The 112816-nt window shown below is 71.9% G+C and carries 101 protein-coding genes and 4 pseudogenes (2 of these 105 cut by a window edge); 55 read left to right on the forward strand and 50 right to left on the reverse strand.

Annotation, left to right across the window (positions count from 1 at the left end):
- Positions 1-156 carry the 5' end (the start) of a glutamate--cysteine ligase gene (locus tag AB0953_RS03555; protein WP_366857724.1) on the reverse strand. It extends 924 nt beyond the left edge of the window, so 156 of the gene's 1080 nt are visible here — the first part of the coding sequence; the start codon lies at positions 154-156; its stop codon lies beyond the left edge, outside the window.
- Positions 153-689, reverse strand: a complete 537-nt coding sequence (locus tag AB0953_RS03560) for a type 1 glutamine amidotransferase domain-containing protein (protein ID WP_366857725.1) — start codon at positions 687-689, stop codon at positions 153-155. The genes AB0953_RS03555 and AB0953_RS03560 overlap by 4 nt, the downstream gene beginning before the upstream one ends.
- Before the next feature lie 229 nt (positions 690-918).
- Here AB0953_RS03560 and AB0953_RS03565 point away from each other — a divergent pair, with 229 nt between their 5' ends.
- Positions 919-2112 carry an AI-2E family transporter gene (locus tag AB0953_RS03565; RefSeq protein ID WP_366857726.1) on the forward strand — a complete coding sequence of 398 codons (1194 nt, stop codon included), beginning with the start codon at positions 919-921 and terminating at the stop codon, positions 2110-2112.
- Positions 2113-2263: 151 nt separating this feature from the next.
- A complete protein-coding gene (locus AB0953_RS03570) occupies positions 2264-3139 on the forward strand; it encodes a SigB/SigF/SigG family RNA polymerase sigma factor (RefSeq protein WP_366857727.1) in 876 nt (291 codons plus the stop codon).
- Here the strand turns inward: AB0953_RS03570 and AB0953_RS03575 are convergent.
- The 3 genes from AB0953_RS03575 to AB0953_RS03585 all read right to left on the reverse strand — a co-directional run bounded on the left by AB0953_RS03575 (position 3136) and on the right by AB0953_RS03585 (position 5583).
- The gene (locus tag AB0953_RS03575; protein ID WP_366857728.1) at positions 3136-3645 is read right to left on the reverse strand and encodes an ATP-binding protein; all 510 of its coding nucleotides are present in this window, start codon (positions 3643-3645) and stop codon (positions 3136-3138) included. The two genes, AB0953_RS03570 and AB0953_RS03575, sit on opposite strands and share 4 nt — an antisense overlap.
- A gap of 138 nt (positions 3646-3783) precedes the next feature.
- The gene (locus tag AB0953_RS03580) at positions 3784-4179 is read right to left on the reverse strand and encodes an FAD-binding protein (protein ID WP_366858157.1); all 396 of its coding nucleotides are present in this window, start codon (positions 4177-4179) and stop codon (positions 3784-3786) included.
- A gap of 33 nt (positions 4180-4212) precedes the next feature.
- Complete coding sequence (locus AB0953_RS03585) at positions 4213-5583, reverse strand: MFS transporter (protein ID WP_366857729.1); 1371 nt, start codon at positions 5581-5583, stop codon at positions 4213-4215.
- A 142-nt stretch (positions 5584-5725) separates the two neighbouring features.
- Here AB0953_RS03585 and AB0953_RS03590 point away from each other — a divergent pair, with 142 nt between their 5' ends.
- Positions 5726-6148 (forward strand): DUF1992 domain-containing protein, encoded by a 423-nt coding sequence (locus AB0953_RS03590; protein ID WP_366857730.1) that lies wholly within the window; start codon positions 5726-5728, stop codon positions 6146-6148.
- A 69-nt stretch (positions 6149-6217) separates the two neighbouring features.
- Positions 6218-8920, forward strand: a complete 2703-nt coding sequence (locus AB0953_RS03595) for a SpoIIE family protein phosphatase (protein ID WP_366857731.1) — start codon at positions 6218-6220, stop codon at positions 8918-8920.
- Positions 8921-9011: 91 nt separating this feature from the next.
- Here the strand turns inward: AB0953_RS03595 and AB0953_RS03600 are convergent, their stop codons facing one another.
- Positions 9012-9695: a TetR/AcrR family transcriptional regulator gene (locus AB0953_RS03600; protein WP_366857732.1), complete on the reverse strand. Its 684-nt coding sequence runs from the start codon at positions 9693-9695 to the stop codon at positions 9012-9014.
- 143 nt (positions 9696-9838) lie between these two features.
- Between AB0953_RS03600 and AB0953_RS03605 the strand changes: the two genes are divergently transcribed.
- Entirely contained in the window at positions 9839-11362 is a 1524-nt protein-coding gene (locus tag AB0953_RS03605; protein ID WP_366857733.1) for an FAD-dependent monooxygenase, read from the forward strand.
- Here the strand turns inward: AB0953_RS03605 and AB0953_RS03610 are convergent.
- Both AB0953_RS03610 and AB0953_RS03615 read right to left on the reverse strand, forming a co-directional pair.
- A complete protein-coding gene (locus tag AB0953_RS03610) occupies positions 11328-11630 on the reverse strand; it encodes a PRC-barrel domain containing protein (RefSeq protein WP_366858158.1) in 303 nt (100 codons plus the stop codon). The two genes, AB0953_RS03605 and AB0953_RS03610, sit on opposite strands and share 35 nt — an antisense overlap.
- A gap of 125 nt (positions 11631-11755) precedes the next feature.
- Positions 11756-12325 (reverse strand): cupin domain-containing protein, encoded by a 570-nt coding sequence (locus AB0953_RS03615; RefSeq protein WP_366857734.1) that lies wholly within the window; start codon positions 12323-12325, stop codon positions 11756-11758.
- Positions 12326-12450: 125 nt separating this feature from the next.
- On the opposite strand from AB0953_RS03615, the gene AB0953_RS03620 reads away from it, so the two are divergent.
- From AB0953_RS03620 to AB0953_RS03640, 5 genes are read left to right on the forward strand one after another with little or no spacing between them, the layout of a single operon-like run.
- Positions 12451-13233: an ABC transporter permease subunit gene (locus AB0953_RS03620; protein WP_366857735.1), complete on the forward strand. Its 783-nt coding sequence runs from the start codon at positions 12451-12453 to the stop codon at positions 13231-13233.
- Entirely contained in the window at positions 13230-13988 is a 759-nt protein-coding gene (locus tag AB0953_RS03625) for an ABC transporter ATP-binding protein (RefSeq protein WP_366857736.1), read from the forward strand. Before AB0953_RS03620 ends, AB0953_RS03625 begins: the two co-directional genes overlap by 4 nt.
- A gap of 16 nt (positions 13989-14004) precedes the next feature.
- A complete protein-coding gene (locus tag AB0953_RS03630) occupies positions 14005-15006 on the forward strand; it encodes an NrtA/SsuA/CpmA family ABC transporter substrate-binding protein (RefSeq protein WP_366857737.1) in 1002 nt (333 codons plus the stop codon).
- Between the two features lie 21 nt (positions 15007-15027).
- Positions 15028-16143, forward strand: a complete 1116-nt coding sequence (locus tag AB0953_RS03635; RefSeq protein WP_366857738.1) for an aryl-sulfate sulfotransferase — start codon at positions 15028-15030, stop codon at positions 16141-16143.
- Entirely contained in the window at positions 16140-16277 is a 138-nt protein-coding gene (locus AB0953_RS03640) for a hypothetical protein (protein ID WP_366857739.1), read from the forward strand. The genes AB0953_RS03635 and AB0953_RS03640 overlap by 4 nt, the downstream gene beginning before the upstream one ends.
- A gap of 157 nt (positions 16278-16434) precedes the next feature.
- On the opposite strand, the gene AB0953_RS03645 is transcribed toward AB0953_RS03640, so the two are convergent.
- The 10 genes from AB0953_RS03645 to AB0953_RS03690 all read right to left on the reverse strand — a co-directional run bounded on the left by AB0953_RS03645 (position 16435) and on the right by AB0953_RS03690 (position 25303).
- Positions 16435-16905: a VOC family protein gene (locus AB0953_RS03645; RefSeq protein WP_366857740.1), complete on the reverse strand. Its 471-nt coding sequence runs from the start codon at positions 16903-16905 to the stop codon at positions 16435-16437.
- Positions 16906-16931: 26 nt separating this feature from the next.
- Positions 16932-17993, reverse strand: coding sequence for a histidinol-phosphate transaminase (locus AB0953_RS03650; RefSeq protein ID WP_366857741.1), 1062 nt, complete (start codon positions 17991-17993; stop codon positions 16932-16934).
- A complete protein-coding gene (locus AB0953_RS03655) occupies positions 17990-18370 on the reverse strand; it encodes a cupin domain-containing protein (protein WP_366857742.1) in 381 nt (126 codons plus the stop codon). Before AB0953_RS03655 ends, AB0953_RS03650 begins: the two co-directional genes overlap by 4 nt.
- Positions 18367-19404 carry a class I SAM-dependent methyltransferase gene (locus AB0953_RS03660; RefSeq protein ID WP_366857743.1) on the reverse strand — a complete coding sequence of 346 codons (1038 nt, stop codon included), beginning with the start codon at positions 19402-19404 and terminating at the stop codon, positions 18367-18369. The genes AB0953_RS03655 and AB0953_RS03660 overlap by 4 nt, the downstream gene beginning before the upstream one ends.
- 80 nt (positions 19405-19484) lie before the next feature.
- The gene (locus AB0953_RS03665) at positions 19485-20612 is read right to left on the reverse strand and encodes an FAD-dependent oxidoreductase (protein ID WP_366857744.1); all 1128 of its coding nucleotides are present in this window, start codon (positions 20610-20612) and stop codon (positions 19485-19487) included.
- Positions 20605-21570, reverse strand: coding sequence for a hypothetical protein (locus AB0953_RS03670; RefSeq protein WP_366857745.1), 966 nt, complete (start codon positions 21568-21570; stop codon positions 20605-20607). The genes AB0953_RS03665 and AB0953_RS03670 overlap by 8 nt, the downstream gene beginning before the upstream one ends.
- 260 nt (positions 21571-21830) lie before the next feature.
- Positions 21831-23441, reverse strand: a complete 1611-nt coding sequence (locus AB0953_RS03675; RefSeq protein WP_366857746.1) for an MFS transporter — start codon at positions 23439-23441, stop codon at positions 21831-21833.
- Positions 23438-24547: an FAD-binding oxidoreductase gene (locus tag AB0953_RS03680; RefSeq protein WP_366857747.1), complete on the reverse strand. Its 1110-nt coding sequence runs from the start codon at positions 24545-24547 to the stop codon at positions 23438-23440. Before AB0953_RS03680 ends, AB0953_RS03675 begins: the two co-directional genes overlap by 4 nt.
- A 244-nt stretch (positions 24548-24791) precedes the next feature.
- Entirely contained in the window at positions 24792-25136 is a 345-nt protein-coding gene (locus tag AB0953_RS03685) for a VOC family protein (RefSeq protein ID WP_361907017.1), read from the reverse strand.
- A complete protein-coding gene (locus tag AB0953_RS03690; RefSeq protein WP_366857749.1) occupies positions 25133-25303 on the reverse strand; it encodes a ribbon-helix-helix protein, CopG family in 171 nt (56 codons plus the stop codon). Before AB0953_RS03690 ends, AB0953_RS03685 begins: the two co-directional genes overlap by 4 nt.
- Before the next feature lie 79 nt (positions 25304-25382).
- Between AB0953_RS03690 and AB0953_RS03695 the strand changes: the two genes are divergently transcribed.
- From AB0953_RS03695 to AB0953_RS03705, 3 genes are all read left to right on the forward strand, one after another.
- Positions 25383-26975 carry an MFS transporter gene (locus tag AB0953_RS03695; protein ID WP_366857750.1) on the forward strand — a complete coding sequence of 531 codons (1593 nt, stop codon included), beginning with the start codon at positions 25383-25385 and terminating at the stop codon, positions 26973-26975.
- 482 nt (positions 26976-27457) lie between these two features.
- The gene (locus tag AB0953_RS03700) at positions 27458-28522 is read left to right on the forward strand and encodes an SDR family oxidoreductase (protein WP_366857751.1); all 1065 of its coding nucleotides are present in this window, start codon (positions 27458-27460) and stop codon (positions 28520-28522) included.
- A gap of 352 nt (positions 28523-28874) precedes the next feature.
- Positions 28875-31298 carry a SpoIIE family protein phosphatase gene (locus AB0953_RS03705; RefSeq protein ID WP_366857752.1) on the forward strand — a complete coding sequence of 808 codons (2424 nt, stop codon included), beginning with the start codon at positions 28875-28877 and terminating at the stop codon, positions 31296-31298.
- Between the two features lie 9 nt (positions 31299-31307).
- Here AB0953_RS03705 and AB0953_RS03710 read toward each other — a convergent pair whose 3' ends face one another.
- Positions 31308-32444 (reverse strand): SRPBCC family protein, encoded by a 1137-nt coding sequence (locus AB0953_RS03710; RefSeq protein WP_366857753.1) that lies wholly within the window; start codon positions 32442-32444, stop codon positions 31308-31310.
- A gap of 4 nt (positions 32445-32448) precedes the next feature.
- Positions 32449-33675: a histone protein gene (locus AB0953_RS03715; RefSeq protein ID WP_366857754.1), complete on the reverse strand. Its 1227-nt coding sequence runs from the start codon at positions 33673-33675 to the stop codon at positions 32449-32451.
- Positions 33676-33857: 182 nt separating this feature from the next.
- Here AB0953_RS03715 and AB0953_RS03720 point away from each other — a divergent pair, with 182 nt between their 5' ends.
- The 8 genes from AB0953_RS03720 (at position 33858) to AB0953_RS03755 (ending at position 37620) form a co-directional block, all read left to right on the forward strand.
- On the forward strand, positions 33858-34232 hold the full coding sequence (locus AB0953_RS03720) for a gas vesicle protein (protein ID WP_366857755.1): 375 nt from the start codon (positions 33858-33860) through the stop codon (positions 34230-34232).
- Positions 34233-34263: 31 nt separating this feature from the next.
- Entirely contained in the window at positions 34264-34728 is a 465-nt protein-coding gene (gene gvpJ / locus AB0953_RS03725) for a gas vesicle protein GvpJ (RefSeq protein ID WP_366857756.1), read from the forward strand.
- A gap of 4 nt (positions 34729-34732) precedes the next feature.
- Positions 34733-35449: a GvpL/GvpF family gas vesicle protein gene (locus AB0953_RS03730; protein ID WP_366857757.1), complete on the forward strand. Its 717-nt coding sequence runs from the start codon at positions 34733-34735 to the stop codon at positions 35447-35449.
- 23 nt (positions 35450-35472) lie between these two features.
- Entirely contained in the window at positions 35473-35721 is a 249-nt protein-coding gene (locus AB0953_RS03735; RefSeq protein ID WP_366857758.1) for a gas vesicle protein GvpG, read from the forward strand.
- Positions 35722-35791: 70 nt separating this feature from the next.
- Positions 35792-36205 carry a gas vesicle protein gene (locus tag AB0953_RS03740; RefSeq protein ID WP_366858159.1) on the forward strand — a complete coding sequence of 138 codons (414 nt, stop codon included), beginning with the start codon at positions 35792-35794 and terminating at the stop codon, positions 36203-36205.
- Positions 36202-36981, forward strand: a complete 780-nt coding sequence (locus AB0953_RS03745) for a GvpL/GvpF family gas vesicle protein (RefSeq protein WP_366857759.1) — start codon at positions 36202-36204, stop codon at positions 36979-36981. Before AB0953_RS03740 ends, AB0953_RS03745 begins: the two co-directional genes overlap by 4 nt.
- Positions 36978-37241, forward strand: coding sequence for a gas vesicle protein (locus AB0953_RS03750; RefSeq protein ID WP_366857760.1), 264 nt, complete (start codon positions 36978-36980; stop codon positions 37239-37241). Before AB0953_RS03745 ends, AB0953_RS03750 begins: the two co-directional genes overlap by 4 nt.
- A complete protein-coding gene (locus tag AB0953_RS03755; RefSeq protein WP_366857761.1) occupies positions 37231-37620 on the forward strand; it encodes a gas vesicle protein K in 390 nt (129 codons plus the stop codon). The genes AB0953_RS03750 and AB0953_RS03755 overlap by 11 nt, the downstream gene beginning before the upstream one ends.
- Before the next feature lie 168 nt (positions 37621-37788).
- On the opposite strand, the gene AB0953_RS03760 is transcribed toward AB0953_RS03755, so the two are convergent.
- Positions 37789-38667, reverse strand: coding sequence for an SDR family NAD(P)-dependent oxidoreductase (locus AB0953_RS03760; RefSeq protein WP_366857762.1), 879 nt, complete (start codon positions 38665-38667; stop codon positions 37789-37791).
- Positions 38668-38752: 85 nt separating this feature from the next.
- Complete coding sequence (gene lpdA, locus AB0953_RS03765) at positions 38753-40156, reverse strand: dihydrolipoyl dehydrogenase (RefSeq protein WP_366857764.1); 1404 nt, start codon at positions 40154-40156, stop codon at positions 38753-38755.
- A gap of 411 nt (positions 40157-40567) precedes the next feature.
- Between lpdA and AB0953_RS03770 the strand changes: the two genes are divergently transcribed.
- On the forward strand, positions 40568-40933 hold the full coding sequence (locus tag AB0953_RS03770) for a hypothetical protein (protein ID WP_366857765.1): 366 nt from the start codon (positions 40568-40570) through the stop codon (positions 40931-40933).
- A 103-nt stretch (positions 40934-41036) separates the two neighbouring features.
- On the opposite strand, the gene AB0953_RS03775 is transcribed toward AB0953_RS03770, so the two are convergent.
- Positions 41037-41963 carry an EamA family transporter gene (locus AB0953_RS03775; RefSeq protein WP_366857766.1) on the reverse strand — a complete coding sequence of 309 codons (927 nt, stop codon included), beginning with the start codon at positions 41961-41963 and terminating at the stop codon, positions 41037-41039.
- A gap of 258 nt (positions 41964-42221) precedes the next feature.
- Between AB0953_RS03775 and AB0953_RS03780 the strand changes: the two genes are divergently transcribed.
- Entirely contained in the window at positions 42222-43136 is a 915-nt protein-coding gene (locus AB0953_RS03780; protein WP_366857767.1) for a LysR family transcriptional regulator, read from the forward strand.
- Between the two features lie 182 nt (positions 43137-43318).
- Here the strand turns inward: AB0953_RS03780 and AB0953_RS03785 are convergent, their stop codons facing one another.
- The 7 genes from AB0953_RS03785 to AB0953_RS03815 form a co-directional block, all read right to left on the reverse strand.
- Positions 43319-44941, reverse strand: coding sequence for an NAD(P)/FAD-dependent oxidoreductase (locus AB0953_RS03785; protein WP_366857769.1), 1623 nt, complete (start codon positions 44939-44941; stop codon positions 43319-43321).
- A gap of 114 nt (positions 44942-45055) precedes the next feature.
- Positions 45056-45595, reverse strand: a complete 540-nt coding sequence (locus AB0953_RS03790; protein ID WP_366857770.1) for an EF-hand domain-containing protein — start codon at positions 45593-45595, stop codon at positions 45056-45058.
- A 154-nt stretch (positions 45596-45749) separates the two neighbouring features.
- Positions 45750-46016, reverse strand: coding sequence for a DUF4235 domain-containing protein (locus AB0953_RS03795; RefSeq protein WP_366857771.1), 267 nt, complete (start codon positions 46014-46016; stop codon positions 45750-45752).
- The gene (locus AB0953_RS03800) at positions 46013-46507 is read right to left on the reverse strand and encodes a DUF3618 domain-containing protein (protein WP_366857772.1); all 495 of its coding nucleotides are present in this window, start codon (positions 46505-46507) and stop codon (positions 46013-46015) included. The genes AB0953_RS03795 and AB0953_RS03800 overlap by 4 nt, the downstream gene beginning before the upstream one ends.
- Positions 46504-46920, reverse strand: coding sequence for a phage holin family protein (locus tag AB0953_RS03805; RefSeq protein WP_366857773.1), 417 nt, complete (start codon positions 46918-46920; stop codon positions 46504-46506). The genes AB0953_RS03800 and AB0953_RS03805 overlap by 4 nt, the downstream gene beginning before the upstream one ends.
- 134 nt (positions 46921-47054) lie before the next feature.
- Positions 47055-48116 carry a YihY/virulence factor BrkB family protein gene (locus AB0953_RS03810; RefSeq protein ID WP_366857774.1) on the reverse strand — a complete coding sequence of 354 codons (1062 nt, stop codon included), beginning with the start codon at positions 48114-48116 and terminating at the stop codon, positions 47055-47057.
- Between the two features lie 146 nt (positions 48117-48262).
- The gene (locus AB0953_RS03815) at positions 48263-48790 is read right to left on the reverse strand and encodes a DUF4142 domain-containing protein (RefSeq protein WP_366857775.1); all 528 of its coding nucleotides are present in this window, start codon (positions 48788-48790) and stop codon (positions 48263-48265) included.
- A 238-nt stretch (positions 48791-49028) separates the two neighbouring features.
- On the opposite strand from AB0953_RS03815, the gene AB0953_RS03820 reads away from it, so the two are divergent.
- The 3 genes and pseudogenes from AB0953_RS03820 to AB0953_RS03830 all read left to right on the forward strand — a co-directional run.
- A complete protein-coding gene (locus tag AB0953_RS03820) occupies positions 49029-51485 on the forward strand; it encodes a nitrate reductase (RefSeq protein ID WP_366857777.1) in 2457 nt (818 codons plus the stop codon).
- The gene (locus AB0953_RS03825) at positions 51482-51976 is read left to right on the forward strand and encodes a hypothetical protein (RefSeq protein ID WP_366857778.1); all 495 of its coding nucleotides are present in this window, start codon (positions 51482-51484) and stop codon (positions 51974-51976) included. Before AB0953_RS03820 ends, AB0953_RS03825 begins: the two co-directional genes overlap by 4 nt.
- A gap of 350 nt (positions 51977-52326) precedes the next feature.
- A pseudogene (locus AB0953_RS03830) lies at positions 52327-53088 on the forward strand (collagenase); the annotation flags it as partial.
- Positions 53089-53193: 105 nt separating this feature from the next.
- Here the strand turns inward: AB0953_RS03830 and AB0953_RS03835 are convergent.
- Positions 53194-54027: an MBL fold metallo-hydrolase gene (locus tag AB0953_RS03835; protein WP_366857779.1), complete on the reverse strand. Its 834-nt coding sequence runs from the start codon at positions 54025-54027 to the stop codon at positions 53194-53196.
- A 257-nt stretch (positions 54028-54284) separates the two neighbouring features.
- Between AB0953_RS03835 and AB0953_RS03840 the strand changes: the two genes are divergently transcribed.
- The 3 genes from AB0953_RS03840 to AB0953_RS03850 all read left to right on the forward strand — a co-directional run bounded on the left by AB0953_RS03840 (position 54285) and on the right by AB0953_RS03850 (position 60463).
- Positions 54285-56009 (forward strand): RecQ family ATP-dependent DNA helicase, encoded by a 1725-nt coding sequence (locus AB0953_RS03840; protein ID WP_366857780.1) that lies wholly within the window; start codon positions 54285-54287, stop codon positions 56007-56009.
- Between the two features lie 226 nt (positions 56010-56235).
- Positions 56236-58017 (forward strand): N-acetylglutaminylglutamine amidotransferase, encoded by a 1782-nt coding sequence (locus AB0953_RS03845; protein WP_366857781.1) that lies wholly within the window; start codon positions 56236-56238, stop codon positions 58015-58017.
- Positions 58018-58285: 268 nt separating this feature from the next.
- Positions 58286-60463, forward strand: a complete 2178-nt coding sequence (locus tag AB0953_RS03850) for a prolyl oligopeptidase family serine peptidase (protein ID WP_366858160.1) — start codon at positions 58286-58288, stop codon at positions 60461-60463.
- 47 nt (positions 60464-60510) lie between these two features.
- Here AB0953_RS03850 and AB0953_RS03855 read toward each other — a convergent pair whose 3' ends face one another.
- Positions 60511-60705, reverse strand: a complete 195-nt coding sequence (locus AB0953_RS03855; RefSeq protein ID WP_366857782.1) for a DUF2795 domain-containing protein — start codon at positions 60703-60705, stop codon at positions 60511-60513.
- Between the two features lie 157 nt (positions 60706-60862).
- Complete coding sequence (locus tag AB0953_RS03860) at positions 60863-61684, reverse strand: DUF2182 domain-containing protein (RefSeq protein ID WP_366857783.1); 822 nt, start codon at positions 61682-61684, stop codon at positions 60863-60865.
- Between the two features lie 393 nt (positions 61685-62077).
- On the opposite strand from AB0953_RS03860, the gene AB0953_RS03865 reads away from it, so the two are divergent.
- Positions 62078-62725: a CBS domain-containing protein gene (locus AB0953_RS03865; protein WP_366857784.1), complete on the forward strand. Its 648-nt coding sequence runs from the start codon at positions 62078-62080 to the stop codon at positions 62723-62725.
- 109 nt (positions 62726-62834) lie between these two features.
- Positions 62835-63437: a CBS domain-containing protein gene (locus tag AB0953_RS03870; RefSeq protein WP_366857785.1), complete on the forward strand. Its 603-nt coding sequence runs from the start codon at positions 62835-62837 to the stop codon at positions 63435-63437.
- Positions 63438-63794: 357 nt separating this feature from the next.
- Here the strand turns inward: AB0953_RS03870 and AB0953_RS03875 are convergent, their stop codons facing one another.
- Positions 63795-64403: a hypothetical protein gene (locus AB0953_RS03875; protein WP_366857786.1), complete on the reverse strand. Its 609-nt coding sequence runs from the start codon at positions 64401-64403 to the stop codon at positions 63795-63797.
- Between the two features lie 358 nt (positions 64404-64761).
- Between AB0953_RS03875 and AB0953_RS03880 the strand changes: the two genes are divergently transcribed.
- The gene (locus tag AB0953_RS03880) at positions 64762-65169 is read left to right on the forward strand and encodes a four-helix bundle copper-binding protein (protein ID WP_366857787.1); all 408 of its coding nucleotides are present in this window, start codon (positions 64762-64764) and stop codon (positions 65167-65169) included.
- Between the two features lie 102 nt (positions 65170-65271).
- Here the strand turns inward: AB0953_RS03880 and AB0953_RS03885 are convergent, their stop codons facing one another.
- From AB0953_RS03885 to AB0953_RS03905, 5 genes are all read right to left on the reverse strand, one after another.
- Entirely contained in the window at positions 65272-66726 is a 1455-nt protein-coding gene (locus AB0953_RS03885; protein ID WP_366857788.1) for an RNB domain-containing ribonuclease, read from the reverse strand.
- Between the two features lie 177 nt (positions 66727-66903).
- Positions 66904-67440, reverse strand: coding sequence for a DUF1648 domain-containing protein (locus AB0953_RS03890; RefSeq protein ID WP_366857789.1), 537 nt, complete (start codon positions 67438-67440; stop codon positions 66904-66906).
- Between the two features lie 237 nt (positions 67441-67677).
- A complete protein-coding gene (locus tag AB0953_RS03895) occupies positions 67678-70302 on the reverse strand; it encodes an RICIN domain-containing protein (protein WP_366857790.1) in 2625 nt (874 codons plus the stop codon).
- A gap of 41 nt (positions 70303-70343) precedes the next feature.
- Positions 70344-72725: a non-reducing end alpha-L-arabinofuranosidase family hydrolase gene (locus AB0953_RS03900; RefSeq protein WP_366857791.1), complete on the reverse strand. Its 2382-nt coding sequence runs from the start codon at positions 72723-72725 to the stop codon at positions 70344-70346.
- Positions 72726-73335: 610 nt separating this feature from the next.
- Positions 73336-74883: a sigma-70 family RNA polymerase sigma factor gene (locus AB0953_RS03905; protein WP_366857792.1), complete on the reverse strand. Its 1548-nt coding sequence runs from the start codon at positions 74881-74883 to the stop codon at positions 73336-73338.
- Positions 74884-75264: 381 nt separating this feature from the next.
- On the opposite strand from AB0953_RS03905, the gene AB0953_RS03910 reads away from it, so the two are divergent.
- The 8 genes from AB0953_RS03910 to araD all read left to right on the forward strand — a co-directional run bounded on the left by AB0953_RS03910 (position 75265) and on the right by araD (position 85648).
- Positions 75265-76275: an ABC transporter substrate-binding protein gene (locus AB0953_RS03910; protein WP_366857793.1), complete on the forward strand. Its 1011-nt coding sequence runs from the start codon at positions 75265-75267 to the stop codon at positions 76273-76275.
- Positions 76276-76339: 64 nt separating this feature from the next.
- Positions 76340-77899 (forward strand): sugar ABC transporter ATP-binding protein, encoded by a 1560-nt coding sequence (locus AB0953_RS03915; protein ID WP_366857794.1) that lies wholly within the window; start codon positions 76340-76342, stop codon positions 77897-77899.
- Positions 77896-79005, forward strand: coding sequence for an ABC transporter permease (locus AB0953_RS03920; protein ID WP_366857795.1), 1110 nt, complete (start codon positions 77896-77898; stop codon positions 79003-79005). The genes AB0953_RS03915 and AB0953_RS03920 overlap by 4 nt, the downstream gene beginning before the upstream one ends.
- 44 nt (positions 79006-79049) lie before the next feature.
- Positions 79050-80009: a galactofuranose ABC transporter, permease protein YjfF gene (yjfF, locus tag AB0953_RS03925; RefSeq protein ID WP_366858161.1), complete on the forward strand. Its 960-nt coding sequence runs from the start codon at positions 79050-79052 to the stop codon at positions 80007-80009.
- A 199-nt stretch (positions 80010-80208) separates the two neighbouring features.
- Entirely contained in the window at positions 80209-81219 is a 1011-nt protein-coding gene (locus AB0953_RS03930) for a LacI family DNA-binding transcriptional regulator (protein ID WP_366858162.1), read from the forward strand.
- 354 nt (positions 81220-81573) lie between these two features.
- The gene (araB, locus tag AB0953_RS03935) at positions 81574-83280 is read left to right on the forward strand and encodes a ribulokinase (RefSeq protein ID WP_366857796.1); all 1707 of its coding nucleotides are present in this window, start codon (positions 81574-81576) and stop codon (positions 83278-83280) included.
- 74 nt (positions 83281-83354) lie between these two features.
- Complete coding sequence (gene araA / locus AB0953_RS03940) at positions 83355-84863, forward strand: L-arabinose isomerase (RefSeq protein WP_366857797.1); 1509 nt, start codon at positions 83355-83357, stop codon at positions 84861-84863.
- Between the two features lie 71 nt (positions 84864-84934).
- Complete coding sequence (gene araD / locus AB0953_RS03945) at positions 84935-85648, forward strand: L-ribulose-5-phosphate 4-epimerase AraD (protein ID WP_366857798.1); 714 nt, start codon at positions 84935-84937, stop codon at positions 85646-85648.
- A gap of 15 nt (positions 85649-85663) precedes the next feature.
- Here araD and AB0953_RS03950 read toward each other — a convergent pair.
- Positions 85664-85979: pseudogene (locus tag AB0953_RS03950) on the reverse strand (amino acid permease); the annotation flags it as partial.
- A gap of 266 nt (positions 85980-86245) precedes the next feature.
- Here AB0953_RS03950 and kdpF (AB0953_RS03955) point away from each other — a divergent pair.
- The 7 genes and pseudogenes from kdpF (AB0953_RS03955) to AB0953_RS03985 form a co-directional block, all read left to right on the forward strand.
- Positions 86246-86335: a K(+)-transporting ATPase subunit F gene (gene kdpF / locus AB0953_RS03955; protein ID WP_366857799.1), complete on the forward strand. Its 90-nt coding sequence runs from the start codon at positions 86246-86248 to the stop codon at positions 86333-86335.
- Positions 86336-86341: 6 nt separating this feature from the next.
- Complete coding sequence (gene kdpA / locus AB0953_RS03960; protein WP_366857800.1) at positions 86342-88006, forward strand: potassium-transporting ATPase subunit KdpA; 1665 nt, start codon at positions 86342-86344, stop codon at positions 88004-88006.
- Positions 88003-90108 carry a potassium-transporting ATPase subunit KdpB gene (gene kdpB, locus AB0953_RS03965; RefSeq protein WP_366857801.1) on the forward strand — a complete coding sequence of 702 codons (2106 nt, stop codon included), beginning with the start codon at positions 88003-88005 and terminating at the stop codon, positions 90106-90108. The genes kdpA and kdpB overlap by 4 nt, the downstream gene beginning before the upstream one ends.
- A 6-nt stretch (positions 90109-90114) precedes the next feature.
- Positions 90115-90792: a potassium-transporting ATPase subunit C gene (locus tag AB0953_RS03970; RefSeq protein ID WP_366857802.1), complete on the forward strand. Its 678-nt coding sequence runs from the start codon at positions 90115-90117 to the stop codon at positions 90790-90792.
- 98 nt (positions 90793-90890) lie between these two features.
- Positions 90891-91061 (forward strand): annotated as a pseudogene (locus AB0953_RS03975) (response regulator); the annotation flags it as partial.
- 360 nt (positions 91062-91421) lie between these two features.
- Positions 91422-91511: a K(+)-transporting ATPase subunit F gene (gene kdpF / locus AB0953_RS03980; RefSeq protein WP_366857803.1), complete on the forward strand. Its 90-nt coding sequence runs from the start codon at positions 91422-91424 to the stop codon at positions 91509-91511.
- A pseudogene (locus AB0953_RS03985) lies at positions 91474-91614 on the forward strand (hypothetical protein); the annotation flags it as partial. The gene kdpF (AB0953_RS03980) and the pseudogene AB0953_RS03985, both read left to right, overlap by 38 nt.
- Positions 91615-91889: 275 nt before the next feature.
- On the opposite strand, the gene AB0953_RS03990 reads toward AB0953_RS03985, so the two are convergent.
- The 4 genes from AB0953_RS03990 to AB0953_RS04005 are packed head-to-tail and all read right to left on the reverse strand — an operon-like array spanning position 91890 to position 96270.
- Positions 91890-93464 carry a YrhB domain-containing protein gene (locus AB0953_RS03990; protein WP_366857804.1) on the reverse strand — a complete coding sequence of 525 codons (1575 nt, stop codon included), beginning with the start codon at positions 93462-93464 and terminating at the stop codon, positions 91890-91892.
- Positions 93465-93482: 18 nt separating this feature from the next.
- On the reverse strand, positions 93483-95117 hold the full coding sequence (locus AB0953_RS03995; RefSeq protein ID WP_366857805.1) for a putative T7SS-secreted protein: 1635 nt from the start codon (positions 95115-95117) through the stop codon (positions 93483-93485).
- Positions 95117-95740 (reverse strand): hypothetical protein, encoded by a 624-nt coding sequence (locus AB0953_RS04000; protein ID WP_366857806.1) that lies wholly within the window; start codon positions 95738-95740, stop codon positions 95117-95119. Before AB0953_RS04000 ends, AB0953_RS03995 begins: the two co-directional genes overlap by 1 nt.
- A complete protein-coding gene (locus AB0953_RS04005) occupies positions 95737-96270 on the reverse strand; it encodes a hypothetical protein (protein WP_366857807.1) in 534 nt (177 codons plus the stop codon). The genes AB0953_RS04000 and AB0953_RS04005 overlap by 4 nt, the downstream gene beginning before the upstream one ends.
- A 246-nt stretch (positions 96271-96516) precedes the next feature.
- On the opposite strand from AB0953_RS04005, the gene AB0953_RS04010 reads away from it, so the two are divergent.
- Positions 96517-97044, forward strand: coding sequence for a hypothetical protein (locus AB0953_RS04010; protein WP_366857808.1), 528 nt, complete (start codon positions 96517-96519; stop codon positions 97042-97044).
- A gap of 9 nt (positions 97045-97053) precedes the next feature.
- A complete protein-coding gene (locus AB0953_RS04015) occupies positions 97054-97299 on the forward strand; it encodes a tyrosine-type recombinase/integrase (protein ID WP_366858163.1) in 246 nt (81 codons plus the stop codon).
- Positions 97300-97608: 309 nt separating this feature from the next.
- Here AB0953_RS04015 and AB0953_RS04020 read toward each other — a convergent pair whose 3' ends face one another.
- Both AB0953_RS04020 and AB0953_RS04025 read right to left on the reverse strand, forming a co-directional pair.
- Positions 97609-98688, reverse strand: a complete 1080-nt coding sequence (locus AB0953_RS04020; RefSeq protein ID WP_366857809.1) for a methyltransferase — start codon at positions 98686-98688, stop codon at positions 97609-97611.
- Between the two features lie 111 nt (positions 98689-98799).
- Positions 98800-99597 (reverse strand): phenylalanine 4-monooxygenase, encoded by a 798-nt coding sequence (locus tag AB0953_RS04025; protein WP_366857810.1) that lies wholly within the window; start codon positions 99595-99597, stop codon positions 98800-98802.
- A gap of 310 nt (positions 99598-99907) precedes the next feature.
- Here AB0953_RS04025 and AB0953_RS04030 point away from each other — a divergent pair, with 310 nt between their 5' ends.
- On the forward strand, positions 99908-101341 hold the full coding sequence (locus AB0953_RS04030; protein ID WP_366857811.1) for an aminotransferase class V-fold PLP-dependent enzyme: 1434 nt from the start codon (positions 99908-99910) through the stop codon (positions 101339-101341).
- Between the two features lie 68 nt (positions 101342-101409).
- On the forward strand, positions 101410-102732 hold the full coding sequence (locus tag AB0953_RS04035; protein ID WP_366857812.1) for an NAD(P)/FAD-dependent oxidoreductase: 1323 nt from the start codon (positions 101410-101412) through the stop codon (positions 102730-102732).
- Positions 102733-102768: 36 nt separating this feature from the next.
- Here the strand turns inward: AB0953_RS04035 and AB0953_RS04040 are convergent, their stop codons facing one another.
- Positions 102769-103713 (reverse strand): class I SAM-dependent methyltransferase, encoded by a 945-nt coding sequence (locus tag AB0953_RS04040; RefSeq protein WP_366857813.1) that lies wholly within the window; start codon positions 103711-103713, stop codon positions 102769-102771.
- A gap of 376 nt (positions 103714-104089) precedes the next feature.
- Between AB0953_RS04040 and AB0953_RS04045 the strand changes: the two genes are divergently transcribed.
- Positions 104090-105868 carry a carbamoyltransferase N-terminal domain-containing protein gene (locus tag AB0953_RS04045; protein WP_366858164.1) on the forward strand — a complete coding sequence of 593 codons (1779 nt, stop codon included), beginning with the start codon at positions 104090-104092 and terminating at the stop codon, positions 105866-105868.
- 615 nt (positions 105869-106483) lie between these two features.
- Positions 106484-107038 (forward strand): EF-hand domain-containing protein, encoded by a 555-nt coding sequence (locus AB0953_RS04050; protein ID WP_366857814.1) that lies wholly within the window; start codon positions 106484-106486, stop codon positions 107036-107038.
- Between the two features lie 432 nt (positions 107039-107470).
- Here AB0953_RS04050 and AB0953_RS04055 read toward each other — a convergent pair whose 3' ends face one another.
- The 3 genes from AB0953_RS04055 to AB0953_RS04065 form a co-directional block, all read right to left on the reverse strand.
- A complete protein-coding gene (locus AB0953_RS04055) occupies positions 107471-108769 on the reverse strand; it encodes an NAD(P)/FAD-dependent oxidoreductase (protein ID WP_366857815.1) in 1299 nt (432 codons plus the stop codon).
- Between the two features lie 700 nt (positions 108770-109469).
- Complete coding sequence (locus AB0953_RS04060; protein ID WP_366857816.1) at positions 109470-109832, reverse strand: EF-hand domain-containing protein; 363 nt, start codon at positions 109830-109832, stop codon at positions 109470-109472.
- A gap of 782 nt (positions 109833-110614) precedes the next feature.
- Positions 110615-111580: a pirin family protein gene (locus tag AB0953_RS04065; RefSeq protein ID WP_366857817.1), complete on the reverse strand. Its 966-nt coding sequence runs from the start codon at positions 111578-111580 to the stop codon at positions 110615-110617.
- A gap of 105 nt (positions 111581-111685) precedes the next feature.
- Here AB0953_RS04065 and AB0953_RS04070 point away from each other — a divergent pair, with 105 nt between their 5' ends.
- On the forward strand, positions 111686-112036 hold the full coding sequence (locus AB0953_RS04070) for a tetratricopeptide repeat protein (protein ID WP_366857818.1): 351 nt from the start codon (positions 111686-111688) through the stop codon (positions 112034-112036).
- An 81-nt stretch (positions 112037-112117) separates the two neighbouring features.
- Positions 112118-112816, forward strand: the 5' portion of a protein-coding gene (locus tag AB0953_RS04075; RefSeq protein WP_366857819.1) for a methyltransferase. Its footprint extends 513 nt past the window's final position; the window shows 699 of its 1212 coding nt (coding positions 1-699); the start codon lies at positions 112118-112120; its stop codon lies beyond the right edge, outside the window.

Consider the following 112816-nt stretch of genomic DNA (forward strand, 5'->3'; position numbering starts at 1 on the left):
CTCGACCTGCGCCTGGAGCAGCTCGTGCTGCACCTCGCCCTCGTCCACGCACGTCGCGAGACCCGCCTTGGCCCGGACCTCCTCGCTCAGGGCCACCGGCAGGTGCGTGTGAGGATCCAGCAGGACGTACTCTTCCTCGACCCCGACCGTGGTCATCTCGAGCCGAACTCCTCCGCGAGGGCCGTGCAGAAGGCGTCCAGGTCGGCCGGCTTGCGGCTGGTGATCAGCGTGGCGGGCGCGGCCCGGCAGACGTGGACCTCCTCGTCCACCCAGGTGCCGCCGGCGTTGCGGACGTCCGTGGCGAGGCTGGGGTACGAGGTGAGGGTGCGGCCCCGGACGACGTCGGCCTCGACCAGGGTCCAGGGCGCGTGGCAGATGGCCGCGACGGGTTTGCCGGCGTCGAAGAAGCTCTTGACGAAGGCGACGGCGCGCCGGTCCGTCCGCAGGGCGTCGGGGTTGGCGAGGCCGCCGGGCAGGACGAGCGCGTCGAAGGCGTCCGCCGTGTCTCCGGCGAGGACGTGGTCGACGGTGTGGCGGCCGGCCTTGTCCAGGTGCCGGTACGCCTGGACCTGTCCGGGCCGGGTGGAGACCAGCACCGGATTCCATCCGGCGGCGAGGACGGCCTTCCAGGGCTCGGTGAGCTCTACCTCCTCGACGCCCTCGGGGGCCGTCAGAAACGCGATGCGCACCTGGGTCATCTCCTTCGCTCCGGGGCCGGGCCGGGCCGGCGCCTGCTCGTGCGTTGCGCGCCTGCCCCTCCCGCTCCACCTCAAGCATGGCAGGGATACCCCGCGGCGGAACCTGGGCATCCGCCGCATCCTTCGGGGGAATCCGCCGGGCGGCGGGTGGGAGGCCCGCTCCCGCGTGGCACTTCGTAGGCGAGACACCCGTGCACCTGGCCATCGGCTGAGGGGGTACATGAGCAGGCGATCCGCGGCGCAACCGGCGCGCCGCCGGGCCGGGCCGCGCGCGCCGGACCCCGACCGGGCCCGCATCCGGGCGGCCGCCCGGCGGGTCCGCGCGTCCGGGCGCCGGCCGGGCGGTGGCGGGCCCCCGTCGCGGCCGTACGCCGCGTCGGTGTCGCCGTCGCTGCGCACGGCCGCGGAGTACTCCTGGCGGCTGCTGGTGATCGGCGCGGTCGTGTACGCGGTGTTCGCGGTGCTGGGCCGGTTCCACGAGGTGGGGGTGGCCGTCTTCCTCGGGCTGGTGGTGTCGGCGCTGCTGCGGCCGGTGGTCGACCTGCTGGACCGCTGGATCCCGCGCCCGCTGGCCGTGGCCACGGCGCTGGTCGGCTCGATCGTGCTGCTGCTGGGCGCGCTCGCGTTCGTGGGCGAGACGGTGGCGGCGGAGTGGGGCTCGCTGGTGGCGGAGTTCCGCCAGGGGCTCGACCGGCTCCAGCCGCTGCTGGCGCGGGCGCCGCTGCGGCTGGATCCGCATGCGCTGACCGGGCTGGGCGAGCGCATCGGCTCGTACCTGGCCTCCCACCGCGCGGACCTGCTGAGCACGGCGGTGACCGGCGCGGGGCGGGTGGCGCAGGCACTGACGGTGCTGGTGCTGGGGCTGTTCTGCTCGATCTTCTTCATCTCCTCGGGCGACCGGCAGTGGACGTGGGTGTGCGCGCAGTTCCCGCGGAGCGCGCAGCCGCGGCTGGCGATCGCGGGCCGGGCCGCATGGCTGACGTTCACCGGCTACACCCGCGGCATCGTGCTGGTCGCCGCGACGAACGCGCTGCTCGTGGGCATCGCGCTGTATGCGCTGGGGGTGCCGCTGGCACTGCCGCTGGCGCTGCTGGAGTTCTTCGCCGCGTTCATCCCGCTCATCGGGTCGCCGGTGGCGCTGGCGGTGGCCGTGATCGTCGCCCTGGCCGCCAAGGGGCCGCTGATCGCGGGGCTGGTCGTCGTACTGATCGTCGTCATCGGGCAGATCGAGGGGCATCTGCTGCACCCGCTGCTGATGAGCTGGGCCGTGCGGCTGCACCCGTTGGTGGTGGCCCTGTCGGTGGTCGCGGGGGCCATCGCGGCGGGCGTGGTGGGCGCGGTGGTGGCCGTACCGCTGGTGTCGGTGGTGTGGTCGGTCCGGCAGGCCCTGCGGCGTACCGCTCCGAGGCTCTGACGGGGCGCGGCGCGGCGGCCGGGAGCAGGGGTTTCGCCCGGACGCGGAAGATTCGCTTCGCGCGCCGCTTGTCCGGGTATATCCCTAGAAAGCTCACGAGACGGCCGCGCCGCACGTTCGTGCGCTGCGACCATCCGTCGGAGGAGCCGACATGAGGTACACCGAGGTCACCGAGGGAATCCCGCAGGACACGCTGAGTGTGAGCACCGGCGAGGCCCGCGCCCTGTCGGAGACCCTTTTCCGCAGGCTGCACCACCTGGACGAGGGCAGCGCGGCGTACTCGTACGTGCGCAACACCCTCGTCGAGCTGAACCTGAGCCTGGTGAAGTACGCGGCCCGGCGCTTCCGCGGCCGCAGCGAGCCGATGGAGGACATCGTCCAGGTCGGGACGATCGGGCTGATCAAGGCGATCAACCGGTTCGACCCGGACCGGGGAGTGGAGTTCACCACCTTCGCACTGCCGACGATCGTCGGTGAGATCAAACGGTTCTTCCGGGACACCAGCTGGGCCGTCCGGGTGCCCCGGCGACTCCAGGAGCTGCGGATCGACGCCGCGAAGGCGCACGACGCACTGGAGCAGGACCTCGGCCGCGAGCCGACGGACACCGAGCTGGCCGACCACCTGCACCTCACGGCCGAGGAGCTCGCCGAGGGACAGAAGGCGGCGCACGCCTACTCCGCGCGCTCGCTGGACGCTCCGGCGCGCGAGGACGGCGACCGGCACGCCTACGCCGAGCGGCCCTCGCTCGGCGAGGACGAGGCGGCCTACGACCGGATCGAGTGCCTGGAGGCGCTCAAGCCGGCCATGGCGGCGCTGCCGCCGCGCGAGCGGACCCTGCTGTCGCTGCGCTTCGGGGGCGAGCTGACCCAGTCGGAGATCGGCGAGCGGCTGGGGCTGTCCCAGATGCACGTCTCGCGGCTGCTCAGCCGGACCCTGGCCACGCTGCGGGCGAGCCTGCTGGAGGACCCTCCCGCGGAGGACGCGCAGGAACCGCAGGACGCCCGGGGCGCCCGGACGGACGGCTAGAGCCGTTCGCCCAGCGCCGTGCACCCGTCCGGGGTGAGCGGTGAGGGGACCTCCGCCCACACCGTCTTGCCGGGTCGCCCGTCGGCGTAGGGCTCCCAGCCCCAGCTGCGGGCGAGCCGCTCCAGTACCAGCAGCCCGTGCCCGCCCGGGAGGGCGGGATCGGCTGGCGTTCGGCGGCGGGGGGGCTCGGGGCTCCCGTCGCCGACCTCCATGCGCAGCCCGCCCCGGGCGAGGCGCAGGACGAACTCGCGGGGGCCGCCCGCGTGCAGGCAGGCGTTGCTCACCATTTCGGAGACCATGAGCAGGACGTCCTCGACGGCGTCCGGGCAGTCCGGGCAGTCCGGTTCGGGGCTGCGCGGCGGGCCCGGGCGCAGGGCACCGGGTTCGGGTTCGGCTTGGGCGATCCAGCGCCAGTCGGCGAGCGCACGGCGGGTGAATTCGCGGCAGCGGCTCACCACCCCGGCTGTCGCGCCCTCGAGGTTCAGTCTGCGGATGTGCTCGGTCACGGCTTCTCCCCCGCGCCGCCGGTGGCCCCGGCCTCCGTCGCGGTCGCCCGGAACGAGAACCGCCGCACCATGGTGCCTCGTCTCCTGTCCTGCGTCCTGTCCGTTCCCCGCCCGTCTACCCGGCACGGAGGAGAAAATTCACCGGCTTGACGGCACCCCCGACGGGCCGCGGCAGAACCCTGCCTGGTCGGGGAGGTCCGGCAGGTCGGGCGCGCCTGCCGATGGCCTGTCCGACGGTGCGGTCGGCGATGTCCTGATGCCGGCCGAGGCGCCGTTGCCGAGGGCGAAGGCCGTCCCGTGGGGCCGGACCGCCGTGTACACGTCGGCCGTGCGGGCGCCGCCGGCGGCGGTGACGGGCCCGGTGGAGCCGTCCGCGCTCACGCGGTGCAGCGCGCCGAGGTCGACGACGAGGCCGGTCCCGACGGAAAGGCGGGCCTGGCTGTGGCCGCCGCTGCGCGCGACGACGGGGGTGCCGGTGTCGCGGGCCCAGGCACTTCCCCCTCGCTTCCGGTGGTTTCCCCGTCGCGGGGGAATCCGGTGCCGGGGCCGCGGTGCGCCGTGACGGGTTCAGGCGGCGGGTGCGGCGCCCGAGGCGGTCGGGAGGTGGGGCCCGGCCGGTGCGGGCCGTACGGCATCCAGCCGCCGCATGCTGGCCCGGCGCTGGACGACGGCCAGCCCGGCGACCGCGGCTCCGAGCCCGAGCCAGCCGGCGGGCCCGGCGGTCATCACGGCGCCGGTCAGCAGCAGCGGTCCGGCGGCCTTCTGCGCGGCGGAGGAGATGCCGGCCACGCCCAGGTACGAGGCCCGCGCCTCCCGGGGGGCCAGGGAGACGGCCAGTTCCCAGGAGGTGACGGAGCGCACGAGCTCCGCGGCGGTGACCAGCACGGCGGCGGCGAGCAGGGCCGCCGAGGCGGCCCAGGCCCCGTGGGCGGGGGTGAGCGCGAGGAGGGTGCAGGCGGCCAGCATGGCCACGCCGTACCAGCCGACGGCGGCCGCGGCCTGGCGGGGCGTCTCGACCCTGGCGGACACGGTCAGCTGGAGGACGACGACGAGCACCGTGTTGATCACGAGGAAGGCGGGGACCACGGCGTGCGGGGCGTCGGTGTGGTGGACGAGCCACAGCGGCAGCCCGACGTTGAGGAGGGAGTCGTCCAGGGTCATGGGGATGTCGAGGAGGACGAAGCGGAGGTAGCCGCGGTCGCGCCAGGGGTTCTGCCCGCTCGGCGCGCCGGGGGCGGCCGGCCCGGCGCCGCCGTGGGGGGCTCCGCCGTGCGCGGCGACGCGGCCGTGGCCCTGCGGTTCGCGGGTGCGCCACACCAGGACCGCGGCGGCGAGGAAGGAGAGGGCGTTGGCGAGGATGAGGGCGTCGTAGGCGGTGCGGGTGCCCACGGCGAGGCCGAGGGCGGCGATGCCGGCGCCGAGCGCGTAGCCGGCGTTGGCGGCGCTGCGCGACAGCGCCTGGTAGGTGGCGCGGCGCTCGCCCGCCACGCGGGTGGCGAACAGCATCTCCAGCGTCTTGGCCGCCCGGTCGCCCAGGGTGGTGAGGGCGACCACGAGCAGCAGGACCTCGAAGCGGGTGACGACGAGCAGGGCGCACAGGGCCGCCAGACGCAGCAGGTGGCAGGCGATGAGCAGCGGGCGGAGCGCGAAGCGGTCGGCGAGGTGGCCGGCCAGGGGCGAGCCGGCGACGCCGGCGACCGCGCCCGCGCCCAGCAGCAGGCCGAGGCGGCCGGCGTCGAGTCCGACGACGAAGGTGAAGAACAGCACCGAGGAGGCGGCCCAGACGCCGGTGCCGGTGCGGTCCACGAGCTGGCCGACCAGCATGATGCGCGCGTCCCGGCCGCCGGGCGGGCGCCGCAGCTGGGCGAGCAGACCGCCCGTGCCGCTCGCGCCGCCCGGCCTGCCGCTCCTGGTGCGTGCGCCGTGCCGCTTCCCCATCCCAGGCCTCCGAGTGCCGAGTTCCCCGTAGAAGTATCTCGATGTCGAGATACCGCGCCGCAGCCTGCCGGAAATCAATCTCGACGTCAAGATATTTAGGACGGCGATACGCTGGTTCCACAGGCCCCCGCAGGGAGGAACCGTGACCGAGCGCAAGCCGCCGGGCGTCAGCTTCGAGTCCTGGGTCGACCGGCAGATCAGGGAGGCCGCCGAGCGCGGCGAGTTCGAGCGGCTGGAAGGCCTCGGCAAGCCGCTGGCCTCGCTCGACACTCCGTACGACGAGATGTGGTGGATCAAGGACAAGATGCACCGCGAGGGCTTCGCGGCACTGCCGCCCTCCCTCGCCCTGCGCAAGGAGGCCGAAGAGACGAGGGAAGCCGTCCGCGCCGCCCGCTCCGAACGCCGGGTGCGGGAGCTCCTCCACGGCATCAACGAGAAGATCGCAGCGGCCCTGCGCATGCCGCCTCCCGGACCGCCCCTGCGCCTGTCCCCCTTCGACGTCGAGGAGGTCCTCGGGCAGTGGCGCGCACAGCGCACGGACGGCGCCGGTGACCACGCAGGCTGAGGCGTTCCGAATCGCCCACGAAAGTGCACGTCCTGCCCTCCCGGCCCGGAGCGGGGGACAGTGCTACAAATGGTTCGTGACCCATCCTTGCAACCCGTGCCGGGGACGTCGGTGCGGTCACTGAGCGGGAAGCACCCGCGGAGCGTCGCCAGACAGGTATTCGTCCTCCAGGTGGCGATCGTGGTGCTGCTCGCGGCCGGCGCGGTCCTGGCCCTGGTGCTCCAGTCCACCCACGACGTCGAGCGGGAGGCACGCAACCGCTCGGTGTCGGTCGCGGAGACCTTCGCGCACTCCATCGGACTGAACGCGGCGCTGGCCACGCCCGATCCGTCCAAGGTCCTCCAGCCCCTCACCGAGGAGACCCGCAAGAAGGCGGGGGTCGACTTCATCGTCGTGATGGACACCCACGGGATCCGCTACACCCACCCCCTGCCCGACCGCATCGGCAAGAAGTTCGTGGGCACCATCGGGCCTTCACTGGCCGGCCAGGTGTACACGGAGAGCGTCCAGGGGCCGCTGGGCAAGGAGATCCAGGCCGTCGTCCCGGTCTTCGCCAGGGACGGCAGCGGGCGGGTCGAGGCGCTGGTGTCGGCCGGCCTCAAGGTCAAGAACGTCACCGGCGTCGTCTACCGGCAGCTCCCCGTCATCCTCGCCACCAGCGCGGTCGGTCTGGCCCTGGGCACGGCCGGCGCCGCGCTGATCAGCCGGCGGCTGCGCCGCCTGACCCACGGCCTCGGCCCGCTGGAGATGACCCGGATGTACGAGCACCACGACGCGGTGCTGCACTCCGTGCGCGAAGGGGTGCTCATCATCGACGGGGGCGGGCGGCTGATGCTCGCCAACGACGAGGCGAAACGTCTGCTCAACCTGCCGGCCGACGCCGAGGGCCGGCACATCCGCCGGTTCGCGGAACTCGACGGGCACCTGGCCGACCTCCTGCTCTCCGGCCGCGAGGCCACCGACGAGGTGCTGGAGGCCGGGGAGCGGCTGCTGGTCATCAACCAGCGGTCCACCCGGCCGCAGGGTCGGGCCGAGGGGATGGCGGTCACCATCCGGGACTCCACCGAGATGCGGATCCTGACCAGCCGCGCCGAGGCCGCCCGCAGGCGGCTGCGCCTGCTCTACGACGCCGGGGTCGGCGTGGGCACCACCCTCGACGTGGAGCAGACGGCCCAGGAGCTGGCGGACGTGGCTGTTCCGCGCTTCGCGGACTTCGCCACCGTGGACCTGCTGGAACCGGTGCTCGCGGGCGACGAGCCCACCGCTGCGGGCGCCGACCTGCGGCGCACCGGCGTGAGCGGCATCCGCGACGACATCCCGCTCTACCCCCGCGGCCGGGTGATCGACTTCGTGCCCTCCACCCCGCAGGCCCGGGGGCTCGACACCGGCAAGGCCGAGCTGATCCCCTACCTGGCCGACGCCCCCGGCTGGTACGTACAGGATCCCCCGCGGACCCAGGCCGTCATCGACTACGGGATCCACTCCCTGATCACCGCCCCGCTCAAGGCCCGCGGCGTGGTCCTCGGACTGGTCAACTTCTGGCGGTCCGAGAAGCCCGAGCCCTTCGACGAGGAGGACCTCTCCCTGGCCGAGGAGCTCGTGGCCCGGGCCGGGGTCAGCATCGACAACGCCCGCCGCTACACCCGCGAGCACGCCGTCGCCGTGGCCCTCCAGCACAGCCTGCTGCCCCGCGACCTGCCCGAGCAGAACGCCGTCGAGGTGTCCCACTTCTACCTGCCCGCCACGTCCGGGGTGGGCGGGGACTGGTTCGACGTGATCCCGCTGCCCGGCGGCCGGGTCGCACTGGTCGTCGGCGACGTCGTCGGCCACGGGCTGCACGCCGCGGCCGCGATGGGCCGGCTGCGCACGGCGGTCCTCAACTTCTCCTCCCTCGACCTGCCGCCCGACGAGCTCCTCGCCCGCCTGGACGACCTGGTCCAGTACACCGACCAGAGCGGGGAGGGCGGCGGCGTCGAGGGCGGCCTCGTCGGGGCCACCTGCCTGTACGCCGTGTACGACGCGGTGACCCGGCACTGCACGGTGGCCCGGGCCGGGCACGTCCCGCCGCTGGTGGTGCACCCCGACGGCCGCGTCGAGACCCCCGACCTGCCCGCCGGGGCGCCGCTGGGACTGGGCGGCCTCCCCTTCGAGGCGGCGGAGCTGGACCTCGCCGAGGGCGCCCGGCTGGTGCTGTACACCGACGGGCTGATCGAGGACCGCGCCCGCGACATCGACGAGGGCCTCGACCGGCTCCGCTCCGCCGTCGCCCACTCCGACCGCAGCCCGCAGGAGACCGTGCGGGCCGTGCTCGACGAGCTGCCGCCGCACCACGCCCGCGACGACGTGGCCCTGCTGGTCGCGCGGACCTCCGTGCTGCCGCAGGACTGCATCGCCGAATGGGAGGTGCCGTTCGAGCCGAGCGCGGTCGCCGCGATGCGGGCCCAGGCGGTGGCGAAACTGGAGGAATGGGGGCTGACCGACCTCGCCTTCGGCACCGAGCTGGTGCTCAGCGAACTGATCACCAACGCCATCCGGCACGGCGCCGAGCCGGTGCGGGTCCGGCTGCTGCGGGACCGGGTGCTGACCTGCGAGGTCTTCGACGGCAGCAGCAGCTCCCCGCGTCTGCACTACGCGGCCACCACCGACGAGGGGGGCCGCGGACTGTTCCTCGTGGCCCAGCTCAGCCGGCGGTGGGGCGCCCGGTACACGCCCGAGGGGAAGGTCATCTGGTGCGAGCAGCAGCTGCCGGACGCGGTGGAGGACGGGGCCTGAGCCGGGGCGAGGCGCCCGGCGGCGGCCCGCCAGCGGGTGCCGTGGCGGGCGGCGGCCCGGTCAGCCGACGCCGTGGCGGGCGGCGGCCCGGTCAGCCGATGCCGTAGCGGGCGGCGACCCCGGCCAGGATGAGCTGGAGGCCCTCCTCGAAGTGGGCGTCGTAGTCCTCGAAGAGGTGGGCTCCGGCGGCAGCGGCGGCCGGGTAGTCGGCGAGCCGCTGGCTGCGCTCGGAGACGTCGTAGCCCTCGCGGCGCTCGCCCGGCACCGGCTGGACGCCCTGTTCCTCGGTGACGAAGCCGAGGGTGTACAGGAAGGCCGTCGTGAGCGCCCGTACCGCCTGCGGCAGCTCGAAGCCGGCCTCCAGCAAGGCCCGGAGGTGGGCTTCCTGCTGTTCGGCGTGCTCGGCGCCGGTGAAGCGGGATCCGCTGAAGACGCGCGCGCCGTCGCGGTAGGAGAGCAGGGCGCGGCGCAGCGCGCGGTTGGCGTCGAGCAGCGTCTCCCGCCAGTCCGCCGGCCGGGACGGCTCGTCCCGCGTCATGCGCCGGTACATCTCGGTGGCCATCTCGTCGATGAGCTCCTGCTTGTTCTTGAAGTGCCAGTACAGAGCAGGTGCCTTGACGTCGAGCTCGGCCGCGATGGCTCGGAGCGTGAGCTTCTCGAGCCCCGTCTCGTTCAGCAGGCGCAGGGCCGCCTCGGCGACGGTCGTACGGCTGAGCGGCGGGACGCGGGGCGGCGTGCGGCCGGCTCGGGGCTGGGGCGCGGGCTCGGAGGTCATCGCCCGATTCTTTCAGATGGGCTTGACGGCTTAACGACGTTAAGGGCATTCTCTTGCCATGGCCTTGCTTAACAGCGTTAAGGAAGGGTCGAACACTGGAGACGGGTGCGCCCTGAGGGGGTGCCGGAAGGATGGGGTCGGCCATGCGCGGTGACGAGGGGAACGTGCGGGACGCGGGCGCCGTGGACGCGCGGAGCGCGGGGCAGGAGCCGGATGTGTGGGACGTGCTGATCGTGGGTGCGGGGCCGACGGGGCTGACGCTGGCCTGCGACCTCGCGCGCCGCGGGGTGCAGCCGCTGGTGGTGGAGCGCTCGGCGGGCCTCTTCCCGGGCTCTCGCGGCAAGGGCATCCAGCCGCGGACGCTGGAGGTGTTCGACGACCTGGGCGTGCTGGAGGAGGTCTGGCGCAAGGGCGGCCCCGCTCCGGTCGGGATGGCCTGGAAGGACGGGGCCCGGCTGGGCGAGCACCGGATGTTCGAGGAGTCCGCGCCCACCGAGCAGGAGCCGTACGCGGGGCCGTGGATGCTGCCCCAGTGGCGTACGCAGGAGATCCTGCTGGCACGGCTGGGCGAGCTGGGCGGCGGCGTGCGGTTCGGGTGCGAGCTGACCGGCCTCACCCAGGACGCGGAGCACGTCGAGGCCGTGCTCGCCCAGGGCGGCGCAGGGAGCACGAGGGTCCGCGCCCGGTACGCGGTCGCGGCCGACGGCGGCCGGTCCACGGTGCGCCGGCTTGCCGGGATCCCGATGTCCGGGGAGCGCATCGACACCACCCCGATGGTGGTGGCGGACGTGGTCATCGACACCCTCGACCGGGACCACTGGCACATCTTCCCGCCGGCCGAGGACGGCAGCCGGGGCTTCGCCGCGGCGTGCCCGCTGCCGCAGAGCCGGGAGTTCCAGTTCGTCGCCCAGTATCCGGACGTGCGGCCGGAGCTGACGGCCGAGGAGGTCCGGTCACTGGTCGCGGAGCTCACCCACATACCGGCCGGGGAGGTGCTGGAGGTGCGCTGGGCCTCGGACTTCACCGTCAGTGCGGCGCTCGCCGACCGGTTCCGGGAGGGCCGGGTGTTCCTGTCGGGGGACGCCGCCCACATCCACTCGCCGGCGGGCGGCCAGGGGCTCAACACGAGCGTGCAGGACGCCTACAACCTGGGCTGGAAGCTGGCGGCCGTGCTGCGCGACGGGGCGCCGGAGGCCCTGCTCGACACGTACGAGCAGGAGCGCCTGCCCCAAGCGGCCGCCATGCTGGGCCTGTCGACGCGGATCCACCGCGGCGAGGCGCGCCGCGGCGCCGCCACCCGCCAGCTCGGGATCCACCTGCGGGACTCGCCGCTCACCCGCGAGACCCGGCCCGACCTGCCGGAGGAGGCCCTGACCGCAGGGGACCGCGCGCCGGACGGCCGCCGCGACGGAGTCCGGCTGTTCGACCTCTTCCGGGGGCCGCACTTCACCCTGCTCGCCGTCGACACCGACGTGCCGGAGCAGCTGCCCCCACTGCCGGGACTGCGCACGGCCCGCATAGGCGCCTACGAGAGCTACGGGCGGGGGCTGTTCCTGATCCGGCCCGACGGATACATAGCCTGGGCCGGGGCGTCCGCCGCGGCGGCGGGCGACCTGGCGGCGTGGGCGGCTCTCACATGTGGCGGTTCGCGTAGTACTTCTCGATGAGCTGGATGAACGCCACGTCGTCGTCGTGCCGGCCCTTCTCGAACTCGGGGGAGTCCTTGACCTGCTCCCGGGTGGCGGACAGGTGCACGGTCTGGTTCTCCTCGTCCACCGCGGTCACCAGGGACGCCGGGACCATGACGTGCCGCCCGAAGATCCAGGGGCCGGTGTCCACCACGATGTACTGGCGCCCGACGTAGTCGGTGTGCTTGTCGATTTTCCCGATGGATCCGTCGGAGGCCTCGACCTTGTATCCGACCAGCTGTGCCATGTCGACCGTCACGGGTCTCACCTCTCCCGACCTTCCGTCCTCCGGCCCCCTCGGCGCCGGGGAGCCGCCCGTCCGGGCACGGGGCGCCTACCCCGCCGGGCCCGTTCCAGACAGCTCCGGGGCGCTCAGCCGCTCGCGGTGACCAGCAGGGTGCGGGCCGGGACCGGGCCGGCCAGGCGGCAGCGGTGCGGGACGTCGCCCCGGTGGTGGGCGCTCTGTCCGGCCCGGAGGGTCAGCGGCTCTTCCCCCTCCACTTCGAGCACGACCTCGCCCTCCAGCACGTAGAGGAAGTCCTCGCCGGGGTGCCGGAACCAGCCGCGCTCGCCCTGCCCGGGCTCGAAGTGGTGCTCGTAGGCCTCCATCAGGCCGCTGCTGCCGCCGGGGATGAGCACCTGCGCGACCTGGCCGGCGGTCTCGCTGACCCGGATCACCTGGGGGTCGCCCTCGTGGCTGACGGTGCCCGGCCGGTCCGGCGGGCGCAGGAAGGTGCCGGGGCTGACGTCGAGGGCCTCGGCGATGCGGTAGATGGAGCTCAGGCTCGGGGTGGTGAGACCGCGTTCCAGCTGGCTGAGGAAGGGCTGCGAGAGGCCGGAGCGGGCGGCCAGGACCTGCATGGAGACACCGCTGCGCTTGCGGCAGGCGCGGATCACCCGCCCGACCTCGACCGCTTCTGGTGTGGGTTCGGATCGAGACACGCAGGTGAACGTACCCCATGCGAAGGGACCGGCCGGAAGGCCGCGGCAGCTTTCGCACTGCTGCAACACCCCGTTCATAAGCGTGGTCAATTATTGACCTCACTTATCGAACTGAGGAGTTCCCCGTGCACGCCACCCCTTCCCCGCCCGGCCGGGCCGCTCTCGGCCGGGTCGGTCCCGCCCTGGCCACGGCCGCGGCCGTGCTCGCCGCCTGGTACGCGGCCGGCCGCACCGGCGTCGTGGCGCCGGGACTGCTGCCGACGCCGGGCGAGACACTGGCGGCCCTGGCCGAGGGGGCGCGCAGCGGAACGCTCGCCGCGGACCTCGGCGCCAGCCTGGGCCGGGCGGGGCAGGGGTTCGCGCTGGGGGCGCTGGCCGGCTCGGCGCTGGGCTTCGCCACCGGCTACCTGCCGTGGCTCTCCGCCGCGGTCACCCCCGTCGTCTCCTTCCTGCGGCCGATCCCGGCGATCGCCCTCGTCCCGCTGGCCACAGCCTGGTTCGGCATCGGCGAGACCGCCAAGCGGCTGCTGATCGCGTACGCCGTGCTGCTCGCGGTGTGGCTGTACGTCCATGACGGGGTGTCACGGGTTCCGGTGACCCATCTGCGGGCCGCCCGGACGCTGGGCGCGCCGCTGCGCCGGCGGTTCATCGAGGTCCTGCTGCCTGCGGCCGCCCCGGCGCTGCTCGCCGCCCTGCGCTATGGGGCCTCGGTGGCGCTGCTGGCGTTGGTGGCCGCCGAACTCGGGGGCGCGGACAGCGGCTTGGCGTACCGGCTCCAGGTGGACGGGCAGTTCCTGCGGGTGGACCGGATGTTCGCCGGGCTGCTGGTGCTCGGCCTGCTCGGGGTGGCCGTGGACCTCCTCCTCTCCGCGGCGGGCCGCCGCTTCGCGCACTGGAGCGAGTCGTGAGCCGGGCGGTGCGGGTCGAGGGGCTGACGGTCGCCCACGGCGGGGCCGGCGTGCGCGCACGGGGCGGGGCCTTCCCCGCCCTGGAGGGGGTGGACCTGGAGCTGGCCGCGGGTTCGTTCACGGCGCTGCTGGGCCCCAGCGGGTGCGGAAAGTCGACGCTGCTGGGCGCGGTCGCCGGGTTCGTGAGGCCGGCCGCCGGGCGGGTCGCGGTGGCCGGGGAGCCGGTGACCGGTCCCGGGCCGGACCGGGGCGTGGTCTTCCAGCACTACGCGCTGTTCCCGTGGCGCACCGCCCGCGGCAACGTCGAGTTCGCCCTCAAGCGGCTCGGACTTCCCCGGGCGGAGCGGCGCCGGCGGGCCCTGGCCGCGCTGGCCGAGGTCGGGCTGGCGGACGGCGCCGAGAAGTACCCCGGCCAGCTCTCCGGGGGGATGCAGCAGCGGGTGGCGCTGGCCCGGGCGCTGGCCGCGGAACCCGAAGTGCTGTTGCTGGACGAGCCGTTCGGGGCGCTGGACGCGCTGACCCGGGTCCGGATGCAGGAGTTGCTGCGCCGGCTGTGGCGGCGTACGGGGCTGACCGTGCTGTTCGTCACCCACGACATCGACGAGGCCCTGGCACTGGCCGAGCGGGTGGTGGTGCTCGGCGGCACCCCCGGCCGGGTCCTGGCCGACCACCCGGTGCCGCCCGGACCGCCCGACCCCGCGCTGCGGGAGCTGATCGCCGCCCGGCTGACACAGCCGGAGGCCGCCGATGTCTAGAGAGGAATCCTGCACCATGTCCAGACCCCGCGCGGTCGCCGCCCTGCTGGCGGCCCTGTTGACCGCCCTCGCCACCGGCTGCTCCGGCGCCGGTTCCGGTGCCGCACCGGAACCCGGCCGGGCCGCCCCGGTCCGCATCGCCGCCGGCGACCACCTCGGCGGTGCGCCCGTCGACCTCGCGCAGGAACGCGGCCTGTGGGCCGCCGAGGGCGTGCGGGCCGAGGTGACCTCCCTGCCCACCGGGCGCGATGCGCTGAACGCCGTGCTGGGCGGGCAGGCCCAGCTCGGGGTGGTGGGCGACCTGCCGGCCGTCACCGCGGCGCTCGGCGGCCGCGGCGTGCGGATCGTCGCCGACCTGTCCCGGTTCTCCGACTGGCGGCTGCTCACCCGCACCGATCGCGGCATCACCGGGTTCGCCGCTCTGAAGGGCCGGAAGGTGGGCGTCCCGCAGGGCACCAACGTGGAGTTCGCGCTGTCGCGGATGCTGGGCTCGGCGGGGCTCGGCGCTGCCGACGTCACCGTGGTGAACCTCTCCCCCGCCCAGGTGCCCGGGGCCCTGGCCCGCGGGGACGTCGACGCCGCGGTCACCTTTCCCGGTTTCTACGACGCGGCGCGCACCGCCCTCGGCGAGCGCTACGCGGAGGTGCCGTTCACGGGGTACACCGCGCACACCCTCCTCGTCGCCGGGCCGTCCGCCGACGGCGCGGCGACCACCGCCGTGCTGCGCGCGCTGGTGCGCGCCCAGCGGGACATGGCCGCCGACCCGGCCGGGGCCCGTACCGCGATCCTCGCGCAGGCCCGCGGCTCGCTCCAGCCCGGCTACGTGGAGGCCTTCCAACCCCGGTACGCCTACGGGGCCTCGCTCACGCCCGAGCTGACCGCGCAGCTGGCGGAGGTGGCCGGCTGGGCCGAGGCGGCCGGAAAGCTGCCCGGCCCCGCCGACGCCGCGGCCCTGCGCCGGTATGTGGACCCCGCACCCCTGAAGGCCGTGGACCCGGCCGCCGTCACCCTCGCCTGAACCCCGAAACGAAAGATCGCCATGACCAGCACCGTCGACCAGAACACCCTGCGCCGCCGCGGCGTCGGACTGCGCGCGCACGATCCGCAGCGCAGCTACGGCGGCTACACCCTCTACACCCCGATCGCCGGCCCCGGCGAGGTCCGGCTCGTGGACATCGAGGGCCGCCTCGTGCACTCCTGGAGCTCCCCGCACCCGCCGGGCCGGCACGCCCGCCTCCTGCCGAACGGCAACCTGTTCTACCAGGGCAAGGACACCTCGGGCCCGTCCCTGTTCCCGATCTGGGACGTCTACCACGGCGGCATCCTCCAGGAGATCGCCCCGGACGGCACCGTGCTGCGGGAGGTCCGCCACCCCTTCCACCACCACGACGCCTCGGTGCTGCGCAACGGCAACCTGCTGCTGCTCGGCGTGGAGCCCCTCGACCCCTGCGACGCGGCCCGGATCCGCGGCGGCATACCCGGCTCCGAGGCGGCCGGCGGAACGATCCACGGGGACGTGGTGTACGAGCTGACCTGGGACGGGGAGGTGGTGTGGCGGTGGGCCGCCATCGAGCACCTCGACCCGGCCGAGGTGCCGCTGAACCCGCATTTCGCCCGTGAGCACTGGCCGATGGCGAACACCGTCAACGAGCTCGCCGACGGCGGCGTGGTGGTGGGCTTCCGCAGCGCCTCCACCACGGTGGCCGTCGACCGCGCGGACGGCTCGGTGCGCTGGCGGCTCGGCCCCGAGGTGCACTCCCAGCAGCACTACCCGCACGAGCTGGACAACGGCAACATCCTCGTCTTCGACAACGGCACCTATCGGGACACCACCTCGGTGCCGTTCTCGCGGGTGGTGGAGGTCGAGCCGGTGACCGGCAAGGAGGTCTGGGCGTACGAGGACAACCCGCCGCAGAACTTCTACAGCCCGTACATGTCGAGCGCGCAGCGGCTGCCGAACGGCAACACGTTCATCGCCGAGGGCAGCTTCGGCCGGCTGTTCGAGGTGACCGCCGAGGGCGACGTGGTGTGGGAGTACGTGGTCCCGGAGTTCGGCTCGTTCGGGCAGGGCGTGGGACTGGAGTCCTCCCGCGGCGCCCAGAACTCGGTCTTCCGCGCCTACCGCTACGCGGCCCGGGACATCCCCTGGCTGTGACCGGCCCCGAGATGCTCCGGGCGTTCGAGGAGATCGGTGACGAGATCGCCCCGATGCACCGCCACGGGTCGGTGGAGGAGATCGCGCGGGCCGTGCCGTTCCCGGCCTTCGACGCCGCCTTTCACCACCGGTGAGGAGCTGAACGTCGACGGCGGTCTCGGACGGCTCATCAGCCGGCCGCACGGCCGGTAGCCCTCCGGTCCCCGGCGACCGGCTGCCGGTGCGGTGCAGGACGACGCCCCGCACTCCCGGGCGGGAGTGCGGGGCGTGCGCGTCCGCGGATCCGGGGCCTCAGGCGCCGACCGCCTTGCGCATGTGCTCGGCGGCGCGCCGCTCGAAGTCGTCCGGGTGGACGTCCTCGATGTGGGTGGCGATCGTCCAGCGGTGGCCGAACGGGTCGAGCACCTGGCCGGTGCGGTCGCCGAAGAAGTGGTCCTGGACCTCGCGCTGCTGCGTCGCCCCGGCCTTCAGGGCCCGGGCGAAGACGGCGTCGACGTCCTCGACGAACAGGTACAGCGTGACCGGGGTGCCGCCGATGGCGCGGGGGCCGAGCAGGCCGGCCTCCCGCAGCTCGTCGGAGAGCATCACGATCGTGCTGCCGATCCGTATCTGTGCGTGCATGATCTTGCCGTTGGGGGCGGTCGAGCGGGCCAGCTCCTCGGCCCCGAAGGCCTCGGTGTAGAAGGCGATCGCCTCGGCGGCCCCGTCCACGGCCAGGTAGGCCGTCAGCTCCGCGTATCCGTCGGGAATCGGTTTGACCATTCTTGAACCTCCGTGGTGTGCGATGGCTAGGGGGCGGTGAGCCGGTCGAGTGCGTCGAGGAACTGCTGCAGCTCCCGCTCCGTGCCGAGCGAGACGCGCAGGTGGCCGGGGAAGCCGAACATGCCGGTGTCCCGCACGAGGATCCCGTGCTCCTTGGCGAGCACCTCCTGCGCCGTGGCCGAGTCCTCGACCCGGACCGCCACGAAGTTGGTCTCCGACGGCACGTACCGGTAACCGCGCCGCTGGAGTTCGGCGTGGAACCAGCGGCGCCGCTCGGCGGTTCCCTCGCGGATCCGGCGCAGGAACCCCTGGTCGGCGAGGGCGGCCAGGGCCCCGGCCTGGGCGACGCGGTTGACGCTGAAGGGCAGGACGTTCAGCGTGCGGCGGACCTCCGCGATGAGGTCCGCCCGGCCGACGGCGTACCCGATGCGCAGGGCGGCCAGCCCGTACGCCTTGGAGAACGTGCGCAGAGCGAGGACCGGCGCGCCCCTGTCGAGGAAGTCCCTCGTCTGGGGCAGGTCCGGATCGCCGAACTCCTGGTACGCCTCGTCGAACACCAGCGGTACGCCGCCGGCGTCGGCCGCGTCGACCAGCCGCGCGAACGCCTCCCGGGCAAGCGCGGTCCCGGACGGGTTGTGCGGGTTGCACACGTATCCGATGCCGTACTGCGGGAGCCGGTCCGCGAAGTCCGCGACGTCGACGGCGCCGTCGCGCAGCGGCCGGGCGACCGCCCCGCGGCCGATGCGCTCGAGCGCCTCCGGGTATCCGGGGAAGGTGCCCTCGCTGACCAGGCCGGGACGGGAGAGGTCCCCGAGGGTCAGGGCGGTGGCCAGCACCAGCTCGTCGCTGCCGTTGGCCACCGCGATCTGGTCCTCGGCGACGCCCCAGTGCGCGGCCAGGGCCGCCACGAGGGTCTCCCGCTGCGGCGCCGGGTAGCGGTGCACCCGTTCCAGCGCCGCCGTCGCCGCCTCCACGGCCGCCGGGCTCGCCCCGTACGGGCTCTCGCTCAGGTGCAGCCGCACCATCGTGTCGGCGTCCGGGACGCTGGTGTTGTAGACCTTCGGCCGGGGCCGTGCGGGTGCGGTCACAGCCGGGATCCCAGCAGGATGCCGAAGCAGTAACTGCCCACCACTGCTTCCTTGGTGAGGAAGAAGTGCTCGCTGCCCGCCGGGATGCGCATCACGGCCGGCGAGGTCAGCTCGTGCAGGACCCCGTCGAGGTGGACCTCGATGCGGGCCTGGCCGGGCTCCGGCGAGATCAGGAAGTAGATCTCGTCGACCTCATGGGTGTGGGGCGCGGCGACCGGCTTGTCGACGAGCGTGCTGAGCTCGCCTCCCGCGATCTGCACCGGCATGCCGCCGAACATCTCCGCCGTGAGGTAGAAGGGCGCCGGCTGGTGGTGCCCCGCCACCGCGAGCGGGATGGGCAGCGCGGAGACGATCTCCGCGGTGGTCGTCCCGCTCATGCCGCCTCCAGGACGAAGAGGTACGTGTGCGGGGCGCCGAAGGGCACCGCGCTGCGCAGGTGCATGCCGCCCTTGGCGAAGAGCTCCTCGTAGGCCTCGCGGGTGTAGATGGGCACGCCCATCAGGGCGTGGGCCAGTTCGAAGCCGCTGGAGAAGACGGGCAGGGTGTCCCCGCCGTTCCTCGGCCTGACGGTGGTGTCGCCCAGCAGGAACGTGTTGGCCTTGGGGAAGGCCGCCCGCAGCCGGGGGATCACCTGGTCGCGGCGAGCGGGGTCGACGAGCAGGTCGTGCAGGAACATGAAGCTCATGACGACGTCGGCCTCGTCGGCGCCCTCGACGCGGTGGTCGTTGAACAGGATGTCGAGCACGTCCGCGCAGACCGGTTCGACGGTGCCGCGCAGGCCGTACCGCTCGACGGTCTCGGCCCCGAGTTCCGTGGCGGACTTGCTGATGTCGATGCCGATGCCTCGGCTCCCGGGGCGCGCCTTCACCAGGCGGGAGACCCGCTCGCTGACGCCGGCGCCGAGGTCGACGAGGGTGGTGAAGTCGAGCCGGGAGATTTCCTGGTCCAGGAGGTGCCGCATGAGCGCGGAGTCCGCCTGGGCCGAGCCGAGCGCCACCATGCCCTCGTCGCGGTGGAGGTCGACGCCGAAGCGGCGCTCCCCGCGGGCGACGGCCGCGGCGTTCGCGAAGACGTCGTGGTAGCCGCCGACGCCCCAGGTGAAGAAGCCGATCGCCTGGCGGACCTCCTCGCCCGTGCGGGTGGCACGGACGCGGTCACCGCTCACGGCCAGGTAGCCGAAGGATTCGGCGGCGCTGACCAGGGCGTGGACGACGGCCTGGTCCAGTTGGTGTTCACGGCAGAACGAGGGCACCTCGACGGAGCCTTCGGTCTCCAGTCTGCCCAGCAGGCCGAGGCGTTCCAGTGCGTGCAGGACGTGCGCGCAGATGAATCCGTTGAAGGCGGTGTCGGGGTTGAGCGGCGTCGGCGCCTCGCCTTGCCACGGGGCGGTCAGGGTGTGTACCGGCGACAATGGTCTACTCCTCTCAGGAGTGCGGCGGGCGGGCGGTGGGGGCTCCGCCCGCCGCGAGCAGGACCTGGTCGAAGGCCGGGTCAGAAGGCCTCGAGCCGGGCCAGGTTGGTGGCCAGGGAGTACGGGGTGAGGTCGACGCCGGGCGACTTGCCGAGGTGGAGGTCGCGGACGATCTGGCCGGCCAGGGGCGCCTGGGCCAGTCCGTGGCCGGTGAATCCGGCGGCGAAGAGGATGCGCTCGTGCTTGCCGCTGCCCTTGCCGATGATGGCCGACTTCGTGGGCGTGACGTCCAGGGTCCCCGTCCACGCGCTGTGCAGCGTGAGCCCGTCGAGCTCGGGGTACCACTTGGGCAGCTCGTCGACGGCGGCCTGGTACCAGATGTCGCGCAGGCCGTCCTGCTTGGAGATGCGCTCCAGGCCGACGAGGACCGCCTTGCCCATGCCCATCGTCTTCAGCCCGGACACGGGGTGGAAGGTGAATGGCAGGTTGTGGATGTCGCGGTCGGTGCGGATCGGGTCGGTGTGCAGCAGCTCGGCGAACTGCCCCCACACCGGCAGGTCGAGGCCGGCCAGCTTGGCGACGTCGCCGCTGAACGGGCCGGCCGCGATGACGATGGACTCCGCGGTGAAGTCACCCGCCGTGGTGGTGACCACGCCGCTGTCGGCGTCGATGCCGGTGACGGAGGTCTGGGAGTACAGGCGCGCGCCGTGCCGCTCCGCGGCCTCGGCGTACCCGCGGACGATCGCCTCGGGCTTGATCCGGTAGGTCGCCGGGTTCCAGACCGCGGCCTCGATCGTGTCGGGGTCCAGCCAGGGGTTGAGCTCGACCGCCCGCGCGGCGCTGATCATCTCCACCGCGGCCCCGGCCTCGCGGTGGTCCGCGAGGTCGGCCTCCAGCTCGGCCGCCTGCTGGGGGCTGGTCAGGATCGTGAGCAGGCCGAGGTCCTCCAGCCCGACGTCGACGCCCGTCTCCGCGGCGAACTGCCGGAACTCGGCGAGGCTGCGCGTCGCCAGCTCGGAGTCGTGCGGCTTGCGGGGGAAGTACGTGCGAAAGGCGCGGGCGGTCTGCGAGGTGGTCCGGGAACCGAACTGGTTCTTCTCCACGAGGACGACGTCGACGCCCGCCTTGGCGGCGTGGTAGGCGATGGACGTGCCGATCACCCCTCCGCCGATGACCAGCATTTCCGCCGTGTTCTTCTGCTCAGACATTCGCGCCCCTCGTGATGGTCGGACGGTAGGTCCAGTTGTCGCCTTCGATGTCCCACGGGAACAGCTGGAGGTTCCAGGCACCGAGGGCATTGACGTACGTCGCCATCTGCGCCATCAGCGCGACGAAATCCTCGCGCGTGGTGATGACGTCGAATGCGGCGACGACTTCCTTGGTGATGTCCCAAAGGGTGTTCATTCCGCAGTAGCCGAGGAATTCGGTCGGCTTGACGAGCAGGATGCGGGCCAGCTCGATCAGGGAGGAGAGCGGCATGTCGATGTTGCGGCCGGCCTTGACCAGCGTGGTGTAGTTGACGTAGCCCAGCGGCCGGGTCTCGCCGTTCACGGCGACCAGGGTGGTCAGGACCGAGTTCTTCGTCCCGGCCCCGGAGGTGCCCCGGGACTTGCCCTCGTGGATGTCGAGCAGCTCGTCGGTCGGGTCGACCAGCACGCGCTCGGTCTCCGCGGCGATCCGCTCGATCAGGTCGCGCAGCTTGTCGGATCCGACGTCGACCCGCCGGACGCCGTGGCCGGACGGCCCGTCGACGCGCCGTACGTGGGCGATCACCGGCTCGCCGTTGCCGTAGACCGATTCCCAGATCATCTGGCCGATCTTGGGCAGCGAGTCGACGTCCTCGGGGACGACGCGGCCGATCGGCGACGTCGGCATCGGCTCGGTCAGCTCGCCGTACTTGATCGTCAGATGCTGCACGGCGGAGAGGAACACCGTGCCGTTGGGCTGGATCTTGCGGTCCACCTTGTAGTCGGGCACCGCGTGCAGCAGGTCGTGCGCCGGGGGGACGTGGTACATGCAGTCGCCGGCCACGAGCGCGTGGCCCTGCAGGGTCCGGTACGGCAGTGATGCCCACAGCGGCTCGACCAGATCGGCGTTGCGTCCCTCGTCGAGGGTGATCCGAACCTTGGCGCCGATCGGCTCCCAGGCGATCTCAATTTGTCGCATTGTGCTCCTAGCTCCTTCTACTCGGCCCTGTCGCTGACGAGAGCGGGGAGTTGGATACCACCAACGGGCAGTTTGCCGTCGCTGAAATCGAATATAAGAACAGCGACTTTCGGTCGGCCGATCGAGCCCGGTTTTATGTCATCTCCAGAATTGTTTGTCATTTTCCGGGGCGGAGCATTCCAGGAATGCAGAATTCCGGTGCCCGCACGGCGGGCACCGGAATTCAAAGGCGTGAAGAACGCGGTGTAAGGAGTGTGAAATTAACGTCGGCGTGGCTCTTGGAGTCTCGACGCACAGAGCAGCGCCAGCAGGCAGACCGCGACGGACAGCATCATGGTCTGCCGCATGGCATCGACGAATGCGCTGCGGAGCACCTCTGCCCCGAACCGCTGGAGGGCGTCGGCCAGTTCGGGCGCCTCGGCCGCACCGGGTACCGGGGATGCGGAGGGGGCGCCGGCGGGTCCCCCACCGCCGTGCAGGGCGAGGGCGTCGACGCGCGTGAAGTGGTCGACGAACGCGGCGGCCGCCTCCGGCGGCAGCGCGGCCGCACGGCGGAGGGCGTGCTCGTGTGCCGAGGCGCCGAGCCGGTTCTGGAGGACCGCCCCGAGGACGGCCCCGCCGAGCACGGCGCCGATCTGGCGGGTGGTGTTGAAGACGCCGGAGGCCGCGCCGGCGAGCTCCGGTTCCACGTCCCCCACGGCCAGGTTGGCCGTGACGACGAACACGCAGCCGATGCCGATGCCCGCGGCGATCAGCGCCGGCACGAAGCACCACGGGTTCGCACCGACTCCGGCCCGGGCCGCGATCGCGGTCAGGCCGGCGGCGTACGCGGCCAGGCCGAACAGGAGCAGCGGTCTTCGCCCCATCCGGTCCGACAGCCGGCCGCCGACCGGGGCCACCAGGCCGGAGGCGAACGAGGCCACGGCGGGCATCATCCCGGCCCGGCTCGGCGACAGGCCCAGCACGAACTGGAGGTAGATCGTCATCGGCAGCGCGAGGCCCACCATCGCGAACCCGAAGCACAGCATGGTGGCGCCGGCCACGGAGAAGCTGCGGTGGGCGAACAGGCGGAGCGGGACCAGGGGTTCGCGGGTGTCCATCCGCTGCCGCACCACGAAGAGGACCAGGAGCAGCCCGCCCAGGGCGAGCAGCACCGGGATCGACACCGGACCTGCGACCGTGCCCCAGTGGTAGCGCTCGCCCTCCAGCAGGGCGAAGCTGAGCGCGAGCAGCGCCGAGCAGATCAGGACCAGCCCGGGGACGTCGAACCGGTGGTGGGCTCCCGGCCGCGGGTCGGGCACGGCCACGGCCGCGAGGACGAGTCCGAGGACGCCGATCGGCACGTTGACCAGGAAGATCCACTGCCAGCCCAGGGCGTCGACGATGACTCCCCCGAGCACCGGGCCGCTCACGGTGGAGGTGGCGGCGACCATCCCCCACACCCCGATGGCGGCGCCCCGCCGGTGCGGCGGGAACAGCATCGTGATGAAGGCGAAGGTCTGGGGGCCGAGCAGGGCGGCTCCGATGCCGGCGAGGACCCGGGCGGCGATCAGCCCGTCCGCGCTCGTGGCCGCACCGCAGAGTGCGGAGGCCGCGGTGAAGACGGCCAGCCCGGCCAGGTAGAGCCGTTTAGGCCCGAACCGGTCGCCGAGCCGGCCCGCGGCGATCAGCAGGACGGCGAGGGCGAGCACGTAGCCGTTGACCATCCACAGGATCCGGTCGACGCCGGCATGCAGGTCCGCCTGGACGGCGGGTACCGCCACGTTGACGATCGAGGTGTCGAGCAGGGTCATGAAGAACCCGACGCACAGCACGGCCAGGACGCCCCACGGGGTGGTCCGGATGCGCACGCCCCCTGCGTGCGTGGTCACGCGCCGTTGTGCGCGAGCGAGAACGGCGTGAGGTCGGTGCCGGGGTGGCGGCCGAGGTGGAGGTCGCGGACGATCCGTCCGGCAGCGGGCGCCTGGCCGAGCTCGTGGCCGCTGAACCCGGTCGCGAAGAGGATCCTTTCGTTCGGGCCGTCCGCCCGGCCGATGAGCGCCGACTTCGACGGGGTGACCTCGAGGGTCCCGGTCCAGGCGCTGTGCAGGGCGACGTCGCGCAGGCGCGGGTAGCGCCGGGCCACTTCGCCCGCGGCCTCCTCGTGCCAGACCTCGCGCAGGCCGGGATCGTCGCCGAAGCGCTCGAGCCCCACCAGGAACGAGGGGCCCATGGCCATCGTCTTCAGGCCGGCCGCGGGGTGGAAGGTGAACGGCGCCGTGACGGCGCCGCCGCCGTCGCCGACCGGGTCGGTGCGGAACAGTTCGGCGAACTGGTCCCGCAGCGGCAGCTTCAGCCCCGCCAGTGCGGCGATGTCGCCGCTGCCCTGCGCCTCCGCGATGACGACCGCCTCGGCGGTGAACTCCCCCGCGGTCGTGGCGACGTGTCCGGAGGCCGCGTCCAGTTCCGTCACGCGCGCCCCGGTGACGGTGCGCACGCCGTGCCTGCGGGCGCCCTCGGCGTAGCCGCGCAGGACCTCGTCCGCCCGGAGGTGGATCATCTGCGGACACCAGATGCCGGCCGCGATGCCGGACGGATCCAGCCAGGGGTTGCGCGAGGCGGTCTGCGCGGCGGTCAGCAGCTCCAGCTCCACCCCGGCGTCGCGCTGTGCGGGGACCTCCGCCTCGAGCTCGGCGGCCTCCTCGGCCGTGGCGGCCACGACGAGCATTCCGGTCTGCGCCAGCCCGAGATCGGCGCCCGGGGTGCTGCCGAAGGCGCGGAAATCGGCCAGGCTGCGCGCCACCAGTTCGGAGTCGTGGACCTGGCCGGGAAAATAGGTGCGAAATGCACCCGCGGTCTGCGTCGCGGTTTCGCCGGACCGTTCCTGTTCCAGCCGGATGACGCCGATGCCCGCCTCCGCGGCGTGGTAGGCGATGGACGCGGCGATCACCCCGGTGCCTATGACCAGTAATTCTGTGCTGTGCTGCTGCTCGGACATGCGAATCTCCCGTGATGTGGCCGACGGACCGAATCATGGGGAGGGGGTCGGGAACCGGTCAAAGAACGGCGGCACCCGTGTGTCAGGTTCACTTCCGCTTTGCGCACCGGCGAGTTGACAGAAAGTCCGCCCCCTCGTCGGCCGGTGCGACGAGGGGGCGGACGATGGGGACCATGAGGGCAGCCGACGTCGGACGACTCGGGCCGCAGCGGCCTGTGGAGCACCGGGGGCGGCTGCCCCCTGTTCACTTCTTGATCGGCGCCTGCAGGCTCCAGACCCGGCCGTCGGGGTCGCGCACCTTCATCTCCTGCGTTCCGTAGTGGGTCTCCTCGAAGGGGGTGACCACCTCGACGGACGGGTCGGCGATGAACTCGCCGGCGTCCGCGACCTTCAGCACGACCTGGACCTCGGGCTTCTGGTCCTCGGGGATTTCGGCGAGCAGGAGGTAGGGGCCGTCACCGTTGCGGAGCATCCCGGAGCCTTCCGGAGTCGAGAACTCGACGTTGTAGCCCAGCGTCTGGAAGAACTTGGCCGCCTTTCCCCAATTGTGGGTCTCGAGGTAGACACCTTCGATGCCTTCGGTGGTCATGCCTGCTTTCCCTTCGGAGGTTCCTGTTCGTGAGCGTCGAGATACGTGCGCAACGCCTCGGCGACCAGGGCCGAGAGCGACTGCTCGTTCTCGATGGCATGGTGCTTGATCTGCCGGATGAGTTCCACCGGCAAGTAGACGTTGAACTGTTTGACTTCTGCACGCATGCTAGCATGCTAGCACTCCTGACGCCCATTCACCCATGGGTGTGACAACGAGAGTTAGAGCCGAGGAGGGCTCCGAACGATGAAACGCCAATGGTGGACGCTGCTGGTGGTGTGCGCGGCGACGTTCATGCTGCTGCTCGACGTCACGATCGTCGCGGTGGCACTGCCGGACATCCAGCACTCGCTCGACGCGAGCTTCAGCGGACTGCAATGGACCACGGACGCGTACGCGTTAAGTCTGGCGGCCCTCCTGCTCACCTCCGGCTCGCTGGCCGACCTCTACGGCAGGCGGCGCCTGTTCGTCATCGGCCTGGCGGTCTTCACCGCGGGATCGCTGCTGTGCGGCATCGCCCAGGACCAGCTGACCCTCATCCTGTCGCGCGCGGTGCAGGGCGTCGGCGGCGCGATCCTCTTCGCCACCTCCCTCGCGCTGCTCGCCGGCGCCTTCCAGGGCAGGGAGCGGGGCGCTGCCTTCGGCATCTGGGGCGCCGTCGCCGGTGTGGCCACCGCGCTCGGCCCGGTGCTGGGCGGTGTGATCACCAGCGGGATCAGCTGGCGCGGCATCTTCCTGGTGAACCTGCCGATCGGCATCGCCGCGCTCGTCATCACGCTCCGCCTGGTGGACGAGTCCCGCCCGCCGCGGGCCTCCAAGGTCGACTGGCTGGGCATCGTGCCGCTCACCGCGGGCCTGTTCAGCCTGGTGTACGCGCTGATCCGGGCGAGCGACACGGCATGGGACGAGCGGGGCGTGCTGCTCTGCTTCGCGCTGGCCGCGGTGTTCCTGATCACGTTCGTGGTCGTGGAGTCGCGGGTGGCCGAGCCGATGTTCGACCTGTCGCTGCTGCGGACCCCGACCTTCCTCGGCGGCTCCATCGCGGCCTTCGCGATGAACGCCTCGCTCTTCGCGATGTTCATCTACATCGTGCTGTACCTCCAGAACGACCTCGGCTACAGCGCGATGGGCACCGGCGCCCGCCTCCTGGTCAGCTCCGGCGCCACGCTCGTCGCCGCCATGGTGGCCGGCCGGGTGATGAGCCGGGTCCCGACCCGGTGGCTGATCGGCCCGGGCCTCGTCGTCGTCGGCGTCGGCCTGCTGCTGATGACGGGCGTCTCCGCCGACTCCGACTGGACCCACCTCATCCCGGGCTTCATCGTCACCGGCATCGGCGCCGGCATGGTCAACCCGCCGCTGGCCTCGACCGCCATCGGTGTCGTCCCCGTGTGGCGGGCCGGCATGGCCTCGGGCGTGAACCAGACCTTCCGCCAGGTGGGCATCGCCGTCGGCATCGCCCTGTACGGATCGATCTTCACGGCCTCCCTGCACGACGCCCTGCGCGAGCGGCTGTCGGCCATCCCGTCCCTCGCGGGCCGGAGCGACAGCATCGCGGACTCCATCCGCATGGGCGCCCCGGGCCAGGCGATCGCCTCCGCCCCGGCTGAGCTGCGCGGCCAGGTGGAGCACGCCGTCCACGCGGGCTTCGCGTCCTCCCTGAACGACCTGCTGGTCGCCAGCGGCATCATCGCCCTGGTCGGCGGTGTCCTGGCCTTCGCCCTCATCCGCGCCAAGGACTTCGTCCCGCAGGGCGGGCCGGGCGGTCCGGGCGGTGGTCCGGGCGGCCCCGGGGGCCGGCCGCAGCCGCAGGGCGCCGGGGCCCCGCAGCCTCAGTCATAGCCGTCAGAGAGTCCCCGTCGCCGTGGCCGTACCGGCCGCCGACGACGGACGACCGAGAGCAGGCACTGCGCACGACACCGCCCGTGGTGTCGTGCGCAGTGCCTTGTCGGGTGCATGCATGTCCGCCGCCGCACCGGGCAGCCGCACGGCATCGGGACCGGTACCGGGTCCGCCGCGGCCAGCAGGAGCAGGCCACGTCCACCGACGCCGTCGTGGTGCTCAGGGAGGACCACGAGCGGATCCGCCCGGGCGACGAGGCCTTTGACGCCAAGGCGAAGGTGCCGATGGAGGCCTCGAGCGCCACACGGAGGCGGAGGAGGGCGCCTGGTTCTCCGAGGTGCGCCGGTCCGTGGGCCGCAAGGAGCGCGCTCATACCCGCGTGAGCGGCACGGAGCGCCGGGGAACGAGAACGACCCGGACGTCGGAAACACGACACCAGGACACCAGGACACCAGCACACCGAGGATGCGGAGGACACGGCCATGGCACGCAGGCAGGGGCGGCAGCGGCACCAGGGCCACCACGGGCGCGGTTCCGCGCCGCAGACCGTGGTGATCACCGGGGCCAGCGCGGGGGTAGGACGCGCCACGGCCCGCGCCTTCGCCGCGCGCGGGGCCCGGGTGGCCCTGATCGCCCGCGGCCGGGCGGGGCTGGAGGCGGCTGCGCGCGAGGTGGCCGAAGCGGGCGGCACCCCTTTGGTGGTGCCCGCCGACGTCTCGGACCACACGCAGGTCGATGCGGCCGCCGACGAGGTCGAGGCCGCCTTCGGCCCCGTCGACGTGTGGGTCAACGCCGCCTTCGCCACCGTCTTCGCCCCGTTCGAGGAGATCCGCCCCGAGGAGTTCCGCCGGGTGACCGAGGTGACGTACCTCGGCTACGTGCACGGGACGCGGGCCGCCCTGGCCCGGATGCTGCCCCGGGACTCCGGCGCGATCGTGCAGGTCGGCTCCGCCCTCGCCGAACGGGCGATCCCGCTGCAGTCGCCTTACTGCGGCGCCAAGCACGCCATCCAGGGGTTCACCTCCGCCGTTCGCACCGAGCTCCTGCACCGGGGCAGCCGGGTGCACATCACGGTGGTCCAGCTCCCGGCCGTCAACACCCCGCAGTTCTCCTGGGGGCTCTCGCGCCTCCCCCGGCGGCCGCAGCCCGTGCCGCCGATCTACCAGCCGGAGGTGGCCGCCCGCGCCATCGTCCACGCGGCCGACCACCCCGGACGCCGGGAGTACTGCGTGGGCGCAGCGACCCTGGCGACGGTGCTCGCCAACCGGGTCGTCCCCGGGCTGCTGGACCGGTACCTCGCGCGGACCGCGTACGACTCCCAGCAGACGTCCGAGGCGGACACCACACCGCGCCGCCACAACCTGTGGCACCCGCTCGACGGGGAGGACGGCAGGGACTTCGGCGCCCACGGGCGCTTCGACGACCGCTCCCACCCGCGCTCCCCCGAGGCCTGGACGGCGCGCCGCCCGCGCGTGCTGTGGGCCGGACCGGCCGCGGCGCTGGCCGCGACCCTGCTGTACCGGCGGAAGGCCGTACGGCGCCGGTGAGCCGCGGGATCTCGGTCGGGGGGGTCAGTCGGGGGGTTCCGGTACCGGCTCCTGCGGATCCCCTTCGTGCGACGGTACGGGTCCCTCCGGGGCGTCCTCGTGCGCGGGGGCGTCCTCCGGCCCGGGGTCACGGGGGACGGCGTCGGGGCCGGACGGAGTCCGGTCGGGGCCGTCGGGGGGCGGTTGCGCCGGCTGCGTCGTCACTGCGCTCACCTTCCATGGCTGCTGCGGGCCCGCAGGCCCCGCACGGCCGTCGGCGGCCGTGCGCATCGACCCGCGCCTTTCCCGAGACGGCGGGATCATGCACGGCCGAGCGCCCGCCGGAACGATCCCGCAGTGGCATCCTCAAAGCATGGAGAGCGACTCCGTACTCCCCGAGGACGGCGCCACGCCCGAGGTACTGGCCCTTGCGAAGGTGGTGGCCAGACTGCGGGCCGAGGTCGTGGAGCTGGAGGCCGTGGCCTCGATGACGGGCGTCGTCGAACGGGCCAAGGGCGTCCTCATGGCCGACGAGGGCGTCTCCGCGGACACGGCGTACGAGCTGCTGTGCAAGCGCGCCGACGCAGGGCGCCGCACCCTCATGGAGGAGTGCTGGATCACCCTGGGCACCTCAGGCCGGGGCAGCCCGTTCGCGAACCCGCGGCGGCACCCGGAGGGGCCGGCCAGGCCCTCCGGACCTCCCGCGGCCCCCGCGGCCCCGCCGTTCCTCGACGGCCCCTGGCCGGCCCGTGCCGAGGGGGACGGCGGACGGTCCGCGCTGCTGGCCCGGCTCGCCGAGCACCTCTCCGCGGTCCGCACGCCCGATGACGTGGCGGAGCTGCTGCTCACGGTGCTCGGCGGCCCCGAGTACGTGGACGCCGTCATGGTCTACACCGAGACGACCGCCGGTCGGCTGGAGCTGGCTGGCCGCGCCGGGATCGACGACGCCCTCGCCGAGCAGTGGGGCCACGTGCCTCCGCTCGCCGGCGTGGCGGCGGTGGAGGCGCTGGCCGAGGGGCGGGCGATCTGGCTGGAGAACCCCGCGGAGGACGCCGTACGGTACCTGCTCATCGGAGACCCTCCCGAGCGGTGGCCGTCCCGCGCCTGGATCCCCGTACCGGGCGGGTCCCGGGTCGTGGTGGGCTTCTTCCGGACCTGCGAGGCCCCCTTCGGCCCCCGGACCCGGACCCTGCTGCGCCGGGCCGTCCGGATGTGCGCCGGGCCGCTGCGGGCGGTCCCCGGCACCGCGGTCCCCGAGCCGCCCGGGAACGAGGTGGAGGACGTCCAGCGGATCTTCGACGCGCTGTCCGGTCCCGCCATCCTGCTCACCCCGCTGCGGACCGAAGCCGGAACGGTGGAGGACTACCGGATCGACGCGGCCGCTCCGGAGTCGGTCGACGTGGCCGGGCGCCGGGGCAGGGACCTGCTGGGCCGCACCGTCCTGGAGACGTACCCGACCGTGGCGGGCAGCGCCCTGTGGGACGGGTACCTGGAGACGCTCACGACGGGGGCGGTCTACGAAGGGGTCCCGTTCACGTACCGGGAGGTGCTCGCCGGGGTCCCCCACGAGTCGTCCTACTCCGTACGGGCGTCCCGGCTGGGCGACCGCCTGGTGGTGTCCTGGATCCGCAACGACACGAGCGAGCGCGAGGCCCGCCGGCTGGCGGACATGCAGCGCCTGGGCAACCTCGGCTGGGCCAGCTGGAACCTCGTCACCGACGAGATCCTCTGGTCGGACCAGGTCTATGCCATCTTCGGCCGCGACCCGGCGTCGGGCCCCATGGCCCTCGAGGAGCTGCCCCGTCATGTACTGCCGGAGGACCTGCCGGCGATGGGATCCGCCATCCGGCGGCTGCTCGGCGACGGCACCCCCATCGACCAGCCGTTCCGCATCGGCACCGCACATGGGATGCGCCACCTGCGCATCGTGGCGGAGGCGCAGACGGACGCCGACGGGACCCCGGTCGAGGCCCACGGCTTCGTCCAGGACCTCACCGCGCAGCGGGGGGCCGAGATCGCCCTGCGCGAGAGCGAACGCGTCAACCTCGTGCAGCGCGGCATGCTGCAGGCGGAGCGCGCCCTCGCGGCCCGGCTCCAGGAGACGCTGCTGCCGATTCCCGAGCAGTCCCTGGACCTCGCCGGCCTGTGCGTGGACGTCGCGTACGTGCCCTCCGACCGGGGGGTCAACGTGGGCGGCGACTGGTACAGCGCCATCGAGCTCCCCGACGGATCGGCGCTCTTCGTCGTCGGCGACGTCGCCGGCCACGGCCTGGCGGCCGTCGGCACGATGGCCCAGCTGAGGTTCACCACGAAGGGCATGACCATCACCGGCTCGGCCCTCCCGCACGTCTTGGGCCGCCTCAACGCCCTGCTCCTCCACAGCGCCCCGGACGCCCAGGGAGCCACCGCCACCATGGTCATGGGCCGCTACCGGCCCCATCAGCACCGGCTGAGCTGGGTCAGGGCCGGGCACCTGCCGCCGCTGCTGGTCCGGGAGGGGCGGGCGGAGTTCCTCGCGCAGCCCGAGGGCGGCCTCCTGGGGGCCGCGTTCGACACCAGGTACGGGCAGGCCGAGATCGAACTGCTGCCGGGGGACCATCTGCTGCTCTACACCGACGGCCTCGTGGAGGAGCCCGGCGAGGACATCGAGGACGGCCTCGCACGGCTCGCCGCGACCGCGCTGCGGCTGGTGCGCGACGGCAGCCGCGGGAGCCTCGCCGCGACGCTCGCCGGGCTGCGGCCGCAGCACCGCGACGACATCTGCGTCCTGGACATCCACCGGCCCGAGGCGCCCTGACCGGGCCGGTCAGCGGCTCCGCCGCCGACGCGGCCGCCGCGCATCCTCGTCCTCCTCGTCCTCCTCGTCCTCCTCGTCCTGCTCCTCCCCCTCCTCGTCCTCGTCCTCGTCCTCGTACTCGTCGTCGTACTCGTCTTCCGGTTCCCCCGTCCCTTCCTCCTCGTCCTCCCCCGCGTCGCCCTCGTCGTCCTCGTCGTCCTCGTCGGCGCCGTCCTCCTCGTACTCCTCGTCCTCGTCCTGGTCCTCGTCCTCCGGGTAGTCCCCTTCGTCCTGCTCGCCCTCGTAGTCCTCCGCTTCCTCCGACTCTCCGTCGGAGGACTCCTCCTCCTCGACGGCCTCTTCGTGGGTCCGTACGACCTCGCCGTCGCGTATCTCGCCGCGCCAGCCTTCCGGCTCCTCGTCGCCCGCCAGAGTCACGTGGCGCACGAAGTGCTTGAGGTCCAAGCGCATCCTGCGGCCCTGCGCGCGCCAGAGGTTGCCCGTCTTCTCGAAGAATCCGGAGGGGTAGTACTCGACCACGAGGAGCACCCGGGTGAGGGACGGGGCGAGTTCGTGGAAGCTGACGCATCCGCGCGTGGTGCCCTTGGCGCCCTCGGAACTCCACATGATCCGCTCATCGGGGACCTGTTCCTGGACCGTCGCCTTCCAGCTACGGGTGGAGGGGCCGACCTTGACCTTCCAGTCGCTGGTGGTGTCGTCGCCCTGGGAGACGCTGCGCACGCCCTTGGCGAACGAGCTGAACTCCTCGTACCGGGTCCAGTGGTTGTAGGCGGTGCGCAGGGGCACGCCGACGTCGACGGACTCCGCGATGTGGGTGGGCTTGGAACCGCTCTTGCGCTTCTTGCCCCCGCCTCCGCCCAACAGGCCGCTGCCGAGGTCCTTGACCTTGTCCTTGAGGCCGCCGAGCGTACCGCCGGCGACGGCCTTGAGCGGGGAGTCGCCTTTGAGCATCCGGCCGCCGATGTCGGCGAGCGAGCCGCCGTTCTCCGCGACGTCGGAGAGCTGGTCGGTGAAGTCGCCAAGCTTGTCGGCGGCCTTGTCGGCCAGCTGGTCGGCCTGGGCGGAGAGGTAGCCTCCGAGTTCCTCGAGCAGCTGGTCCATGGGGGACCGTGTGCCGCCGGAGCGGGCCCGATCGGTGGTGGCCATGGTGCTACCTCCGCGTCGTCGACTTGCGGGCCGACGTCTTCTTCGCCGGCGTTGCGGTCTTCTTGGCGCTGCTGCTGCGCGCCGGCCCGCGCGAGGCGGCCTTCTTCGCCGGGGCCCGCTTGGCCGGTGCCTGCTTGGCCGGTGCCCGCTTCGCCGCCGACTTCTTCGCCGGCGCCTTCTTCGCCGGCGCCTTCTTGGCCGCAGGCTTGGGGGGAGCGGACTTCTTCGCCGGCGCCTTCTTCGCCGCCGTCTTCTTGGCCGTCGCCTTCGGGGCCGTCGCCTTCGTGGCCGCCGTCTTCTTGGCCGTCGCCTTCGTGGCCGCCGGCCGGGCGGCAGCGGGCTTCTTCGCCGCCGCACCCGTGGACGCCGCCTTCTTCGCCGCCGTCTTCGCGGGTGCCGTCTTCGCGGCCGTCTTCGCGGCGGACGGCTTCCCGGCCGGCGGCTTCGCCGAAGCGGCCTTCTTCTCCGGTGCGGTCTTCCTGGCCGGCGGGCGGTGCGCCGGGGCTTCGGTCCTGCCGGCCGAGGCGGCGCCGCGGCGGGAGCGGGGGGCCGCTGTACGCGGCCTGCGGGGCCGCTCTTCCTCGGGCTCCTCGGGCTCCTCCGGCTCTTCGGGCTCCTCGAACTCTTCCTCGGGCCCTTCCTCCTCGGGCTCCGGCTCCTCCTCTTCCCCGGCTTCCTCCTCGTCCTCGTCCTCTTCCTCTCCCTCTTCCTCGCCTTCGTCCTCGTCCTCGTACTCCTCCTCGCCCTCGCCCTCGCCTTCGTCCTCGTCCTCGTACTCGTCCTCGTAGGGCTGCCCGTTCCCGCCCCGGGGCTCGTCCTCGTAGTCGTCCTCGTACTCTTCGTCGTCGGGCTGCTCGTCCTCGTAGGCCTCCTCGTCCTCCTCCTCGGACGCGTCCTCCGGCTTGCCCTTCCCCGGCCCCCGGGTGAGTTCCAGCGTGCGCTGGTGGAGGGTGTCGGCCAGATCCGACAGCTGGCGGTTGGCCGCTGCGGTCAGGGCCTTGCGGCCCGCTTGGAGGGCTTCGCCGCGGACCTGTTCACCGAGTTCGGCGACCTGCGGCATCTCGCTCAGTTTGCGCAGTCCCTGCGTCATGAGCTGGCCCGGTTCGAGGCCGAACCGGCGGCCTGCGATGTAGGTGGCCAGCGACAGGGCCATGCGGCCCTTCTTCGCCCGGCCCAGTAGGTAGCCCCCAGCTATGGCGGCAGCCAGGGCGATCTTGCCGGTGTCCTCCATCAGCCTGGTCCTTTCCGGAGGCGGTGGACGGTCGGGCCGTGACCCGAGAGGTACCTACAGGCCTGCTCACACCGGCGCGCAATATGCACATGAATGCGAAGAAAGTTCCCCTTGAGGGGTGTGCACGGGCGCAGCGCGGGGAGAGGCGTTAGACCAGGGAGTTTCGGTTCCGAAGGGAGCAGATGGCCTTGCCGCAACCCGCTCGCCGCCGGCGCAGCCCGGCCCAGGACGATGACGGCGGACAGCCGGCCACCAGGCCCGCGCGCAGGTCGGGGACCGGTCGCCGGCACGGCGTGCCGGGCGCTGCCACGGCCATGCGCGCCGCCGTGGAGCAGCTGGCCGTCCTGCTGGGCCGCCGGCCCGAATCGGTGTCCTCGCTGAGGCCGACGGAGGAGGGCTGGGAGGCGGTGGTGGAGGTGCTCGAACTGGAACGCATCCCCGACACCACCAGTGTCATGGGCAGCTACACGGTGACGCTGGACGAGGAAGGCGAACTGATCTCCTACGAACGGACCCGGAGGTACAGCCGGGGCATGATCGACCGGCCGGACGGCTGACACCGGACGGGACGGCGGGAAGGGAAGCGCCATGACGATGGTGCCGCAAGGAGCGGGCGGGAACCTCAGCCGCGGCGGCGGCGGGGGCACCAGCCTCTACGACGTCCTCGAACTCATCCTCGACCGGGGGCTGGTCATCGACGCCTTCGTGCGCGTCTCCCTGGTCGGGATCGAGATCCTGAAGATCGACGCACGGATCGTCGTGGCCAGCGTCGACACCTACCTCCGCTTCGCCGAGGCCTGCAACCGCCTCGACCTGGAGGCGGGGCGCAAGGCCCCCGCGCAGCTGCCGGAGGTCGTGGGCAACATGGTCGAAGGCGGCAGCCGCAGCAAGACCAAGGGCGCCCTCAGCGGCGCGGTGGAGGCCGTGACGCAGTCCCTGACCGGCCGCGGCGACGAGGAGCCGGAGGAGGACGAGCAGGAGGAGGAAGAAGAACCCCAGCCCGTCCGTCGCCGGAAGCCCGCCCGCCGGCCGGTCCGCCGCGAGAGGGAGTGACCCCGTGGCCGTCTACGTGTACGCCGTCACCCTGCGCGACCACCCCTGCCGCCTGGACGGCCTCACCGGTGTCGGTTCGGACGCGCCGACCGTGCGCTCGGTCCAGACGCAGGAGCTGCGGGCGGTGGTGAGCGACGTCGACGAGGAGGTCCGCCCCAAGCGCCGCGACCTCGCCGCCCACCAGGCGGTCCTGGACCGGCTGCTGGAGGACGGGACCCCGCTGCCGCTGCAGTTCGGGTACACCGCCACCGACGACGACGCCGTACGCCGGGTGCTGGAGGAGGACTCGGCCATGTACCTGGACGCCCTGGCGGCGGTGCAGGGGTGCGTCGAGTACAACGTCAAGGCCGGGCGGGAGGAGGAGCTCCTGCTGCGGGAGATCCTGGACGACTCGCCCCGGGCGCGCAGGCTCAACGAGGAGATCCGCGCCGGGGCCACGGACCCCCGGCTGTCGCTGGAGCTGGGGCAGCTGGTCGCGGCCGAGGTCGACGCACGGCGCACGAACACCTCCACCGAGGTGATCCGGGCGCTGGCGCCGATGGCCCGTGAGCACGTGCTCCACACGCCCACCGGGGAGGACTTCCTCAACCTCTCGCTGCTGGTGCCGCGGGACGGGGAGAGCGCCTTCCTCGACGCGCACGCCGAACTGGCCCGGGACATCGATGCCGGGGTCCGGACCCGCCTGGCCGGGCCGCTGCCCCCGTACAGCTTCGTGCCGTAGGACACCAGGAAGGAGCACCGGCCATGGGCCTGCTCGGCAAACTGCTCACCGCGCCCCTCTACCCCGTGCGGTCGGTGGTGTGGGTGGCGCAGCGCGTGGCGGAGAAGGCGGAGGCCGAGTACTACGACCCCGCCCCCGTCCGGGCGGCGCTCTCGGACCTGGCGCAGCGGCTGGACGACGGGGAGATCGACGAGGAGACCTTCGACCGCGAGGAGGAGGTGCTCCTCGACCGGCTGCAGGAGATCGAGGAGTACGTCCGGCGCAACCGGTGAGTGACGAGACCCGTCGGAGGCGAATGCCGTGTCTGACCCCCTGGCCCACAGGTTCGACGCCCGCCCGGCCATGGCCGGCTACCCGCCCGGCTCCTCCTCGGCCAGCCTCGCCGACATCCTCGAACGCGTGTTGGACAAGGGGATCGTGATCGCCGGGGACATCCGCATCAACCTGCTCGACATCGAGCTGCTGACCATCAAACTGCGCATCCTGATCGCCTCCGTGGACAAGGCCAAGGAGATGGGAATCGACTGGTGGGAGCACGACGAGTCGCTCTCCTCCGGGTCCTCCCGGGCCGCCCGCGAGGAGGAGGCCCGGATGCTGGCCGCCGAGAACGAGCGCCTGCGCGCGGAGCTGGAACGGCTGCGCCGGACGGCTGGGGCGGAGCTGCCCCCGTCCACGCCCCGCGAGGCGGCGGAGGCGGCGGAACCGGAGGCCGAGCCCGTCGTACGGACCGCCAAGAAGCGCAGGCCCCCGCGATGAACGGCGCCCCGGCCCCGGCCCTCACCTACGTCTACGCGGTGATACCGCCCGCGCCCGCCGCGCTGCGGGAGCTCCTGCCGACGCTGAAGGGCGTGGCGGGCGCCCCGGTCGCCCTCCTCTCCGCCGAAGACCCCGTCTCGTTCGCGGTGAGCGCCGTCCCCCGCGCCGACTTCGACGAGACCGCGCTCAAAACCCGCTTCGAGGACCTCCGCTGGCTGGAGGAGACCGCGCGGGCCCACCACCACGTCATCGAGGTGCTGGCCGCGCACACCACCGTCCTGCCGCTGCGCATGGCCACCCTGTACCAGGACCCGGCGGGCGCGCTGGACGCGCTGCGCGCGCAGAGCGGGGCCTTCACCGCGCAGCTGGCCCGGCTGAGCGGGCACGCGGAGTACGGGGTCAAGATCTACGTCCGCCCGGCCGAGCGCGACCGGGCCCCGGCGGCGCCGGCGGCGACCAGCCCCGGCAAGGCCTACCTGGCCGCCCGCCGGGCCCAGCAGCACGCCCACGAGGACCACTACCGGCAGGCGCAGGTGGCCACGGAGCGCATCGCCGACCTGGCCCGCCGCCACACCGCCGGCCAGGTGCGCCATCCCGCCCAGAGCGGGCCGCTCGCCTCCGCAGCCGAGGAGAACGTCCTCAACGACGCCTACCTCGTGCCCGACGGTGGCGCCGACGCCTTCCGGGCTGCCGTGGCCGGTGCGGCGCGGGACCTCCCGGGCATCCGCATCGAGGTGACCGGCCCCTGGGCCCCGTACTCCTTCGCAGCACCATGACCCCCGCCGACCACTTCAACGCCGCCGACCCCGGTGCGGGCCGGCCGGGTACGGCCCCCTCCGGCAGGGTGCCGCCCGGGACCGACCTGCCCGCCCGGCAGGTCGCCCTCGTGGACCTCCTGGACCGGCTCCTGGCGGGCGGTGTGGTCATCACCGGCGACATCATCCTGTCCATCGCCGACATCGACCTCGTACGGATCTCCCTGCGCGCCCTGATCAGCTCCGTCTCCACCGCGGACGGTGAACGCCATGGCCCCTGACCTCCCCGACCTCCGCGCGATCGGCGACACGATGGCCGAGGCCCTCAGCCTGCTCCCCGCCACCCCCGCCGAGACCGCCGGGGCGTCCGCCGCCCCCTCCCCCGGCCACCGCGTGCGCACCGGCCCCGACACGGTCGCCGAGGACCTCGTCAAACTCGTCCTGACCCTCGTGGAACTCCTGCGCCAGCTGATCGAGCGCCAGGCCCTGCGCCGCGTCGAAGGGGGCGGCCTCACGGACGCACAGGAGGAAGAGCTCGGCGCCACCCTCCTGGCCCTCCACGACCGCATGACCGACCTCTGCGCCCAACACGGCTACACCCTCGCGGACCTCAACCTCGACCTGGGCCCCCTGGGCACCCTCCTTCCCCCCTCCTCCTGACACCCCGCCGGGGGCCGTCCCCACCCGGAACGGGTGGGTGGCCGGATCGTCGCGGAGGGGGATCAGCGCATGAGCGGCCCGCGCACATGAGCGGCCGCCGGACGGCGACCGGGCCGACACGCCGGTCGCCGCCGCGCCGCCGTCAGGGCGGCGCAGGCCGGGCCGGCGTCAGGCCGCCGCCCCCTCGCCGGTGGACCCGGGTGCGGCGATCGCGTGCTCCGCGGCCCGGCTGACGTCCTCCCATGCGGACCAGGTGTCCGCCCGCCGCCGCGCGATGTCGAACGCGAGGTCGTAGACCATGCTGCCCAACAGCAGCCGCAGCGGGGGTTCGTCGCTGTCGACGAGCTTCATGAGGGCCTGTGCCGCGAGCTTCGGATCGCTGTCGACGGACCCCTCGGCGAACTGCTTCTGCAGCTCCTCCCGCAGCGGCCCGTACGCCTCCAGCGGGGTGGTGGTGCTCATGGCGTCGTAGAGGCCGGTCCAGTAGCCGCCGGGCTGGAGGATGCTCACCTTGACCCCGAAGCCCGCCGCCTCCATGGCGAGGGCCTCGCTGAGCCCTTCGAGCGCGAACTTGCTGGCGCTGTACAGGCCGGTACTGGGGAAGCCGCCCAGCGCGGCGATGCTGGAGACCTGTACGAGATGACCGGACCCCTGTGCCCGCAGCGTGGGCATCACGGCCTGGGCCACCCACAGCGCGCCGAAGAAGTTGAGCTCCATCTGCGCCCGGGCCTCGGCCTCGGTGAACTCCTCGACCATCCCCATCGACAGCGCGCCGGCGTTGTTGACGACGACGTCGAGCCGCCCGAAGCGCTCCACCGCCTCGGCGACGGCCGCGAACACGGCGCCGCGGTCGGTCACGTCCACGGGCAGGGGCAGGACGCGCCCCGGGTGCGCGGCGGCCAGTTCCTCCAACGGCGCGGCGGTCCGTGCGGCGATCACCACGCGGTCCCCCGCCTCCAGCGCGGCGTCGGCGAAGGCGCGCCCGAGACCCCGGCCGGCGCCGGTGATGAACCAGACGCGGCCGGCGTTCCCGTCTGTGGTCGGCATAAGCGGTACTCCCTTTTGATAGCCGAGACGTTTCGTCTCGTTGAACGGTCGTGCGGGCTGCCGAACGCCGCCCGGAGGCGGGCGTTCAGAAGTTGATCATGTGGCCGGCGACGCCGTGGATCGCTTCCTTCACGGCCTCCCCGAGCGTCGGATGGGCGTGGACGTTGCGGGCCACCTCGTGCACGGTCAGGTCCCACTGCTGGGCCAGGGTCAGCTCGGGCAGCAGTTCGGTGACGTCGGGGCCGATGAGGTGGGCGCCGAGGAGCTCGCCGTGCGTGGCGTCGGCGACGATCTTCACGAAGCCGGTCGGGTCCCCCAGCCCGTGCGACTTGCCGTTGGCCGTGAACGGGAACGTGGCGACCTTGACGTCGTAGCCCTTCTCGCGGGCCTGCTTCTCCGTCCAGCCGAAGCTGGCGATCTGCGGCTGGCAGTACGTGGCCCGCGGGATCATCGGGTAGTCGAGCTCCATGGTCTCGGCGTCCGCGATGGTCTCGGCGGCGACGACGCCCATGGCCTCGGCCGTGTGCGCGAGCATCAGCTTCGCGGTCACGTCGCCGATGGCGTAGAGGTGCGGCACGGAGGTGCGGCAGCGGCCGTCGACGTCGATCGCACCGCGCTCGGTGAGGGCGACGCCGGTGTTCTCCAGGCCGTAGCCGGAGACGTTGGGCGCGAAGCCGATGGCCTGCAGCACCTTGTCTGCCTCCAGGACCTTCTGCGCGCCGTCCTTGCCGGTGACGGTGACACGGACCTTCGGGCCGGAGTCGTCGATCGACTCGACCCGGGTCGAAGTGAGCACGTCGATGCCGAGCTTGCGGTACTGCTTGGCCAGCTCCCTGGAGACGTCCTCGTCCTCCAGCGGGGCGATCCGGTCCAGGAACTCCACGACGGTGACCTTCACCCCGTAGTTGTGCAGGACGTACGCGAACTCGATGCCGATCGCGCCGGCGCCCGCGATGACGACGGACTCCGGCAGGTCCTCGGCGAGGATCTGCTCCTCGTACGTCACCACCCGCGCGCTCAGGGACGTGCCCGGCAGCAGACGCGGCGTGGCGCCCGTGGCGATGATGCAGTGGCCGAAGGTGATCGTCTGCGTGGTGCCGTCGGCCTTGCCGACCCGGAGGGTGTTCGCGTCGAGGAAGGTGCCCCGGCCGTCGAACTCGGTGATGCCGTTCTTCTTCATCAGGTAGTGGACGCCCTTGACCCGGCCGTCGGCGACCCGGCGGCTGCGGCGGAACGCCTCGCCGTAGTCGAAGGAGACCGTGCCGTCGACCTTGATGCCGAAGGTCTTGGCCTCGCGCTGGAAGATGTGGGCGAGTTCGGCGTTGCGCAGCAGCGCCTTGGTCGGGATGCAGCCGACGTTCAGGCAGACTCCGCCCCAGTACTTCTCCTCGACGACCGCGACCTGCAGGCCCAGCTGGGCGGCGCGGATGGCGGCGACGTAACCGCCGGGGCCGGCCCCGAGTACGACGACATCGAAGTGCGTGTGCATGGAGATTCCTCAGGAGTGGGAAGCAGGGGTTGAAAGGATCCCCCGGACCGGCCGGATACCCGAACGGACGCGCCGCGGACACGCCAACCGTCAAGGGCGGCGGAGAGGCGCCGAGTTGCAGGCAGCCCCCTTCGAGACGGCGCCGGGACCAACGCAGAGATCGTGCACCGATCGATAGCGCAGCGGTTGCGGCAGGCGGATGTGCGCCCCGCCCTCCGAAGGTCCCCCGCTCGCCCGCTCGTCCGCAGCCTGTATCGACGTCCGTAGCGCGAACGGCTGTAAATCGACCAGGAGTTATGCCCAAAAGGTGACTGTCTGCAGTCTGATCTGGTCGGATAGCAATGGGGCGGCGCCTGGCACGGCCTGCCGACGGTCGGCGGCGATCCCAGCGTGCCTCGAAAGGAACCCCTCATGCTCCGCACCCGCTACGCCGCAGCCCTGGCCACCATGGCCTTCACCGCCCTGGCGGTCACCGCGAGCCCCGCCTCCGCGGCCCCCGGCGACACGCTCACCCAGTGCTCCAGCACGCTGACCCCGGCCGGCTGGGTCGACGTCCAGTGGTGGAACAGCGGTGGGTGCGGCTCCACCTTCTCGCCCAACACCAAGCAGATCAAGGACCTCAGGGGCTACCCGGTCGGCACCCAGGTCAACGCCTGCGCCTCGACGTGGCCCCCGGCCGGCTGGACCATCGTCAGCAGCTACTACTCGAGCGGCTGCCAGTACTCCTCGGTGCCCAGCTTCAACGCCAACACCTGGACCCTGAAGCGCACCTCCTGACCGCGGCCGGACCGCCCCAGCCCGTGAGGCGGTGGGGCCGGATCGGTCAGCCGGGTCCGCCGGCGGGGCGGTGCGGCGGGCGCGCATGCCTCTTCTCGTAGGGTCACTTCGTCTCTCCTGAGGCGGTCAGGGGCCGGGGTGCGGCCGCGGGGGCCGGTGCGCGCTTCGTCCGGGGCGGGCGGGGCCCGCCGAGCAGGACCGCCAGGAAGATGACGGCCATGCCCGCGATCTGGAGCGCGGACAGCCTCTGGTCCTTGAGCAGGTAGCCCAGGAGCGCGGCCATGACCGGACTGCCCAGCGCGAGGAAGGAGACCGCCACGGCCGGCAGGCGCTCGATGCCCCGGAACCACACGACGTAGCTCAGGACCGCGCCCAGGGTGATGAGGTAGGCGAAGCCGAAGACGTTGGATCGGGTGACGCGGTCGGGCAGGTCCTCCAGCGACAGCCAGAACGGCAGCAGGACCAGGCCTCCCGCGGTGAGCTGCCAGCCGGTGAACGTGAGGAGGCTCACGCCCTCGGGCCGGCCCCACCGCTTGGTCAGGGTGATGCCCGAGGCCATGCACAGCGCTCCGCCGACTGCGGCGAGCACGCCCGGGGCGTCGGGGGACCCCGTGCCCTTGAAGACGAGCAGCACCACTCCCCCGGCGCCCAGGACGCAGGCCAGGGCATGGAGGGCTCTGATCCGCTCGCCGAGGAAGAGGGCGGCCAGGACCACGACGAACATGGGCTGCGCCGACATGATCACGGCTGCGATGCCGCCCGGCAGCCGGTAGGCCGCGACGAAGAGCAGGAAGTTGAAGGCGCCGATGTTCAGCACGCCCAGCACCGGCGCGCGCCACCACCAGATGCCGGCCGGAAGGCGCCGGCCGAGGGTCAACAGGACCAGGCCGCCGGGCAGCGCCCGCAGGGTGGTCGCCAGGAGCGGCCGGTCCGGGGGCAGCAGTTCGGTGGTCACCAGGTAGGTGCTGCCCCAGACGGCCGGTGCCAGGCCGGTCAGGGCCGCCGTGAGGACGCTCGGTGTACTCCTCATCGCGCATCGACTCCCGCGGGGCGGCGCGGAGCGTGTCGCGGCTCGGTACTCATGGCGGTCACTGGTCCTTTCGGTGTCACGGGCGCACGGGAGCGCGCGCGGGCGTGCCACGGCCGGGTGCGCCCGGGCGCGGCATGCCGGGAGGGAGAGAGGCAGAGGGTGAGGAGCGGAGAGGGCAACGGCGGTGGCGCCGGGGGGCGTTGTCGCCGTGTGCGGTCCCCACCAGTCTCGGGCCGGGGCCGTCGATGAGTCCAACACATGCTTGTCACGCGATGCATCACGTACCACGATGGATCCGTGGAGCTCCAGCAGATGCGTTACGTGGTCGCCGTGGCCGAGACGAACAGCTTCACGCGGGCCGCCCGGCGCTGCCTGGTGGTGCAGTCGGCACTCAGCCACCAGATCGCGCGCCTGGAGAAGGAGCTGGGTGCGCGGCTCTTCGAACGCACCAGCCGCCGGGTGCGGTTGACCGCTGCGGGCGCGGCCTTCCTGCCCGCTGCCCGCCAGTGCCTGGATGCGGCGGAGCGGGCGGCCGCCGAAGTCGCGGCCGCCGTCGGGGAGGTGCGCGGACGGCTCGCGGTGGGGCTGATCCCCACCGTCGCCGCCGTGGACGTGCCCGCCGTGCTGCGGGAGTTCCACCGGCGCCATCCGAAGGCCCGGGTCAGCCTCGGTGTCGCAGCCAGCGACGAGCTCGTCGAGCGGGTCCGGCAGGGCGAGATCGAGGTGGCCTTCCTCGGCATCCCGGTCACGGCCCGTCCGCGGGGCGTGAGGGCGAGGGAGCTGGCCCGGGAGCGGCTGGTCGCCGTGGTCTCCCCGGACCACCCGCTCGCCGGGGAGGGCTCGGTCGACCTGCGCCGGCTGTCCTCGGAGGTGTTCGTGGACCTCCCGGCGAAGACCGCCGGCCGGGCCCAGTCCGATCTGGCCTTCGCCGCCGCCGGACTCACCCGGGAGGTCGCCTTCGAGGTGAGCAATGCGGACTACCTGGCCCGTCTGGTCGGCGCGGGCCTGGGCGTGGCCCTGCTGCCGCCCGCGTACGTCGCGGGCCTGGCCGGTCTGGTCACGGTCGGGGTGACGGACGCACCGGCCCGCGCGGAGTACGTGATCTGGGGCGGGGAGAGCCCCACCCCGGCGGCCGCGGCCTTCCTGGCCCTGCTGGGCATCGAGCAGGAGTGAGCCGGGGGCGGGGCCTCCCCGTGGGGGAGGCCCCGGTGGGACCCCGTGGCGCTGCGGGGTCAGGACAGGCGGGTCAGGACGGGCGGCGCACGGTGCACTCGACCGGCACGTCGAAGACGGGCCGGGTGCCGAAGAAGACGATCATGCGTCCCTTCTCCGTCGGGTGGGCGCGGCCCCTGCGGTCAGAACCCGACGCGGGCGCCGGCCTCCCGGAACCGCCCGGGGTGCCGCCGCCGGTATTCGACCAGGCACTGCGCCACGGCGGCGCCTTCGCCCACCGCGGCACCGACCCGCTTGACCGATCCGGACCGTACGTCGCCCACGGCGAAGACCCCGGGCAGGCTGGTCTCCATCGGCATGGCATCGGGGCCGGCGCCGCCGCTGCCGGTCAGCACGTAGCCGCGGTCGTCGAGCTTGAGGACGCCGCGGAGCCAGTCCGTCGAGGGGCGGCCGCCGATCAGCACGTACAGGCAGTGTGCCGGGACGGTGCGCTCGCCCCCGGCGCGGTCGCGCAGGCGCAGCCCGGTGAGGGTCGTCTCGCCCAGGCATTCGACCACCTCGGTGCCGAGCAGGACGCGCAGGCCCGGCGTGCGCTCGATGCGCTGGACCAGGTAGCTCGACATGGAGGCGCCGAGGTCGGCGCCTCGGACGAGCAGGGTGACGGAGCGGGCGTAGCGGGCGAAGTAGAGGGCGGCCTGACCGGCCGAGTTGCCCGCGCCGACCATGTAGACGTCCTCGCCGGCCGCCGAGGGCGCGTCGGACAGGCAGGCGCCGTAGTACACACCGGAGTTGATCAGCCGCTCGACGCCCGGGCTCGCCAGCCGGTTCCACTCCACGCCCGTGGCCACCACCACGGCGGCCGCCGAGACCGAAGCGGTCTCCTCGGTGCCCGCCTTGACGAACGCCACGCTGTGGTCACCCGCCTGCCGGGGGACCAGCCGGGTCGCCACCCGGGTGGGCTGCCACTCCACGCGGGCCCGGCGCGCCTGCTGCAGGGCGCGCTGCGCGAGGTCGCCGCCGGTGAGTCCCACGGGGAAGCCCAGGTAGTTCTCGATCCTGGAGGTCGACCCGGCCTGGCCGCCGGGGGCGTCGTCCTCGATGACGACCACACTCATGCCCTCCGCGGCGGCGTAGACGGCCGTGGACAGTCCACCGGGGCCGCCCCCGATCACCGCGACGTCGTAGTGCTCGTGCTCGGCCGGCCGGATGAGGCCGAGCCGGTCGGCCAGTTCGCTGATGGGGGGATCGACCAGCTCGGTGCCGTCGCCGAGCCTGACCGTCACCGGCGCGTCCCGCCTGCTCTCCTCGGGCACCCACCGGAAGAGAACGCTGCTGCGGCCGAGGAAGTCACGGACGGCATAGGCGGCCGGCGAGAAGCGGTAGCCGCGCACCTCGGCCGTCGGCAGGTCGCCTTGGTGCTCGGCGTTCCAGGTGCAGAGGGAGTCGTCGAGGGCTGCCCGCAGGTGCTCGGCCAGGCCCGTGCCGCCCTCCTCCGCGCCCCTGGCGCGGTCGACGACGGTGACGCGGGAGTCGGGCGGGGCCTGGCCGTCCTCGGCGAGCACCAGCCAGCGCGTACCGGGGTGCTCCGCGGCGTACCGCCCCGGGTCCTCGTGCGTGAGCACCGCCGCGACGGGCGCCTCGAGCCCGGCCGGCGCCTGCAGCAGCTGCCCCGCCTCCTGCAGGCCGCCGACCTGCAGGACGCGGAAGGACGCCCGGTACCAGCGCTGTACCAGCTCGGCTGTCTCGTGTCGGCGGAGCGGATCGGGATCCGCGAGAAGGATCACCGGCAGCGCGGTTCCGGCCATGAAAGGTCCTCCTGGGTGTGTCGATCGGTGCATGCCTCCACCGGTCAACGAGCCGGGGACCGTTCCGTGTCTGCGGGGGCCGGAGCCGTGCCCGCAGAGGGGACGGGGCCCGGATCAGAGGCGGCCGAAGAACTGGTTGCCGGGTGCCGCGTAGTCCTGGCTGGTGTAGTACTCCCTCATCGCTGAGCTGATCTCCTCGCGGCTCAGCTGTCCGTCGCCGTCGCGGTCGAGGGCGCCGAACGCCTCGTCGAACGTCTGGCGGGGCAGCCTGAACATGCCGTGAAGAAGGGACGTGTACTCGTCGCGGCTCAGCATCCCGTCGCCGTCGCGGTCACCGAGCTCGGTCCAGGCATTGCTGAGGTTCCTGATCCGGTCCCAGATCCGGTTCTGGTCGCTGACGATCCGCGCCCGGAACGCGGCCCGGTACTCCTGCCGGTCGACGGCCCCGTCGGCGTTGCGGTCCATCTTGTGGAAGACGGTGTCCCAGAGGTCGCCCAGCGAGTCCCTGAGCCCGGCCACCTTCTCCGGTGCCATGCCGAGTGATTCCGCGAGCGCGTCCGACACCGCGAGGACGTCCGACCGCTCCAGCCGCCCGTCGCGGTCCGAGTCGAACACGTCGAACGACCGGTCCAGCTTCATGTCCAGCAGGCTCACGCCAGCCCCTTCCTCACCCTGCGCACCCATTCGGTCACCATGCGTCTGCGCGAGGAATCATAGAGCGCCGGCCCCCTTTCCCGAGATCCCCCGGCCGGGCGATTCGCGGGCGGCGGACGCCGCCCGGCCGCCGGGCCGGGGCCGGGTACGGGCGTCAGCCGGGCCAGGTGCCGGTCAGGCGGCGGGTGGCGGCGGCCCCCGCCCGGTCGACGGCGGCCTTGACCACGGCGAAGATCGCCCCTTGCAGGGCCGCGGCGAACAGGACCTCCTGCCAGCTGCGGTGCTCGTCGGTGGCGTCGGGTGCGTCCTCGTCGTGGCCGAGCACCTTCCACGCCTGCTTGAAGGCCGCTCCGGCGATCAAGCCGCTCGCGCCGCCGAGGGCGAGCCCGATGGGCTTGTAGGCGATCGCGGAGGCCTTCATCGGTTCCTCCGGCCGCGGCGCAGGAGCAGCAGGAACACCACCGTGACGAGGCCGACGGCGCCGACGAGCAGCGGGGTGCGGTTGGCCCGGGCCACGGCGGCGGCCGACGCGGCCTTCTCCCGGACCTGCTCCGGAGTCCGCTCGGCTGCCAGGTGCCCGGTGTGGGTCGCAGTCTCGCGCAACCGCTCCGCGGCGCTGGCCGCCTTCTCGAGCACGGGGTCCGGGGTCTTCTCCCTGGCGAGCCCGGCTGCATGCACTGCCTTGTGGCGGAGCTCCTCGGCGGTGTGGGCGGCCTTCTCGGCGGCGTGGGCGGCCTTCTCGGCGGCCTGCGCCTTGAGGTCGGCCACCTTCTCCCTGGCCTGCGCCTTGACGTCCGCCTTCGCCGCCAGCGCCTCCACGGTCTGCCCGAGCTCCTCACGGGTGTGTTCGACCTGCTCGCGCAGCCGGTCGGCGGTCGGCGCGGATTCCCTGCCGGGGGACTGCTCGCTCATCGCTGCACCTTCTCCCTGATCTCGGCCACGTCGGCCTTGACGCTCTCGATGGTCTGCTCGGGGGCCGGGCTGCCGGCCTTGGCGATCTCCTTCCTGCCTGCGGCGGCCATGCCTGCGGCCGCCACCGCCAGCACGGCGGCGACGATCAGTGCCGAAGCCCAGACCGGCAGGACCAGTGCCAGGGCGGCGATGGCGGCGCCGGCCAGCGCCTGGGCGGCCAGGATGCCGAGGAGTCCGGCACCGCCGTAGAGGCCGCCGCCCAGGCCGAAGCGTCTTCCCTTCTGCGTCATCTCCGCCCGGGCCAGCTGCATCTCCTCCCGGACCAGCTCCGACATCTGCTGCGACGCCCGCGAGACCAGCTCGCCCACCGACTCGTCGCTGCCGTGTCCCGGGCGGTGTCCAACGGCGCTCATGGCCTTTCCACCTTCCTGTTTCCGGCGGCGGGCACCGGTCAACGGCCCGCCGGTTCTTGGCGCGCATACCCAGCAAGCCGCGGGCCATCCGCCGAACCGCGGCGGCGGGCGCGATCCGGCGCCGGGCGCCGGGCTCAGCCCATGCGGCGGCGGTCCTGCTCGCTCCACTCCCGGGTGTCGCGCGGCTCGACGTACGGCTCCTCGTCCTCGGGGTGCCCTCCCGCGACGGCGCGCTGGCGGGCCATCTCGGCATCGAACTCCAGGCCCAGGAGGACGGCGAGGTTGGTGATCCACAGCCACACCAGGAAGATGATCACGCCCGCGAGGGTGCCGTACGTCTTGTTGTACGAGCCGAAGTTCGCCACGTAGAACGCGAACCCGGCCGAGGCGAGCATCCAGATCCCCAGCGCCAGGAGGCTGCCCGGGGTGACCCACCGGAAGCCGCGGCCCCTGGCGTTCGGCGCGGCCCAGTACAGGAGCGCGATCATGATCGTGGCGAGCAGGACCAGGACCGGCCACTTCGCGATCGACCACACCGTCATCGCGGTGTCCCCCATGCCCAGTGCCGCCCCCGCCTGCCGTGCCAGTCCGCCGGTGAACACCACGATCAGGGCTCCGGCGGCGGCCAGGACCATCAGGGTGACGGTGAGGGCCAGCCGCAGCGGCAGGACCTTCCACACCGGACGCCCTTCGGGCATGTCGTAGACCGCGTTCGACGAGCGGATGAACGCGGCGACGTACCCGGAGGCGGACCAGATCGCGACGGCGAGGCCGACCACGGCCAGGAGGGATCCGACTCCGCTGTTGGCCTGGAGCTGCTGGATCGCATTGCCGATCACGTCCCGCGCCGCCCCGGGGGTGAGCTTCTGCAGGGTGTCCAGCACCTGCCTCGTCGCCGACGGGCCCGCGATTCCGAGGATCGAGACGAGCACCAGCAGGGCCGGGAAGAGCGCCAGGACCCCGTAGTAGGTCAGTGCCGCCGCCCGGTCCGCGAGCTCGTCGTTCTGGAATTCCTTCAGCGTCCCGCGCAGCACCGCCCGCCAGGACCGCTTCGGCAGCTGCGACAGCCGGTCCGGCTCGCGTTCCTCGACCGTCCGGTCGGGGCCTGCGGCGCCACCGCCGCCCGATCCGTTCGCGGAGCCCGCGCCCGAGGGCGGGCGGTCGTCACCGTGGTGCGTTGTCCCTGTGGGTCTCATAGTCGGCGCTTTTCCACTCCGGGCGCGCCCATGCGGGAAAAGCGGCAGCGGCTGCGCCGACTCGTACGGGGCCGGCCGACCGCCTCCCCCTCCCCTCGGGCGGTGTCGGCCGGCCTTCAGCGGCGGACCGGGGCGGCCCCTGGGGTTCAGGAGGCGTGGCAGGTCCCGCCGCGGACCATGTCGAGGTGCATGGCGACGACCGGGCGCGCCTTCTTGGCGGCGGCGGTGACGGCCATGTCGCTGCCCGACCCGATCTGGTGGTCGATCAGGGCAAGGGTCTGGGTGTGGGCGGTCTCCTGGAGGGCGAGCCAGGCCGAGTCGTACCCGGCCGTGCCGGCCTTCTTCTGGACGTCCTTCAGTTGCTGCTGCTGCGCCGCGGTGGGCGCGGAGGGCAGGGCCATGCCGCCCTTGGCGGCGAGGGCCTTCAGGTCCGCGTCGAGCTTCTGGTGGTCGGTGACCAGCTTTGCGCCCACGTCCTTGACGCAGGAGGTCATGGCGTTCTTCTGGGCGTCCTGTCCTGCGGCGATCTCCGCCAGGTTGCCCTGGTGGGCCGCCGTCACGAACGCGGTGTCCTGGTCGCCTGCGGGCACGGCGGCAGGCGCCGCGGCCGCGCCCATTGCGGTCATCGCCGTGGCAGCGGCCGCCACGGCCAGCAGTCGCATTCCCTTGCGCATGTCAACCATCTCCTCACGCGGCCTGGGCTCGAAGAGCCGCGCGTACGGCCGCGTCCTGTGCGGCCCCTAACCGCGCGCGGCTGCGCCAAACGTGGACACCTCGGTACGAAACGCCGCGACCTAGTCCAGGAGGACGCATCCCCAAACCCGGCCGGTCCAAAGTCCTGACGGGCCGGGGTTGCGTCCGGGGCACGGGGTACACGTGAGGCGCTGAGTCACCGAAGGGCGGAGGTGTCCGATGGAGTCGTCCCTGGACCGGATCGCGCAGCCGTGGGGCGGCCGGACCGGCTACGGGCCCGGCGACGCCTGGCCGGCCCGGGTGGACACCTTCCTCGCGGACGGCGTCGCGCCCGGGGACGTCGAGCGGTGGGTGCAGTCGGCCTCGCTGCTGCATTCGAACGGCGACGCGATGGACATCGCGGTGCGGGCCGGCCGGATCGTGGGCGTCCGCGGGCGGGCGGAGGACCGGGTCAACCGGGGCCGGCTGGGGCCGAAGGACCTCTTCGGCTGGCAGGCCAACCACGCCGCCGACCGGCTGCACCGTCCCCTGGTCCGGGAGGGCGGCCGGCTGGTCGAGTGCGACTGGGACACGGCCATGGACCGCATCGTGGGCCGCTCCCGCGGTCTCCTCGACGCGCACGGGCCCGGAGCCATCGGCTTCTACACCACGGGCCAGCTGTTCCTGGAGGAGTACTACACCCTGGCCGTCCTGGCCCGCGCCGGGATCGGCACCAACCACCTCGACGGCAACACGCGCCTGTGCACCTCCACCGCGGCCGAGGCGCTCAAGGAGTCCTTCGGCTGCGACGGCCAGCCCGGCTCGTACACGGACGTCGACCACGCGGACACGATCGCGCTGTTCGGCCACAACGTGGCCGAGACGCAGCCGGTCCTGTGGATGAGGGTCCTGGACCGGCTGGAAGGCGCGGCCCCGCCGCGTCTGCTGTGCGTGGACCCGCGCCCCACCCTGGTGGCCCGGCGCGCCGACGTCCACCTGGCGCCGCGCGTCGGGACCAACGTCGCCCTGCTCAACGCGCTCCTGCACGAGCTCATCCGGCGCGACCGGGTGGACCGTGCGTTCGTGGAGGCCCACACCGTGGGCTTCGAGGAGCTGCGCAAGCAGGTCGCGGACTGCACCCCGGCGTGGGCCTCGGCCATCTGCGACGTCCCGGCTGCGGCGATCGGGGAAGCCGCGGAGCTGCTGGGCGGGGCCGAGCGGCTGCTGTCCACGGTCCTTCAGGGGTTCTACCAGTCGCACCAGGCGACGGCCGCCGCCGTGCAGGTCAACAACCTGCACCTCATCCGCGGGATGCTGGGGCGGCCCGGCTGCGGCCTCCTGCAGATGAACGGCCAGCCCACCGCCCAGAACACCCGCGAGACCGGCGCCAACGGCGACCTGCCGGGCTTCCGCAACTGGCAGAACGAGCAGCACGTCGCCGAGCTGGCCCGCGTGTGGAACGTCGAGGCGTCGGCCATCCCCCACTACGGCCCCCCGACACCGGCGATGCAGATCTTCCGGTACGCGGAACAGGGGTCGGTAAAGATGCTGTGGATCAGCGGGACCAATCCGGCCGTGTCCCTGCCGGAGCTCTCCCGGATCCGCTCCGTCCTCGGGCAGGAGCGGCTCTTCACCGTGGTCCAGGACCTCTTCCTCACCGAGACCGCGCTGCTGGCCGACGTGGTGCTGCCGGCCGCGACCTGGGGCGAGAAGACCGGCACGTTCACCAACGCCGACCGCACCGTCCACCTCTCGGAGAAGGCGGTGGATCCGCCCGGGCTGAGCCGCCCCGACCTGGACATCTTCCTCGACTACGCACGGCGCATGGACTTCCGCGACCGCGACGGCGGCCCGCTGATCGGCTGGCACACCCCCGAGGAGGCCTTCGAGGCGTGGAAACGCTGCAGCGCCGGGCGCCCCTGCGACTACACGGGCCTGACGTACGACAGGCTGCGCGGCGGCAGCGGCATCCAGTGGCCCTGCGGCGAGGACGCTCCCGAGGGCACCGAGCGCCTCTACACCGACGGCATCAGCTGGGCGCATCCCGACGTCTGCGAGAGCTACGGCAAGGACCTGGTCACGGGCGCCTCCGTGGAGGCGGTCGAGTACCGCTCGCTCAACCCCGACGGCAAGGCCGTGATCAAGGCCGCAGAATACGTCCCGCCACACGAGGACACCGGCGAGGAGTACCCCCTCCAACTGACCACCGGCCGCACGCTCTACCACTTCCACACGCGTACCAAGACGGGCCGGGTACCGCAGCTCGATGCCGCGGCGCCCGAGGTGTGGGCGGAGCTCAGCCCCGCCGAGGCCGCCGCACGGGACCTCCGCGAAGGGGACCTGGCCCGGATCACCACGGCGCGCGGGTCGCTGCAGGCCCGCGTGCGGATCACCGGCATCCGCGACGGGCTGGTCTTCGTGCCCTTCCACTACGGCTACTGGGACACTCCCGGCGGCCACGGCCCGGCCTCGGACGGGGAGGCCCGCGCCGCGAACGAGACCACGGTGACCGACTGGGACCCGGTCTCCAAACAGCCCCTGTACAAGACGGCCGCCGCCCGTATCGAACGCGTCGCGCGGGGCGACGGGACGCCGGCGCCGGCTCCGACGACGACGGCTTCCGCACCGAGCGGGCCGGCATCCATCGCCGCCACCGCCGGCGGACCGCAGGCCCACGCCACGGAGGAACGGCCATGACCGCTGTGAACCTCACCCTCCGCGCCCTCCACCACGGCGAGCGCCATCTCCGGAAGCAGCTCTGCGCCGTGGCCGACCGCCACCGCACCGAACACGAGATCCACCACGTCGCCACCGATCTCGCCCGCTGGTCCGACGAGCACGCCGAGCGCATCGCGGACGCCGGCCAGGCGTACGGGCTCGACCTGCGCGGCGGCGCCGAAGACCGGCCGGGCGAAGGCCTGCTCGCCACCGTACGGGAGAAGACCGCCGAGCTGCTCGGGCGCCGACCCGAGCCCGGCCTGCTGCTCCTGCTCGACCTGCGCTCGCTCCATCTGGCGGCGGCGGAGAACTCCCTCCACTGGGAGATGGTCGCCCAGTACGCGCAGGCCGCCCGGGACGACCGGCTCCTGGCCCTGTCGTCCGCCTGCCACCCGCAGACCCTGCGGCAGATGCGCTGGACCAACACCATGCTCAAGATCCTTTCGCCGCAGATCCTCACCAGCCTCTGAGGTCCGCGGGGCATGGCTGTGGCGCGGCGGGACCGGGCCCGCCGCGCCACAGCCATGCGATGAATTCGATGTGTTCCTGTCAAAAATATTGAAGCACCCATGTGACATGTGCCATTTTACAGCGCAGCCCGTCGTCGACGGGATCCAACTCCCCTCCCCAGGAGTGAACTTTGCGCGCCATGGCCATCGCCACCGCCCTGCTCATAGCCGCCGTCGCCGCCTCCCCCGCCCATGCCTCGCACGCCTCCCCCGCCGGCCCCACGCCGGACCACGTCTTCGCCGACCCGGGTCAGCGCCCGGCCCACGGCAGCGCGAAAGGCGCTCCCGGCGCGACCGGGACCACCGGCGGCAAGCTGGAATCGCGCATCCTCCCGATCGTCCACACCTGCAGTCCGTCGCTGCGGATCCGGGCGCAGGAGATGACCGCCGAGCAGCTGACGGCGACCTGCGCGAGCCTGGCCAACCAGGACGCCTACTTCCACGGCGTGGTCAAGGACTCGGGACCGGTCGCGAACGACTACAACACCACCCTGGAGGTCGACGTCTTCAACTCCAGCGCCGACTACAAGGCGTACGCGGGCAGGATCTACGGCATCGACACCAACAACGGCGGCATGTACCTGGAGGGAGACCCCGCGAGGACGGGGAACCAGCCGCGGTTCATCTGCTACGAGCGCACCGATGTGAGCCCGGGCTGGCAGATCTGGAACCTCAACCACGAGTACACCCACTACCTCGACGGCCGCTTCGACCTGTACGGCGACTTCGACGCCGGCCAGACCACCCCGACCGTGTGGTGGGGCGAAGGCATCGCCGAGTACGTCTCCTACTCCTACCGCGGCGTCACCTACTCCAACGCGCTGGCCGAGGCGGGCAAGCACACGTACGCGCTGCGCACGCTGTTCGACACCACCTATGCCAACAGCGACGTCAACCGCACCTACAACTGGGGTTACCTCGCCGCCCGTTACATGGTCGAGAGGCACCCGGCCGAAGTCGCCACCGTGCTCGGCCACTACCGCACCGGAAACTGGGCCGCCGCGCGCACGTTCCTCACCTCGCTGGACCACGAGAGCGACTGGAACGCCTGGCTGACAGCCGTGGCGGCGGGCGCCTGACCCCGCCGGCCGCCCCCCAGGCCGACGGCCGGACCCGACGGGCCCGGCCGTCGCCGCTTCCCGCCGGCGGACGCGGCATGTGCGGACGGGGCCCCGCCGTCACGAGGGGACGGGCCGTGCGGTGAGGACGGTGGTGCCACCCCGCGGGCAGTGCACGAGACGGTCGGCGAGGCCTTGGCGGCGGGCGGCGTCGAGGAAGGCGGACAGGGGCGACTTCATCACGGTGTACTCGTCGTAGTGCACCGGCATCAGCCGGGCGGGGTCCAGCCGCCGGGCCAGTTCCGCTCCCTGCTCGGCGTCCATGGTGACGAGCAGGCCTCCGGGCAGGGTGGTTCCGCCCAAGTGGAGGACGGCGAGGTCGATGCCCGGGAAGCGCCGCGGTATTTCGTCCAGTCCCTCGAAGAGCAGGGTGTCACCGGTGAGGTAGAGGTTGATGCGCGCCGGCCCGTCGGCCGGCCCGAACTGCAGGAGTGAGCCCATGACCGGCGGCAGCAGCCGTCGCAGCAGGGGGTGGCCGGCATGACGGGCGGGCAGAGCGGTGATCCGGGCCCGGCAGCCGGCTCGGCCGACGAGTCCGTCCTGCCAGGTGGCCAGGCCCACGGCCCGGCGGAAGCCGTGGACCGCGTTCAGCCGGCGGGCCGCGTGCGGCGTGGTGAAGACCGGCACCCCGTGGTCCAGGCCGCGCCGGGCCACCCGGTCGAAGTGGTCGCCGTGCAGGTGCGACAGGACGACGGCGTCCAGCGCGGGCAATCCCTCGGCGGAGCGGGAGGGGTCGTGCAGACGGCGGCTCACCAGGCCGTTGCCCAGATAGGCGTACTGGCCCCGGTGCAGGAAGTTGGGGTCGGTCAGCAGCGTCAGGCTGCCGTACCTGAGCAAGAGGGTGGCGTTGCCGATGAACTCGATCTCCAGGCGGTCCGCGCCGGGCTGGGTCATACCGGCCTCCACACAGGTTGCGTTCCCCCGCCCACTGGCCAGTGGCCCCTACCCGGGCTGCCGCGGAACACGCGCCCGCCCGCCGATGAGTCCGCGGGCTCGGCCGGGGTAGGCGGCGATGGACCGGTCCCGCCGCGTGCACCGCGGCCGAGCCGCCTTCCCGCGGCCGGCGCGCGAGTGATCCCGCCGGCCCGCCGGCCCCGAAGCGGTGGAGGCGGCCGTGGCCCGGCAGCCCGCGCGAACGGAGGAGGAAGGCGATGGCCGCACACGGGGAAGGGAGCACGGCTGCGTGGTCCCTGGAAAGGACGGCGGCCGAGGTCTTCGGCTGGGAGGCGCTCCGGCCCGGGCAGCGGGCCGCCATGGAAGCGGTCCTGGCCGGGCGGGACACGCTGGTCGTGATGCCGACGGGGGCCGGCAAGTCGGCCGTCTACCAGGTGGCCGCCCTCTGTCTGGACGGGCCGACGGTGGTGGTCTCACCGCTCCTGGCCCTGCAACGCGACCAGATCGCGGGTCTGCTGGAACACGGAGCGCCCGACGGCGTCGCCGTCAACTCCGACCAGGCGGCCGGCCGGACCTCGGCCGCCTGGGAGGCGGTGCGCAGCGGGCGCGCGGAGTACCTCTTCCTCTCGCCCGAGCAGTTGGCCAACGACGAGGTGGTCGAGCGCCTGGCGGCGACGGAGCCGGCCCTGTTCGTCGTGGACGAAGCACACTGCGTGTCGACGTGGGGGCACGACTTCCGTCCGGCCTACCTGCGCCTCGCGCAGGCCCTCCGGCGCGTGGGCCGGCCCCCGGTGCTCGCGCTCACCGCGACCGCGGCGCCCCCCGTGCGCGAGGAGATCGTCGAGCGCCTGGGCATGCGCGACCCGGCCCTGGTCGTCGCCGGTTTCGACCGGCCGAACATCAGCCTGGAGGTGCGCCGCTTCCCCGACGAGCAGGAAAGGCGCCGGGCGGTGGTGGAGAGGGCCGCGGCCGAGCCCAAGCCGGGCCTCGTCTACGCGGCGACCCGCAAGGACACGGAGGAGTACGCGGCCGAACTGGCCGGCCTGGGCCTGGCGGCCGCCGCCTACCACGCCGGTCTCGGGGCAGCGGAGCGCTCGCGGGTCCACGACGCCTTCCTCGCCTCGGAGCTGGACGTGGTCGTCGCGACGTCCGCCTTCGGCATGGGCATCGACAAGGACGACGTACGGTTCGTCCTCCATGCGGCGCTGCCCGGCTCGGTCGACGCCTACTACCAGGAGATCGGGCGGTCGGGGCGGGACGGCGGGCCGGCCGTGGCCGTGCTGCACTACCGGCCGCAGGACACCGGCATGCAGAACTTCTTCGCCGCACGCGGACCCGGCGGGGGCGCGGTCGCCGAGGTCGCTTCCGCGCTGCACGCCGAGGAGGAGCCCGTCGCCTTGGACGATCTCCGCGAGCAGACCGGCCTCTCGCGCAACCGTGTCACCGCCGCGGCCAACCTGTTGGAGCAGGCGGGGGCCGCGCGCACGGACGAGGAAGGCGCGATCGCCGCCGCGCCCGACATGACGGCCGAGGAAGCCGCCGAACGGGCCTCCGAGGCAGCGGCGGCACGGCGCAGGCTGGAGCGGTCCCGCGTCGAGATGATGCGGGCGTACGCCGAGACCACCGGCTGCCGGCGCCGGTTCCTCCTCGGGTACTTCGGCCAGCGGTACGAAGCCCCGTGCGGGGGCTGCGACGTCTGCGCGCCGGCCCGGTCGGACGGCCCCGGCGCTGCTGCGCAGGCCCCGGCCGAAGGATCCGTACGAGGGCCGGCGCAGGGACCGGCGGCGGACGGCGGGCCCGGTGGCCATCCGGCCGCGGCCGACTTCCCCCCGGGCACGCGCGCACGTCACCGCGAGTGGGGGGACGGGACCGTGCTCAGCGAGGAGGGCGACAGGATCACCGTCCTGTTCGACTCGATGGGCTACCGGACGCTCTCGCTGGCCGCCGTCAGCGCACAGGACCTCCTGCGGCCCCTGGCCTGACGGGGAGGGCGGCGGGGGACCGAAGATCGAAGGCGCGCGCTTAGGAGGCGGGTCCCTGGGCAGGCGCCCGTCATGTCGATCGCCTGGCCGGTCCGGGTCGCGGGACGCGGGAGGCCAGTGCACGGGAGTGAAGGTCCATGGTGGAGGTGCGCCGGGCACCGGCGGTGCGGGCACCCGCAGTCGAAGGGCGGCCCCGGAGGAATCTGCGTCGAGCGGGGTGTTCCGTATGTGCGGCCTGAGCGGGGAGATCCGTTTCGACGGAGGACGTCCGGACATCGCAGCGGTCGAACGCATGACCGACGTGATGGAGGACCGCGGACCTGACGGCAGAGGCGTCTGGTCGCAGGGACCGGTCGCGCTGGGTCACCGGCGGTTGAGGATCATCGACCTGTCGGAGAGCGGTGCACAGCCGATGACCGACCCGGACCTCGGCATCACCGGCGTCTTCAACGGCTGCGTGTACAACTACCGCGAGCTGCGCGGACGACTCGAAGGGCTCGGGCACGGCTTCTTCTCCGACTCCGACACCGAAGTCCTCCTCAAGGCCTACGGCCAGTGGGGCGAGGCGTGCGTGGAGCAGCTGGTGGGCATGTTCGCCTTCGCGGTCGTGGAGCACCACACGGGCCGCGTGGTGCTGGGCCGTGACCGGCTCGGCATCAAGCCGCTCTACCTGACGGAGGACGGCGACCGCCTCCGCTTCGCTTCCACCCTGCCCGCCCTGCTGGCGGGCGGCGGCGTGGACACGTCCCTCGACCCGGTGGCGCTCCACCAGTACCTGAGCTGGCACGGCACCGTGGTGGCGCCGCGGACCGTGCTGTCCGGGGTGCGCAAGCTGCCGCCGGCCACCGTCCGCACCGTCGAGCGGGACGGCACCCACCGCGACCGGTGCTACTGGCAGCCGTCGTACACCCGCCGCGCCGAGTTCGGCAGCGATCCGGGGCTCTGGCGGGAAGCCGTGCACGAGGCCCTGCGCACCGCCGTGCGGCGGCGCATGGTCGCCGACGTACCGGTCGGCGTCCTGCTCTCCGGCGGGCTGGACTCCAGCCTGATCGTGGCCCTGCTGGCGGAGGAGGGCCAAGGCGACCTGGCCACCTTCGCGATGGGCTTCGAGTCCGAGAGCGGGGAGGAGGGCGACGAATTCCGCTACTCGGACCTGGTCGCCCGGCGGTTCTCGACCGACCACCACCAGTTCTTGGTCCCTTCCGACCGGCTCCCCGCCGCGCTGGAGGCCGCGATCGGCGCCATGAGCGAGCCGATGGTCAGCCATGACTCCGTGGCCTTCCACCTCCTGGCGGAACAGGTGGCCAAGGATGCCAAGGTGGTGCTGTGCGGGCAGGGCGCGGACGAGGTGTTCGCCGGCTACCACTGGTATCCGAAGATCGCCGCGGCCACGCCGGCAGGAGCGCCGGACGCGTACGCGGACGCCTACTTCGACCGCACGCACGAGGACGTGGCAGGCCTGCTGGACCCGGACCTGGTCCCCGACCGCGACGCCTCGCGGGAATTCGTCGGCGCCCACATGGCGCTCCCCGGGGCGGACAGCGCGCTCGACGCGGCCCTGCGCCTGGACGTGCACGCGCTGATGCCCGACGACCCGGTGAAACGGGTCGACAACATGACGATGGCCTGGGGCCTGGAGGCGCGCGTCCCCTTCCTGGACCAGGAGCTGGTCGAACTGGCCGCCGCCTGCCCTCCGGAGCTCAAGCTGGCCCAGGACGGGAAGGGGGTGCTCAAGGACATCGGCCGACAGGTCCTGCCCCGGGAGGTCGTCGACCGGCCCAAGGGGTACTTCCCCGTGCCGGCGGTCCGGCACATGGCCGAGCCGGTGCTCACCCGGGTCCACGAGGCCCTGACCTCGCCCGAAGCGCGGCGACGCGGTCTCTTCGACCCCCGCCGCGTGGACGCCATGCTGGCTGATCCCGTGCGCCACCGGACGAAACGCGGGGCCAGCACGCTCTGGCAGGTGGCTTCGCTGGAGATCTGGTTGCAGACCCGCGGCATCCACTGACACTGAACGGTGAGAGTTCCCGGAAGCCCTCGAAGAGGCCGACATGCCCCTGGACCGCTCCGCACGCCAGCACCGTTCCCGACCCGCCGACCCCGCGTCGGCCGCGCCCCCGCGGCCGCACGGCGGGGCGGCGGGGGCCCCGTCCGGCAGCGCCCGGGACGCCTCGCCGCCCGTCCCGGCACGGTCGGCCGCGGGATCACCCGCGCCACCCGGGGCGGCCGCAGCGCCCGGCGCCGCTCCGGTCCTGGGGCCCGGCGCCGCTCCGGTCCTGGTGGCGGGCCCGGGGCCCGGCGCCGCCACGGGCCCGGCAGCGGCTGCGGCGCCCGGACCGGCCCCCGTCCCGGCCCCGCCGTCCGGCACCCGTGCGGTGGACCCGCCCGCCGTACTGACCGCCCACGGGTGCTGGTACCCCTCTGCGGACCCCACGGGGGACCACGTGGCGTTCATCTGCGACCGGGCCGGCGTGCCCCAGCTGTGGAGCGGCCCGGCGCACGGCGGCGAGGCCCACGTCCTCGACGCCGACCCCGACCCGGTGACCGAGGTGTCCTGGTCGCCGGACGGCCGCTGGATCGCCTACACCTCGGCTCCGGGAGGCGGCGAACACACGCGGGTGCTGGTGGTGCGTCCCGACGGCACCGGACGGCACGTGCTCGCCGGCGCCGAGCCGGGCGCCTCCGCCCACCTGGGCTGCTGGACCCGCGACGGGGCCCGGCTCGCCGTCACGGTCGCCCAGCCCTCCGCCGTCCCCGGCGCGCACAGCGGTGCCGGTCACCTGCCGCAGGACGCCGACCCCGCCGTGCCGGACGGCCCGACCGGGGCGGCCTGGACCGAACGCGACGGGCACGCCACCCTCCTCGGCCCGCCCGGGAGGACGCCGGGCCCGGCCGCGCTCGTGGGCCGCGGGAGCACCCTGCCGCAGCTGACGCCGGCCTCGGCCGCCGCCGCGGCCCCCGCGGGCGGGGCGGACGCGGGCGGAGGACTGGCCGCCTACCTCCTCGACCCGGACGGTGCGCAGGCACCCGTCCTGCTGTACAGCGAGGCGGGTGCCGCCTCGCTGCGGGTGTGCGACATCGGAGCCGAGGGCCGCTTCGTGCTGCTGCGCCGCGGGCCGCGCGGCCGCCGCGAGGCCCTCCTGCTGGACCGCGTCGCGGGCCGCATCACCCTCCGCCTGCGGGCCGCCGACGGCGACCCCTGGATCGGCCGGCTCTCCCCGGACTCGCGGAGCCTGTGGCTGCGCAGCGACGCGGATCGCGAGTTCGCCGCGCTCTTCAGGGCCCGGCTGGACGAGGCGGGAGCCCTGGAGGGCCTGACCGTGGCCGCCGAGCGGGCGCAGACCGCGCTCGACCTGCTGAGTCTTCCGGACCACGGCCGATGGGCGCTGCTGGCCTGGAACGTGCACGGCGCGAGCGAACTCGAGAGCGTCGCCCTCCCGGGCACCGACGCCGACGCGGCCTACGGCGTCGGGCCGCACCACCGGTCGGCCCTGCCCCACGAGGTGGTGACCCGCATGGCCCCCATCGGGCGCGGCGGGCTGTTCGCCGCCCTGTCCGGCTCCCGCCGCAGGCCCGGCATCTGGGAGGTGACCGGCGACTTCGGCCCGGTCCGCACCGGCTGGACGGCACGCGACGAGGATGCGGCACCGCCCGGACGGACCCCCGTCCGCCCGGTGCCCCTGCGCTGCCGGGCGCGGGACGGGCTGGAGCTCGGCGGCTGGTACTACCGGGCACCCGAACGCGACCCCGGTCGTCCCGGTCCCTGCGTGATCCACCTGCACGGCGGTCCGGAGGAGCAGGAGCGGCCGGTGTTCAGCCCGCTCTACCACGAAATCCTCAGCCGGGGCATGGACGTGTTCGCCCCCGACGTCCGCGGCTCCTCGGGATGGGGGCGGTCCTTCGTCGACGCCGACCTCGGCACCGGGCGGTTCGCGGCCATCCAGGACGTCGCGGACTGCGCCGGGCACGTGGTCGCCCTCGGGTACGCCGATCCCCTGCGGCTGGCGGTGATGGGCCGCTCGTACGGCGGCTACCTCACGATGGCCTCGCTGGTCTGGCACCCCGAGCTCTTCCGCACCGGCGTCGCCGTCTGCGGCATGTCGGACCTCGCCACCTTCTTCGCCGGCACCGAGCCGTGGATCGCCCAGTCCGCCGCCCACAAGTACGGCCACCCGGACCACGACCGGGACCTCCTGCGCGCCCTGTCCCCGATGCACCGCATCGACCAGCTGAGCGCGCCCGTACTGGCCATCCACGGGGAACACGACACCAACGTCCCCCCGACGGAGTCGGAGCAGTTCGTGCGCGCCGCGCGGGAGCGGGGGGTGCCGGCCGAGCTGCTGACCCTGCGCAACGAGGGCCACGAGTTCCTGCGGGCGGACAACCGCCGCCTCTACCGGCGAGCGGCCGCGGGCTGGCTGGAGCAACACCTCGTCCCGCAAGCACCCGCGTAGCGCGCTGGAGGGGGCGGCGGCGCGCGGGCGCCGCCGCCCGGCCGCGCCTATCCCTTGCCGAACACCGTTCTCTGGACGTCGTCGGGACCGTCGAAGCGGTCCTTGGACGAGGTGGTGAGCTCCTGGGTGATCTCCTCCCCCGCTCCGTTCTTCTTCGCCAGCTTCACGAGATCGTCGCGGGACGCGGGGTACTCCGCGCCCTTGAGCGCCTTCTGGACTTCGATGGGGTTGACGTCTGCCACGGGTGTACCTCTCGATCGGGCCAGGTCGGCGGTACGGGTACCGCAGCCGACCTGGCGGACAAGGGCCTCGGCAGCCAGGGGTACCCCGCCGGTCTCCGGGCCACGCGGCCGCGGGCCGAACTTCCCCCTGAAGAGCGCCCACCGGCCGCCGCGGTGCTCACATCGGCGTCATCGAGTCCTGCAGGCCCGGCAGCAGCCAGTCCTGGAACAGCGCCAGAACGGCCAGCACGAGGAAGGCGGCGCCGGCCAGCCGGGCCAGCTGCGCGCCCCGGTACCAGAGCTTCTCCAGGAAGATCAGCACCGCCACTCCCGCCATCGCCGCGACGTTCATCACGCCCAGCGGGACCAGCAGGACCATCAGGGCCCAGCAGCAGCCGACGCAGTACGCGCCGTGGTGCAGCCCCACCCGCAGGTCGCGCAACCGCGGCCGGTACGAGGCGTAGCGCAGCAGCTGCGCCATCGGGCTGCGGCAGTGCCGCAGGCAGATGTCCTTGAGCGGCCCCAGCTGGTACAGCCCGGCCAGCGCGAACGCGGCCGCGCCGATCCACTTCCCGGCATCGGGGTTCCGGTCGACCAGGCCGCCGGTGAGCGCCAGTGCGCCGTACGCGAGCAGGCCGTACGCCGTCCACGCGATCAGGTAGCCGGAGAGGAACCCGGCGGTGCGCAGCGCACGGCGGGCGCCGCGGGAGCGGCGGGCGATCCCCCTGCTCCAGGTCAGCGCGACGGGGGCCGCGGAGGGCAGCATCATCGCCGCCATCATCGACAGCCACAGCAGCAGGAACAGCGGCAGGGCCATCCCCATGGTGCCGGGCCCGATGCCCGTGCCCCGGCTCTGAGCCACGGTGAACACCCAGGCCGGCGCCGCGATCAGGACGATGAGCGACCAGGCGGCAACGAGCTCCCGGACCGGCAGCAGCACTCCCGTGCGCAGCGGATGGTCCTTCGTGCCAGGCCGCTGGACCGTACGTACCGTACGCATGGCGCCCTCCCGTCGCCCCCCTCCCAGCACAGCACGGATTGCGGTGACGGCAACTGCCGCCACTGGCTGCACCGGCAGCCCGGGCGCACGATGGAGTTGGGGGAAGGGAAGAGAACCGACCCGTTCCGACCGCCCGCCGCCGGTCGGACCTGCGAAACCGGCCCCGGCCAGCTCGCCACCTGGGGTCGCGCCACCACCGACCGGGCCGACGCCTTCGGCTTCTCCTGGGACCGCTCGGGCCGGTCCAGCAAGACCATCACCTTCGACTGGTCCGGCCCCGACTCAGCCCGGCCCGGCGGGGCGGCCTTGCCGGGCCCCCGTACGGCCGTCCGGGCACCCGCGGCGGCAGGATCCACGGGTCCACGTGACCGAAGAGGCGAAGGAGAGCCGGCCATGCCCGCATCCCGCTACAGCGTCAGTGACGTGATGACGCACACGGCCGTCGCCATAGGCCGCGAGGCGTCCTACAAGGAGATCGTGGAACTGATGAACCAGTGGAAGGTGAGCGCGGTCCCCGTCCTGGAAGGCGAGGGCCGGGTCGTGGGCGTCGTCTCCGAGGCGGACCTGCTGCCCAAGGAGGAGTTCCGCCGCGAGGAGCCCCGGCTGCCGGACCAGCTGGAGGAGGCGTCCAAGGCCGGCGGCGTACTCGCCGAGGACCTGATGTCGAGCCCGGCGATCACCGTCCACCCCGACGCCACCATCGCCGAGGCGGCCCGCATCATGGCCCGCAGGCACGTCAAGCGCCTGCCGGTGGTCAACGACGTCGGCATGCTCGAGGGCGTCGTCAGCCGCAGCGACCTGCTCAAGGTGTTCCTGCGGCCGGACGAGGAGCTCGAGGAGGAGATCCGCGAGGCCGTGCTCACCGACCTCACACCGGGCGGCGTGTCCCTGGACTTCTCCGTCCAGGACGGCGTCGTCACCTTCCGCGGACCGCTGCCCGACCGCGCTCTGGTCCCCCTCCTCGCCCGCGCCGTCCGCGCCGTCGAGGGCGTCGTCGACGTCCGGATGGAACTCGACGGGGCGATCCCGGCCGGCGCGTAGACCCAGGACGGTCCGCCCGACCACCGCGGAGCAGCTCCGGCACCGTGCCGGGGGTCGTGGACGTCGAGGCCGACTTCACTGTCCCGCCATCCGCCTGAGGACGGCCACCATGAGGCACCGCACCGTCGCAGAGCTGATGACACCCCGCGCCGTCACGGTCCGCCCCGGCACGGCGTTCAAGGAGGTCGCCCGGCTCCTGCACGAGTTCGACATCACCGCCGTGCCCGTCGTCGACGAGACCGGACACCCGGTCGGTGTCGTGTCCGAAGCCGATCTCCTTCGCCGCCGCACCGCCGGGGCCGCGCCGACTGCCGAGGACCTCATGACGAGTCCGGCCGTCACGGCCCGCGCCGAGTGGAGCGTGGTCCGCGCTGCCCGGGTGATGCAGCGCCACGGGGTCAAACGCCTTCCGGTCGTCGACGCGGACGGGCGGGTGGTCGGCGTGCTCAGCCGCAGCGACCTGATCCGGCTGTTCTTCCGGCAGGACCACGCCATCCAGCAGGAGGTGGTGGAGGACGTCCTGACCCGGACCCTGGGCATCGCCCCCTCCTCGATCACCGTCGAGGTGGACGACGGGCTGGTGACGCTCAGCGGCACGGTGTCCCGGCCCGAGCTGCTGCCCGTGATCGTCCGGCTCTGCCAGAGCGTCGACGGCGTCGTGGACGTCGACAACAGACTCACCTGCGCCGCAGCCACCGCCGACAGCGGCTGAGGAGGGTCGAACCCGGTCCCCGGTGGGACCGAGGGGAGGAACGCCATGCCGAACGGAATCACGGTGGGCCTGGACGGATCGGGCGCAGACCACCCCCCTGGCTGTCGAAGTACCCCGGACTCGAGGTCGACGCGCGCCGTCATCGGCCGGCCTGCGGCGCAGATCCTGGAGGCGGTTTCCGGCGCCGCACTCGTCGTGGTCGGCCGGCATCCGCCGCTCGGCACTGGGTGCGCACATCGGCCCCCCTCGCCCATGCGGTGATGCGCCACGCCCGCTCGCCGGTCGCCGTCGGGGCACACGACCGAGTCGCAGGGGCCCGGGACACCACTTCGGGGGCGAGACGGGTACACACGCGGGTCAGCCGTCGTCTGCCCCCTGATCAGGGCGCAGCCGGCCGGTCCAGACCGGCTCAACGTCCGCCCACTCCGATTCCCAGGCCCGCGCGGTGCGGGCGTCCACGATCCGGAGGCCCACGCGGAGGAGGACTCCCGATGCGAGCAGGATGGCGGTGGCCGCTGCAGCGCCCAGGCCGAGGGACTCCGTGACGAGCTCGGCCCTGCCGGGCGGCGGGGCGGCGACGTTGCCGCGGTCGTCGACCCAGACCCGCACGGTGTCCCCCTTCCGGGTCTTCGCCGGGACGGCGACGGTGCCGGTGTGCGTGCGGCCACGGGGGTACTGCCAGGTGGCTGGGGCGACGGTGATGGTCGTCTTGCTCGGCGGGTCTGCGGCGCGGTAGCCGGTCCCGCCGACGGTGGTGGCCGTCACGGCGTGCCGGTGGCTCGCGACCGTCCGGGCTGCGCGGCTGCTGTCGGTCCAGGCGTCCCGTCCGGCAGCGACACCGCAGAACACGGCGATCAGGCAGGCCACGGCGAAGGCAACGCGCAGCCGGGTGCGGGTGCGGTCGGCTTTCCGTCGCAGCGGATTGCCCCCCGTCTTCCCGTTGCCGTGGTGCTGGGCGGCGTCCATGGTCACCTCCGTGCCCGGCACGCACCGAGCCGGGCCGCCCGGTCAGGCGGCGGTGAGCTCGGCGCCGATGTGGTGGGCCCGACTCCGGACGCGGTCGGAACCTCCCGGTGGGCTGCGCTGATGCCATTGTCCCGCCGACGGCGGCGCCTGCGCTTGGGTCGGACGGCTCACCGCCGGGACCACTCGGCCCTCCGTCCGCATCCACCGGTGCCACGCGACGCGGCAGAGGCGCCCCGCACCACGCGCCCCGGCCGCGTTTGGGTGCGCCCTCAGCGGTAAGGCCGACAGGTACCGGGGGCCGAACACGCGGAGCCGTCCGGCCCGCCGGCCTCCCCGGAAGACGAGGAGGCGAGGGGCGATGACCGTCGTCAGGGACATGCTCGCCACCTACCCCCGAGACCTCGGCGACATCGACCGGAGCAAGCTCACCCGGTGCATCGAGGAGTGCATCGCCTGTGCCCAGGCGTGTACCGCGTGTGCGGATGCCTGTCTCTCCGAGGGGATGGTGGGCGACCTCACCAAGTGCATCCGTACGGACATGGACTGCGCTGACATCTGCACCGCCACGGCCGCCGTACTCTCCCGGCACACCGGCTACGACGCCGACATCGCCCGGGCGATCCTCCGGGCATGCGCCATGGTGTGCAAGGCCTGCGGCGACGAATGCGCCTCCCACGCGGACCTGCACGAGCACTGCCGGATCTGCGCCGACGCCTGCCGCTCCTGCGAGCAGACGTGCAACGAACTCCTCGGCGCCCTCGGCTGAGCCGGCCGGGCGGGCGGAGGCCGGTCACCGTGCGAGACAGGTGTCACGGCCAGGCCAGGAGCGTCGAGCGGTACGCGTGAGCCGATCTTGGGGCGGACAGCCCTACGGCACGGTGAAGAGGACCTTGTCCTCCTCCGCGGCGGGGTCCGCCCGCTTGAGCCTCGCCCTGACGGTGGATCCCAGCTGGAGGTCCAGGCCGTCGGTCGAGACGACCTTGGCCAGGACGGCGGGGTCGGCCAGGAACACCTTGCCCTCGCGCGGCCTGCCCCGTTCCGCGTCGGTGTCGATGACCGCCGCGTCGAACACCTCGCCCACGCGGTCCTTGAGCACCGCGGCCTCGGCCAGGTCCACGGTCTGCCGGTCCGCCAGGCCGCCCTTCCCCCGTGCGGTGTCGCACGGGATGCAGGCCAGGGCGTCGAGCACCCAGTTCGGCGCGGGCTTGTCCGCGCACGCCGCCACGCACAGCTCACCGGTGTACCGGTCGACCAGGCGCCGCAGCGGAGCCGTGCAATGGGCGTACGGGGCCGCGATCGCCGCGTGCATGGTGTTCGCCGGCTTCTGGTGGTCGCGGAAGACGGTGTACTCCGCCTTGAGCATCGTGCTCGTGGCCTCGCTGAGGAAGGCCATGTGCTGCTGGTTGCGGGGGTCGAGCTTGCGGACCAGCGTCGCGTACGAGATGCCGGGCCGCCAGTCGATGCCCAGGGCCTTCGCGATGTCGTGCAGGCGCTTGACCACGTTCTGGTCGCCCTGCTCCCTCTGGGTCCGCAGGATGCCGGTACCGGTGTCGAGCATGATCTGGGCCGCGGACATCCCGGTCATGAGCGAGATCTGCTCGTTCCAGCCCTCGACCGGCAGCGCCGGCACGTAGCGCAGCCGGAACGATCCGTCCGCGAGGGTGACCTCCTGGTCCGGCAGGTTCACCGAGATGCCGCCGCGCGCGACCTCGACGGCCTGCCGCAGCTCGCCGACCTCGCGCAGCAGGGCGAGGGAGTCCGGGGCCGTGCCGTTCTCGATGGCCTGCTGGGCGCCCGCGTAGTCGAACCGGACCTGGCTGCAGATCACGGCCCGGCTCACGGACGAGTCGGTCAGGTTGCCGTGCGCGTCGAGGTCGTGCTGCCACAGCAGGGCGGGACGCTTCTCGTTCGGCAGCAGGCTGGCCTTGTCCTCGGAGAGGACGGGCGGGTGCAGGGGCACCTTGAGGTCGGGGAAGTACAGCGTCTCGACCCGGTCGTGCGCCTCGATGTCCAGGGGGCTGCCCGGTCTGACGAAGGTCGCCACGTCCGCGATGGCGTAGTACACCCGGTAGCCGCCCCCGGGCCGCCGTTCCAGGTGCATGGCCTGGTCGAGGTCCTTCGAGGTCGGCGGGTCGATCGTGAAGAACGGCAGGTGGGTGGCGTCCTTGTCGGGCAGGCGCGCCTCGTCAGCGGCCCTCTCGGCCGCTTTGAGTACGCGCTTGGGGAATCTCAGGGGGACCTTCAGCTCCGCGCGGAGTTCCTCCAGCGCGGTGCGCAGGGCGTCCTTGGCCTCGGCAGACATGTGCAGGGGGCGGCGTCGCATGCACCGAGCGTAGGACGCCGGTCACGGACCGGCGCGTCGAGCGGGTCCGGGCGGCCGAGTCGGCGGGGGTCGACGGCGGGCGCCCGGCTCCGCGCTGCCCCACCCGTTCCGGTCTTGCCCGCGCTCGGCCGGCCGGCGCGGCGTCCCCCGGGAACGGGTGCCGTGCGTCCGCCGGGCTCAGGCGCCGGTGTCCTCCGTACTCGGCCCGCTCGCCCCCGCGCCCGGTGTCGCCACCGCCCGACCGCGGCGGGTCACCGCCCATCCGGTCAGCCCCGCCAAAGCCGCCGCCACCCCGAAGGCCACCACGGCCCCCACGCTCACCGGATCGGCCTGTCGCCAGTCCGCGTGATCCAGGTTCGCCCGGACAATGGACGTCTGCGCACCTGCGAGGAAGACACCCCCGGACAGGAGACCGGCCACGGCCCAACCCCGTGTCGCAGGACGTGAGGCCGGCCCGTCGCTCCACCGCGCCGGCACGACGGCCAGCAGCACGAGGACCACCCAGATCGCACCGGGAAGGAATGCGGCTGCCCACAGGGGCATCGAGCCGTCCGGTCCGCCGGAGCCGGCGCTCCAGTGCGTGGCCAGCCGCTCCGGCAGCCGGTCACTCGCGGCCCAGGGCATGGCGACGAGCGCGGTCAGCACCGACACGGCCCAGATCGCGACCCCCCACCGCGTCCCGTGCTTCCGTTCCATCATCTTCCCGTCGCTCATGCCGGCCACCTGATCGTTTCCACGAGTTCGGCTTCGTTGTCGCCCGAGTCGACGCGGACCATGCGGTCACGCGACGCCGACCAGGCTTCCCGGCACACCGCCTTCACCTTATCGGTGGGGCGGGCGCCCATGCACCGTCAGAGTCCCGGCCACGGCGTCAAGATGCCGTCAGGGCCGAGGCCCTCGGCCGTGCGGGGCCGCAGGCCGTTGAGCCTGCGGCCCCGCACGGCGTCAGGGTCAGGACGGGTCGCCGTACTGGAGTCCTCGCCCGTTGGTGCCGACGTACACCCGGCCGAAAACGTCGGGGTCGCCGGTGATGACGCCGGTGCCGCCGATGCCGCCCCACTGGTGGGCGTCGTCGTTGACGCGGAGCCAGGTGGCGCCCTTGTCGGTGGAGCGGAAGACGCCGTTGACGTCCTTGACGGTGCCGATCAGGTACAGGGCCTGGTAGGAGGCGCCCGGTGCGGCCTTGCCGAAGCCGAGGGCGGAGGCCGACTTCACCGCGGTGATCGGGGTGAAGGTGCGGCCCCCGTCGGTGGAGTGCAGCAACCCCTGGCCGCCGTCGGCGATCCACAGGTCTCCGGCGGTGCCGGGGACGGCCATGAGCCGGCCCGAGGGCAGACCGGTCGCCCGGGCGGTGAAGGTCGCCCCGCCGTCGGTGCTGGCGTACAGCGTGCCGCGGAACAGGGAGTAGAAGGTGCCGGCCGAGGAGCGGTCGGCGACGACGACGGCGTCGGCGCCCAGGCCGCTGACCTTCGACCAGCTCGCCCCCTTGTCGGTCGAGCGGTACGGGGTCTGGCCGGCCTGGGTCCAGACGATGGTCGAGCCGTCGGCCGCGAGCGCGACGCGGCCGTCCCGGGCACCGGCCACCGGCTCGGCCTTGAAGCCGCTCCAACTGATGCCGCCGTCGGTGGAGTAGGCGCCGTCCTGCGCGCCGCCGTGGCCGACGCGGACCATCATCGAGGGCACGGACTGGGCGAAGTCGATGTCCGTGCTGTTGGCCATCACCGGATTGCTCAGTCGCCCGGCCGGGACCTTGTTCAGGTCGTCGTGGCGGAAACCGCCTTGGTCGCCCATGGCGGTGACGACAGCGGCACCGCCGGGCGGGGCGATCGCGTCCATCAGTGCGGTCTCCTCGAGGCCCCGCGCCCCCGCGGTCCAGTGGCTGGTGCCGCCGCTGTCGGTGGCGTTGGCGTCCTTGCTGCGCCAGATGCCGTTGCCGGTGCCGTACAGCACGTGCCCGGAGTCGAAGGGGTCGATGGCCAGGGCGGTCATCCAGTGCCCGGTGCCGGTGCCCACGTACGGAGCGGCGGAGGCGTCCCGCACCGACTTGTCGGACAGCGCCTTCCACGTCGTGCCGCCGTCGGTGGTGCGGTAGATCTCGTCCTCGGGCCACCAGCGGTCGAGGGTGGTGACCATCACCGTGGACGGCCGGCGCGGGTCGACGGCCAGGCCGGAGAACCCGTAGCCGCCCTGGGACGGGGAGACGTTCTTCCACGTTCCGCCGGCCGGTGCGTACTTCCAGACCGATCCCGCCGTCACGCCGTTGGGTCCGAGTGCGTCGGTGTACGTCAGGTACAGGGAGCCGTCACCGGAGAGCACGCCGTGCTGCGGCATCTGTCCGGTGGGCTGCCCGGGAACGGCCTGCCAGGTGCTGCCGCCGTCGGTGGAGCGGTAGAGGGAGGTGGACCTGTCGGCCACGCCGACGTAGACCGTCTTGCTGCCGGCCGGGCCGTACGCCACGAAGGAGATGCCCGCGCCGCTGCTCGCCCCGTCCTTGACGGGGAACGAGGAGACCTGGCTCCACGTCGCGCCGTGGTCGGTGCTGCGCCACAGGCCGTTCTTGCGGGTGCCCAGCAGCAGGGTGCCGTTGTCCGCCGGGTTGACCGCCAGCCGTTCGCCCGCCCCGCGGCCGTCCTCGTTGCCGCCCAGCTTGAAGGGCAGGTCCGTGCGCTGCCAGGTGCGGCCGCGGTCCTGGGAGCGCAGGATCGCGCCGTTGCCGGCCCAGTTGTTGGTGTAGGTGCCGGTGGCGAGGTAGAGCCGGTCGGGTTGGACCGGATCGGTGGCCAGCGCGTCGACGCCCAGCAGGTTCCAGTCCTTCTCGCCGAGCCAGTCGGTCAGCGGGATCCACTGCTCGGCCCCGGTGTCCCAGCGGTAGGCGCCGCCCATGTCGGTGCGCGCGTACAGCAGGCCCTTCTCCCGCGGGTTGAACACCAGCCCGGTGACGTAGCCGCCGCCCACCACCTGGGCGTTTCGCCATGTGTACGGTCCGGATCCGGGCGCGTGGCCCTCGGCCGCCTTCACCAGCTTCCACTGCTGGTTGGTGCCGCCGTGGCCGCGGTACTGGATGACTGCCGCGCCATCGGCCGTGGAGCCACCGGAGACGTCCAGGACCTGGCCGCTCCTGCGGGAGGTCAGGACGACGGCGTCGGAACCGCTCACGTCGTCGATCCGCCATTCCTGGGAGGTGGAGGAGCTGTCGGTCTGCTGCTCTGCGGCGGCCGCCTGGGCACTCGGATCGCCCGCCACGCCGAGCACTTTGCCGCTGTTGCGGTTCACCAGCTCGTAGTAGCCGTCCCCGGTGGGTCGCAGCTTCCACTGCTGGTTGGCGGTGTTCTGGTCGGTCCACTGCTGGATGCGGGCTCCGTCGGCGGTCGAGAAGGCGTTGACGTCCAGCGCCTTGCCGCTGCGGACCGAAACCAGCCGGTAGTAGGCGTTGCCGTCGACCGTCGCGGCCTGCGAGTCGTCCTGCACGAAGAGGAGGTACGGCACGACGACGGCGGGCACCCCGAGCAGCAGTCCGGTCCCGGCCCAGCGGCGGCGGTGACGCCCGCGCCGCCCGATGTTCGTGGGGTTGTTCATGGGGGGTTGTTCTCCTTGCATATCACCGTGGGTCGGGCAGGTCAGCGCTGCAGGGTGAGGAGACCCGGCCGGTACGGCAGTCGGTCGTAGGGGCCGCCCGCGGCGGGGGACTTGCCCTGGTAGAGGAACCGCAGGTTGCAGGGGTCGATGGTCATGGTCTGGTCGGGGTTGTCGCGGACCAGGTCGCCGTGGCTGATGTCGTCGGTCCAGGTGGCACCGCTGTTCGCCTTGCCCGCGAAGGGGTTGCTTTCGCTGCCGGCCTGCAGGGTCCACGCACCGCTCAGGCTGGAGGCCGTGAACGAGCGGAAGTAGCGCGCCTGCTTCGCACCTCTCGCCTCGACGATCATGAGGTACTGGTTCCGGCCCTGGACCTTGTAGACCTGCGGCGCCTCGAACAGGTTGTCGGGCGTGTCGCTCATGACCGTCGTGTACGAGGAGCCGAAGTTGCCCGGGAAGTTTCCGATCGGCATGCTCGCCCGGTAGATCTTGCCGTTGTCACCGGCGAAGAACAGGTACATGTTCTGGTCGTCGGCGATCAGGGTCTGGTCGATCGGACCGGTGGGGGAATCGGTGCGGGGGATGCTTCCGGTGAACAGCGGCTGCGGCGCGGACCAGCCGTTCGGGTTGGCCGGGTCGCTCGACGTGCGGTAGACGAACGGCCACGGACCCCACTGGTACGCCAGCACCCAGATCTTCTTGGGTGCGAAGTAGAACAGCGTGGGGGCCACCGCGGGCTGGCTCATGCCGGACTGGCCGGCCGACGCCATGTCCGACCAGTTCGTGAAGGGGCCGAACATCATGGAGCCGTACGAGGATCCCGAGAAGTTCGACCCGTAGACCAGGTGCTTGCCGTTGTACGTCACGTGGGTGAAGTCCTTGAGGGAGGCCCACCCGTTCGCCGGCTGTGCCAGCGCACCCGTCGACGTCCACCGGTACGTCGACGGAAGGGCACACGTGCCGCCCGTCGGCGCGGGCGCCGTCGGGGTCGACGTCGCGGACAGGCCGGTCCACTTCTGGTTGCCGCCGGACCAGCAGGCGTACAACTGGATCTTGGTGCGGTTGGCGGTGGCCGCGCCGACGGCGTCGAGGCACAGCCCGGACCCGACCTGGGCGATCGTGCCGTTGGTGTTGATGTTCCACTGCTGGCTGACGCCGCCGTTGCAGTCCTCGATGACCACCGCGGTGCCGTTGCCGGTGCCCCCGTCCCTGGTGTCCAGGCACTTGCTGCCGTAGATCATCAGCTGCTTGCCGGAGGTGTGGGTCCAGCGCTGGTTGGTTCCCCCGTGGCAGTCCCACAGCTGCGCCTGGGTGCCGTTGACGGTGCTGGAATGGTCGATGTCGACACAGCGGCCGGAGGCGACGCCCTTGATCGCGCCCGTACTGGTTCCGCTTCCGGTGGTGTCGGGGGCCGTCTTGAGGGCGTTCACGACGGCGGTGTAGGCGGCCTTGGGGTTGCCGTTGTTGTCGAACAGCAGAGGGTTTTCGCCTCGGCGCCAGGAGTCGCCGTCACGGATGCCCCATACCGTGATGCCGGTGCACCGGGCCACGGACAGGCAGGCCTTGACCGTGTCGGCGTAGTGGGTCGGCGACGCCTGGGCGATGTCCAGCTCGGTGATCTGCACGTCGACGCCCAGGGCGGCGAAGTTGGCCAGGGTGGTCCGGAAGCTCGCCGGGGGGCCGCCGGCGCCGAAGTGGCTCTGGAACCCGACGCAGTCGATCGGCACGCCACGCGCCCTGAAGTCCTTGACCATGCTGTAGACGCCCTGCGTCTTGGCGTCGGACCAGTTCTCGATGTTGTAGTCGTTGTAGCAGAGCTTGGCAGAGGAGTCGGCCGCCCGGGCGGTGCGGAACGCCTCCTCGATGAAGCCGTTGCCCAGCACGTTCTGGAACACCGAGCTGCGGTGCTGGGTGGAGCCGTCGGCGAACGCCTCGTTGACCACGTCCCAAGAGTGGATCTTGCCCTGGTAGCGGGTCATCAAGGTGGTGATGTGGTTGTTCATCACAGCGCGCAGCGTGGTCGGGTCGCCGATCGAGCTGACCCAGGACGGGAGCTGCGAGTGCCAGACCGCGGTGTGGCCGCGCAGGCGCTGGCCGTGCGCCGCGGCATGGCCGACGATCTGGTCGGCCGGGCCGAAGGTGAACCTGCCGCGGGACGGTTCGACGGCGTCCCACTTCATCTCGTTTTCCGGGGTGATCATGTTGAACTCCCGGTCCAGGATGGCGGCGTACCTCCCGTCGCCGAGCCTGCCGGCGGCCACGGCGGTGCCGAAGTACCTGCCCGAGGGCGCCGCCTGCGTACCGAGGGGTGTTGCGGCTCCGGCAGATCCGGGCAGGAGCGTCATGACACCGGCCACCAGCGCCGCGGCCGACAGTCCGATCGTCAGTGTCCGGCGACGCCGACCGCGCCGGTGCAGGCCCTTCATGATGCTCCTCGGGGGTCTCGGGGCGCCTTGGGTTCCGTGCTCGTGCGTGCACCGGCCGTTGCGGCCCGGTCCGCCGCGGGGCGGGTGTGGTGCAGGAGGGGGCGCCGATCCTGCGTACCGGTCGCCCGGCGTTCACGGGTATGTCGCGTCATGGGGGGCGCTTTCTTCGCTGAATGTGCCGACGGGGAAAGCGGGGGACCCCTCACGTCGGCTCGCATGGTGAGCAGCGGAAGGACACCCCACGAAGTGGAGGCTTCCGAACGCGAGGCCGCGTAACAGAAATGTGGCGCCACCCCGGCGATCGCCCCGTGATGCATCTCGCAGGCAGAAAGTGTTACGCCGCGCCCCGCGGTCCGGCCGTCCCCGTGGAAGGGGAGGCCGCCCTGCTCGGCAGCGGCGTCTCCCACGGGACCGGTGGGCGGTTGCCGTGCCCGGTCTCCAGGCCGTCCGGTCGGGCGGGGCACCCGTCGACGCATGCGGGTCGGCTCCGGATGCGGCCGCGGCACGCGGGCGGCTCACTGCCGGGTGCTGAACTGCGCGGTGCCTGAGCCGGGTGCGGCCCCACCGGCTTCACGGCGCGGCTCGGTCCGCCGTGCTCAAGGAGCGGTTCTCAGGACCAGGCCTTGCGGACGACGAAGGAGGCCTGGCCGTCGAAGGCTTTGGTGCCGTCGGAGCCGTCGAGCCAGATGCCGCCGTCGCGGTGGCGGATGACCGATCCGGGGTAGTTGTGGGAGTGCAGGGTCACCGACCCCGCGACCGCCCCGGGCCGCGGACAGAAGGTGGCGTCCTTCCGGAACAGTTCGCTGCCGTCGTCGGTGCTGAGCCGCAGCCGCAGGTAGTGGTGGCGCAGGTAACGGCCGTCGGCCGCACGGAAGGTGACGCAGTCTGTGTCGGCCAGCCCCTGGACCACCGTGAACGTGACGCGCTGCCGCGTCTGCGCGCTGCTGGATTCGGAGACCCGGCCCAGCGTCGCGAAGTCGCCCGCATACGTCAGGTACAGGGCGGGTTCGTCCACGGACTCCAGTGATCGTGCGCCCAGCGGAACCGTGCCTGCGACGGCGGACGGACTCGCCGACGGTCCGGCCGACGTGGGGGTGCTCGACGGGATCGGCGTGGGACTGCCGACCGCGGGAGCGGCGGTGGCGCCGGGCGCCCGGGGCGCCGGTTCCGGCCAGGCTGAGTAGGTGGCGGCACCCGTGATGAGCACCGCGCCGGCGGCGAGGCTCGCCAGCGGATGAGCGGTCACGGCGTGGAGTGTGCCGGTCAGTGCGCCGTGCAGACCGCCTCCGCCCGTCGCCGTGCCGGCGGCGACGGGGACCATGGCCGTCCCGGCGGCGCTCGCCGCCGAACCCGACAGCAGTCCCTTGGCGGTCAGCGCGGCGATGAGTCCGGCGGGGACGGCCAGGGGTGCGAGGCTGAGGAGCAGGAGCTCGGCAGGGACCCGGCTCGCCGTCGTCGCCGTGCAGACCGGGCAGTCGCGGGTGTGCCGCGCGATCCGCTTCCGCCACACCGATGCAGGCAGACCGTCCCAGCCGGCGACGGTCTCCCCCAGTTGCGGGCAGCGCGGGTGGGCCTCCAGCGCGGCGACGATCGTCCGGCTCAGGTCCAACTGCTCGCGCATGCGTTGCAGGCGCACTCCGACGTGGGCGACCGTGAGGCCCGTCGCGGCGGCCATGTCCTCACGGCTCAGCAGTCCGGCGTGCTCCTGCCACCACAGCGACAGCAGCACCCGGTGGTCCGGGTCGAGCCACCGGCCGGCTTCCGCGATCCGGCGGCGCTCGTCCGACACGTGGAGCCGCAGGATCGTCGCGTCCTCGGGTTCGGGGCGGGCATCCGGGATGTGGAGTGCCTCGTCGATGAGGGCGGTCCGGTCGGCGAAGGCCCGTTGCCGGTTCCAATGGGTGTGTATCCGGCGGAGCGTGATCGACACCAGCCAGGAGCGGAAGCTGTCGGGCGCCCGCAGGTCAGGCAGGTCGCGCACCACGCGCAACAGCGTTTCCTGGACCACGTCGTCGACGTCGGCCTGTGCGCTCAGCGAGCGTCGGACGATGTTGTAGATCAACGGCAGGTAGGCGGCGATCAGCTCTTCACGTGCCCGGTCGTCCCCGGCCTGCGCCGCCACGACCAGCGGCGCGTGGTCCGCGTCCATGAGCCCCATTCCCACCCTCCTCGTCACGGCGTCAGACCCTAACGTCCGCAAAGGTGTGCGACCAAAGCCCCTGCCTCGGGCCGGCGACCGGGGCCCCTGGCGGCGGGGAGGGGCCCGCTCCCGCACGGCAAGCGGGTGTTAGCGCTCACAGTGTCCCCCGTCGCCCCTCTCATCAAGAACGGATAACAGTCACAACAACCCTTGAGTTACCAGTCTGTTAGCGCTCACAATGTCTCGCATTCGTCGGCCGCCACCCGTCGGGGCCGACGCTTCACTCTGCCTCCGCCGTCTCCGCCCCGTCTCCACCCCCTCCGCACCGCCGCCTTCACCGGACCCATCGCCCCCAGGGGCTCCGCCTGGTACGACGCACGTCCCGAGAGGATCCACGACATGGCCCACAGAGCCCTCCGCATCATCGCCGCCACCGCCCTGGCCGGCAGTGTGCTGACCGCCTGCACCACCGCGCCCGCGCCCACCAGCGGCCCCGGCAGCGCCGGAAGCACCGGCAAAGGCTCCTCCGACGGCAAGCTGGTGCTCGGGTTCGCCCAGGTGGGAGCCGAGAGCGGCTGGCGCACCGCCAACACCAAGTCGGTACGCGAGGCGGCCGAGAAGGCCGGCGTCACGCTGAAGTTCTCCGACGCGCAGCAGAAGCAGGAGAACCAGATCAAGGCGATCCGCACCTTCATCCAGCAGAAAGTGGACGTCATCGCCTTCTCGCCGGTGGTCGAGTCCGGCTGGGACACCGTCCTGAAGGAGGCCAAGAACGCCGGAATCCCGGTGATCCTCACCGACCGCGCCGTCGACTCCCAGGACACCTCCCTCTACCGGACCTTCCTCGGCTCCGACTTCACCAAGGAGGGCCAGGAGGCCGGCAAGTGGCTCGTGAAGGAGTACGCGGGAAGCTCCGAGCCGGTCAACGTCGTCGAGCTCCAGGGCACCACCGGCTCCGCCCCCGCCAACGACCGCAAGGCGGGCTTCGCCGAGGCCATCAAGGGCGACCCCAAGTTCAAGGTCGTCGACTCCCAGACCGGGGACTTCACCCGCGCCAAGGGCAAGGAGGTCATGCAGGCCTTCCTCAAGTCCCACAAGGACATCGACGTCCTGTACGCCCACAACGACGACATGGCCCTGGGCGCCATCCAGGCCATCGAAGAGGCCGGCAAGAAGCCGGGCACCGACATCAAGGTGATATCCGTCGACGGCATCAAGGACGCCTTCGTCGCCATGCAGGAGAAGAAGATCAACGTGGTGGTCGAGTGCAACCCGCTCCTCGGCGACCAGCTCATGGAACTCGCCAAGAAGGTCGCGGCGGGCGAGAGCGTCCCGCCACGGGTCGAGGTCAAGGAGGGCGTCTTCACCCAGGACCAGGCCGCGGCAGCCCTGCCCGGCCGCCAGTACTGACCTCCCGCCCGCAGCAGACCGGGGCGGCCCTCGCGCCGCCCCTTCCCTCAGGAGAGGAGGGCGGATGGCAGCCCCACCCACCCCCCGCACGCCCACCCCCACCGGCCGACCGGCCCTGGAAGCCCGCGGCATCCGCAAGGCCTTCCCCGGCGTCCTCGCCCTCGACGACGTGGACCTGCGCCTCTTCCCCGGCGAGGTGCACGCGCTGATGGGCGAGAACGGCGCCGGCAAGTCGACCCTCATCAAGGTGCTTACCGGGGTCCACGCACCCGACGCGGGAACCGTCTCCGTCGACGGCAGCCCCCGGCGGTTCACCGCGCCCCTGGATGCCCAGCACGCCGGAGTCAGCACGGTCTACCAGGAGGTGAACCTGTGCCCGAACCTCTCGGTCGCCGAGAACGTCCTCATCGGCCGTGAGCCCCGGCGCCTGGGACTGATCCACTGGTCGGCCCTCCGCGAACGCGCGGCACGCCTCATCACCGAACTGGAACTCGACCTCGACGTCCGCCAGCCGCTGAGCGCGCAGTCCCTCGCCGTCCGGCAACTGGTCGCGATCGCACGCGCCGTGGACATCGAGGCCAAGGTCCTGATCCTCGACGAGCCCACCTCCAGCCTCGACCGGGACGAGGTCGCCCAGCTCTTCGCCCTGGTGCGCCGGCTGCGCGACCGGGGCGTCGCGATCCTCTTCGTCACCCACTTCCTCGACCAGGTCTTCGACCTGTGCGACCGGGTGACCGTCCTGCGCAACGGCCGCCTCGAAGGCGAGTACCGGATCGACCAGCTGACGCCCGTCAGCCTCGTGCACCACATGGTCGGCAGCGAACTCCGCACCCTCGACGCACTCGCACAGACCTCCCGCACCGGCACCGCCGCCCCCGTTCCCGCCGAAACCCCCTTCCTCAGCGCCCGCGGGCTCGCCCGGTCCGGTGCCGTCCAGCCCTTCGACCTGGACGTCCACCGAGGCGAGGTCATCGGCCTGGCCGGACTCCTCGGCTCCGGACGGACCGAGGCGGCTCGGCTGCTCTTCGGAGCCGACCACGCCGACGCAGGAGAGCTCCGGATCGACGGCGCCCGTGCCGACCTGCGCTCTCCACGGGCCGCGATCGCCCGCAGGATCGCCTTCTGTTCGGAGAACCGCAAGGAAGAGGGCCTGATCCCCGAGCTCACGGTCCGCGAGAACATCGTCCTCGCCCTCCAGGCCGCCCGTGGCTGGACCAAGCCCCTCTCGCGCGCCCGACAGGACGAGATCGCCGCCCGGTGGACCGAGGTCCTCGACATCCGTCCGGCCAACCCCGAGGTCCAGGTCCGCGATCTCAGCGGAGGCAACCAGCAGAAGGTCCTGCTCGCCCGGTGGCTCCTCACCGACCCGGAGCTGCTGATCCTGGACGAACCCACCCGGGGCATCGACATCGGCGCCAAGACGGAGATCCAGAAGCTGGTCACCCGCCTGGCCGCGGCAGGCACCGCGGTCGTCTTCATCTCCGCCGAAATCGAGGAGGTGCTGCGGCTGAGCCACCGCGTGGGGGTCCTGCGCGACCACCGACTCGTCGCCGCCCTGCGCAACGACCCGGCCCTGACGCCCGATCGGATCCTGGGCACCATCGCCACCGGAGCCGTCTCATGACACCGTCTGCCGACACCGCCGCCGGGGGGCGTCCGGCCGGAGCGCCCCTCGTCCGGCAGCTCACCGGCCACCGCCTGTTCTGGCCCGCCGCCGTGCTGGCCGCCCTGCTGCTCGCCAACGTCGCGTCCAGCCATGACTTCTTCGCCGTCCGCGTCCGGAACGGACACCTGTACGGCAGCCTGATCGACATCCTCCAGTTCGGCGCCCCTCTGATCCTGGTGTCGCTCGGCATGACGCTGGTCATAGCCACCCGGGGCATCGACCTCTCGGTCGGCTCGACGGTCGCCATCGCCGGCGCCCTCGCATGCGAGCACATCGCCGGCGCGAAGAGCCCCGGAACCCTGCCCACCGTCATGTCGGCGATCACGGTGGCGGTCGGCGTGGCCGCAGCCATCGGACTGCTGAACGGCTTCCTCGTCGCCCGGCTGGGCGTCCAGCCCATCGTCGCCACGCTCGTGCTCATGGTCGCCGGGCGCGGCGTGGCCCAGCTGATCACCGACGGCCAGATCATCAGCGTGTCCAGCAGCGCCTACAAGATGATCGGCGGCGGCTACTGGCTCACCCTCCCCTTCGCCGTCCTGCTGGCCGCGGCCGTCGTCGCCGTCACCTCCCTCGTCGTCCGGCGGACCGCGCTCGGCATGCTCATCGAATCGGTGGGCGGCAATCCGGTCGCGAGCCGACTCGTGGGCGTCAGGGCGTCCGGCCTCCTGGTCACGGTCTACGTCGTCAGCGCCGTGTGCGCCGCGGTGGCCGGCCTGATGATCAGCTCCAACGTGTCCAGCGCCGACGGCAACAACGCGGGCCTGTGGGTCGAGTTGGACGCGATCCTCGCCGTGGTCATCGGCGGCACCGCCCTCACCGGCGGCCGCTTCTCCCTCGGCGGGACGGTCCTGGGCGCGCTGATCATCCAGACGCTCTCGACCACGATCTACACCCTCGGCGTGCCGCCGGAGACCACCCTCGTCTTCAAGGCCCTGGTGGTCATCGTCGTGTGCCTCGTCCAGTCGCCCGCGTTCCGCGCGCGACTCCCCCGCCGCCGCCGCCCCGCCGCCTCGGCCCCCGCGGTCGGCGACGCAGGAGTCCGCCAGCAGGAGGTCCACCCGTGAGCACCACCCCCAGCTCCCTCAGCAGGCCGTTGCAGCGGTTCCCGGTGCGGCATGCCGCCCGTCTGCCGCTCATGGTCACGGCCGCCCTGCTGATCGCCATGTTCTCGATCGGCTCCGTGCACTACGAGGGCTTCTTCTCCGGGCAGGTCCTGCTCAACGTCCTGATCGACAACGGCTTCCTGCTCGTCGTGGCGATCGGCATGACGTTCGTCATCCTCACCGGCGGAATCGACCTCTCGGTCGGCTCCGTGGTGGCCTTGTCGACCATGCTGACCGCATGGCTCGTCGAACGGAACGGCGTACCGCTCGCCCTGGTGGTGCCGCTGGTCCTGCTGGTGGGAGCGGGAGGCGGCGCACTGATGGGCTGGGTGATCCACACCTTCGGGATACAGCCCTTCATCGTCACCCTCGCGGGCATGTTCCTCGCCCGCGGCCTCTGCTACACGATCAGCACCGAGTCCATCTCCCTCACCGACCCGACGACCACGCGGATCGCCCAGACACGGGTGCTCCTGCCCGGGGGGCTGTTCGTCTCACCCGCGGCGGTCGTCGCCCTGGTCGTGCTGGCGCTCGCCTTCGTCGTCCTCCACCACACCCGCTTCGGCCGCACCGTCCACGCCATCGGCGGCAGCGAGTCCTCGGCCCGCCTTATGGGCCTGCCCGTGGGACGGGCCAAGATCGCGGTGTACGCCGTGAGCGGCCTGTGCTCCGCCCTCGGCGGTCTGCTGCTGACCTTCTACATGCTGTCCGGCTACGCCCTGCACGCCGTCGGCATGGAACTGGACGCCATCGCGGCCGTCGTCATCGGAGGGACGCTGCTGACCGGGGGCTACGGTTTCGTCCTCGGCACCGCCCTGGGCGTGGCGGTCCTCGGCCTGATCCAGACCGTCATCAGCTTCCAGGGCACGCTCAGCTCGTGGTGGACGCGCATCGTCATCGGCGGCCTGCTGTTCGTCTTCATCCTCCTCCAACGGCTCTTCGGCGGATCCCGCCCGGCGCGCTGACGTGTCCTGTGGACCAGCTGGGAGGTCGCCGTTCCGGCGGGGTGGCCACGGCGTCCACGCTCTGGCCGAGCCGATTGTTAGCGTTCACAATGATGTGAGGCGAAAGGCGCTAAGGTTCTCTCGCACCGATGTACAGCCGTGAGCAGGAAGAAGGGAGGCAAACGTGGCGCATCCCACCGAAGACGTCCGCCCGCCGACGATGGCCGACGTCGCGCGCGAGGCGGGGGTCTCCCACCAGACCGTCTCCCGGGTGCTGAGCGGCCACCCCAACGTCCGCGCGGCCACCCGGGAACAGGTCACCCAGGCCATCGAGCGGCTGGGATACCGCCGCAACTCCGCCGCACGCGCGCTGGTGACGCGCAGGACGAGGACGCTGGGCGTCATCGCCGTCAACACCGCCCTGTACGGACCCGCAAGCACCCTGACCGGCCTGCAGGAGGCGGCCCGGGAGCAGGGCTACCTCGTCTCCACCGTCAGTCTGCGCACCGGCGAGGGACAGGGCCTCAAGGGCGCCGTGGACCACCTCGCGTCCTGGGGGGTGGAGGGCGTCGTCGCCATCACCCCGCAGCGCTCGCACGTGCAGGCGCTCGCCGAACTGGACGCACCCTTCCCCGTGGTCACCGTGGAGGGCGGCCATCAGCTCGACCTGCCCGGCGTCTCCCTCGACCAGGAGCTCGGGGCCCGCATGGCCACGGAGCACCTGCTCGCCGCCGGGCACAGCACCGTCTGGCACGTGGCCGGCCCCGACGACTGGTTGGAGAGCGAGGCCCGCACCGCCGGATGGCGCGCGGTCCTGCAGGAGGGCGGCATCACGCCTCCGCGCGTGCTGACGGGCGACTGGAGCCCGCTGTCCGGGTACCGGGCGGGACAGGAGCTCGCCGGGCTCGCCCTGGCCCGTCGGGGAGCGACACCGGTCACCGCCGTCTTCGTCGCCAACGACCAGATGGCCCTCGGCGTCCTGCGGGCCCTTCGCGAGGCGGGGATCCGCACTCCCGGACAGGTGGCCGTCGCCGGCTTCGACGACATCCCCGAAGCCGAGTACTTCCCCCCACCCCTGACCACGGTCCGCCAGGACTTCGCCGCCATCGGGCGCCGGAGCATCGGACTCCTGGTCGACCACATCGAGGGGCGCGTCCGGAAGGCCGAGCACCTCCTCGTGGAACCGCAGCTCATCATGCGCGCGAGCACGCGCCCTCCCGGCGAGGACTGACGCACGCGGCGGCTCTCGCCACCGCCTTCCGACCGCCGCCGGCGGGCCTCCCGCCGGCCGTCCGGCGTCCGGCGGCGCGCGGCCGCCGATCCGCCGGTGCCGGTGCCGGTGCCGGTGCCGGTGCCGGTGCCGGTACGAGCCGTGACCCTCCGCCGTGCAGGGCACCGCACCGGACGCCGCGGCCACCGGCGCACCCCTGCGGCCGGGCGGTCGGCGTACGCACGCATCAGAGGCGGCCCCGTTCCTTGCCCGAAGCTGGACAAGAACTGTCCCCAGCTCTTGTCCAACAGAATTGTGAGCGTTAACAATCAGAGGGCTTCTCCGACTCCTGCTCCTGACGAGAGAGACCGCACCGTGACCACACACGCGCTTTCCGCCCCCACGGCCCGTCACCACCCGGAGGCCTGCACCGTCGGAGTCGATTTCGGCACCCTCTCCGGGCGCGCCGTCGTGGTCAGGGTCCGGGACGGCGCCGAACTCGGTTCGTCGGTCCACGAGTACCGCCACGCCGTCATCGAGGACCGCCTTCCCTCCACCGGCGCGCCCCTGCCCCCCGACTGGGCCCTGCAGCACCCGGAGGACTGGCGCGACGTCCTGCGCACCGCCGTTCCTGCGGCGGTCGCCGGCGCAGGCATCGACCCCGGCCGCGTCATCGGCATCGCCACCGACTTCACCGCCTGCACGGTCCTGCCGACCACCCCGGACGGCACCCCGCTCGCCCTGGTCCCCGAGTGGGCCGACCGCCCGCACGCCTGGCCCAAACTGTGGAAGCACCACGCCGCCCAGGGGCAGGCCGACCGCATCAACGCCCTCGCCCACTCCCGCGGCGAGAAGTGGATCGCACGGTACGGTGGCAGGATCTCGTCCGAATGGCAGTACGCCAAAGCCCTGCAAGTCCTGGAAGAGGACCGCGCCGTCTACGCCGCCTGCGCCCGCTGGATCGAGGCGGCCGACTGGATCGTCTGGCAGCTGACCGGCGCCGAGTCCCGCAACACCTGTACCGCCGGCTACAAGGGCATCCACCAGGACGGCTCCTACCCCTCGCCCGGCTTCCTGGCCCGACTCCACCCGGACTTCGCCGACTTCCCCGCCACGCGCCTGGAGCACCCGCTGTCACCCCTGGGGTCCCGGGCCGGCGCACTGAGCGCGCGGGCCGCCCACTGGACCGGCCTCCCCGAGGGCATCGCCGTCGCCGTCGGCAACGTCGACGCCCACGTGGCCGCGCCCGCGGCAGGCGCCGTCGAGAACGGGCGGATGCTCGCCATCATGGGCACCTCCACCTGCCACGTCCTCAACGGCGCCGTCCTCGCCGAGGTCCCCGGCATCTGCGGGGTCGTCGACGGCGGCATCGTCGAGGGCGCCTACGGCTACGAGGCCGGCCAGAGCGCGGTCGGCGACATCTTCGCCTGGTGGCTCCGGCAGGGCGTCCCGGACCACTACCGCGCCGAGGCGGCGGCATCCGGCGAGGACCTCCACCAGCTCCTGACCCGCAAGGCCGCGGCCGGCCCGGTCGGCGCGCACGGTCTGGTCGCCCTGGACTGGATGAACGGCAACCGCTCCCCCCTGGCCGACCACCACCTCTCCGGAGTCATCGCCGGCCTCACCCTCGACACCCGGCCCGAAGAGGTCTACCGGGCCCTGCTCGAGTCCACCGCCTACGGCACCCGCATGATCGTCGAGAACTTCGAGGGCGCCGGGCTCCCCGTCGAGGAGTTCATCGTCACCGGCGGCCTGAAGAAGAACGCACTGCTCATGCAGATCCACGCCGACGTGCTCCGCCGCCCCGTATCCCTCGGCACCTCCGACCAGGGGCCGGCGCTCGGCTCGGCCATTCACGCCGCCGTCGCCGCGGGCGCCTACCCCGACGTCCGCTCCGCCGCCTCCGCCATGGGAAGCGTCCAGCGCCACGCGTACGTCCCGGACGCCGCACGCGCGGACGCCTACGACGCCCTGTTCGGCGAATACCGCGCCCTGCACGACCACTTCGGCACCGGCCCGGACCTCCTGCTGCACCGCCTGCGCCGCATCCGCAACACCGCACGCCGCGCCACCGCCCGCTGACCGGGGCACCACCCGCCCCCCGCCTCCATCGGCCCGACCTCTCCGTCCGAGCACCTCCGAGGAGCACACCCGACATGACGCCCGCCCGGCCCGACCGCGAGATCTGGTTTCTCACCGGCAGCCAGTCCCTCTACGGCGAGGACACCCTCGCCCAGGTCGCCGACCAGTCCCGCGCCATCTGCTACGTCCTCGCCTCCCGGCCCGAGATGACCGTCCGCCTCGTGTGGAAGCCCGTCCTCACCGACGCGGCCGCCATCCGGGCGGTCTGCCTGGAGGCCAACGCCGACGACCGCTGCATCGGCCTGATCGCCTGGATGCACACCTTCTCCCCGGCCAAGATGTGGATCGCCGGCCTCGACGCGCTGAGCAAGCCCCTGCTGCACCTTCACACCCAGGCCAACCGCCAACTGCCCTGGTCCACCATCGACATGGACTTCATGAACCTGAACCAGGCGGCGCACGGCGACCGCGAGTTCGGCTTCGTCCAGACCCGCCTCGGTGTACCGCGCAAGACCGTGGCCGGCCACGTCTGCGCCCCCGACGTCGTCGACCGCATCGCCGGATGGGCCCGCGCCGCCGTCGGACGCGCCGGACTGGCCACCCTCAAACTCGCCCGCTTCGGCGACAACATGCGCGACGTCGCCGTCACCGAAGGCGACAAGGTCGAGGCGCAACTCCGGTTCGGCGTCTCGGTCAACACCTACGGCGTCAACGACCTCGTCGCGGCGGTCGACGCCGCCCCCGAAGACACCGTGGCCGCCCTCGTCGAGGAGTACCAGGACCTCTACGCCCTCGTGCCCGAGCTGCGGCCGGGCGGCGAGCGCCACGCGTCCCTGCGCTACGCCGCCCGTATCGAAGCCGGTCTGCGCGCCTTCCTCACGGAGGGCGGGTTCCGCGCCTTCACCACCAACTTCCAGGATCTCGGCGGCCTGCGCCAGCTTCCGGGGCTCGCCGTGCAGCGCCTGATGGCCGACGGCTACGGTTTCGGCGGCGAAGGCGACTGGAAGACCGCCGCCCTGCTGCACACGCTGAAGACGATGGCCCACGGCCGGCCCGGCGGCACCTCCTTCATGGAGGACTACACCTACGACCTCACGCCCGGCCAGGAGCTCGTCCTCGGCGCCCACATGCTGGAGGTCTGCCCCTCCCTCACGACGGCCACGCCCACCTGTGAGATCCACCCGCTCGGCATCGGCGGGCGGGAAGACCCGGTCCGCCTCGTCTTCGACGCCGACCCCGGTCCGGCGGTCGTCGTCGGTCTCGCGGACATGGGCGACAGGTTCCGCCTCGTCGCCAACCACGTCGACGTCGTCGCCCCGCCCGAGCCGCTGCCCCGGCTCCCCGTCGCACGCGCCGTCTGGCGTCCCCGCCCCGACCTGCGCACGTCCACCGAGGCCTGGCTGACGGCCGGAGCACCCCACCACACCGTCCTGACCACCGCTCTCGGCGGCGAGGAGCTCGATGACCTCGCCGGGATGCTCCGTACCGAACTCGCCGTCATCGACGAGGACACCACCGTCCGGCGCTTCACGCACGAGCTGCGCTGGAACCAGGCCTACCACCGTCTGGCCCAGAGCCTGTGAGCAGCCGCGCCGCCGCACCCGCCCCGCAGGGCGCCGTGCACACCTCCCCTCGCACCAGGACGGAGCCCACCGTGAGCACCGCCGTTTCCAGTGAACTGCGCCGACAGGTATGGGAGGCCAACCTCCGCATCCCCCGAGCCGGCCTGGCCACCCTCACCTGGGGCAACGTGAGCGGTGTGGACCGGCAAGCCGGCGTCTTCGTCATCAAGCCCTCGGGAGTGGCCTACGACGTACTGAGCGAGGAGGACCTGGTCGTCGTCTCCCTGTCCGACGGCAGCGTCGTCGAAGGCCACCTGCGACCCTCCACCGACACCGAGACGCACCGCAGCCTCTACCTCGCCTTCCCCTCCATCGGGGGCGTGACCCACACGCACTCCACCCACGCCGTCGCCTTCGCCCAGGCCCGGCGCCCGATACCGGTGCTCGGCACCACCCACGCGGACACCTTCAACGGTCCCGTCCCCGTCACCGCGCCCCTCACCCCCCAGCAGTGCGCGACGGACTACGAGTACAACACCGGCCAGGTCATCGTGGACCTGCTGGACCGTGACGACACCCGGGCCGAGGAAGTCCCCGGTGCCCTCGTCGCCCACCACGGCCCCTTCACCTGGGGCACCGACGCCGCCGCCTCCCTGGAGCACGCCATCATCTGCGAGGCGGTGGCCGAGATGGCCCTCCACACCATCGCCCTGGGCACGGTCGAACCCCCGCAGCACGTCCTGGACCGACACTTCACCCGCAAGCACGGCCCGAACGCCTACTACGGCAATCCCCCCTCCGCCTGATCACCCAGGCTGTGCCGGGGCCCGGAAGGAGGGGACGGCGTTGGCGACGGCCTCGACGCCGGTCGGGGCGGAACAGCCCGCGGCGAAGGCCTTCACCAGCAGGAGCACGCCCACGGTGGTCGCGCCCTCGCCGAGGGCGGAGGCGTGCCCGGCGGCGGACGCGGTGCTGACGGGGCCGTCACGGAGGAGCCCGAGGACGACCATGGCGAGGATCGAGCCGACGATGATGGCGCCTGGCGACGGCGGACGAGCCGCCGCCGTCCGGGAAGGCGGCGATGACCTGCCGGTACGAGGCCACCAGCACCGTGAGGAGCGCGGCGATCGCCAGGGTTCTCGACGTGGTGTCCATACGCCCGCCCGGGCCCTTTCCGTCCCGTGCCGTATGAGGGCCGTTAAGAGTTCCCGTGCTCCCGTATGGACACCGTCAAGGAGGCTCAACGCCGGGACGAAGACACGGTTGTCTCGTCATCGGCCATCTGGCCGATTCATTGCTTCCCACTTCACTCAGGAGCTCGCGATGGCCGATCTGGCCTTCGTCGTCACCACGGCCGCGGTGTTCGCGCTGGTGGCTCTCATCGCCAAGGGGGTGACCAAGCTGTGAACGCCGAGAACGCCGTCGGCCTCGTCGTGGCCGTCGCCCTGCTGGGCTACCTCGTCCTCGCCCTCGTCAAGCCGGAGAGGTTCTAGCCACCGATGAGTCCCGTTCTCGCTGGTGTGCTCCAGCTCCTCGCGCTGATCGCCGCGCTCGCGCTGGCCTACCGCCCCCTGGGCGACCACATGGCCCGCGTCTACTCCTCCGAGAAGCACTACAAGGCGGAGAAGTGGATCTACAAGGCCATCGGCGCCAATCCGTCCGCCGAGATGCGCTGGCCCGCCTACCTGCGCGGCGTCCTCGCCTTCTCCGCGGTCAGCGTGCTCTTCCTCTACGCCCTGCAGCGCGCCCAGGGCGTCCTGCCCGGCTCGCTCGGCTTCCGGGCCATCGACCCGGACCAGGCCTTCAACACCGCCGCATCCTTCGTGGCCAACACCAACTGGCAGTCGTACTACGGCGAGCAGGCCATGGGCCACGTCGTGCAGACCGGCGGCCTGGCGGTGCAGAACTTCGTCTCGGCGGCGGTCGGCATGGCCGTCGCCGTCGCCCTCGTACGGGGCTTCGCCCGGTCCCGCACCGGTGAGCTGGGCAACTTCTGGGCCGACCTGGTCCGCGGCACCGTCCGCATCCTGCTGCCGATCGCCGTGGTCGGCGCGATCATTCTGGTCGCCTGCGGCGCCCTCCAGAACTTCGCCGGCATCCACGAGGTCGGCCGGTTCACGGGCGGCACCCAGCAGTGGAACGGCGGTGCCGTCGCCTCGCAGGAGGTCATCAAGGAGCTCGGCACGAACGGCGGCGGGTACTTCAACGCCAACTCCGCCCATCCCTTCGAGAACCCGACCCCCTTCTCCAACCTCTTCGAGGTCTTCCTGATCCTCGTCATCCCGTTCGCGCTGACCCGCACCTTCGGCCGCATGGTCGGAAGCCTGCGCCAGGGCTACGCGATCCTCGCCACGATGGCCACCGTCTGGCTCGGCTTCACCGCACTGATGATGTGGACCGAGTTCGCCCACCACGGCCCGGCCTTCGCCGTTGCCGGCGGCGCGATGGAGGGCAAGGAGACCCGCTTCGGGATCGCCGGCTCGGCGATCTTCTCGGTCGCCACCACGCTGACCTCGACCGGCGCCGTCAACTCCTTCCACTCCTCCTACACCGGCCTGGGCGGCGGCATCCAGCTGCTGGGCATGCAGCTCGGCGAGATCGCCCCCGGCGGTGTCGGCTCCGGCCTCTACGGCATGCTGGTCATGGCGGTCATCGCGGTCTTCATCGCCGGCCTGATGGTCGGCCGCACCCCCGAGTACCTGGGCAAGAAGATCGGCACCCGCGAGATCAAGTTCGCGGCCTGCTACATCCTCATCACCCCGGCCCTGGTCCTCGGCTTCACCGCCGCGGCCATGGCGCTGCCGACCCCGCCGCACTCGATGCTGAACTCGGGCGCGCACGGGTTCTCCGAGGTCCTGTACGCCTACACCTCGGGCGCCAACAACAACGGCTCCGCCTTCGCCGGCCTCAACGCCGACACCCAGTGGTACAACACCACGATCGGCATCGCCATGCTGCTCGGCCGCTTCCTGCCGATGGTGTTCGTCCTCGCGCTGGCCGGCTCCCTCGCCGAGCAGAAGCCCGTCCCCGAGACGGCAGGCACGCTCCGTACCGACAAGCCGCTCTACACGGGCCTCCTCGTCGGCACGATCCTCATCGTCACCGGTCTGACCTACTTCCCCGCCCTCGCGCTGGGGCCGCTCGCCGAAGGGCTCGCATCATGAGCACCGCCACTCCGACCCGTGCCCGGCACGAGGACCTGCCCACCGCCCACAGGCCGCCTGCCGGCCGTGTCGGCGGGGGCCTGTTCGACCCCAAGCAGCTGGTCAAGTCCTTCCCGGATGCGGTGAAGAAGCTCGACCCGCGGATCATGATCAAGTCTCCGGTCATGTTCGTGGTCCTCGTCGGCTCGGTCGTGACGACCGTGCTGGCCGTCAAGGACCCGACGGACTGGTTCGGCTGGGCGATCACCGCCTGGCTGTGGCTGACCACGATCTTCGCCAACCTCGCCGAGGCCGTCGCCGAGGGCCGCGGCAAGGCCCAGGCGGACACCCTGCGCAAGGCCAAGACCGACTCCGTCGCCCGCCGCCTCACCAAGGACGGCCTCGGTGAGGAGCAGGTCCCGGGCACCGATCTGAGGATCGGCGACCTGGTGGTCTGCGAGGCCGGCGACATCATCCCCGGCGACGGCGACGTCGTCGAGGGCGTCGCCTCCGTCGACGAGTCCGCGATCACGGGCGAGTCCGCTCCGGTGATCCGGGAGTCCGGCGGCGACCGCAGCGCGGTGACCGGCGGTACGAAGGTCCTGTCGGACCGGATCGTCGTCAAGATCACCACCAAGCCCGGTGAGACCTTCATCGACCGCATGATCGCCCTGGTCGAGGGCGCGGCCCGGCAGAAGACCCCCAACGAGATCGCGCTGAACATCCTCCTCGCGTCCCTCACGATCGTCTTCCTGCTCGCGGTCGTCACGCTCCAGCCGTTCGCGATCCACGCCGGCGCCGAGCAGTCGATGATCGTGCTGACGGCCCTGCTGGTGTGCCTGATCCCCACCACCATCGGCGCCCTGCTCTCCGCGATCGGCATCGCCGGCATGGACCGCCTGGTCCAGCGCAACGTCCTGGCCATGTCGGGCCGCGCCGTCGAGGCCGCCGGCGACGTGTCGACCCTGCTGCTCGACAAGACCGGCACCATCACCCTCGGCAACCGCCAGGCCGCCGAGTTCGTACCCGTCAAGGGAACGACGGAGGCCGAACTGGCCGACGCCGCCCAGCTGTCCTCGCTGGCCGACGAGACCCCCGAGGGCCGTTCCATCGTCGTCCTGGCGAAGGAGAAGTACGGGCTGCGCGAGCGCCACCAGGGCGAGCTCGGGCACGCCGAGTGGATCGCCTTCACCGCCCAGACCCGCATGTCCGGTGTGGACGTCGACGGCAGGCAGACCCGCAAGGGCGCGGCCGGTTCGGTCATCACCTGGGTCGAGGAGCAGGGCGGCGACGTCGCCGACGACGCCGACCTCCTCGCGAACGAGATCTCGGAAGCAGGCGGTACGCCGCTCCTCGTCGCCGTCAAGGATGACGAGGGCGCCCGCGTCCTCGGTGTCATCCACCTCAAGGACGTCGTCAAGGAGGGCATGCGCGAGCGGTTCGACGAGCTGCGCCGCATGGGCATCAAGACCGTCATGATCACCGGTGACAACCCGCTGACGGCCAAGGCGATCGCCGAGGAGGCCGGTGTCGACGACTTCCTCGCCGAGGCCACTCCCGAGGACAAGATGGCCCTCATCAAGCGGGAACAGGCCGGCGGCAAGCTGGTCGCGATGACCGGCGACGGCACCAACGACGCCCCGGCACTCGCACAGGCCGACGTCGGCGTGGCGATGAACACGGGCACCTCGGCCGCCAAGGAGGCCGGGAACATGGTGGATTTGGACTCCAACCCGACCAAGCTCATCGAGATCGTCGAGATCGGCAAGCAGCTCCTCATCACCCGAGGCGCGCTCACGACCTTCTCCATCGCCAACGACGTCGCGAAGTACTTCGCGATCATCCCGGCCATGTTCGCCGTGGTCTACCCGGGCCTGGACAAGCTCAACATCATGGGCCTGGCCTCCCCCGAGTCCGCGATCCTGTCCGCCGTCATCTTCAACGCGCTGATCATCGTCGCCCTCGTCCCGCTCGCCCTCAAGGGCGTCCGGTACAAGCCGGCCAGCGCCGACAAGATGCTCCGCCGCAATCTGGGCCTGTACGGCGCGGGTGGCCTGATCGCCCCGTTCGTCGGCATCAAGCTCATCGACCTCCTCATCTCCCTCATCCCCGGAATCGGCTGATCGGCTATGAACAACTCTGTAGGCAACACCGCACGGTTGCTCGGGGCCGGCCTGCGCGCCCTGCTCGTCCTCACCGTGGTCTGCGGGATCCTCTACCCGCTCGCCGTCACCGGCATCGCCCAGGCCCTCTTCCACGACAAGGCCAACGGCTCCGAGATCAAGGACAAGAGCGGGCGGGTCGTCGGCTCCTCCCTCATCGGGCAGAGGTACGACCTGCCCAAGAAGGACCCGAGCGACCCCGAGGAGGCCGCGAAGCCGGACCCGAGGTGGTTCCAGCCCCGCCCCTCCCACGGCCTGGGGACCAACAGCGTCAACACCCGGTACTCCCTCGTCCTCTCCGGCGCCACCAACAAGGCCGCCGACAACCCCGACCTCGTGAAGCTCGTCACCGAGGCCAAGGACGCCGTGATCGCGGACAACTCCACGGCCACGCACAAGGTCAAGCCGGAGGACGTACCGGCCGACGCCGTCACCTCGTCCGGTTCCGGCCTCGACCCGAACATCTCCCCCGCCTACGCACAGCTCCAGGTCCAGCGGGTCGCCGAGCAGAACAAGCTCGACGCCGAGCAGGTCGAGAAGCTCGTCGCCGACCACACCACCGGCCGGACCCTCGGCTTCATGGGCGAACCCCGCGTCAACGTCCTCGAACTCAACACCGCCCTCAAGGCACTGACCGAGAGCTGATGTTCCGCATCGCGACGGCCGGGAGCCGGCAGGGCGCGGATGCCCGCGCATTACCGGCTCCCTGACCGTGCCCGCATCGAAGGAAAAGCTGCACACCCATGACCCGGGTGCCGGTGGTGGAGGACGACTGCCAGCTCGTCCGCGCGCTGAAGATCAATCTCCAGGCGCACACCTTCGAGGTCGAAGAGGCTCCGGACGGCGGCTCGGCCCTGCGGCTGGCGGCCGCGCGCAAGCCGGACGTCATCGTGCTCGACCTCGGGCTGCCCGACCGCGGTGACCTGACGTCGAGGCGACCGACCCACATGCGCGAGCCGTCCGGCCCCGGTATGCCCACACCGGAGAGCCGGACGGCTCATGGGTTGTGCGACGGGTGACCGGCACGCGGTCGCACCGGTCCCATACCCCCACGGTGGGACCCTGCGCTGCCGGGTATCGGTGCGACGGCGAGGCCGGCGACAACGAGCAGTGAGGGCGACGCACACCGCCTTCACCCCCTCGATGGAGCGGCCGTCAATGCACCGTCAAGGTCCCGGCCGACCCGCGTCAGGAAACCGTATGGGCCGTTTCGTTCAGCGTTTCGTTGCTGTTGGCTGGTGAGGTTGAGGACGCACGGAGGAGACGGTGTACGGGTGAGCACGGAGAACGTCGTAGGCATCGTCGTCGCGGTCAGCCTGGTCGGGTATCTGGTCCTGGCCTTGTACTTCCCCGAGAAGTTCTGAGCGTCTGGGCGCGGCTCCCGGCGTCGGCAAGACGTACCGGATGCTCGACGAGGCGCACCGCCCGGTGGCCCGTGGCGCGGACGTGGTGGCCGGTTTCGTGGAGTCCACCGGCGCACGAACACCGAGGGGAAGCTGGACGGTCTGGAGGCACGGCGACAGAGCTATCGAACTGACGTTCCGTAGCATGGCGGGCGACCCCGATGGCCCCGAGGCGGCCCGGCTTGCCACCGCGATGTCGATGTTCCCGGCGCTGGCTCCGGCAAAGTTCATGAGCTGCCGGTCGGTTGAGACCGACGACCGAGCAAGGACGGCACGGGCCCGTCCCCCGGGACCGACGGACGTGCGAGGGCAGCCGCGCTCGCACGTCCTGCGCGCCCGTCAGCGGTAGCGGATCACCCGGACCCCGCATTCCCGGAAAGTGTCCAGGCTGCTCAGCTCCTCGGCCGAAGGATCGAGGATCCCCACGCGGCCCGCCTCCGTGCGCAGCCCCGTCAGGAGCAGGCCGGTGCTCTCGCGGCCCCGCGCGTCCCGGCGCCGTACCCACAGCAGAGCGCGGCCGCCCGGCGGCAGCGCGGCCACGGCCTGCACGGAGTCGGTGACCGTCGCGTACTCCGAGACCTCCAGCACCCGGCCCAGCTGCTGCACCGTGGAGTCGAACCAGGCGGCCCTCGGCGCGGCCGGCGGTGTCGGACCCGCCTGCTCACCGCGGTCCCAGGCGGCCAGGTAACCCCAGGGGTCCGTGTTCGGCAGCAGGAACGGCTCCTCCGGCCCCTTCGGCACCACCACCGCGGCGTCCAGCATCGCCTGCCGCCAGTCCCCGCCGCGCAGTGCGGCCGAGCTCTGGCATGCGAACAGCCATCCGCGGGCGGTCTCGTCGCCGGGGTCCGGCGCCACCAGTTCCACCGGGTCGGCGTACGTGCGCCCCACCCACTGCTCCGCCTTGAGCCGGGCGGCCGCGAAGTCGTCGGCGCGCTCCGGGCCGCCGCCGGGGCGGATCCGGGCGAACACCAGCTCCTTCAAGCCGGCCGTGTCCAGGCGGGCGAGGCCTCCCGTCATGCCGTCGAGGAGGACAACGGTGCCGCGGTTGTTGTGCGCGTACAGCAGGTGGCCGCTGGCCTCCACCCCGCCGACGGCCCGCCGCACCCACACCACGCCCTGGGTGTCCGGGCCGGTCTCCTCCGCCCGCCGGATCACCTCGTCCCAGCTCGCGCACCGCAGCTGCTCCGCCGCCGGGAAGTGGCGGCGCAGCAACAGCTCCCACCAGCCCGGCGCCTCGTGCACCGGCTGCCAGGGCAGGGGCGTCGAGGGCGCGCCGGCGATCGCCGCCGCCACCGTCACCACACACCCCCGGGAGTTCAGCCGCCGCGCCTGCTCCTGCGGATCCCGCTCCTCCCCGTCGCGGGTGTACGCCGCCGCGTCCCCCCACGGGTCGTCGGCCGCCGGATGGAACGGCTCGCCCAGGTCCTTGGGTACGACCAGCGACGCGGCCAGCATCGGCGTCCGCGGGTACCCGGGCTGCGCGGTGGTCCGACAGGCGAACAGCCACGTCCCGGCGTCCTGCGCCACCGGCTCGACAGACGCCAGCTCCACCAGCCCTCCGTAAGTGGACAGCAGCCACTGCAACGCCATCTGCCACGGCAGCGCCTTGACCGTCCGGGCCAAGGAGGCAGTCTCCCAGCCACCGTGGCGCACGTACGCGAGGTACTCGTCCGTCGGCAGGTGCGACGGCGGGAACCGCACGGCCGACCCGTCCTTCGGCACCAGCACCGGGCTCGTCGGCGGAGGAGGGGTCGCCGCCGCCCCGGCCGGCGGCTGCAGGTCGTAGCGGACGGTCCAGGCGAGCGGGCCGTCCTCCGAGTGCTCCGGACGCAGCACCACCGACCACGGCTCGTGGGCGTACACCCGCTCGAGATACGCCTGTGCCGCTTCCAGGGCCTCGTTCATCGTGCGCATTGCTGATTCCTGACGGGGTTAGCGGTAGGGGACATGGGCGATCTCGCTGATGTTGGCTGTCTCCAGTTTGGCAAGGGTTCCCGTCTGGCCGTCCAGGAAGACCACGCCGTGCGGGGTGTTCACGGCGTTGAAGACGTGGCCCGGCATGCCGTGGCGTGAGATGGCGACCACGCTGCGGGAGTCCGGGCCGCGTGCCTCCAGGTCCTTGATGATGTCGTCGTAGCTGTTGACGACCTTCTTCGCGGCCGGCGTCACGCCGAGCTCCTGGTACGGGATGTCACCGGGGCCGTGCTTGGGTGCGGCCGAGACCTCGACCCCGTCCAGCCTCTTGTCGAGGGTCGCCACGTTGTGCGTGCAGTTGTACTCGTAGCCCGGCTTGCCCGTGTTGTTCATGTCCTTGATCCACGGGTACTCCTCGTCGAGGAACTTCTGGGCCTGCTTGGCGCTGACGGAGTCGGCGTGGATGGCCGGCCGCTCGGTGACGCCCTTTGCCGGCCGTGCCAGTTTCGACCAGGTCGACGCCTTGGTGGCGGCCGTCTCCGCAACCCGCACACCCGCCTTCGCCGCGCCCATCCCTTTGGTGCCCAGCAGCTCGGGCACCAGCCGTCCCAGCCCCTCGGACGGGTCCTCCTTGAAGCTGTCGATGAGCGCGCCCGGGATCCGCTCGGGATGGGCGGCCGTCGAGACGAGGCCGGCGAGCGTCATGTTCAGGTGCTGCCCGTACTCGGCCGGGTGGGTCAGGTTGTACGGGTCCAGGGGGTTCAGACCGCGGGCGAAGTTCAGCAGCCCCGCGGTCCCCTTCACCACGCCGCCGACGAAGTGGTTGAGCTCGACCGCCTGGGCGCCGTAGTAGTCGGCGATCCCCGAAAGCGCCCGCTCCGACGGCGGCGGCTCGGCCGGGGCGTGGGCGAGCGCCGCCTCCAGCACCTTCTGGATGTCTCCGGCCGCGTCGTTGCGCTGCCTGCGCGCCTCCGCCAGGATCTCCTGGGCCCGCTTGGCGTCCGCCTTTCCGGCGTCGACGGACTGCACCGGGACCGTGCCGGGGTCCTTGCCGGCCTCGGCGGCCGCCTTGTACGCCTTGACCTCGGAGACGTACTTCTCGTGGGCGTCCTTGGCCTGCTTGACGGCCGCCTTGTACAGGTCAATGGCGCGCTGGGCCTCCTTCTGGGCCCACTCCACCGTCTCGGCGTACCGGTTCAGGGCGCCGGCCGCCTTCTCGCAGGCGTCGGCGGCGTGCATCCACTCCGCCGGATGCATGGCGAACTTCTCGCGGAAGGTGTCGGCCGCCTGCCCCTTCCAGTGGCTGGAGTCCAGCGCCTTCATGCCCTGGCCGACCCGGTCGAAGCCGCCCTGGAAGTCGCTGAGGTGCTTGGCCGCCTCGCGGATCGCAGAGGGCTTGCCGTGGACGAGCTCATCGGCCTGCTCGGTCTGGCCGAGCTGCTGCTCGCTGATGGAGGCGCCGAGGTCGGAGGCGACGTCGTCACCCCAGTCCTCGACCTTGTCCGCCCAGTCGTCGGCGCCGACGTACTCCAGGGCCTCGCCTATGCCGTCGGTGGCCTTGTCTATGCCTTCGCCGACGACCTTCTTGGTGGCGTCCCAGCCGTCCTCGAGCTTGCCCAGGCCCTGGTCGAGGAGGCCTCCCCAGTCCGGCATCAGCGGCCGCCCTTCTGCGGGGCCGGCCCGATCATGTCGTCGACGGCGGCGTCAACCTCGTCGCGCAGCCCGGCGGCGTTGATCACCTGGTTGCCGAGCAGCATGTCGGAGTCGTTCACGTCGTGGATCGCCGTCTTCCAGGCCTGCTTGCTGTTCTCGGCGGCCCGGTCGAAGGATTCCTTGCTGTAGTCGGCGTCGCGGATCTGCGTGTAGGGGTTGTCGGAGAGGACCTCTCCCCAGTCCTTGTCGATGACGTCCTTCTCGGAGGCGTACGGGTTGCCCATCGCCGAATTGGTGAGCACCTTGAAGGCGCCCTGGATGTACTGGTCCTGCTCGTGGAGGACGCCGGCCGACAGCCCGACGTTCGCCGCGAACGAGTTGCCCTGCTGCACCAGTGAGCGCACGCCCCATTCCCAGCGCTCGCAGAAGGTCTTGAAGGTGGCTGTCAGCCCGTCGTGCCCGGTTTCCATGCCGGACAGTGCGATGTCGGAGAAGCCCCGACCCATGCTGGCCGAGCCCACCATGCCCAGTTCCTTCAGCTCACCCAGCGTCTCTGTGATGCCCTGGGCTATCTGTCCCAGTGCCTGCTTCGAGACGTCCAGGTCCGCGCCGTCGCCGCTCACTGCATCCCCTCGTCGTCCAGTGCCGCCTTGTCGGGCACGAATCCGCGCAAGGGCGGGAAGACCATGCCCTCGGGTCCCGCCGGGTTCCAGGCCACGCCGCACGGGAAGTCCACGGCCGGTACGACCTCGTCGAGGATCCGCGCGCCGACCAGCCTGCGGTACGGCCACTCCCGGTCCGTCTCGCCGCGGGCCTCGGCGAACCGGGCGAGGTGTTCCTCACCGGTGAAGGCGCAGATCCAGTCGATGCCGCCGAACGGGCTGGTCCACAGGCCGCCGCGTTCGTCGAGCGGGACCAGCAGGACCCGGCTGCGGAAGTCCGCCAGGCGTTCGAGAACCCCTTCGCGCGCGTACGCGGCGGCGTTCTTGCTGTCCGCCTCCGATGCCACCGCTGCCGGATGCGGGCCGGCGGCCTCGAAGGCCTCCGCCGGTGGCGGGTTGCCCTGCCGTGGCTGCGCCGGTTCAGACGGTGCGGCGGTGCGCTGTGCGGCTGCCGCGGCCCGCAGACGGGCCCACTCCTCGTCGAATCCCACGCGGGAGCCCCCCGTCGACGTGTCTGTTTGTCATGCGCATACGTGATCAAAGCAGCATACCCAGAGGTTCGGAGTGCCTCGTTCCGCACACCACCGGTGGGCAGTGCGCATCAGCCTCTGAGCCGCCGTCAGGCGGTCTCGAAGAGAGCGGGTAAGCAGGGCCAACGCCACCTCGCCCCGGCTTCGGTCGGCCACCTCGACTCGCTCTTGCAGCACCACATTTTCCCGGCGCTCTCCAGCCGTCGGATGAACACGTTCGACCACAGGGTGGTCGACGGATTCATACGCACGATGGAGCGGAACAGCGTCGGGCTGGCGACCCAGTCGAACGCCTTCGACAAGCTCAAGTCGATCCTGCTCGACGCCCACAGGCTCGGTCTCTTCAAGGAGAACCCAATCCTCGGGGTGCAGGCACCGGTCTACGACCCCAAGAGGGCCGTCATCCCCTCCCCCGAGCAGCTGCGGACCCTGCGCGTCGCCGGCGACGACACCTTCACCCTGCTGATCGACGTGATGAGCGGATGCGGACTCCGCAACGCGGAGGCGGCCTGTGTCAACCTGAACAACATCGTGGCCGACGACGTCTACCGCGTCACCGAGCAGGTCAACCAGACCACGAAGCAGTACGACCGCCTCAAGCACCGCAGACCGGGCGAGTACCGGGACGTACCCCTGCCCGCCCGGGTGAAGGAGACCGTCGAGTGGTACGCCGACAAGTACGGCACGGTGGACGGCTACCTCCTGCGCCACCCCCACGATTCCGGCCGCGCATAGCAGCCGTACCTGCTCCAGAACAGGTGGCAGAGACTCAAGCGCGCCGGCGCCCTCGACGTCCCCGAGGGCATGGTGATCTACGGCTGCAGGCACTTCTTCGCGTCAAACTGCCTCGCCCACCGCATCCCGATCACCGACGTCGCCGAGTGGATGGGCCACAAGAGCCTGGAGATCACGTTCAAGATCTACCGGCACCTCATGCCCGGCTCGATCGGCCAGGCAGCCAAGATCCTCAACATGGACCTGGCTGCGTAGCCGTGCCCACTTACCAGAGGATCCCCGGTTATCCCAACCGGGGATCTTCCTCATGATGGCTGGGGTCACAGAAATTCGAGCAAAGGGGAACCTGTGCCGAGCGAGTTGGCGTTGATGGCTGCGACCAGCACGGTCGCTTCGTAGCGGACGGCGAGTTTGTCGTACCTGGTGGCGACGGCACGGTGGCGCTTGAGGCGGTTGATCCCGCACTCGACCGCATGCCGCCGCGGCGATGACGCCGCACCACGCCGCTGCCCGACGAATCACCCGCTCCCCCGGCGGACGCTCACAGGAGAACGGGGCGCCCTCTCAGCCAGGGACTACCTCCATCAGGCCAACCGGTGCCTGCGGCAGGTGAAGCGCATGGAGCCGCAGGCCTGCGCGGGCGTAGAGTTCTTCGAACTCCGCGCGACTGCGGACCCGGGCGCTGCCCATGCACATCTGGAACAGGTCGACCGTGCGACCCATGTGGAAGGGGTGCCCCGACGAACCGGTGTCGGTGGGGTGGTCCGCCAGGCAGTCGAGGACCAAGACCCGCCCGCGTACGGGGAGCACGGCCGCCACATTGCGCAACAGCCGCTCCGCGTGTTCGTCGTCCCAGTCCATCAGCACGAAGGACAGCAGATAGGTGTCGCCGCCTGCGGGTACGGCCTGGAACATGTCGCCCCCCGCCACGGAGCACCGGTCTGCCAGCCCCGCGTCCGCCAGTGCCTGAGCGGCGTCGGCGACGGTGGCCGGCTGGTCGAAGAGTGTGCCGTCGATGTGGGGGTTGGCGTTGAGGATCGCAGTCAGCACCTGCCCGAGGCCACCGCCGATGTCGACGATCCGGCGTACGTTTCGATAGTCGTAGGAGAGTGCGGTGGGGATCTGGAGAGCCTTGGCCACCGACACCATCCCGGCATCGAATACCTGCCGCTCCTCGGGCCGACCGTGCAGCCAGGTCCAGTAGCAGTCGGCGCCGAGGACGTCCTGGATGGGGGCGCCACCGGTGGAGACCGCGTGCTGGAGCTGTTCGAAGACCCGCCACATCCACGGCCGGCTCTGGAGCACCGCGAGGTCTCGCATGGACTGGGGGTGGTCGGTGCGGAGGAGCTGTCCCAGCTCGCCGAGGGCGAACACGCCGGGCGAGACCTCACGGACGACTCCGACACCGGTCAGCGAACTCAGCAGCCGGCACAGCCCTCGGGGATCGCAGTCGGTTCGGGCGGCCAGATCATCCACGGTCCGGTGCTGACCGGCGAACGCGTCCGCGATGCCCAGTCGTGCGAACGCACCCACGGCCTGCCCGATCCAGAACCCCAGAGTGATCTCCACCAGCCGCACCGCGGCTGGGTCGTGCACCTGAGTTCCCATGTCGTATGACCGGCTGCCGACATTCGTCGTGGTCATGGATTCGCCACCGCCTTCCCTGCATGCAATTGGAGTGCAAATCCGAGATATACATGCACCCCCGCGAGCTACCTCCGCCGACACCCGGCCCTGCATGAAGAAATTTCGATTTCAAGCACGCACCAAGAAGGAGCGGACTTCACTGACCATTTGCTCGACGGATTGTGCGATGAACAACCGCCCCTGGTAAGTGGAGATGTCGTAATCTGATGCGATCATTTCCTGGATGGAGAATTCCTCGACCAGGCAGGAGTCGAGCTTGGCAAGTTCTCCGCTCGATGACAGGAGGGCCGCTCCGTATGCTTTGGTCCGGCCGTCCTCCTGCACGAGACCTGTCTCCATCGTGAACCAGAAGACCTGGCTGATCTCCTGGAGGTCCTGCTCGGAAGTGGCGTTGTTCGCTGCTTTTCCGAACAGCCGGTAGAGATCGGCGAACTGCGGGTCGGCCAGCATGACGACATGACCGATGAGCTCGTGCAGCATGTCGGGCTCGGGGCTGTAGTGGGGCTGGCTGGGGCAACGCAGATACATGGTCGTCGAGAAGATGTCGTCGCCGAAGCGCCCGTAGAAGTCCCTTACCGGGGCCAGCCCGTCGACCGGGAGCAGACGGAACCCCGTGAGGTTGTTCAGGCGCCGCCCGAGGTCGTCGATCCTGGGCGTGTGGGTGACGGGCAGCGGCAGCCGCTCCTTGGCCCGGAGGTAGCGCGAACTGGCGACGCGGGAGTGCATGGCGTTGAGCTTCGACACCATCGTGCCCCACAGCTCGTCTTCCTCTGCGCTGTAGGTCACCGGGTGCGAGTTGAGCCCGCCCGCCCTGCGGATCGCCTGCGTAATTTCTCTCCTCCGCCGAGCACAGGGCTCGTCAATCCGTCCTCCCGTCTCCGCGCGGTGCTCATTCGCAGGAGTCATGGCTGGTCACCCATCCCCCGTTCCAGTGTTTTAAGGACGCTGCGCACGAGAAACTCTTCCACTCGGGGCGCCCGGTTGAGGGATCCCACGCCGGGCACCTGCGACCTCGTCAGGCGACCGAATAGGGTGAACTCCCGCCTTTTGGCTCTGTCTTCTCGCCCAGGGGTGCTTGACTGAGCACCGCAGCCATTCCCGCGCAGATCGCCGGGCGCTGCGGTATGAAAAAAGCCCGACTCTAGGGGAGTCGGGCTGGGAATCCACGCCAATCATTTGGAGTACGGTGTCGGGAAGCAGTGTCGTGCGTGGGCATATGACGCCCGATGAGTTCCGCCGCTACGGCCGGCAGGTGATCGACTGGATCGCCGCCTACCAGGAGAAGATCGAGTCGTACCCCGTGCGGTCCCAGCTCGTACCGGGTGAGGTGTTGGACGCGCTGCCGCAGAGCCCGCCGGAGACCGGTGAGGGGTTCGAGGGGGTCATGGCGGACTTGGACCGGGTGCTGCTGCCCGGCATCACGCACTGGCAGCATCCTTCGTTCTTCGCGTACTTCCCGGCCAACGCCAGCGGTCCGGCAATTCTGGGCGACCTCCTCTCGTCCGGGCTGGGCGTTCAGGGCATGCTGTGGGCGACCAGTCCGGCCTGCACCGAGCTCGAGACCCGGGTGATGGACTGGCTGGTGCACCTGTTGGGACTGCCGGACACGTTCCGGGGGAACGGGGTCATCCAGGACTCGGCGTCCAGCGCAGCGCTGGTGGCAGTCGTCGCCGCGCTGCACCGGGCCGGCGATGGGAAGCCGAGGCGGGAGGGCATCACCGCGCGGTACACGATCTACACCAGCTCGGAGACCCACTCCTCGCTGGTGAAGGCCGCACGGATCTGTGGGATCGGCGCGGCTGCCGTGCGGGTGGTGGACGTCGATCAACAGACCCTGGGCATGGACCCGGCCTGTCTGGAGACGATGATCGCCCAGGACCGCGCGGCCGGTGCCGTTCCGCTGCTGGTGTGCGCAACCGTCGGCACCACCTCCACTACCGCGATCGACCCGGTTCCCGAGGTCGGCGCGGTGTGCCGCGACAACGGCGCCTGGCTGCACGTGGACGCGGCCTATGCGGGCGTGGCGGCGGTGTGCCCGGAACTGCGGTGGCTCAACGATGGACTGGCCCAGTACGCCGACTCCTACGTCACCAACCCGCACAAGTGGATGCTCACCAACTTCGACTGCACCGCGATGTGGGTGGCCGACCGCGCACCGCTGGTGGGCGCGCTCTCGGTCCTCCCCGAATACCTGCGCAACCAGGCCACCGCCTCCGGCGAGGTCATCGACTACCGCGACTGGCAGATCCCGCTCGGCCGCCGCTTCCGAGCGCTCAAGCTGTGGTCGGTGATCCGCTGGTACGGCGCGCAGGGGCTGCGGGCACACATCCGCAGCGGCATCGGCCTGGCGCGGGAGCTGGCCGGGTGGATCGAGGCCGACACGGCGTTCCACCTGCACCCGCACCACCCGCTGGGCCTGGTCTGCTTTCGCCCGCTGTGGCCTCGGCTGTCCGCCACGGAGGCGGACGCGGCCACGCTGCGGGTGATGCAGCGGCTGAACGACTCCGGCGATCTGTACCTCACCCACACCAAGGCCGGCGGCCGGGTACTGCTGCGCATGGCCATCGGCGCGCCGGCCACCGGACAGCGGCACGTGCGACTGGCCTGGGACCGGATCGCCGCCGAGGTGCGCGCCGAGACCGCACCCTGACCCCGGCGAGGCGACCGAGCCGCTTCGTACCACGCGCCGAAACCTCGGCCGACCCTTCAGGAGCACACATGCACGACGTGATCATCATCGGCGGCGGCATCTCCGGCGCCACCGCCGCACGCGAACTGGGGACAGCCGGGCATTCAGTGGTGCTGCTGGAAGCCCGCGACCGCCTCGGGGGGCGCACCTGGACCTGTACCTTCCCCGGCACCGGCACAGCCGTCGACCTCGGCGGCATGTGGCTGGGCCGCCGCGACACCTTCCGCCACATCTACGCCGAGGCCGACCGCTATCACCTGCCCGTCGTCCAAAGCCCCAGTACGACCGTCAGCAGCCTGATCATCGACGGCATGCGCCACACTGACCCGCAGGCCCTGCCCCCCGGCTACGGTGCCGAAATCAATGAGGCTGTCCGGCGCATCACCGAGACCGCCCAGGCCACTCTCCCCTACCTCCACGTCCCCGACCGCACCCGTCCGCTGGACGTGTCGGTCCGCCAGTACCTGGGCACGCTCGGCCTGTCCCCCACAGTGGTCGCCACGCTCAGTCAGCAGGCGTCGGTGCACTACGGGGCCCCCGCCGACGAGATCTCCGCCCTGTACCTTCTCGGCGAGATCGCCAGCCGCTACACCCCCTTCGCGCAGCAGACGCTGGCCCTCGATGTCCTCGACAGCTTCCGCGACGGGACGAAGGCACTCCTGGGCGCCCTCATCGCCGATGCGGGCGCCGAGGTCCACCTCTCCTCACCCGTTCGCCGTGTCGCCCAGACCTCCGACCACGTCGAGGTCATCACCGACGCCGAGGAGCGGTTCCTCGCCCGCACCGCGATCGTCGCCACTCCATTGAACTGCTGGCAGGGCATCGACTTCAGCCCGGCCCTGCACCCCGCGAAGCAGGCCGTCACCGCCCAGGGGCACGCCGGTCACTTCGCCAAGGTCTGGCTGCTGGCCGAGGGCCTGCCCGAGCCGCACTTCTTCGCCGCGGGAAGCCCGGACGGATTCCAGTGGATCCGCACCGAAAGGGTCACCGACCAGGGCAGCCTGCTCACCGGCTTCGGTGACCCCGTGGCCTCCCCCGACCTGTACACCCTGGGCGGGGCGCAAAAGGCCCTGGCCGCTTACGCGCCCGCAGCCCGTGTCAAGGCGGTGCACAGCCACGACTGGAACCACGACCCCTACGCCCGCGGTACCTGGATCGCCTACCGCCCCGGCTGGCTCACCACGCACGGGCCCGCCATCAGCGCCCCAGAAGGACGCATCGCCTTCGCCGGAGGTGACACCTCCACCAGCTACAACGCCTTGTGGATGGACGGCGCCGTCGAAACCGGCATCCGCGCCGCCGCCCACACCCGCGCTCTGCTCAACACACCGGTCTCCACCGCTCGTGTCTGACGCGGCGTCGAGAGAGCGTACGTGAATGCCCGGCGCTCAGCGCGCGCCGGGTCCCGGACCGTCGCCGAACGGCAGCAGATTGCCCGCGATGCGAGGTACGCAGCGGTCGAGGCCGGCGCCGCGGCCGGCGAGCACCTCGAAGCCGGTGGGCCGCAGCCGCAGCTCGATCGCCCGCAGTCGGTCGAGGTTTCCCAACTCGCGGACGCGGTGCCGCAGGGCCGGTCGGTCGAAGAGGTCCTCGGGGCGCACGAATACCGCGCCACCGTTGGTTTCCGCCTCCTCGCCCGCGAGGTCGACGAGGCCGATGCCGCCCGGGTGGTAGACGCGGTCCGCGGCCAGCCAGGTCACCGGCAGGCCCGCGAACAGCTCGGGCATGTCGGCGAAGCGCATCGGGTGGACGACGGGGTTGAGGTAGGCGTCGGCGTCCGCGACGTCCTGTTCGGCAGGGGTGAGCGGGGTACCGGTCCAGCCGGCGGGGAAGCCGTAGTCCGCGAGGGACAGTTCGAGTCCGAGGTCGCGGATCGTGGCGAGCCCGCCCTCGTGGCTGCCGGGCGGCGTGAGCAGTCGCACGAGCTCCCGGTCCAGCATCCGGCTGTGTTCGCCGACCGCGTCGTACAGCCACAGATGGATCAATCCGTCGTTCGCCATGTGCTCGGTGAGCCACTGCAACCCGGCCCGCGGTGAGGGGAGATGATGCAGGACTCCGCAGCAGACCACGAGGTCGAACCGGCGCCGCAGGTCCAGTTCGGGCATGCTGCCGTGCACGAGTTCGACGTTGGTCACCCCGTGCCACTCGGCGCTCCGCCGCGCGATCTCGATGGAGCGGCGGCAGGCGTCCACCCCCGTGAACCGGGCCCGGGGGTACCGCCGGGCGAGCGCCAGCAGGATGGAGCCGGTGCCGCACCCGGCATCGAGCACCTCCCAGCCCTCCAGTCCCGAGTCGCGCAGGACGAAGGGGAGTTGGTCGGCGATCATGTCCATGAGCGGAGCGTCCTCCGCCGGGGACGGGAACGGAAAGTATTCGTAGAGGCTTGCCACATCGGTTGTCGTCATTTCGGGTGCCGCCTTCGTGCTGTCGAATGTGAGGCCGTTATCAGAAGTGGCGATTCCCGAAGACTGCCGGGCATGCTGGGCCGATATCCGAAACCGCCACAGAAAGAGCCTCGGAGCAGCACAGCATCCGGGTTAGTCATATTCGGCCGGTCGGGCGAATCGTGTAACCCCGGGGCATGAAGCATGCGCCCACGGGCACACCGCTGTAAGCCTCCGGCCACCGCTGAGACCACTGGTCAGCGTTGCGGGGGCAGGCTGCTGCCCCGTTGCGGAAGCCCAAGGGGAACTGAGGAACCCACCCTTGGTGAAGCCTGAAAAGCCATTTCACAATCCACCCGTTCGCCTACGGGACGGGGGGCGCAGAAGAGACACCTCAAAGAAGAGAGAATATGAAATGCTGATCTGCGGGCTGAAGCTCACCCATGACGGTGGGGTCGCCGTCATCGAGAACGGCAAACTGCTGTGCAGCATCGAGATGGAGAAACTGGCGGGCAACCCACGCTTCCAGCCGCTGGATCGGCTGGAAGTCGTCGAGGAAGTACTGGCCGGGGAGGGCGTGGGACTGTCCGACCTCGATGCCGTGGCGGTCGACGGGTGGATGGCGGCACCGGGCGAGCCCGCACCGATCCTGCGGGAGGTCACGCACCACGGGCGGCCCCTAGCCCTCGAGGTGGCACCGTACAGCGAAGAGGACGCCGCCTCCGGGGTGGCGCTGAGCCGCTACGAGTTCGCCGGCCTGCCGCTGGGAGACGGCGTCACCCCGTACGCCAGTTATCACCACGTGACGCAGCACCTGCTCGGCGCTTACTGCACCAGCCCGTTCGCCGCCCGCGGCGAGTCCGCACTGGCGATCGTCTGGGACGGCGGCACCGTTCCCCGGCTGTACCGGGTGGACGCCTCGCCGTTTCAGGTACGGAGCCTGGGTCCCCTCTTCCCCGTCTACGGCAACGCCTTCGCCGACTACTGCGCCCAGTGGGACCCGTTCCGCTCCCCGGACGCGGCGCGACAGCACCAGCAGGAGATCAGCAATGCCGCGGTACCCCGGAACCTCGACGTCGCGGGCAAGGCAATGGCGTATGCCGCCCTGGGACGGGACGAGCCGGACCTGTACCGGTTCTTCGACACCCAACTGGACCGCATTCCACTCACTTTCGACACCGGGATCGAACTGGCCGAGTGGTTCCGCGACCACCGTGCCGCGGTGTGGCCTGGCGGCTCGGACGCCGACTTCATCGCGAGCTTCCAGGGCTATCTCGGCACCAGGCTGCTGACCGCGGTGCGCAAGCGCATGGCGGAGCTCGCTCCCGACGTGCGCAGCCCGAATCTCTGCATGTCGGGCGGGTGCGCCCTCAACATCAAGTGGAACAGTCTGATCCGGACCAGCGGCCTCTTCCGCGAGGTATGGATTCCGCCGTTCCCGAACGACTCCGGTGCCGCGATCGGCACGGCGGTCGCGGAGATGGTCTGTCAGGAGGGCAGAACCGCTTTGGACTGGGGCGTGTTCAGCGGCCCGCGGCTGCTGCCGGTGACCGACGTGCAGGGGTGGACATGGGAGCCGTGCGACGCCGCCGGGCTCGCCAAGGTGCTCCACGAGACCGCGGAGCCGGTCGTCGTCCTCAACGGGCGGGCCGAGTTGGGGCCTCGCGCGCTCGGAGGCCGCAGCATCCTCGCCCCGGCCACTGACCCCAAAATGAAGGACCGGCTCAACGACATCAAGAGCCGCGCCGACTACCGTCCGGTCGCCCCCATCTGCTTGGAACACCGGGCACCCGAGATCTTCTCCCCCGGTTGCCCCGACCCGTACATGCTCTTCGACCACGCGGTGCGCCCCGCGTGGCACGAGAAGATCCCGGCCGTCGTCCACCTCGACGGCACGGCCCGGCTCCAGACCGTGACCGAGCGCGACAACCCGCTGCTGGCGGCGGTTCTCACGGAGTACGAGCAGCTCAGCGGCGTACCGGTGCTGTGCAACACCAGTGCCAACGACAAGGGACACGGCTTCTTCCCCGACGTGCGCGCGGCAGCACGCTGGGGCCGCGCAGACCTGCTGTGGTCGGACGGGCGCCTGTACTCCCGGCAGTGACCACGCACATCGCCGCTCGACCACGCCACACACCGGAACACCGGGTCCGGTGACAAGAACGACTCACGTCCGACAGGGAGTGCAGCACAGTTTAGTGTTCCCTTGACGCAGCATCAGATCAGCATCTGTTCACCTGTCGCCGCCTACACCAGGCCTCGCCCGGTGTGGGCAGCGACAGAGCACCACACCATGGGACGAACACAGGCTCGTTCATGCCGAACACCGCGGGCGCAGGCTGCCCCGGGCCGACGATCGGCTTCGCATACAGCTTGCCGACCTCGCTCGCCGCAACGTTCCAGGGCGTGCACCAGGACCTTCGCCCGCGGAATCCGGAGCACGAGGGGCGTCCCTGTGTCCCTCCTGGTCAGAGCTCGAGCCGGTCTGGGGCCCGTAGCGGTGGCCTCGTGCCGCCGCCACGCGCGGCCGGCCAGTGCACCAGTCCGCTTCGATACCTGATCGACTGGGGAGCGTAGACCAAAAAGTCCAAAACAATCACCCTACCTGGTGTTATTTGCCCACAAGCAGCTATTTAGCAGCTCTTGTCAGCGATCTTGTGGTTAGCCTCGTGGCGGGCGCGCCAGAGCGCCCCACGACCTCACTCCCGGAAGGGCAATCATGACCACTACCGCCACCGACCCGATCACTCTCAAGCTTGAAGCGCTGTTCAAAGCGACCGACACCGACAACGACGGCTACGTCGACTGGAGCGACTACCAGCGGATCATCGACCGCTACCTCAGCGCGTACAAGATCGACAAGAAGGACCGCAAGGCGCAGTCGCTGACGATCGCGTACCAGATGTACTGGACGGAGCTCCTGCGCCACGCGGGCGGCAACGACCGCCTGGACCGGGAGCAGTTCGCCCACGCCAACCGCGCGGCGAGCGTCGACACCAGCCGCTACAACATGATGGAGTGCATCCCGCACGCCATCTTCGACATCGCGGACACCAACGGCGATAACGCCATCAGCAAGGCGGAGTTCAAGCAGTTCCTGGACCTGTTGTGGGGCAGCAAGGCGCCGGACGCGATGGACACCTTCGCGCGGCTGGACACCGACGGTGACGGCGTCATCAGCCGCCACGAGTACATCCGCGCGATCAGGGAGTTCTTCCACTCGCCGGACCTGGATGTCCCCGGCAGCCTGTTCTTCGGGCACCTGTCCGCCTGACGCACGGTCCGCAGCCAGCACGGCGGACCCTGCCGGATATTCGCTTGCTGTGATGCGGCGCGGTCGTTGCCGTGCGCGCAGCCGCTTGGTCGGCGTCCACGCAGCGTTCCGGCCCGGAACCATGAATGGTGGCTCCGGGCCGGAACGCTGCGGACTGTACGGGTCTCGTCCTCGGTCTTCGGTGCGCGCAATAGCAGCGGCTCCGGCGCCGGAGGCGACCTGAACATACGCCGCATCCAGGGCGGGGGCGAGTTCTGCAAGGTGTCCGGCCGGTTCGCTCTCCAGCCCGAGCGCGGTGAGCACCTTCGGCACGGCGGCATCTGTCCCCGGCCAGTAGCTTCGCGCGGGGCACCTCCAGCAGTCACCGTGCTTGACGAACACATCCCGCCGGCGCAGCGAACGGTGCAGGTGCTCCAGGAGGTGAGAGGGGGGTTACCGGGCGAGGATGACGCTGACCTCATCAGCCGCATGACGACCGCTGTGCACTGCGCCCTCGATCCAGATGCGCCAGACCGAGTCGTCGAGATCGGTTCCGGCGAACACGACACGTCCCTCCGGCTCATTCATCGCACGCAGGAAGTCGTACGCCTCGCCAGGGGGGTCGATGCGGTAGGTCCCGTCGAACAGCGGGTCGGCGTTCCAGTCGTAGGCGTCCACTGCCAGCACCTCGGCCTCGGGGTAGTACTCGCGCACGGCGTCCTCGACCTGCTCCCGATTCCTCAGGTCGAGCTTGGTGCGTTCCCCGCCGAAGCCCATGAGCAGGCACGAACCGTCAGGGTACTCGTGGCCGAGACACAGAGCCTGCAAGGTGCCCAGGCCGAGTGCGAACGGCCGGGCCGGGACGTGCCGCACCAGCATTGAAGGCTTGGTGGCGCGGCCGACGTGGTTCTCCTTGAGGAAGCGCTGCTTGTCGCCGGCTAGGACGGGCCGGAAGTCGATGTGGCGAAGGACGTTGGTGGGCACGGCCACGACGCACGAGCGAGCCCGCACGCACTCACCGTGGCGCGTGCGGACCGTCACCCCGTCCTCACCCTGCTCGATCTGCGCGACGTGGTGGTCCAGGCGGATTTCAAGGCGGGACTGTTCGACCATGCGGTCGAGCAGCGTCTCGGCGCCGCCGACGATGCGTTCCGTCAGCGCGCCGAAGAAGCCGTACGGGCTGTGGCCGAACCCGGCTGTCTGGGCAATGAAGCCGAGCATCGACACCTTGCGCGGATCCGCTCCGGCGTACCAGGCCAGCGCCGCGTAGACCAGGTCCCGCGTGGCTGGTCCCAGCTGGAGGGGGGCCATGAAATCGTCCACCGAGACGTCCAGGTCGCGGATCGGCTGCCTGCTGAGGCGTTGGGAGGGTGCGATCCGTTTCGATGCGTCCCTCAGGTGCCCGACGACACGCTCCAGGTCCGCGATCTCGCCTGCGGGCACTGGGAACGAACGCAGGACACCGTCGGTGATGAATGCGGCACTTGCGGGCATCGCGTCCTCGGCCAGCGCGATACCGTAGCGACCGATCTCGCGCCGGATCTCGGGCTGCAGCTCACGGTTGACCCAGCTGCCGCCAAGATCGACAGTCAGGTCCTCCTGTCCCTTGAACGGACGTGTGTACGTGCGGCCGCCGATGCGTGTTCCCGCTTCGAGGAGCACGACGGAGCGTCCGCGGTCGACGAGGTCACGGGCTGCCGTGACCCCAGCGAAGCCTCCTCCCACCACTACTGCGTCATACGTTGCGTTCACTGGGCGATCTTTCTGCCGGTGCTGTGTGCCGATGACAGTGGTTCCCCAAGCCGAACAGGCCCGCGCGTGACGCAGAACGTGATGAGCAACTTGGTGCGGCCGAGCTTACGCATGGCCGGGCTTGCGCGTGGCGGTGTCGGCTAGGCCTACTGGGTGAAGTTCTCGGCGAAGCGGCCGTGCTGGCTGTGTCGGTTTCTGCGGGAGTCGTTTCGTCGTGACTACGGGAGTCGTTCTGGAAGAACGCGACAATCCCTGGCCTCATCCGGCGGCAGACCGGCAGGGCGTCCGAACGACCGCACCGGATCCAGGCCGCACCGCACAAGCGCGCTACGGCCGTCCCGGGATGCCTCGGCGTCCCCGCCGGGCCGTCGCACAGCCGCCGCAGCGCCGCGCCGACCCAGCTGCGCGGCCCCTGACCAGCTGCTCGCCAGCGCCGAGGCGGCAGACGCCGAGGCCCAGGCCGCACCAGCCCACGACCCGTGTCCTTTTGGCCTCGGCGGGCCGCTCACCGCCGAGGGCCGGGCCGGGCACGCGCCTGGCACCCCGGGCGGCCCGGGCGCAGGCCAGGAGCGTGGCGGGCCGGCAGTGTGCGGATGGCGGTGCCGTCCCGGCACGCTTCGGCAGGTCAGACGTGGCGAGTGGCACGGCACGGTCGTGCGTCATCACACGGCCAGAGGGGTTCCTGTGCGGTGAGGGATGGTCAGTTCAGCATCTTGTGTAGGAACTCGTCCTTGGTGATGTAGCCGTCGCGGTCGAACGCCTTGAAGGCCTTGTCGAGGGCCTCGGCCTGCGACTCCTTCGACGTGTCCTTGTCCTTCGACATGACGACGAACTCTTCGAACCCGATCCGGCCGTCCTCGTCGACGATGTCGGCTTCCTTGACCATGTTCGCGATGTCCTTGTCGGACAGGTTCTGGCCCATGCTCTGGACAGTGCGCTTGAGCTCGGAGGGCTCGATGTACCCGCTGCCGTCCTTGTCGAACAGGAGGAACGCGGTCCGCATGTCCTGCAGCTGCTCCGGCTCGATCCCGTTCCCCTTTGTCCCGCAAACCGCCTCGGTCATCGGCGACGTCCCGGTCGCCGGCTTGTTGCTCGGCGACGTCCCGGATTTGCCGTAGGCGAGACGGCATGCCCGCTCGGGCCGGAGTCGCTTCGCGTACCCACCCGGTCCCGGCGGACGGCGCACCAAGCCCGTCGCACACGCACCTTGCGGACTCAGCGTGACCAAACAAGTTGCACCAGAGCCGGCTCTGGGCGACTAAGCCAAGGTGGCAGGTTCGGCGAGCTGCGCGCCCGGCGTCCAGGCCCCGCCCCAGCTCCGTCAAGTGCTCCTTTAGGGCATGTCCAGGCTCAAGGCCGCCAGGGCGTCTCCGCGTGAAACCATGGCGGGTGCGCCTGACCGGTGGACCCGAACGTCCAGTTACCTCAGAGCCGCAGGCCTCCGACGAGCACCCGGCTTGCGGCACCGTCCGGCGGGGAGACTGGGCAGGCGAAGGTGTTGTCACTTGTGCACAAGAGCCGCCACGCACACTTCATCCATGCGTCGCACGCCCGGGGATCCGAAGTCACGACCGTAGGGGTCCGACGGCGCAGCGGCGGCCACCCCTGCCCTTCGTAGGCAAGAGGGCTTGCCTGACCGGCAGCCAAATCTAACTACTAGTCAGTAAAGTCGGCAAAGGGTCAGCATTGGTTCGACCAAACTTGGTGACAGCGTGCAACACGTGAGACTCGAATGTCGACTCCGCAGGCTCTCGCACCGTCTCCGGCGACCTCCCCTGCGAAGTCGAAACCGGAGGGCCGGGAGCGCGCACCGCACCCGACCCTCGCCCCACACAAACAAGCAGGTCAACGGACCCTTCCCCTGGGCTTCAGGTGGGTCGGAGGGAGCTCCGGAGCGGGAAGCGGAGCGCCGTCGTAGCCCTTTACCTCGCCGAAGCGTGTGCCATTCATCCAGTCCTCTCGGGCCTGGGCGATCTCCTCGTGGGAGCGGCCGATCCAGTTCCAGAACATGACGATCTCCTCCTCGAAGGGTTCGCCGCCGAGGAGCATCACCGAGGCGTCCGAGGCGGCGCGCAGGGGGAGGTCGGGGCGGCCGCAGCCCAGGTAGAGCATGGAGCCCGGCAGGAGCGGGACGCCGTCGACGTGGGCCTCGCCGGACATCGACAGCACGGCGTACTCGAAGTCCGGCTCCAGCGGGAGCCGGGTCTCGGTGCCCGCCGCCAGGGTGATGTCCGCGCCGACGATCGGGCTGTAGGCCGTGCCCGGGGAGGTGGCGGTGTCCAGGGTGCCGAGGATCACCGTCGCGGACAGGCCGGGGGCGGTGACGTGCGGGAGCTCGGCGTGGTGCTGGAAGTGCGGCTCCACGTTGCGGTGGGCGTCCGGGAGGGCGACCCACAGCTGGGCGCCGTGGAGCAGGCGGCCGTGGGAGCGGGGGCTCTCCTCGGAGTGGCTGATCCCGCGCCCGGAGGTCATCAGGCCCAGCTCGCGCGGCCGGATGGTCTCCAGGCTGCCCACGCTGTCGCGGTGCAGCACCTCCCCTTCGTGCAGCCAGCTCACGGTCTGGAGCCCGGAGTGGGGGTGGGGTGCGACCTGCATGCCGGGCTCGCCGGCGATGTCGTCCGGGCCGTAGTGGTCGACGAAGCACCAGGCGCCCACCATGCGGCGGCCCAGGTTCGGCAGGAGTCGACGGACCTCGGTGGACTCACCGAGCTTGACCGTACGCGGCGACAGGAGCTCCCGCACGGGTTCGGCCACGACGAATCCGCGGCCTCCGCAGGCGGAGAGTGCGGGCTGGCGATCGAGATTGCTCATACCCCCAACCTAGTACCGTCCCCGCCCCGGCGTTCCCCGGAATGCGCAGCTGCTGTCACGTGTTGGAGGGGGCGGACGCAGCACCCGAACGGCGGAAGGGACACGATGAGCGCGCCGACGGCGTACTACGAGCACGGGACGGCGGCCGAGCGCTGGTCGCGCGCCCGCCTCTTCTTCGACGCGAAGGACTACGCGGCGGCCGCCCGCGTCCTGGAGTCGGTGACGGCCGAGGCCCCCGAGCAGCTGGCGCCGCGGCTGCTGCTGGCCCGCGCCTGCTACCACTCCGCGCAGCTCGGCCGCGCCGAGCGGGAGCTGCGCGCCATCCTGGAGCGCTGGCCGGTGGAGGACTACGCGCAGCTGATGCTGGGCCGCACCCTGGAGCGCCAGGGCCGCGCCGCCGAGGCGGCGCCGTACCTGCGGCTCGCCGCTGCGATGGCCGGGGAGTTCCCGGAGTAGGCCCCGGGCCCGCACGGTGGGGCGGGCCCCGCACCGCGTGTGCGGGGCCGGGGTCCCGGCTCCGCTAGCCTGGGGGGCACGATGAACCGTCTGACCACGCCTTTCGGCTCCTACGAGCTCACCCGCTTCCCCGAGGACCCGCGCGACCGGCTCCGCGCCTGGGATGCCGCCGACGAGTACCTGCTGCGCCACCTGGACTCCGGTACGGGCGAGCGCGGCCCGGTGGACCTGTCCGGGGCCGGGCAGATCACCGTGTTCGGGGACCGCTGGGGGGCGCTGGTGACGGCCTTGGCCGCCCACCGGCCGACCCAGATCACCGATTCGTACCTGACGCGCGCCGCCACGGAGGCCAACCTGAGGCGCGCGGGGGCGGCCGAGGGCGCCGTCACCCTGCTGACGACGCAGGACCCCCCGCCGGAGCGGATCGACGTGCTGCTGGTACGGGTGCCCAAGAGCCTGGCGCTGCTGGAGGACCAGTTGCTGCGGCTGGCCCCGCACGTGCACGCGGGCACCGTGGTGGTCGGTACGGGCATGGTCAAGGAGATCCACACCTCCACGCTGAACCTGTTCGAGCGGATCCTCGGGCCCACCAGGACCTCGCTCGCCGAGAAGAAGGCCCGGCTGATCTTCTGCACGCCGGAGGTGGCCGCGAGCGGCGCGGCCCCGCAGGCGCCCGCCGCCGGCACCTGGCCGCTCACGTACACCCTCGACCGGGACGCCGGCTCGGGCGCCGGCCTGACCGCGGTCAACCACGCCGGCATCTTCTGCGCGGACCGCCTC

The organism is Streptomyces sp. NPDC046866 (genome assembly GCF_040704625.1).
Classification (GTDB): Bacteria; Actinomycetota; Actinomycetes; order Streptomycetales; family Streptomycetaceae; genus Streptomyces.

What these genes read in the sequence shown, in the direction of transcription:
- AB0953_RS03735 (WP_366857758.1), top strand. Translation starts at nt 35,473, where the DNA reads ATGGGCCTGCTCGGCAAACTGCTCACCGCGCCCCTCTACCCCGTGCGG.
- lpdA (WP_366857764.1), bottom strand. Translation starts at nt 40,156, where the DNA reads ATGCACACGCACTTCGATGTCGTCGTACTCGGGGCCGGCCCCGGCGGT.
- AB0953_RS03695 (WP_366857750.1), top strand. Translation starts at nt 25,383, where the DNA reads ATGAAACGCCAATGGTGGACGCTGCTGGTGGTGTGCGCGGCGACGTTC.
- AB0953_RS04050 (WP_366857814.1), top strand. Translation starts at nt 106,484, where the DNA reads ATGACCACTACCGCCACCGACCCGATCACTCTCAAGCTTGAAGCGCTG.
- AB0953_RS03680 (WP_366857747.1), bottom strand. Translation starts at nt 24,547, where the DNA reads ATGTCCGAGCAGCAGCACAGCACAGAATTACTGGTCATAGGCACCGGG.
- AB0953_RS03865 (WP_366857784.1), top strand. Translation starts at nt 62,078, where the DNA reads ATGCCCGCATCCCGCTACAGCGTCAGTGACGTGATGACGCACACGGCC.
- AB0953_RS04025 (WP_366857810.1), bottom strand. Translation starts at nt 99,597, where the DNA reads ATGACTCCTGCGAATGAGCACCGCGCGGAGACGGGAGGACGGATTGAC.
- AB0953_RS04010 (WP_366857808.1), top strand. Translation starts at nt 96,517, where the DNA reads ATGAACACGTTCGACCACAGGGTGGTCGACGGATTCATACGCACGATG.
- AB0953_RS03585 (WP_366857729.1), bottom strand. Translation starts at nt 5,583, where the DNA reads ATGGGGAAGCGGCACGGCGCACGCACCAGGAGCGGCAGGCCGGGCGGC.
- AB0953_RS03755 (WP_366857761.1), top strand. Translation starts at nt 37,231, where the DNA reads ATGGCCCCTGACCTCCCCGACCTCCGCGCGATCGGCGACACGATGGCC.
- AB0953_RS03875 (WP_366857786.1), bottom strand. Translation starts at nt 64,403, where the DNA reads ATGGACGCCGCCCAGCACCACGGCAACGGGAAGACGGGGGGCAATCCG.
- AB0953_RS04070 (WP_366857818.1), top strand. Translation starts at nt 111,686, where the DNA reads ATGAGCGCGCCGACGGCGTACTACGAGCACGGGACGGCGGCCGAGCGC.
- AB0953_RS03930 (WP_366858162.1), top strand. Translation starts at nt 80,209, where the DNA reads ATGGCCGACGTCGCGCGCGAGGCGGGGGTCTCCCACCAGACCGTCTCC.
- AB0953_RS03595 (WP_366857731.1), top strand. Translation starts at nt 6,218, where the DNA reads ATGGTTCGTGACCCATCCTTGCAACCCGTGCCGGGGACGTCGGTGCGG.
- AB0953_RS03635 (WP_366857738.1), top strand. Translation starts at nt 15,028, where the DNA reads ATGACCAGCACCGTCGACCAGAACACCCTGCGCCGCCGCGGCGTCGGA.
- AB0953_RS03685 (WP_361907017.1), bottom strand. Translation starts at nt 25,136, where the DNA reads ATGACCACCGAAGGCATCGAAGGTGTCTACCTCGAGACCCACAATTGG.
- araA (WP_366857797.1), top strand. Translation starts at nt 83,355, where the DNA reads ATGACGCCCGCCCGGCCCGACCGCGAGATCTGGTTTCTCACCGGCAGC.
- AB0953_RS04020 (WP_366857809.1), bottom strand. Translation starts at nt 98,688, where the DNA reads ATGACCACGACGAATGTCGGCAGCCGGTCATACGACATGGGAACTCAG.
- AB0953_RS04035 (WP_366857812.1), top strand. Translation starts at nt 101,410, where the DNA reads ATGCACGACGTGATCATCATCGGCGGCGGCATCTCCGGCGCCACCGCC.
- AB0953_RS04030 (WP_366857811.1), top strand. Translation starts at nt 99,908, where the DNA reads ATGACGCCCGATGAGTTCCGCCGCTACGGCCGGCAGGTGATCGACTGG.
- AB0953_RS03665 (WP_366857744.1), bottom strand. Translation starts at nt 20,612, where the DNA reads ATGTCTGAGCAGAAGAACACGGCGGAAATGCTGGTCATCGGCGGAGGG.
- kdpB (WP_366857801.1), top strand. Translation starts at nt 88,003, where the DNA reads ATGAGCACCGCCACTCCGACCCGTGCCCGGCACGAGGACCTGCCCACC.
- AB0953_RS03885 (WP_366857788.1), bottom strand. Translation starts at nt 66,726, where the DNA reads ATGCGACGCCGCCCCCTGCACATGTCTGCCGAGGCCAAGGACGCCCTG.
- AB0953_RS03785 (WP_366857769.1), bottom strand. Translation starts at nt 44,941, where the DNA reads ATGGCCGGAACCGCGCTGCCGGTGATCCTTCTCGCGGATCCCGATCCG.
- AB0953_RS04040 (WP_366857813.1), bottom strand. Translation starts at nt 103,713, where the DNA reads ATGGACATGATCGCCGACCAACTCCCCTTCGTCCTGCGCGACTCGGGA.
- AB0953_RS03760 (WP_366857762.1), bottom strand. Translation starts at nt 38,667, where the DNA reads ATGCCGACCACAGACGGGAACGCCGGCCGCGTCTGGTTCATCACCGGC.
- AB0953_RS03700 (WP_366857751.1), top strand. Translation starts at nt 27,458, where the DNA reads ATGGCACGCAGGCAGGGGCGGCAGCGGCACCAGGGCCACCACGGGCGC.
- AB0953_RS03630 (WP_366857737.1), top strand. Translation starts at nt 14,005, where the DNA reads ATGTCCAGACCCCGCGCGGTCGCCGCCCTGCTGGCGGCCCTGTTGACC.
- AB0953_RS04060 (WP_366857816.1), bottom strand. Translation starts at nt 109,832, where the DNA reads ATGACCGAGGCGGTTTGCGGGACAAAGGGGAACGGGATCGAGCCGGAG.
- AB0953_RS03910 (WP_366857793.1), top strand. Translation starts at nt 75,265, where the DNA reads ATGGCCCACAGAGCCCTCCGCATCATCGCCGCCACCGCCCTGGCCGGC.
- AB0953_RS03820 (WP_366857777.1), top strand. Translation starts at nt 49,029, where the DNA reads ATGGAGTCGTCCCTGGACCGGATCGCGCAGCCGTGGGGCGGCCGGACC.
- AB0953_RS03880 (WP_366857787.1), top strand. Translation starts at nt 64,762, where the DNA reads ATGACCGTCGTCAGGGACATGCTCGCCACCTACCCCCGAGACCTCGGC.
- AB0953_RS03705 (WP_366857752.1), top strand. Translation starts at nt 28,875, where the DNA reads ATGGAGAGCGACTCCGTACTCCCCGAGGACGGCGCCACGCCCGAGGTA.
- AB0953_RS03920 (WP_366857795.1), top strand. Translation starts at nt 77,896, where the DNA reads ATGACACCGTCTGCCGACACCGCCGCCGGGGGGCGTCCGGCCGGAGCG.
- AB0953_RS03720 (WP_366857755.1), top strand. Translation starts at nt 33,858, where the DNA reads ATGGCCTTGCCGCAACCCGCTCGCCGCCGGCGCAGCCCGGCCCAGGAC.
- AB0953_RS03970 (WP_366857802.1), top strand. Translation starts at nt 90,115, where the DNA reads ATGAACAACTCTGTAGGCAACACCGCACGGTTGCTCGGGGCCGGCCTG.
- AB0953_RS03800 (WP_366857772.1), bottom strand. Translation starts at nt 46,507, where the DNA reads ATGAGCGAGCAGTCCCCCGGCAGGGAATCCGCGCCGACCGCCGACCGG.
- AB0953_RS03795 (WP_366857771.1), bottom strand. Translation starts at nt 46,016, where the DNA reads ATGAAGGCCTCCGCGATCGCCTACAAGCCCATCGGGCTCGCCCTCGGC.
- AB0953_RS03995 (WP_366857805.1), bottom strand. Translation starts at nt 95,117, where the DNA reads ATGCCGGACTGGGGAGGCCTCCTCGACCAGGGCCTGGGCAAGCTCGAG.
- AB0953_RS03835 (WP_366857779.1), bottom strand. Translation starts at nt 54,027, where the DNA reads ATGACCCAGCCCGGCGCGGACCGCCTGGAGATCGAGTTCATCGGCAAC.
- AB0953_RS03710 (WP_366857753.1), bottom strand. Translation starts at nt 32,444, where the DNA reads ATGGCCACCACCGATCGGGCCCGCTCCGGCGGCACACGGTCCCCCATG.
- AB0953_RS03770 (WP_366857765.1), top strand. Translation starts at nt 40,568, where the DNA reads ATGCTCCGCACCCGCTACGCCGCAGCCCTGGCCACCATGGCCTTCACC.
- AB0953_RS03815 (WP_366857775.1), bottom strand. Translation starts at nt 48,790, where the DNA reads ATGCGCAAGGGAATGCGACTGCTGGCCGTGGCGGCCGCTGCCACGGCG.
- AB0953_RS03780 (WP_366857767.1), top strand. Translation starts at nt 42,222, where the DNA reads ATGCTTGTCACGCGATGCATCACGTACCACGATGGATCCGTGGAGCTC.
- AB0953_RS03890 (WP_366857789.1), bottom strand. Translation starts at nt 67,440, where the DNA reads ATGAGCGACGGGAAGATGATGGAACGGAAGCACGGGACGCGGTGGGGG.
- AB0953_RS03870 (WP_366857785.1), top strand. Translation starts at nt 62,835, where the DNA reads ATGAGGCACCGCACCGTCGCAGAGCTGATGACACCCCGCGCCGTCACG.
- AB0953_RS03655 (WP_366857742.1), bottom strand. Translation starts at nt 18,370, where the DNA reads ATGAGCGGGACGACCACCGCGGAGATCGTCTCCGCGCTGCCCATCCCG.
- AB0953_RS03840 (WP_366857780.1), top strand. Translation starts at nt 54,285, where the DNA reads ATGGCCGCACACGGGGAAGGGAGCACGGCTGCGTGGTCCCTGGAAAGG.
- AB0953_RS03895 (WP_366857790.1), bottom strand. Translation starts at nt 70,302, where the DNA reads ATGAACAACCCCACGAACATCGGGCGGCGCGGGCGTCACCGCCGCCGC.
- AB0953_RS03990 (WP_366857804.1), bottom strand. Translation starts at nt 93,464, where the DNA reads ATGCGCACGATGAACGAGGCCCTGGAAGCGGCACAGGCGTATCTCGAG.
- AB0953_RS03750 (WP_366857760.1), top strand. Translation starts at nt 36,978, where the DNA reads ATGACCCCCGCCGACCACTTCAACGCCGCCGACCCCGGTGCGGGCCGG.
- AB0953_RS03645 (WP_366857740.1), bottom strand. Translation starts at nt 16,905, where the DNA reads ATGGTCAAACCGATTCCCGACGGATACGCGGAGCTGACGGCCTACCTG.
- AB0953_RS03570 (WP_366857727.1), top strand. Translation starts at nt 2,264, where the DNA reads ATGAGGTACACCGAGGTCACCGAGGGAATCCCGCAGGACACGCTGAGT.
- AB0953_RS03745 (WP_366857759.1), top strand. Translation starts at nt 36,202, where the DNA reads ATGAACGGCGCCCCGGCCCCGGCCCTCACCTACGTCTACGCGGTGATA.
- AB0953_RS03605 (WP_366857733.1), top strand. Translation starts at nt 9,839, where the DNA reads ATGCGCGGTGACGAGGGGAACGTGCGGGACGCGGGCGCCGTGGACGCG.
- AB0953_RS03810 (WP_366857774.1), bottom strand. Translation starts at nt 48,116, where the DNA reads ATGAGACCCACAGGGACAACGCACCACGGTGACGACCGCCCGCCCTCG.
- AB0953_RS03740 (WP_366858159.1), top strand. Translation starts at nt 35,792, where the DNA reads ATGGCCGGCTACCCGCCCGGCTCCTCCTCGGCCAGCCTCGCCGACATC.
- gvpJ (WP_366857756.1), top strand. Translation starts at nt 34,264, where the DNA reads ATGACGATGGTGCCGCAAGGAGCGGGCGGGAACCTCAGCCGCGGCGGC.
- AB0953_RS03775 (WP_366857766.1), bottom strand. Translation starts at nt 41,963, where the DNA reads ATGAGGAGTACACCGAGCGTCCTCACGGCGGCCCTGACCGGCCTGGCA.
- AB0953_RS03565 (WP_366857726.1), top strand. Translation starts at nt 919, where the DNA reads ATGAGCAGGCGATCCGCGGCGCAACCGGCGCGCCGCCGGGCCGGGCCG.
- AB0953_RS03610 (WP_366858158.1), bottom strand. Translation starts at nt 11,630, where the DNA reads ATGGCACAGCTGGTCGGATACAAGGTCGAGGCCTCCGACGGATCCATC.
- AB0953_RS03825 (WP_366857778.1), top strand. Translation starts at nt 51,482, where the DNA reads ATGACCGCTGTGAACCTCACCCTCCGCGCCCTCCACCACGGCGAGCGC.
- AB0953_RS04065 (WP_366857817.1), bottom strand. Translation starts at nt 111,580, where the DNA reads ATGAGCAATCTCGATCGCCAGCCCGCACTCTCCGCCTGCGGAGGCCGC.
- AB0953_RS03900 (WP_366857791.1), bottom strand. Translation starts at nt 72,725, where the DNA reads ATGAAGGGCCTGCACCGGCGCGGTCGGCGTCGCCGGACACTGACGATC.
- AB0953_RS03670 (WP_366857745.1), bottom strand. Translation starts at nt 21,570, where the DNA reads ATGCGACAAATTGAGATCGCCTGGGAGCCGATCGGCGCCAAGGTTCGG.
- AB0953_RS03715 (WP_366857754.1), bottom strand. Translation starts at nt 33,675, where the DNA reads ATGGAGGACACCGGCAAGATCGCCCTGGCTGCCGCCATAGCTGGGGGC.
- AB0953_RS03690 (WP_366857749.1), bottom strand. Translation starts at nt 25,303, where the DNA reads ATGCGTGCAGAAGTCAAACAGTTCAACGTCTACTTGCCGGTGGAACTC.
- AB0953_RS03600 (WP_366857732.1), bottom strand. Translation starts at nt 9,695, where the DNA reads ATGACCTCCGAGCCCGCGCCCCAGCCCCGAGCCGGCCGCACGCCGCCC.
- AB0953_RS03805 (WP_366857773.1), bottom strand. Translation starts at nt 46,920, where the DNA reads ATGAGCGCCGTTGGACACCGCCCGGGACACGGCAGCGACGAGTCGGTG.
- kdpA (WP_366857800.1), top strand. Translation starts at nt 86,342, where the DNA reads ATGAGTCCCGTTCTCGCTGGTGTGCTCCAGCTCCTCGCGCTGATCGCC.
- AB0953_RS03845 (WP_366857781.1), top strand. Translation starts at nt 56,236, where the DNA reads ATGTGCGGCCTGAGCGGGGAGATCCGTTTCGACGGAGGACGTCCGGAC.
- AB0953_RS03915 (WP_366857794.1), top strand. Translation starts at nt 76,340, where the DNA reads ATGGCAGCCCCACCCACCCCCCGCACGCCCACCCCCACCGGCCGACCG.
- AB0953_RS03860 (WP_366857783.1), bottom strand. Translation starts at nt 61,684, where the DNA reads ATGCGTACGGTACGTACGGTCCAGCGGCCTGGCACGAAGGACCATCCG.
- AB0953_RS03905 (WP_366857792.1), bottom strand. Translation starts at nt 74,883, where the DNA reads ATGGGGCTCATGGACGCGGACCACGCGCCGCTGGTCGTGGCGGCGCAG.